At 69.5% G+C, this 107,292-nt stretch carries 114 protein-coding genes and 3 tRNA genes (2 of these 117 running past the window's edge); 48 read left to right on the top strand and 69 right to left on the bottom strand.

The window, feature by feature from the left end; all coding sequences use genetic code 11:
* Positions 1–1,368: the 5' portion of a menaquinone biosynthesis decarboxylase gene (locus ACZ48Y_RS09500; RefSeq protein ID WP_464740719.1), read on the bottom strand. It extends 429 nt beyond the left edge of the window; 1,368 of the gene's 1,797 nt are visible here — the first part of the coding sequence; it begins with the start codon at positions 1,366–1,368; its stop codon lies beyond the left edge, outside the window.
* Entirely contained in the window at positions 1,368–2,324 is a 957-nt protein-coding gene (locus ACZ48Y_RS09495; RefSeq protein WP_464740717.1) for a polyprenyl synthetase family protein, read from the bottom strand. The genes ACZ48Y_RS09500 and ACZ48Y_RS09495 overlap by 1 nt, the downstream gene beginning before the upstream one ends.
* A gap of 70 nt (positions 2,325–2,394) precedes the next feature.
* Between ACZ48Y_RS09495 and ppsA the strand changes: the two genes are divergently transcribed.
* Positions 2,395–4,782 (top strand): phosphoenolpyruvate synthase, encoded by a 2,388-nt coding sequence (gene ppsA, locus ACZ48Y_RS09490; RefSeq protein ID WP_464740715.1) that lies wholly within the window; start codon positions 2,395–2,397, stop codon positions 4,780–4,782.
* Here ppsA and ACZ48Y_RS09485 read toward each other — a convergent pair.
* Genes ACZ48Y_RS09485 through rplU form a run of 8 tightly spaced genes read right to left on the bottom strand, consistent with a single transcriptional unit; the run spans position 4,779 to position 9,565 of the window.
* The gene (locus ACZ48Y_RS09485) at positions 4,779–5,108 is read right to left on the bottom strand and encodes a YraN family protein (RefSeq protein WP_464740713.1); all 330 of its coding nucleotides are present in this window, start codon (positions 5,106–5,108) and stop codon (positions 4,779–4,781) included. The genes ppsA and ACZ48Y_RS09485 overlap by 4 nt on opposite strands.
* Complete coding sequence (gene rsfS, locus ACZ48Y_RS09480) at positions 5,105–5,458, bottom strand: ribosome silencing factor (RefSeq protein WP_464740711.1); 354 nt, start codon at positions 5,456–5,458, stop codon at positions 5,105–5,107. The genes ACZ48Y_RS09485 and rsfS overlap by 4 nt, the downstream gene beginning before the upstream one ends.
* The gene (locus tag ACZ48Y_RS09475) at positions 5,424–6,584 is read right to left on the bottom strand and encodes an LCP family protein (protein WP_464740709.1); all 1,161 of its coding nucleotides are present in this window, start codon (positions 6,582–6,584) and stop codon (positions 5,424–5,426) included. The genes rsfS and ACZ48Y_RS09475 overlap by 35 nt, the downstream gene beginning before the upstream one ends.
* A gap of 1 nt (position 6,585) precedes the next feature.
* Positions 6,586–7,125: a bis(5'-nucleosyl)-tetraphosphatase (symmetrical) YqeK gene (yqeK, locus tag ACZ48Y_RS09470; RefSeq protein ID WP_464740707.1), complete on the bottom strand. Its 540-nt coding sequence runs from the start codon at positions 7,123–7,125 to the stop codon at positions 6,586–6,588.
* Entirely contained in the window at positions 7,091–7,669 is a 579-nt protein-coding gene (gene nadD / locus ACZ48Y_RS09465) for a nicotinate-nucleotide adenylyltransferase (RefSeq protein WP_464740705.1), read from the bottom strand. The genes yqeK and nadD overlap by 35 nt, the downstream gene beginning before the upstream one ends.
* Before the next feature lie 10 nt (positions 7,670–7,679).
* A complete protein-coding gene (gene obgE, locus ACZ48Y_RS09460) occupies positions 7,680–8,945 on the bottom strand; it encodes a GTPase ObgE (protein ID WP_464740703.1) in 1,266 nt (421 codons plus the stop codon).
* Between the two features lie 53 nt (positions 8,946–8,998).
* Positions 8,999–9,256: a 50S ribosomal protein L27 gene (gene rpmA, locus ACZ48Y_RS09455; protein ID WP_464740701.1), complete on the bottom strand. Its 258-nt coding sequence runs from the start codon at positions 9,254–9,256 to the stop codon at positions 8,999–9,001.
* A gap of 3 nt (positions 9,257–9,259) precedes the next feature.
* A complete protein-coding gene (gene rplU, locus ACZ48Y_RS09450; protein ID WP_464740699.1) occupies positions 9,260–9,565 on the bottom strand; it encodes a 50S ribosomal protein L21 in 306 nt (101 codons plus the stop codon).
* 109 nt (positions 9,566–9,674) lie between these two features.
* Here rplU and ACZ48Y_RS09445 point away from each other — a divergent pair, with 109 nt between their 5' ends.
* Positions 9,675–10,085, top strand: coding sequence for a SufE family protein (locus ACZ48Y_RS09445; RefSeq protein WP_464740697.1), 411 nt, complete (start codon positions 9,675–9,677; stop codon positions 10,083–10,085).
* Here the strand turns inward: ACZ48Y_RS09445 and ACZ48Y_RS09440 are convergent.
* Positions 10,082–10,942: a sulfurtransferase gene (locus ACZ48Y_RS09440; RefSeq protein ID WP_464740695.1), complete on the bottom strand. Its 861-nt coding sequence runs from the start codon at positions 10,940–10,942 to the stop codon at positions 10,082–10,084. The two genes, ACZ48Y_RS09445 and ACZ48Y_RS09440, sit on opposite strands and share 4 nt — an antisense overlap.
* A 95-nt stretch (positions 10,943–11,037) precedes the next feature.
* Here ACZ48Y_RS09440 and ACZ48Y_RS09435 point away from each other — a divergent pair, with 95 nt between their 5' ends.
* Genes ACZ48Y_RS09435 through ACZ48Y_RS09410 form a run of 6 tightly spaced genes read left to right on the top strand, consistent with a single transcriptional unit; the run spans position 11,038 to position 17,426 of the window.
* Positions 11,038–12,060, top strand: a complete 1,023-nt coding sequence (locus ACZ48Y_RS09435) for a PQQ-dependent sugar dehydrogenase (protein ID WP_464740693.1) — start codon at positions 11,038–11,040, stop codon at positions 12,058–12,060.
* Between the two features lie 49 nt (positions 12,061–12,109).
* A complete protein-coding gene (locus ACZ48Y_RS09430; RefSeq protein ID WP_464740691.1) occupies positions 12,110–13,627 on the top strand; it encodes an ABC transporter substrate-binding protein in 1,518 nt (505 codons plus the stop codon).
* Positions 13,628–13,637: 10 nt separating this feature from the next.
* The gene (locus ACZ48Y_RS09425; RefSeq protein ID WP_464740689.1) at positions 13,638–14,555 is read left to right on the top strand and encodes an ABC transporter permease; all 918 of its coding nucleotides are present in this window, start codon (positions 13,638–13,640) and stop codon (positions 14,553–14,555) included.
* Positions 14,548–15,372, top strand: a complete 825-nt coding sequence (locus ACZ48Y_RS09420) for an ABC transporter permease (RefSeq protein WP_464740687.1) — start codon at positions 14,548–14,550, stop codon at positions 15,370–15,372. The genes ACZ48Y_RS09425 and ACZ48Y_RS09420 overlap by 8 nt, the downstream gene beginning before the upstream one ends.
* A 36-nt stretch (positions 15,373–15,408) precedes the next feature.
* Positions 15,409–16,458 (top strand): pyruvate dehydrogenase (acetyl-transferring) E1 component subunit alpha, encoded by a 1,050-nt coding sequence (gene pdhA / locus ACZ48Y_RS09415; protein WP_464740685.1) that lies wholly within the window; start codon positions 15,409–15,411, stop codon positions 16,456–16,458.
* Positions 16,443–17,426 carry an alpha-ketoacid dehydrogenase subunit beta gene (locus tag ACZ48Y_RS09410; RefSeq protein WP_464740683.1) on the top strand — a complete coding sequence of 328 codons (984 nt, stop codon included), beginning with the start codon at positions 16,443–16,445 and terminating at the stop codon, positions 17,424–17,426. The genes pdhA and ACZ48Y_RS09410 overlap by 16 nt, the downstream gene beginning before the upstream one ends.
* Before the next feature lie 13 nt (positions 17,427–17,439).
* Here ACZ48Y_RS09410 and paaZ read toward each other — a convergent pair whose 3' ends face one another.
* Genes paaZ through dapA form a run of 24 tightly spaced genes read right to left on the bottom strand, consistent with a single transcriptional unit; the run spans position 17,440 to position 40,294 of the window.
* Entirely contained in the window at positions 17,440–19,431 is a 1,992-nt protein-coding gene (gene paaZ, locus ACZ48Y_RS09405; RefSeq protein WP_464740681.1) for a phenylacetic acid degradation bifunctional protein PaaZ, read from the bottom strand.
* 10 nt (positions 19,432–19,441) lie between these two features.
* On the bottom strand, positions 19,442–20,233 hold the full coding sequence (locus ACZ48Y_RS09400; RefSeq protein WP_464740679.1) for an enoyl-CoA hydratase/isomerase family protein: 792 nt from the start codon (positions 20,231–20,233) through the stop codon (positions 19,442–19,444).
* A gap of 1 nt (position 20,234) precedes the next feature.
* Positions 20,235–20,708, bottom strand: coding sequence for a 1,2-phenylacetyl-CoA epoxidase subunit PaaD (gene paaD / locus ACZ48Y_RS09395; protein ID WP_464740677.1), 474 nt, complete (start codon positions 20,706–20,708; stop codon positions 20,235–20,237).
* A complete protein-coding gene (gene paaC / locus ACZ48Y_RS09390; protein ID WP_464740675.1) occupies positions 20,705–21,532 on the bottom strand; it encodes a 1,2-phenylacetyl-CoA epoxidase subunit PaaC in 828 nt (275 codons plus the stop codon). The genes paaD and paaC overlap by 4 nt, the downstream gene beginning before the upstream one ends.
* On the bottom strand, positions 21,522–21,833 hold the full coding sequence (locus ACZ48Y_RS09385) for a phenylacetic acid degradation protein PaaB (RefSeq protein WP_464740673.1): 312 nt from the start codon (positions 21,831–21,833) through the stop codon (positions 21,522–21,524). The genes paaC and ACZ48Y_RS09385 overlap by 11 nt, the downstream gene beginning before the upstream one ends.
* A gap of 9 nt (positions 21,834–21,842) precedes the next feature.
* A complete protein-coding gene (gene paaA / locus ACZ48Y_RS09380; protein WP_464740671.1) occupies positions 21,843–22,760 on the bottom strand; it encodes a 1,2-phenylacetyl-CoA epoxidase subunit PaaA in 918 nt (305 codons plus the stop codon).
* 15 nt (positions 22,761–22,775) lie between these two features.
* Entirely contained in the window at positions 22,776–23,093 is a 318-nt protein-coding gene (locus ACZ48Y_RS09375; protein ID WP_464740669.1) for a hypothetical protein, read from the bottom strand.
* Positions 23,090–23,656, bottom strand: a complete 567-nt coding sequence (locus ACZ48Y_RS09370; RefSeq protein ID WP_464740667.1) for a TetR/AcrR family transcriptional regulator — start codon at positions 23,654–23,656, stop codon at positions 23,090–23,092. Before ACZ48Y_RS09370 ends, ACZ48Y_RS09375 begins: the two co-directional genes overlap by 4 nt.
* Before the next feature lie 57 nt (positions 23,657–23,713).
* Positions 23,714–24,442 (bottom strand): enoyl-CoA hydratase/isomerase family protein, encoded by a 729-nt coding sequence (locus ACZ48Y_RS09365; RefSeq protein ID WP_464740665.1) that lies wholly within the window; start codon positions 24,440–24,442, stop codon positions 23,714–23,716.
* Positions 24,443–24,477: 35 nt separating this feature from the next.
* A complete protein-coding gene (locus ACZ48Y_RS09360) occupies positions 24,478–25,248 on the bottom strand; it encodes an enoyl-CoA hydratase-related protein (protein ID WP_464740663.1) in 771 nt (256 codons plus the stop codon).
* Positions 25,229–25,663, bottom strand: a complete 435-nt coding sequence (locus ACZ48Y_RS09355; RefSeq protein ID WP_464740661.1) for a thioesterase family protein — start codon at positions 25,661–25,663, stop codon at positions 25,229–25,231. The genes ACZ48Y_RS09360 and ACZ48Y_RS09355 overlap by 20 nt, the downstream gene beginning before the upstream one ends.
* On the bottom strand, positions 25,660–27,003 hold the full coding sequence (locus tag ACZ48Y_RS09350; RefSeq protein WP_464740659.1) for a phenylacetate--CoA ligase family protein: 1,344 nt from the start codon (positions 27,001–27,003) through the stop codon (positions 25,660–25,662). Before ACZ48Y_RS09350 ends, ACZ48Y_RS09355 begins: the two co-directional genes overlap by 4 nt.
* A gap of 11 nt (positions 27,004–27,014) precedes the next feature.
* Positions 27,015–28,220, bottom strand: a complete 1,206-nt coding sequence (locus ACZ48Y_RS09345) for a thiolase family protein (protein ID WP_464740657.1) — start codon at positions 28,218–28,220, stop codon at positions 27,015–27,017.
* Complete coding sequence (gene paaI / locus ACZ48Y_RS09340; protein WP_464740655.1) at positions 28,217–28,579, bottom strand: hydroxyphenylacetyl-CoA thioesterase PaaI; 363 nt, start codon at positions 28,577–28,579, stop codon at positions 28,217–28,219. Before paaI ends, ACZ48Y_RS09345 begins: the two co-directional genes overlap by 4 nt.
* Positions 28,576–29,301: an ABC transporter ATP-binding protein gene (locus tag ACZ48Y_RS09335; RefSeq protein ID WP_464742904.1), complete on the bottom strand. Its 726-nt coding sequence runs from the start codon at positions 29,299–29,301 to the stop codon at positions 28,576–28,578. Before ACZ48Y_RS09335 ends, paaI begins: the two co-directional genes overlap by 4 nt.
* Complete coding sequence (locus ACZ48Y_RS09330; protein WP_464740653.1) at positions 29,301–31,043, bottom strand: branched-chain amino acid ABC transporter ATP-binding protein/permease; 1,743 nt, start codon at positions 31,041–31,043, stop codon at positions 29,301–29,303. Before ACZ48Y_RS09330 ends, ACZ48Y_RS09335 begins: the two co-directional genes overlap by 1 nt.
* Positions 31,040–32,038 carry a branched-chain amino acid ABC transporter permease gene (locus ACZ48Y_RS09325; protein ID WP_464740651.1) on the bottom strand — a complete coding sequence of 333 codons (999 nt, stop codon included), beginning with the start codon at positions 32,036–32,038 and terminating at the stop codon, positions 31,040–31,042. The genes ACZ48Y_RS09330 and ACZ48Y_RS09325 overlap by 4 nt, the downstream gene beginning before the upstream one ends.
* Before the next feature lie 14 nt (positions 32,039–32,052).
* Positions 32,053–33,228, bottom strand: a complete 1,176-nt coding sequence (locus tag ACZ48Y_RS09320; RefSeq protein ID WP_464740649.1) for an ABC transporter substrate-binding protein — start codon at positions 33,226–33,228, stop codon at positions 32,053–32,055.
* Between the two features lie 12 nt (positions 33,229–33,240).
* Positions 33,241–34,743 (bottom strand): 3-hydroxyacyl-CoA dehydrogenase NAD-binding domain-containing protein, encoded by a 1,503-nt coding sequence (locus ACZ48Y_RS09315; RefSeq protein ID WP_464740647.1) that lies wholly within the window; start codon positions 34,741–34,743, stop codon positions 33,241–33,243.
* Positions 34,740–35,705: a 3,4-dihydroxyphenylacetate 2,3-dioxygenase gene (gene hpaD / locus ACZ48Y_RS09310; protein ID WP_464740645.1), complete on the bottom strand. Its 966-nt coding sequence runs from the start codon at positions 35,703–35,705 to the stop codon at positions 34,740–34,742. The genes ACZ48Y_RS09315 and hpaD overlap by 4 nt, the downstream gene beginning before the upstream one ends.
* Before the next feature lie 2 nt (positions 35,706–35,707).
* On the bottom strand, positions 35,708–37,150 hold the full coding sequence (gene hpaB, locus ACZ48Y_RS09305; RefSeq protein ID WP_464740643.1) for a 4-hydroxyphenylacetate 3-monooxygenase, oxygenase component: 1,443 nt from the start codon (positions 37,148–37,150) through the stop codon (positions 35,708–35,710).
* Positions 37,150–38,676 (bottom strand): 5-carboxymethyl-2-hydroxymuconate semialdehyde dehydrogenase, encoded by a 1,527-nt coding sequence (gene hpaE / locus ACZ48Y_RS09300; protein ID WP_464740641.1) that lies wholly within the window; start codon positions 38,674–38,676, stop codon positions 37,150–37,152. The genes hpaB and hpaE overlap by 1 nt, the downstream gene beginning before the upstream one ends.
* Positions 38,673–39,419: a fumarylacetoacetate hydrolase family protein gene (locus ACZ48Y_RS09295; protein WP_464740639.1), complete on the bottom strand. Its 747-nt coding sequence runs from the start codon at positions 39,417–39,419 to the stop codon at positions 38,673–38,675. The genes hpaE and ACZ48Y_RS09295 overlap by 4 nt, the downstream gene beginning before the upstream one ends.
* Positions 39,416–40,294, bottom strand: coding sequence for a 4-hydroxy-tetrahydrodipicolinate synthase (gene dapA, locus ACZ48Y_RS09290; protein ID WP_464740637.1), 879 nt, complete (start codon positions 40,292–40,294; stop codon positions 39,416–39,418). The genes ACZ48Y_RS09295 and dapA overlap by 4 nt, the downstream gene beginning before the upstream one ends.
* 181 nt (positions 40,295–40,475) lie before the next feature.
* Here dapA and ACZ48Y_RS09285 point away from each other — a divergent pair, with 181 nt between their 5' ends.
* From ACZ48Y_RS09285 to ACZ48Y_RS09245, 9 genes are all read left to right on the top strand, one after another.
* The gene (locus ACZ48Y_RS09285; protein WP_464740635.1) at positions 40,476–41,855 is read left to right on the top strand and encodes a PucR family transcriptional regulator; all 1,380 of its coding nucleotides are present in this window, start codon (positions 40,476–40,478) and stop codon (positions 41,853–41,855) included.
* A gap of 64 nt (positions 41,856–41,919) precedes the next feature.
* A tRNA-Lys gene (locus ACZ48Y_RS09280) sits at positions 41,920–41,995 on the top strand.
* Between the two features lie 99 nt (positions 41,996–42,094).
* Positions 42,095–42,169: transfer RNA gene (locus ACZ48Y_RS09275), tRNA-Glu, on the top strand.
* Between the two features lie 46 nt (positions 42,170–42,215).
* The gene (ispG, locus tag ACZ48Y_RS09270) at positions 42,216–43,445 is read left to right on the top strand and encodes a flavodoxin-dependent (E)-4-hydroxy-3-methylbut-2-enyl-diphosphate synthase (RefSeq protein ID WP_464740633.1); all 1,230 of its coding nucleotides are present in this window, start codon (positions 42,216–42,218) and stop codon (positions 43,443–43,445) included.
* A gap of 88 nt (positions 43,446–43,533) precedes the next feature.
* Positions 43,534–43,743, top strand: coding sequence for a hypothetical protein (locus ACZ48Y_RS09265; protein WP_464740631.1), 210 nt, complete (start codon positions 43,534–43,536; stop codon positions 43,741–43,743).
* Positions 43,744–43,774: 31 nt separating this feature from the next.
* Positions 43,775–44,047 (top strand): metalloregulator ArsR/SmtB family transcription factor, encoded by a 273-nt coding sequence (locus ACZ48Y_RS09260; RefSeq protein ID WP_464740629.1) that lies wholly within the window; start codon positions 43,775–43,777, stop codon positions 44,045–44,047.
* The gene (locus tag ACZ48Y_RS09255) at positions 44,044–44,697 is read left to right on the top strand and encodes an SdpI family protein (RefSeq protein ID WP_464740627.1); all 654 of its coding nucleotides are present in this window, start codon (positions 44,044–44,046) and stop codon (positions 44,695–44,697) included. Before ACZ48Y_RS09260 ends, ACZ48Y_RS09255 begins: the two co-directional genes overlap by 4 nt.
* Before the next feature lie 26 nt (positions 44,698–44,723).
* Entirely contained in the window at positions 44,724–45,539 is an 816-nt protein-coding gene (locus ACZ48Y_RS09250) for an HpcH/HpaI aldolase/citrate lyase family protein (RefSeq protein ID WP_464740625.1), read from the top strand.
* 37 nt (positions 45,540–45,576) lie between these two features.
* Positions 45,577–45,653 (top strand) — tRNA-Val (locus ACZ48Y_RS09245).
* 30 nt (positions 45,654–45,683) lie between these two features.
* On the opposite strand, the gene ACZ48Y_RS09240 is transcribed toward ACZ48Y_RS09245, so the two are convergent.
* Together ACZ48Y_RS09240 and ACZ48Y_RS09235 are read right to left on the bottom strand one after the other, a co-directional pair.
* Complete coding sequence (locus ACZ48Y_RS09240; protein ID WP_464740623.1) at positions 45,684–46,865, bottom strand: MFS transporter; 1,182 nt, start codon at positions 46,863–46,865, stop codon at positions 45,684–45,686.
* Between the two features lie 8 nt (positions 46,866–46,873).
* The gene (locus ACZ48Y_RS09235; RefSeq protein WP_464740621.1) at positions 46,874–47,101 is read right to left on the bottom strand and encodes a hypothetical protein; all 228 of its coding nucleotides are present in this window, start codon (positions 47,099–47,101) and stop codon (positions 46,874–46,876) included.
* 22 nt (positions 47,102–47,123) lie between these two features.
* Here ACZ48Y_RS09235 and ACZ48Y_RS09230 point away from each other — a divergent pair, with 22 nt between their 5' ends.
* Complete coding sequence (locus ACZ48Y_RS09230; RefSeq protein WP_464740619.1) at positions 47,124–47,438, top strand: FUN14 domain-containing protein; 315 nt, start codon at positions 47,124–47,126, stop codon at positions 47,436–47,438.
* On the opposite strand, the gene ACZ48Y_RS09225 is transcribed toward ACZ48Y_RS09230, so the two are convergent.
* Entirely contained in the window at positions 47,435–47,650 is a 216-nt protein-coding gene (locus ACZ48Y_RS09225) for a hypothetical protein (RefSeq protein WP_464740617.1), read from the bottom strand. The two genes, ACZ48Y_RS09230 and ACZ48Y_RS09225, sit on opposite strands and share 4 nt — an antisense overlap.
* A 26-nt stretch (positions 47,651–47,676) precedes the next feature.
* On the opposite strand from ACZ48Y_RS09225, the gene ACZ48Y_RS09220 reads away from it, so the two are divergent.
* Genes ACZ48Y_RS09220 through ACZ48Y_RS09200 form a run of 5 tightly spaced genes read left to right on the top strand, consistent with a single transcriptional unit; the run spans position 47,677 to position 51,917 of the window.
* On the top strand, positions 47,677–48,084 hold the full coding sequence (locus tag ACZ48Y_RS09220) for a heavy metal-responsive transcriptional regulator (protein WP_464740615.1): 408 nt from the start codon (positions 47,677–47,679) through the stop codon (positions 48,082–48,084).
* 41 nt (positions 48,085–48,125) lie between these two features.
* Entirely contained in the window at positions 48,126–49,019 is an 894-nt protein-coding gene (locus tag ACZ48Y_RS09215; protein ID WP_464740613.1) for a hypothetical protein, read from the top strand.
* 34 nt (positions 49,020–49,053) lie between these two features.
* Complete coding sequence (gene merA / locus ACZ48Y_RS09210) at positions 49,054–50,616, top strand: mercury(II) reductase (RefSeq protein ID WP_464740611.1); 1,563 nt, start codon at positions 49,054–49,056, stop codon at positions 50,614–50,616.
* Positions 50,617–50,634: 18 nt separating this feature from the next.
* Positions 50,635–51,171, top strand: coding sequence for a TlpA family protein disulfide reductase (locus ACZ48Y_RS09205; protein ID WP_464740609.1), 537 nt, complete (start codon positions 50,635–50,637; stop codon positions 51,169–51,171).
* Positions 51,168–51,917 (top strand): cytochrome c biogenesis CcdA family protein, encoded by a 750-nt coding sequence (locus ACZ48Y_RS09200; protein ID WP_464740607.1) that lies wholly within the window; start codon positions 51,168–51,170, stop codon positions 51,915–51,917. The genes ACZ48Y_RS09205 and ACZ48Y_RS09200 overlap by 4 nt, the downstream gene beginning before the upstream one ends.
* 23 nt (positions 51,918–51,940) lie before the next feature.
* Here the strand turns inward: ACZ48Y_RS09200 and ACZ48Y_RS09195 are convergent, their stop codons facing one another.
* From ACZ48Y_RS09195 to ACZ48Y_RS09175, 5 genes are all read right to left on the bottom strand, one after another.
* Positions 51,941–53,320: an FAD-binding oxidoreductase gene (locus ACZ48Y_RS09195; RefSeq protein WP_464740605.1), complete on the bottom strand. Its 1,380-nt coding sequence runs from the start codon at positions 53,318–53,320 to the stop codon at positions 51,941–51,943.
* 63 nt (positions 53,321–53,383) lie between these two features.
* Complete coding sequence (locus tag ACZ48Y_RS09190) at positions 53,384–55,759, bottom strand: cbb3-type cytochrome c oxidase subunit I (RefSeq protein WP_464740603.1); 2,376 nt, start codon at positions 55,757–55,759, stop codon at positions 53,384–53,386.
* Positions 55,760–55,768: 9 nt separating this feature from the next.
* On the bottom strand, positions 55,769–56,809 hold the full coding sequence (gene coxB, locus ACZ48Y_RS09185) for a cytochrome c oxidase subunit II (protein WP_464740601.1): 1,041 nt from the start codon (positions 56,807–56,809) through the stop codon (positions 55,769–55,771).
* Between the two features lie 100 nt (positions 56,810–56,909).
* On the bottom strand, positions 56,910–57,572 hold the full coding sequence (locus tag ACZ48Y_RS09180) for a Clp1/GlmU family protein (protein ID WP_464740599.1): 663 nt from the start codon (positions 57,570–57,572) through the stop codon (positions 56,910–56,912).
* Entirely contained in the window at positions 57,565–57,936 is a 372-nt protein-coding gene (locus ACZ48Y_RS09175) for an acyl-CoA thioesterase (RefSeq protein WP_464740597.1), read from the bottom strand. Before ACZ48Y_RS09175 ends, ACZ48Y_RS09180 begins: the two co-directional genes overlap by 8 nt.
* Before the next feature lie 84 nt (positions 57,937–58,020).
* Between ACZ48Y_RS09175 and clpB the strand changes: the two genes are divergently transcribed.
* Together clpB and ACZ48Y_RS09165 are read left to right on the top strand one after the other, a co-directional pair.
* Positions 58,021–60,609: an ATP-dependent chaperone ClpB gene (clpB, locus tag ACZ48Y_RS09170; RefSeq protein ID WP_464740595.1), complete on the top strand. Its 2,589-nt coding sequence runs from the start codon at positions 58,021–58,023 to the stop codon at positions 60,607–60,609.
* Positions 60,610–60,699: 90 nt separating this feature from the next.
* The gene (locus ACZ48Y_RS09165) at positions 60,700–61,770 is read left to right on the top strand and encodes a TIGR04053 family radical SAM/SPASM domain-containing protein (protein WP_464740593.1); all 1,071 of its coding nucleotides are present in this window, start codon (positions 60,700–60,702) and stop codon (positions 61,768–61,770) included.
* Between the two features lie 45 nt (positions 61,771–61,815).
* On the opposite strand, the gene ACZ48Y_RS09160 is transcribed toward ACZ48Y_RS09165, so the two are convergent.
* From ACZ48Y_RS09160 to ACZ48Y_RS09090, 15 genes are all read right to left on the bottom strand, one after another.
* Positions 61,816–63,147: an NADH-quinone oxidoreductase subunit N gene (locus ACZ48Y_RS09160; RefSeq protein WP_464740591.1), complete on the bottom strand. Its 1,332-nt coding sequence runs from the start codon at positions 63,145–63,147 to the stop codon at positions 61,816–61,818.
* Positions 63,144–64,559 carry a complex I subunit 4 family protein gene (locus ACZ48Y_RS09155; RefSeq protein ID WP_464740589.1) on the bottom strand — a complete coding sequence of 472 codons (1,416 nt, stop codon included), beginning with the start codon at positions 64,557–64,559 and terminating at the stop codon, positions 63,144–63,146. Before ACZ48Y_RS09155 ends, ACZ48Y_RS09160 begins: the two co-directional genes overlap by 4 nt.
* Positions 64,556–66,391, bottom strand: a complete 1,836-nt coding sequence (nuoL, locus tag ACZ48Y_RS09150; RefSeq protein WP_464740587.1) for an NADH-quinone oxidoreductase subunit L — start codon at positions 66,389–66,391, stop codon at positions 64,556–64,558. Before nuoL ends, ACZ48Y_RS09155 begins: the two co-directional genes overlap by 4 nt.
* 4 nt (positions 66,392–66,395) lie before the next feature.
* Positions 66,396–66,689, bottom strand: coding sequence for an NADH-quinone oxidoreductase subunit NuoK (gene nuoK, locus ACZ48Y_RS09145; RefSeq protein WP_464740585.1), 294 nt, complete (start codon positions 66,687–66,689; stop codon positions 66,396–66,398).
* The gene (locus ACZ48Y_RS09140; protein ID WP_464740583.1) at positions 66,686–67,198 is read right to left on the bottom strand and encodes an NADH-quinone oxidoreductase subunit J family protein; all 513 of its coding nucleotides are present in this window, start codon (positions 67,196–67,198) and stop codon (positions 66,686–66,688) included. The genes nuoK and ACZ48Y_RS09140 overlap by 4 nt, the downstream gene beginning before the upstream one ends.
* A complete protein-coding gene (gene nuoI / locus ACZ48Y_RS09135; protein ID WP_464740581.1) occupies positions 67,195–67,725 on the bottom strand; it encodes an NADH-quinone oxidoreductase subunit NuoI in 531 nt (176 codons plus the stop codon). The genes ACZ48Y_RS09140 and nuoI overlap by 4 nt, the downstream gene beginning before the upstream one ends.
* Complete coding sequence (locus ACZ48Y_RS09130; protein WP_464740579.1) at positions 67,722–68,693, bottom strand: complex I subunit 1/NuoH family protein; 972 nt, start codon at positions 68,691–68,693, stop codon at positions 67,722–67,724. Before ACZ48Y_RS09130 ends, nuoI begins: the two co-directional genes overlap by 4 nt.
* Positions 68,690–71,083 carry a molybdopterin-dependent oxidoreductase gene (locus ACZ48Y_RS09125; RefSeq protein WP_464740577.1) on the bottom strand — a complete coding sequence of 798 codons (2,394 nt, stop codon included), beginning with the start codon at positions 71,081–71,083 and terminating at the stop codon, positions 68,690–68,692. The genes ACZ48Y_RS09130 and ACZ48Y_RS09125 overlap by 4 nt, the downstream gene beginning before the upstream one ends.
* A 2-nt stretch (positions 71,084–71,085) precedes the next feature.
* The gene (nuoF, locus tag ACZ48Y_RS09120; protein ID WP_464740575.1) at positions 71,086–72,408 is read right to left on the bottom strand and encodes an NADH-quinone oxidoreductase subunit NuoF; all 1,323 of its coding nucleotides are present in this window, start codon (positions 72,406–72,408) and stop codon (positions 71,086–71,088) included.
* The gene (gene nuoE, locus ACZ48Y_RS09115; RefSeq protein WP_464740573.1) at positions 72,405–72,950 is read right to left on the bottom strand and encodes an NADH-quinone oxidoreductase subunit NuoE; all 546 of its coding nucleotides are present in this window, start codon (positions 72,948–72,950) and stop codon (positions 72,405–72,407) included. Before nuoE ends, nuoF begins: the two co-directional genes overlap by 4 nt.
* Positions 72,951–72,956: 6 nt before the next feature.
* Complete coding sequence (nuoD, locus tag ACZ48Y_RS09110; protein ID WP_464740571.1) at positions 72,957–74,186, bottom strand: NADH dehydrogenase (quinone) subunit D; 1,230 nt, start codon at positions 74,184–74,186, stop codon at positions 72,957–72,959.
* Entirely contained in the window at positions 74,150–74,734 is a 585-nt protein-coding gene (locus ACZ48Y_RS09105) for an NADH-quinone oxidoreductase subunit C (protein WP_464740569.1), read from the bottom strand. The genes nuoD and ACZ48Y_RS09105 overlap by 37 nt, the downstream gene beginning before the upstream one ends.
* Positions 74,731–75,273: an NADH-quinone oxidoreductase subunit NuoB gene (nuoB, locus tag ACZ48Y_RS09100; RefSeq protein ID WP_464740567.1), complete on the bottom strand. Its 543-nt coding sequence runs from the start codon at positions 75,271–75,273 to the stop codon at positions 74,731–74,733. Before nuoB ends, ACZ48Y_RS09105 begins: the two co-directional genes overlap by 4 nt.
* A complete protein-coding gene (locus ACZ48Y_RS09095; protein WP_464740565.1) occupies positions 75,264–75,623 on the bottom strand; it encodes an NADH-quinone oxidoreductase subunit A in 360 nt (119 codons plus the stop codon). The genes nuoB and ACZ48Y_RS09095 overlap by 10 nt, the downstream gene beginning before the upstream one ends.
* A gap of 88 nt (positions 75,624–75,711) precedes the next feature.
* Positions 75,712–75,978, bottom strand: a complete 267-nt coding sequence (locus ACZ48Y_RS09090) for a hypothetical protein (protein ID WP_464740563.1) — start codon at positions 75,976–75,978, stop codon at positions 75,712–75,714.
* Positions 75,979–76,049: 71 nt separating this feature from the next.
* On the opposite strand from ACZ48Y_RS09090, the gene ACZ48Y_RS09085 reads away from it, so the two are divergent.
* The 11 genes from ACZ48Y_RS09085 to ACZ48Y_RS09035 all read left to right on the top strand — a co-directional run bounded on the left by ACZ48Y_RS09085 (position 76,050) and on the right by ACZ48Y_RS09035 (position 86,607).
* On the top strand, positions 76,050–77,204 hold the full coding sequence (locus tag ACZ48Y_RS09085; protein WP_464740561.1) for a class I SAM-dependent rRNA methyltransferase: 1,155 nt from the start codon (positions 76,050–76,052) through the stop codon (positions 77,202–77,204).
* A 3-nt stretch (positions 77,205–77,207) separates the two neighbouring features.
* A complete protein-coding gene (locus ACZ48Y_RS09080; protein WP_464740559.1) occupies positions 77,208–79,457 on the top strand; it encodes a glycoside hydrolase family 31 protein in 2,250 nt (749 codons plus the stop codon).
* A 27-nt stretch (positions 79,458–79,484) separates the two neighbouring features.
* On the top strand, positions 79,485–79,943 hold the full coding sequence (locus ACZ48Y_RS09075; RefSeq protein ID WP_464740557.1) for a YqhA family protein: 459 nt from the start codon (positions 79,485–79,487) through the stop codon (positions 79,941–79,943).
* Positions 79,944–80,009: 66 nt separating this feature from the next.
* The gene (locus ACZ48Y_RS09070) at positions 80,010–80,738 is read left to right on the top strand and encodes a TIGR00703 family protein (RefSeq protein ID WP_464740555.1); all 729 of its coding nucleotides are present in this window, start codon (positions 80,010–80,012) and stop codon (positions 80,736–80,738) included.
* A 13-nt stretch (positions 80,739–80,751) separates the two neighbouring features.
* Positions 80,752–82,749, top strand: coding sequence for a DUF505 domain-containing protein (locus ACZ48Y_RS09065; protein ID WP_464740553.1), 1,998 nt, complete (start codon positions 80,752–80,754; stop codon positions 82,747–82,749).
* A 10-nt stretch (positions 82,750–82,759) separates the two neighbouring features.
* Positions 82,760–83,257 carry a hypothetical protein gene (locus ACZ48Y_RS09060; protein ID WP_464740551.1) on the top strand — a complete coding sequence of 166 codons (498 nt, stop codon included), beginning with the start codon at positions 82,760–82,762 and terminating at the stop codon, positions 83,255–83,257.
* 1 nt (position 83,258) lies between these two features.
* Positions 83,259–83,993: a hypothetical protein gene (locus ACZ48Y_RS09055; RefSeq protein ID WP_464740549.1), complete on the top strand. Its 735-nt coding sequence runs from the start codon at positions 83,259–83,261 to the stop codon at positions 83,991–83,993.
* A gap of 141 nt (positions 83,994–84,134) precedes the next feature.
* Positions 84,135–84,557 carry a hypothetical protein gene (locus ACZ48Y_RS09050; protein ID WP_464740547.1) on the top strand — a complete coding sequence of 141 codons (423 nt, stop codon included), beginning with the start codon at positions 84,135–84,137 and terminating at the stop codon, positions 84,555–84,557.
* Complete coding sequence (locus ACZ48Y_RS09045) at positions 84,554–85,060, top strand: hypothetical protein (RefSeq protein ID WP_464740545.1); 507 nt, start codon at positions 84,554–84,556, stop codon at positions 85,058–85,060. The genes ACZ48Y_RS09050 and ACZ48Y_RS09045 overlap by 4 nt, the downstream gene beginning before the upstream one ends.
* Before the next feature lie 9 nt (positions 85,061–85,069).
* The gene (locus ACZ48Y_RS09040) at positions 85,070–85,762 is read left to right on the top strand and encodes a rhomboid family intramembrane serine protease (RefSeq protein ID WP_464740543.1); all 693 of its coding nucleotides are present in this window, start codon (positions 85,070–85,072) and stop codon (positions 85,760–85,762) included.
* A gap of 2 nt (positions 85,763–85,764) precedes the next feature.
* The gene (locus tag ACZ48Y_RS09035) at positions 85,765–86,607 is read left to right on the top strand and encodes an SDH family Clp fold serine proteinase (protein ID WP_464740541.1); all 843 of its coding nucleotides are present in this window, start codon (positions 85,765–85,767) and stop codon (positions 86,605–86,607) included.
* 29 nt (positions 86,608–86,636) lie between these two features.
* Here ACZ48Y_RS09035 and ACZ48Y_RS09030 read toward each other — a convergent pair whose 3' ends face one another.
* On the bottom strand, positions 86,637–87,566 hold the full coding sequence (locus tag ACZ48Y_RS09030; RefSeq protein ID WP_464740539.1) for a calcium/sodium antiporter: 930 nt from the start codon (positions 87,564–87,566) through the stop codon (positions 86,637–86,639).
* Positions 87,563–88,285, bottom strand: a complete 723-nt coding sequence (locus ACZ48Y_RS09025) for a pseudouridine synthase (RefSeq protein ID WP_464740537.1) — start codon at positions 88,283–88,285, stop codon at positions 87,563–87,565. The genes ACZ48Y_RS09030 and ACZ48Y_RS09025 overlap by 4 nt, the downstream gene beginning before the upstream one ends.
* 32 nt (positions 88,286–88,317) lie before the next feature.
* On the opposite strand from ACZ48Y_RS09025, the gene truB reads away from it, so the two are divergent.
* A complete protein-coding gene (gene truB, locus ACZ48Y_RS09020) occupies positions 88,318–89,241 on the top strand; it encodes a tRNA pseudouridine(55) synthase TruB (protein WP_464740535.1) in 924 nt (307 codons plus the stop codon).
* On the opposite strand, the gene ACZ48Y_RS09015 is transcribed toward truB, so the two are convergent.
* Positions 89,215–89,688 (bottom strand): Lrp/AsnC family transcriptional regulator, encoded by a 474-nt coding sequence (locus tag ACZ48Y_RS09015; protein WP_464740533.1) that lies wholly within the window; start codon positions 89,686–89,688, stop codon positions 89,215–89,217. The two genes, truB and ACZ48Y_RS09015, sit on opposite strands and share 27 nt — an antisense overlap.
* Positions 89,689–89,794: 106 nt before the next feature.
* Here ACZ48Y_RS09015 and ald point away from each other — a divergent pair, with 106 nt between their 5' ends.
* From ald to ACZ48Y_RS08990, 5 genes are all read left to right on the top strand, one after another.
* Positions 89,795–90,907 carry an alanine dehydrogenase gene (gene ald / locus ACZ48Y_RS09010; RefSeq protein WP_464740531.1) on the top strand — a complete coding sequence of 371 codons (1,113 nt, stop codon included), beginning with the start codon at positions 89,795–89,797 and terminating at the stop codon, positions 90,905–90,907.
* 325 nt (positions 90,908–91,232) lie between these two features.
* On the top strand, positions 91,233–91,583 hold the full coding sequence (locus ACZ48Y_RS09005; RefSeq protein WP_464740529.1) for a DUF3108 domain-containing protein: 351 nt from the start codon (positions 91,233–91,235) through the stop codon (positions 91,581–91,583).
* Positions 91,580–91,927: an Asp23/Gls24 family envelope stress response protein gene (locus ACZ48Y_RS09000; RefSeq protein ID WP_464740527.1), complete on the top strand. Its 348-nt coding sequence runs from the start codon at positions 91,580–91,582 to the stop codon at positions 91,925–91,927. The genes ACZ48Y_RS09005 and ACZ48Y_RS09000 overlap by 4 nt, the downstream gene beginning before the upstream one ends.
* On the top strand, positions 91,924–93,534 hold the full coding sequence (locus ACZ48Y_RS08995; RefSeq protein WP_464740525.1) for a DAK2 domain-containing protein: 1,611 nt from the start codon (positions 91,924–91,926) through the stop codon (positions 93,532–93,534). The genes ACZ48Y_RS09000 and ACZ48Y_RS08995 overlap by 4 nt, the downstream gene beginning before the upstream one ends.
* Before the next feature lie 31 nt (positions 93,535–93,565).
* A complete protein-coding gene (locus ACZ48Y_RS08990; protein ID WP_464740523.1) occupies positions 93,566–94,363 on the top strand; it encodes a hypothetical protein in 798 nt (265 codons plus the stop codon).
* Here ACZ48Y_RS08990 and ACZ48Y_RS08985 read toward each other — a convergent pair.
* Positions 94,360–95,004, bottom strand: a complete 645-nt coding sequence (locus tag ACZ48Y_RS08985; protein ID WP_464740521.1) for a hypothetical protein — start codon at positions 95,002–95,004, stop codon at positions 94,360–94,362. The two genes, ACZ48Y_RS08990 and ACZ48Y_RS08985, sit on opposite strands and share 4 nt — an antisense overlap.
* A 79-nt stretch (positions 95,005–95,083) precedes the next feature.
* Between ACZ48Y_RS08985 and ACZ48Y_RS08980 the strand changes: the two genes are divergently transcribed.
* Genes ACZ48Y_RS08980 through ACZ48Y_RS08970 form a run of 3 tightly spaced genes read left to right on the top strand, consistent with a single transcriptional unit; the run spans position 95,084 to position 97,703 of the window.
* Positions 95,084–95,509: a 3D domain-containing protein gene (locus ACZ48Y_RS08980; protein ID WP_464740519.1), complete on the top strand. Its 426-nt coding sequence runs from the start codon at positions 95,084–95,086 to the stop codon at positions 95,507–95,509.
* A 10-nt stretch (positions 95,510–95,519) separates the two neighbouring features.
* Positions 95,520–96,647, top strand: coding sequence for an ABC transporter permease (locus tag ACZ48Y_RS08975; protein WP_464740517.1), 1,128 nt, complete (start codon positions 95,520–95,522; stop codon positions 96,645–96,647).
* Between the two features lie 9 nt (positions 96,648–96,656).
* Complete coding sequence (locus tag ACZ48Y_RS08970) at positions 96,657–97,703, top strand: glucose-1-phosphate thymidylyltransferase (protein WP_464740515.1); 1,047 nt, start codon at positions 96,657–96,659, stop codon at positions 97,701–97,703.
* Positions 97,704–97,706: 3 nt separating this feature from the next.
* On the opposite strand, the gene ACZ48Y_RS08965 is transcribed toward ACZ48Y_RS08970, so the two are convergent.
* The 6 genes from ACZ48Y_RS08965 to ccsA all read right to left on the bottom strand — a co-directional run bounded on the left by ACZ48Y_RS08965 (position 97,707) and on the right by ccsA (position 102,826).
* Entirely contained in the window at positions 97,707–98,702 is a 996-nt protein-coding gene (locus ACZ48Y_RS08965; protein ID WP_464740513.1) for a c-type cytochrome, read from the bottom strand.
* Positions 98,699–99,148, bottom strand: coding sequence for a cytochrome c-type biogenesis protein (locus ACZ48Y_RS08960; protein WP_464740511.1), 450 nt, complete (start codon positions 99,146–99,148; stop codon positions 98,699–98,701). Before ACZ48Y_RS08960 ends, ACZ48Y_RS08965 begins: the two co-directional genes overlap by 4 nt.
* Positions 99,145–99,615, bottom strand: coding sequence for a TlpA family protein disulfide reductase (locus ACZ48Y_RS08955; RefSeq protein WP_464742902.1), 471 nt, complete (start codon positions 99,613–99,615; stop codon positions 99,145–99,147). Before ACZ48Y_RS08955 ends, ACZ48Y_RS08960 begins: the two co-directional genes overlap by 4 nt.
* Positions 99,616–99,677: 62 nt before the next feature.
* A complete protein-coding gene (locus tag ACZ48Y_RS08950) occupies positions 99,678–101,618 on the bottom strand; it encodes a heme lyase CcmF/NrfE family subunit (RefSeq protein ID WP_464740509.1) in 1,941 nt (646 codons plus the stop codon).
* Entirely contained in the window at positions 101,615–102,043 is a 429-nt protein-coding gene (ccmE, locus tag ACZ48Y_RS08945; RefSeq protein WP_464740507.1) for a cytochrome c maturation protein CcmE, read from the bottom strand. The genes ACZ48Y_RS08950 and ccmE overlap by 4 nt, the downstream gene beginning before the upstream one ends.
* A 93-nt stretch (positions 102,044–102,136) precedes the next feature.
* A complete protein-coding gene (ccsA, locus tag ACZ48Y_RS08940; RefSeq protein ID WP_464740505.1) occupies positions 102,137–102,826 on the bottom strand; it encodes a cytochrome c biogenesis protein CcsA in 690 nt (229 codons plus the stop codon).
* A 146-nt stretch (positions 102,827–102,972) separates the two neighbouring features.
* Here ccsA and ACZ48Y_RS08935 point away from each other — a divergent pair, with 146 nt between their 5' ends.
* The 3 genes from ACZ48Y_RS08935 to ACZ48Y_RS08925 all read left to right on the top strand — a co-directional run bounded on the left by ACZ48Y_RS08935 (position 102,973) and on the right by ACZ48Y_RS08925 (position 106,792).
* Positions 102,973–105,342 (top strand): cytochrome C, encoded by a 2,370-nt coding sequence (locus ACZ48Y_RS08935; RefSeq protein WP_464740503.1) that lies wholly within the window; start codon positions 102,973–102,975, stop codon positions 105,340–105,342.
* Between the two features lie 63 nt (positions 105,343–105,405).
* On the top strand, positions 105,406–106,161 hold the full coding sequence (locus tag ACZ48Y_RS08930; protein WP_464740501.1) for a tetratricopeptide repeat protein: 756 nt from the start codon (positions 105,406–105,408) through the stop codon (positions 106,159–106,161).
* A complete protein-coding gene (locus ACZ48Y_RS08925) occupies positions 106,148–106,792 on the top strand; it encodes a hypothetical protein (protein WP_464740499.1) in 645 nt (214 codons plus the stop codon). Before ACZ48Y_RS08930 ends, ACZ48Y_RS08925 begins: the two co-directional genes overlap by 14 nt.
* On the opposite strand, the gene ACZ48Y_RS08920 is transcribed toward ACZ48Y_RS08925, so the two are convergent.
* Positions 106,721–107,292 carry the 3' portion of a heme exporter protein CcmB gene (locus ACZ48Y_RS08920; RefSeq protein ID WP_464740497.1) on the bottom strand. Its footprint extends 94 nt past the window's final position, so only the last 572 of its 666 coding nucleotides appear in the window; the start codon falls outside the window, past its right edge; its stop codon occupies positions 106,721–106,723. The genes ACZ48Y_RS08925 and ACZ48Y_RS08920 overlap by 72 nt on opposite strands.

Raw genomic sequence — 107,292 nt, 5'->3', positions numbered from 1 at the left:
GCCGCCCTCGGCGGGAAGCTTGCGGGTGCCGTCGAGGACCAGCTTCCCGCCGAACCCCAAGGCCCGGCTGGCGTGGTCCAGCACGTCGATCGGCCCCCGGTAGAACGCGGTGTCCCGCCCGGGCAGGAGTTCCTTGAGGGCCTCGAGCAACACGGGGAAGCCGGGTTTGACCGGAACCCCGGCGTCGACGACCACCAGGACCTTGGCGAACATCATCTGCCCGAGCCCCCAAAGCCCGGCGGCGACTTTGTAGGCCTGGCCGGGGTAGCGCTTTGCGATCGCCACGTTGACCCAGTTGTGGGCCACCCCCGCGGGGGGCATGTGGTAGTCGACGAGCTCGGGAAGGATCATCCGCGCCGCGGGCAGGAAGAGCCGCTCCGAGGCCTCGATCAGGTAGGCGTCCTCCATCGGCGGCTTGCCCACGATCGTGCTGGGGTAGATCGGGCGTTCCCGGCGGGTGATCGCGGTGACGTGAAAGCGCGGGTAGCGCTCTTCCTGGGTGTAAAAGCCGGTGTGGTCGCCAAAGGGGCCCTCGACGACCGGGGGCTCATCGGGGTCCACGTAGCCCTCGAGCACGAACTCCGCGTCGGCGGGGACCTCGAGGTCCACGGTCTTGGCCTTGACCAGGCGCACCGGGCGCTGGCGCAAGAACCCCGCCAGGTGGTACTCGTAAAGCCCCGGCAGCTCCGGCAGGGGGGCGGTGGCGGCGTAGGTCAGGACCGGGTCCCCGCCCAGGGCCACCGCGACCTCGAGCCGACGGCCCAGGGCCTTGGCCTTCTCGAAGTGACGGCGGCCGGTCTTGTGCAGCTGCCAGTGCATCGCGGTGCTCCGCGGATCGAGGACCTGCATCCGGTACATGCCGACATTGGGCTCCCCGGTCTCCGGGTCCTTGGTGATCACCTGGGGCAGGGTGATGAAGGGGCCGCCGTCCTTGGGCCAGCAGGTCTGCACCGGTAAGCGGGTGAGGTCCACCGCCTCCCCGACCTCGACGACCGCCTGCACCGGCGCCCGGCGCACCCGCCGGGGAAAGAGGCCCTTGAGCTCGCCGAGCTTGGGCAACAGCCCGACCAGGCCCATCAGCCCGCCCTGGGGGGCGAGGCGCAAGAGCGTCTCGACCCGCTCGGCGAGCGCGTCCAGCGTGGGCACCCCGAGCGCCAGCGCGGTGCGCTCAGCGGTGCCGAAGAGGCCGATGACCAGGGGGTAGGCCTTGCCCTTGACGTTCTCGAACAGGAGCGCCGGCCCCCCGGCCTTGACCGCGCGGTCGGCGATCTCGGTGATCTCCAGCGCGGCGTCGACCGGGGTCTTCACCCGGAGCAGCTCGCCGCGGGCCTCGAGCGCCGCCAAGTAGGCACGCAGGTCGGGAAACATCAGGCCACCCTCGCCACCAACGCGCGCAACAGCTCCAGCACCTCGCTGCCCTCGCCGAAGATCGGGGTCAGCGCGGCCAGCCCTTCCGCGGCGAGGGCTTCGGCGCGGGCGCGGGCACGCCCAAGCGCCCCGCTCGTTCGCAGCGCGCCGAGCAGCCAGGCCACCTCGGCGGGGTCCTTTTGCGCGCGGGGGGTCTTCAAGAGCGCGACCGCCCGCGCGCGCGTGGCCGCGTCCGCGCGGCCCAGGAAGTCGATCAAGATCAGGGTGCGCTTGCCCTCGTAGAGGTCCCCGCCGATCTCCTTGCCGTAGGCCTCGGGGTCGGCCTCGAGGTTGAGCACGTCGTCGATGATCTGAAAGGCCACCCCGAGCTTCTCCCCCGCGCTCAAAAACGCCGGCTCGGGGGCGACGCCGGCGACCAGCGCCCCCAGCCGGAGCGGGGCCACCGCGGTGTAGTAGGCGGTCTTCGCGCGCACCATCTCCAGGTAGTCCTCGGGGGTCAGGTCAAAGCGCGCCTCGGCGATCCAGGTCAGGTCGAGGTGCTGGCCGTAGGCGGTGCGCTCCACCAGCACAGCGAACTCCCGCAGCACCTCGGGGCCGTAGCCAGCCTCGACGAGCACCCGCCACATCAGGGCGTGCAGCGCGTCCCCGGCGTTTAGGGCCAGCGGCGTCCCGTAGAGCCGGTGCAGGGCCGGCTGGCCCCGGCGCGCCTCGGAGCCGTCCTCGATGTCGTCGTGGATCAGCACCCAGTTCTGAAAGAGCTCGAGCGCCGCCGCCGCGTCCAGCGCCCGCGCTTCGGCGCCGTAGTGGCGGGCCACCGCGAGCAAGAGCCGACCCCGCAGCCCCTTCCCCCCGCGCTCCGGGTAGGCCCGCAGCAGCGTGTAGTAGAGCCGCTCCTCGGGCCGGGTCGCGCGCGCCGGCGAGGGCAAAAGGGCGAGCAGGCGCGCCTGGGGGTCCACCTGGGGCATTCTACCCGGGACAAATGCGGAAGACAAACCGCGGTATCCTGGGACGAAAAAGGAGGTAACGATGCGCTGGATTCGCTGGTTCGAAGAGGTCGGCATGGGCGACGTCGCCCTCGTCGGAGGAAAGAACGCCTCCTTGGGCGAGATGCTGCGCGAGCTCTCCCCGCTCGGGGTCAAGGTCCCCCCGGGCTTTGCGGTCACCGCCGAGGCCTACCGCCACTTCCTCGCGCACAACGGCCTCGAGGACAAGATCCGCGATCTGATCGAGGCCTGGAAGAAGACCCGCGACGTCGGCGAGCTCCTCGAGGTCAGCCGCAAGATCCGCAGCCTGATCGTCGCCGGCCGCTACCCCGAGGACCTGGAGGCCGAGATCCGCGAGGCCTACCGCGAGCTCTCCCGCCGTGCGGGGGTCGACGAGGTGGACGTCGCGGTGCGCTCGTCGGCGACCGCCGAGGACCTGCCCACCGCCAGCTTCGCCGGCCAGCAGGAGACCTACCTGATGGTCCACGGCGAGGCCGAGGTCCTGGAATCGGTCAAGAAGGCCTTCGCCAGCCTCTTCACCGCTCGCGCGATCAGCTACCGCGAGGACATGGGCTTCGACCACTTCAAGGTGGCCCTCAGCGTCGGCGTGCAGCAGATGGTGCGCTCGGACCTCGCCGCCTCCGGGGTGATGTTCACCCTGGACACCGAGACCGGCCATCGGGGCTTCGTCTTCATCAACGCGATCTACGGCCTCGGCGAGAACATCGTCCAGGGCCGGGTGGTCCCCGACGAGTTCTACGTGCACAAGGCGCTCTTCAAGCAGGGCTACAAGCCTTTGGTCTACAAGAAGCTCGGGGCCAAGGAGCTGACCCTGATCTTCGACCCCGAGACCCACCGCCTGAGGAACGTGCGCACCCCCAAGGAGAAGCGCGAGGCCTTCGCGATCCCCGACGAGGACGTCTTCACCCTCGCCGACTGGGCGATCAAGATCGAGGAACACTACTCGAAGAAACGGGGCCAGGAAACCCCGATGGACATCGAGTGGGCCAAGGACGGGATCACCGGCGAGCTCTTCATCGTCCAGGCCCGTCCGGAGACCGTGCACTCGCAAAAGAAGCCGGTGCTCAAGCGCTACCGGCTCCTGGAAAAGGGCGAGGTGCTGGTCGAGGGGCTGGCGGTGGGGGACAAGATCGCCTCCGGCCGCGCCCGGGTGATCCTCAAAAAGGACGAGATGGAGGCCTTCCAGCCCGGGGAGGTCCTGGTCACCGAGATCACCGACCCCGACTGGGAGCCGATCATGAAGGTCGCCGCGGGGATCGTCACCGACCGCGGCGGGCGCACCTCGCACGCGGCGATCGTCGCCCGGGAGCTGGGCATCCCCGCGGTGGTGGGGACCGAACGGGCGACCAAGGTCATCCCCACCGGGGAGGCGGTGACCGTCTCCGCCGCCGAGGGGGAGATCGGCCGGGTCTACAAGGGCGCGCTTAAGTTCGAGGTGGAGACGATCGACCCCGAAAAGCTCCCCCGGCCGAGGACCAAGATCTACTTCAACGTCGGCCAGCCCGAGGCGGCGCTCGCCGACGCCCTGCTGCCGGTCGACGGGGTGGGGCTCTTGCGCATGGAGTTCGTCTTTGCCTCCTGGGTCGGGGTGCACCCCCTGGCGCTCCTCCACTACGACCGCCTGCCGATCCGGGTCAAGCGCCAGGTGGCGGAGAAGACCAAGGGCTACGCGGACAAGACCTTCTACTTCGTGGACAAGCTCTCCCAGGGCATCGGCCTGATCGCCGCCGCGTTCTGGCCGCGGCCGGTGATCCTGCGCTTTTCCGACTTCAAGACCAACGAGTACGCGGGGCTTTTGGGCGGCGATCTCTTCGAGCCGGAGGAGGAAAACCCCATGCTCGGCTGGCGCGGGGCGAGCCGCTACTACCACCCCGACTACAAGCCGGGCTTTTTGCTTGAGGTCGCCGCGGTGCGCCGGGTGCGCGAGGTCTTCGGGCTCAAGAACCTCAAGGTCATGGTGCCCTTCTGCCGCACCCCCGAGGAGGGGAAACGGGTGCTCGAGGTCATGCGGGAAGGGGGCCTTGCGCAGGGCAAGGACGGCCTCGAGGTCTACGTGATGGCCGAGATCCCTTCCAACGTTTGGCTGGTCGAGGAGTACGCCGAGGTCTTCGACGGGTTCTCGATCGGCTCCAACGACCTCACCCAGCTCACCCTGGGGGTGGACCGCGACTCCGAGCGGGTGGCCCCCATCTTCGACGAGCGGAACGAGGCGGTGAAGCGGGCGGTGGCGCGGATCATCGAGGGCGCCCACCAAAAGGGCCGCCACGTGGGGATCTGCGGCCAGGCGCCGAGTGACTACCCGGAGTTCGCGGCCTTCTTGGTCCGCCAGGGGATCGACTCGATCAGCCTCAACCCCGACGCCCTCCTGCGGACGCTGGAGGCGGTGGTCGAGGCCGAAGAGGAGGCCTAGAGCTCGAGCTCCTGATGCCAGATGCGGTGCTGGCGGGGGTCCCCCTCGACCAGCACCGCCAAGAACCGCGCCGGGCGGTCGTCCCGTCCGAGCAAAAAGAGCGCGCTCTTCTTGATCCGCGAAAGCTTTTGGGGAGTCAGGGCCTCGAGAGGGGTGCCAAAGCGTCCGTCCCGGCGCTGCTTGACCTCGACGAAGACCGGCAGGCCGTCCTTTTCCATCCAGAGGTCGATCTCGCCGTAGGGGGTGCGCCGGTTTCGGGCCACCAGGCGAAAGCCCCGGCGCTCGAGGTAGGCGAGCGCCCGGTCCTCCGCCCAGGCCCCCTTCACGCCCCGGGGACGAGGGGCCGGGCGTCGGCCCAAAAGCCTTCGAGGTCGTAGTAGCTGCGAGCCTCGGGGCTCATCAGGTGCACGACCAAAGGCCCATAGTCGAGGAGGACCCAACGCGAGGAGGGCCCCTCGATCGCGAGCGGTCGAATCCCCACCGCCTTCAGCCCCTCGACCAGGGCGCGCTCCAGCGCCTCCAGGTGCGGGGTGCTGGTCCCGGTGGCGATCAGGAAGTAGTCGAGGGTGTCGGAGACGTCCCTCAAATCCAGCGCCAGCAGGTCTTCGGCCTTTTTGTCCTCGAGAATCCGGAAGGCTTCCTCAATCAACGCGCGCGCGTCCATCGTTTGCGTCATCCAGCTCCATTGTAAGGTCTTTGCCGAGCAGGATCACCACGTCCGCGGGGAGGTGCAACCGGAAGCGGGTCACCAGCGGCAGGTGGGTGGCCTCGGCGTAGTAGCGCCCGGCGAGGAGGGCCCGGTCCACCTCGACCTGGCTCAACGGCTTGGGGCGAATCACCCGGACCTCGGGCCGGGGCAGCCCGAGCCGGGCCAGCCCCTCGGCAAAGCGCGCGCCGAGGCCGGCCCCCGAACCGTCGAGGATCAGCACCCGGGCCTGGGGCACGGGAACCGCTTTGGCGGTGCCCAGGCCGAAAAAGGCGTGCAGGAACGCGGCCCGCATCCCTTCGTCGAGGACCAGGTAGGGGCCCTCCTCGCGCGTCGGCAGGGTGGCGGTCGAGAGCGAGAGCTCCCTGGCGTAGGGCAGGAAGAGCAGCGCCTGGTCCAGGGGGAGGTCGGTCTCGAGGTCGTTCCAGACCGCGCGCAGCACCTTGGGCAGCCGCGGCCAGTAGGTCGGGGAGGTGGCCTTCTTGGCGAGCGCGACCAGCACCCCCTTGATGCGGTCCAGCCGCCCCAGGTCGCTCCCCTCCCAGCCGCGAAAACGCATGTAGCCGACGGCCTGACGCCCGTCGAGGTGCTGGCGGCCGGCGGGAAGGTGGATGTGCAGGTTGGCGGCGTTGTCGTCGTAGTCCATCGGGGCCGGGAGGTAGACCTCGACCCCTCCGAGGAGGTCCACGATCCGCGCCACCAGATCCAGGGTGAGGATCGCGTGGTAGCTGACCTTAAGCCCCAGCGTCGCCTCCACCGCCCGCTCCAGCCCCTCGGCGCCGAGGAACCCGTAGACCGCGTTGATCTTTCCAGTGTAGTCGGGGAGCGTCACCTTGAGGTCGCGGGGGACCGCCACCACCTTGGCCTCGGGGCCCCGCACCCGGACGTAGAGGATGGTGTCGGTGCGACGACCGGGGCCGCAAGGGGTCGCCGGACCGCAGTACTCGATGTCCCGAGCGGCCACCACCAGGCTGAGCTCGGGCACCGTCCGGCCTCGAGCGTCGGTCGCGGTGCGCGCGGGCGCCGGCCACCAGGCGACGGCGAGCGCCAGCAGGGCGAAGGCCGCCCCGATCACGAACCGCAACCAGACCGGCACCCTAAGCCTCAAGGCGGGCCAGGACCTCCCGGGTGAAGGGATGCACGGGGATGCCCTTTTGCTCCAGGTAGGCGACCTTGCGCCGCACGCCCTCGGCGTAGGCGGCGGGGAGCGCGCCCTCGAGGGCCAGCGCGAGCAGGTCCTGGTTGTAGCCCCGACCGGGCTCCGCGAGGTCCGCGAGGTAGACCGCCATCCCCAGCGGGAAGTCCGGCATCACCCCCACGACGTGCCCCTCGATCGCCCTGAGCACCGCCTCGTCGCGAACCCCGGCGCGCTCGGCGAGCACCCGTCCGGCGCGGCCGTGGAGCACCAGGGGGTGGGCGGCCTCCACCGGGTTCTTGGGCGGGGCCAGGCGCACCAGCTCGGCCTCGGGGAGCTCCTTGGCGATGTCGTGCAAGAGCCCGGCCAGGTAGGCCTTCTCGGGGTCCAGGGCGTTGGCCTCGGCGATCCGCCGGGCCAGCGCCGCGACCCTCAAGGAGTGCTCCCGGCGCGGCAGAGAAAGGCCTTCAAGAAGCTTGGTATAGTCCGTGCTTGCGGGCATAGTTCTCCACCTCGAGGGGAATCAGGTAGCGCACCGAGCGGCCGGCGCGGAACCGGCGGCGCACCTCGGTGGAAGAGACCTCGTAGCCGGGAATCTCCAGCACCACCACCCGCTCGCGAAAGAAGGGGTCGAGCCGGGCCAGGTCGTACCCCGGCCGGGTCACCGCGACCATCGTCGCCAGCTCGAAGAGGGCCTGGGGCTCCTTCCAGCGCGCCACGTCGCGGTAGGCGTCGGCCCCGGTGATGAAGAAGAGCTCGGCCTTGGGCCAGAGCCGCCGTGCCCGGCGCAGGGTGTCCACGGTGAAGCTGGGGCCGGGGTGGTCCAGCTCCAGGCGGCTCGGGAAAAAGCGCGGGTCGGCGTGGGTGGCCAGCACCACCATCTCGTGCCGGGCCTCGGCCGGCGCGACCGGGCGTTTGTGCGGGGGGCGGGCCGCGGTGACGAACTCCACGCGGTCCAAGGCCAGGCGGTCCGCCGACTCGCTGGCCGCGAGGAGATGGCCAAAGTGGATGGGATCGAAGCTGCCGCCAAAAAGCCCCAGTCGCACGACCTAGAGCCTACCACCGGTCGCCGGGCTCGGGCACGTACTCGAACTCCAGCCCGCCCACGCGCACCGTGTCCCCGGCGCGCACCCCGGCGGCCTTGAGCGCGTCCTCGAGCCCCAGCCGCTTGAACTTCGCGTGCAGGTAGGGAACGGCCTCGAAGAGGTCCCCCCGAATCCGCGCGACCAGGGCCTCGGCCTCGGGCGAGCGCACCTCGAAGACCCCGGGTTCGACCTCGCGCACCTCGATCCCAAAGGCCGGGGCCTCGATCGGCTTCGGGGCCGCCTTCTTCGGCTTCGGGGCCTTGGCCAGGAGATCGAAGAGCACCCCCTTGAGCTCGGAGAGCCCGGCCCTGGTCTTGGCCGAGACCGGGATCACCGGCAGCCCCTCCCGGGCCAGCGCGTCGGCCCAGAGCGCGGCGAGCTCCGGCCCCACCAGGTCCAGCTTGTTCAAGGCCACCGCCGCGGGACGGCGCAAGAGCTGGGGGTCGTAGGCCGAAAGCTCGGCCTTCAAGGCCCGTAGCGCGGCGTCCGGATCCTCGCTGGCATCGAGCACGAAGAGCAACGCCCGGGTGCGGGCGATGTGGCGCAAGAAGTCCAGCCCCAGCCCCTTGCCCTGGCTCGCCCCCGCGATGATCCCGGGGATGTCGGCGAGGGTGAAGCGCGCCTCCGGCGTATCGCCCTCGACGACCCCCAGGTGCGGGGTGAGGGTGGTGAAGGGGTAGCTCGCGACCTTGGGCTGGGCCCGGGTCAGGGCCCTCAAGAGCGAGGACTTGCCGGCGTTGGGAAAGCCCACCAGGCCGACGTCGGCGAGGGAGAGGAGCTCGAGCCTAAGCCGCCGCTTCTCCCCGGGCAGCCCGGCCTCGGCAAAGCGCGGAGCCTGCCGCACCGGGGTCACGAAGGCCAGGTTGCCGCGGCCGCCCTCGCCCCCCTTGGCGACCCGGACCGTCTCCCCGTGCTCGGTCAGGTCGGCGATCAAGGCCCCGGTCTCGACGTCGAAGACCCGGGTCCCGAGGGGCACCTCGACGACCAGGTCCTCCCCGCTGCGGCCGTGCCGCCCCCCGCCCTGGCCGTGGGCGCCGGAAGGGGCCTTGTAGCGGCGGCGGGAGACCTTGGCCAGGGAGTCCACGTCCTTGGAGGCACGGAGGTAGACGTCGCCCCCCCGGCCGCCGTCGCCTCCATCGGGCCCGCCCTTGGGCAGGTACTTCTCCCGGCGGAAGCTGACGGCGCCGTCGCCGCCCTTGCCGGCCTCGACCTCGATCTCGATCCGATCCCTGAACATTTGATAAAGCGGGCGGCCCGCAGGCCGCCCCGAGCCCGCGCTAGATGGGCGGGCTAGGAGAGCGGCTTGACGTTGACGAAGCGGCCCAGCCGGCCCTTGTCCTGAAACTCCACCACCCCGTCGACCAGGGCGAAGAGGGTGTAGTCGCGGCCCATGCCGACGTTCTTGCCGGGCTTGAACTTGGTGCCCCGCTGGCGCACCAGGATGTTCCCCGCGCGCACCACCTGGCCGCCGAAGCGCTTCACGCCCAGCCGCTTGGAGATGGAGTCGCGACCGTTCTTGGTCGAACCCAGACCCTTTTTATGTGCCATCGCTTACCCCCTGATCTCCTTGATGACCAGCTCGGTGAAGGGCTGGCGGTGGCCCTTTTTGCGGTGGTAGTTGACCTTGGCCTTGAACTTCTCGACCAGGACCTTCTTGCCCTTGCCCTCGCGGACCACCTCGGCCACGACCTTGGCGCCCTCGACCTTGGGCGTGCCCACCTTCACCGTGTCCTTGCCGAGCAGGAGGACCTCGAACTCGACGGTCTCCCCCGGCGCCTTATGCAGCTTCTCCACGCGGAGGCGCTGGCCCTCCTCGACGCGGTACTGCTTCCCGCCCGTTTCGATGATCGCAAACATGGATGACCTCCCGGGGCCGATGCCCCCAGCAAAGAACCAGTTTAGCGGGCGGGGAAGGATTCATCAAGGGGCCACACTCTTGGGGACGCTGTCCGCCTAAGATGAGGCGATGAGCCACGCCATCCCGGAATCGCTCGCGGCCGTCCTCAAGCCCTTCAAGACCCTGCCCCCGGAGCTGCGCAACCAGCTGCTCTTGGACCTGGCGGCGAAGATGCCCGAGGCCGGGGAAGCGCTGGAGCCCGTGCCCGAGTGCCAGACGCCGTTCGCGGTCAAGGTCTGGCTGGACGAGGCGGGGCGGGTCCAGCTCGCCTTCTCCGCCCCGCCCGGATCCCCCACGGTGCGCGCCTTCGGCGGGCTCTTGGCGGAGGGGCTCAGCGGCCTGCGCCCGGAGGAGGTCCTGGCGATCCCGCCCTCGATCTTCCAGCAAAGCGGCCTCGCCGAGACCCTCACCCCCCGCCGGCTGCACGGGCTGGAGGCCGCGCTGCGGCGCATCCAGGCCCGGCTGCGGGAGCTCGCCTAAGGGGTCGGGCCCTTTTTGATCGGGGCCCCGACCAGGTTGCCCCACTCGGTCCAGGATCCGTCGTAGTTCTTGACCTCGGGGTAGCCGAGGAGCTCCTTGAGCACGAACCAGGTGTGGCTCGAGCGCTCGGCGATGCGGCAGTAGACGATGACCTCTTTGTCCGGGGTGACCCCCTTCTCTTCGTAGAGGGCGCGCAAGGCCTCCGGGGCCTTGAAGGTCCCGTCCTCGTTCACCGCCTGGCTCCAGGGGATGTTCACCGCCCCCGGGATGTGGCCGCCCCTCAAGACCCCCTCCTGGGGGTACTCGGGCATGTGGGTGAGCTCCCCGGTGTACTCCGCCGGGCTGCGCACGTCGACCAGCGCCCCCTCACCCTCCTTGACCTTGAGGATGTGCTTGAGGACCTCGTCGCGGTAGGCCCGAAGCAGCTCGTTGCGGTAGTTGGGGCGGTAGGTGGTGGGCCGGACCTCGGGCCGCTCGGTCACCAGGGGACGGCCCTCGGCCTCCCACTTGGCGCGGCCACCGTTCATCAGGCGCACCTTCTCGTGCCCCGAGTACTTGAAGAACCAGTAGGCGTAGGCCGCCCACCAGTTGGCCTTGTCGCCGTAGAGGACGACGGTGGTGTCGTTTCCGATCCCCAGCCGCCCCATCAGCTCGGCGAAGGCCTGCTCGTCGATGAAGTCGCGCAGGACCGGGTCCCAAAAGTCCTTCATCCAGTCGATCTTGAGCGCGCCGGGGATGTGCCCGGTGTCGTAGAGCAAGACGTCCTCGTTGACCTCGAGCAGCCGCACCCCGGGGTCCTCGAGGTGGGCCGCCACCCAGTCGGTGCTGACCAGGGCCTCTCGGTTCGCGTAGTCCATAATCCCGACCTCCCAGGTCAGGATAATACCCCCTCGCGCGAGGCGCTAAGGGGTAGCCGGGTACAATCCGGCGGATGCTATGCTCGGGGCAACGCATGACGCGGTTTTGGGTGCTCGCGGTCTTCGCCCTCTCCCTGAGCCTGGCGCAGGTGGCGCTCCAACCCATCGCCAAGGGCCTGCCCCGCCCGGTGGGCCTGGTCGACGCCCCGGGGCTCGGCCTGTTGGTGATCCTGCAAGCGGGGCGGGTGGTGCGGCTTTCAGGAGGCAAGACCTGGCTCGACCTGCGGGAAAAGGTCAGCTGTTGCGGCGAACGCGGCCTGCTGGGCCTGGCCTTTCACCCCAACTACCCCGACGACCCGCGGTTTTTCGTCAACTACACGAACACCCAGGGGGACACCGAGGTCTGGGCCTACCGCGAGGGGCGCCCGCAACGAAGGCTTCTCTACCTCAAGCAGCCCTTCGCCAACCACAACGGCGGCCACCTGGCCTTCGGTCCCGACGGGCGGCTCTACGTGGGCACCGGGGACGGCGGCGGGATCGGCGATCCCCTGGGCAACGCCCAAAACCCCAAGCGCCTGCTCGGCAAGATGCTCCGCATCGACGTCGACGCGGCGAGGCCGGAACCCGAGGTCTGGGCGCTGGGGCTGCGGAACCCCTGGCGCTACAGCTTCGACCGCGCGACCGGCGACCTCTTCATCGCCGACGTGGGGCAGAACGCCTGGGAAGAGGTGAACTGGGTACCCCGGGGACAGGGGCCGGGGTTGAACTTCGGCTGGAACGTCCTCGAGGGCCGCCACTGCTACAAGCCCAAGACCGGCTGCGACCCCACCGGGTTCGTTTTGCCGGTCATCGAGTACGGCCACGCCGAGGGCTGCAGCGTCACCGGGGGTTACGTCTATCGGGGGCGGGCGATCCCCGAGCTCTTTGGCCACTACCTCTTCGGTGACTTCTGTTCCGGCCGGCTCTGGGAGGCGGTGCGCACGCCCGCGGGGTTTCGGCGTCGGCTCCTGCTCAAGACCAATGCCCGCATCGCCAGCTTCGGCGAGGACCGAACGGGCGAGCTCTACCTCGTCGACCACCAGGGGCGGGTCCTGAAGCTCGTGCCCACCACGCCTTGAAGCGCCGGCGTAGAAGTGGTAGCCTGGTGGCCCCAAAGGGGGTATATTTATGCACAAGCGCCTGGCAGCCCTGCTGGTCTTTTTCCTCCTCGCCCTGAGCTTGGCCCGGGGCGACACCCTGGTCATCGCCCAGGGAGTGGACGCGACCACCCTGGATCCGGTCAACCACCAGGAGACCCCGACCGGCAACGTCACCGCGAACATCTTCGACAACTTCTACCGCCGCCTACCCGACGGCTCGTACGCGCCCTGGCTGGGCGAGGCCAAGGCCCTCGACGACCTCACCTGGACCCTCACCGTCAAGCCGGGCATCAAGTTCCACGACGGCGAGGCGCTCACCGCGGAGGTCATCAAGTTCAACTTCGACCGCCTTTTGGACCCCAAGAAACCGCTCAAGTACTCGACCTACTTCAAGCCCATCGACCGGGTCGAGGTCACCGGCAGGTACACCCTCAAGGTCCACACCAAAACCCCCTTCCCGCTCTTTCTGACCCGGCTGACCTACTTCTGGGTGGTGCCCAAGGCGTACATCAAAGAGCACGGCGCCGAGTACTTCGCCAACCATCCGGTGGGCACCGGGCCCTACAAGTTCGTCCGCTGGGTCAAGGACCAGGAGATCGTGCTCGAGGCCAACCCCGACTACTGGGCCGGCACCCCCAAGGTCAAGCGGGTCGTTTTCCGGCCCATCCCCGAAGCCTCCTCGCGGGTCGCAGAGCTCCTCACCGGGGGCGTCGACCTGATCACCAACCTCGCCCCCGAGGCGGTGCCCACGGTCAACGCCTCGGGCGTCGCCGAGGCCCGCAGCGTGCCCTCGATCCGCAACATCTTCATCGTCCTCGACGTCAAGGGCAAGGGCCCCTTGCACGACCCCCGGGTGCGGCGCGCCCTGAACTACGCGGTGGACAAGGAGGCCATCGTCAAGCACGTCCTGGGGGGCTTCGGGGTGCCGATCGGCTGCCCCTTGAACCCCTACATCTTCGGCTACGACGAGGCGCTTTGCAAACCCTTCCCCTACGACCCGGAAAAGGCCAAACGGCTCCTCGCCGAGGCCGGCTACCCCAACGGCTTTACCTTCACCATGTCCGCCCCCTCGGGCCGCTACCTCAACGACCGCCAGGTGGCCGAGGCGATCGTCGGCCAGCTGAAGAAGGTGGGGGTCAAGGTGGACCTGCGGATCAAGGAGTGGAGCACCTACGTCAAGCAGATCCTCAACCGCAAGCTGGACACCGACGCCTGGCTGATCGGCTGGGGCAACGCCCAGTTCGACGCCGACAACACCCTCTTCACCCTGCTCTACGGGGGCACGGTCGAGGGCGGGCCGCCGCAGTCCAGGTTCAGCTACTGGCAGGACCCCGAGTTCGACCGCTACGTGCTCGAGGCCCAGCAGATCGTGGACCAGGCAAAGCGCAAGGCGCTCTACAAGAAGGCCCTGGAGCGGGTGCGTGAGGGCGCGCCCTGGATCTTCCTGCACCAGCAAAAGGACATCTACGGGGTGGCCAAGCGGGTGAGGTGGCAGCCGCGGCCCGACGAGCTGCTCTGGGCCTTCGACATGGACCTCGCCAAGTAGCCTTCCGAAGTTGGTCGTTTTTCTCTTCCGCAGACTCCTGCTGGTCGGGGTGGTCGCCTGGGGGGCGGCCACCCTGGCCTTCTTTTTGCTCTACCTCTCCGGGGACCCGGTGGACCTGCTCTTGCCCCTCGACGCCTCCCCCGAGGCCCGCGCCGAACTCCGCCACGCCTATGGCTTCGACCAGCCGCTCTACGTGCAGTACGGCCGCTACCTGTGGAAGCTCCTGCACGGCGACTTCGGGGTGAGCCTGCGCAGCCAGGAGCCGGCGCTGCCCCTGGTGCTGTCGCGCATGCCGGCCACCGTAGAGCTCGCCGGGGCCGGGCTCCTCTTCGCCCTGGCTTTGGGCCTCCCCGCCGGGGTGCTGGCCGCGCTGAAGAAGGGGAGCGGGCTCGAACTCGGGATCATGACCCTGGCCCTGCTCGGCCAGTCGATCCCGGTCTACTTCCTCGGCCTGGTCCTGATCATGGTCTTCGGGCTGCGCCTGCACTGGCTGCCGATCTCCGGCTACGGCGACTGGCGCCACCTGGTGATGCCCACGATCACCGTGGGCACCTTCGTCACCGCCTCGATCGCCCGCCTCACCCGCAACGGCGTCCTCCAGGAGCTGCGCAGCGACTACGTGCGCACCGCCCGCGCCAAGGGGCTTTCGGAACGGGTGGTGGTCTACAAGCACGCGCTGCGGAACGCCGCCATCCCGGTGGTGACGATCGTCGGCTTGCAGCTGGGCACGCTGCTCTCCGGGGCGGTGATCACCGAGACCATCTTCGCCTGGCCGGGGATGGGGCGCTTCGTGCTGCTCGCGGTCGAGCAGGGGGACTTCCCCGTGGTCCAGGCCTCGGTGATCGTCTTCGCCTTGATGCTGGCCCTGGTCAACCTGGTGGTGGACCTCGCCTACCTCTGGCTCGACCCCCGGGTGCGCTATGCGTAGGCTGATCCGACATCCCGCCGCCCTCGCCGGCCTGATCCTGCTCCTGGCCTTCCTTTTGGTCGCGCTCTTGGCCCCGGTTCTGGCCCCGAGCGACCCCACCGCCCAGGACCTCGCCGCCCGGCTCTCCCCTCCGGGCACCCCCGGCCACCCGCTGGGCACCGACCGGCTGGGGCGGGACATCCTTGCCCGGTTGATCTACGGGGCCCGGCTCTCGCTGCTCGTCGCGGTGACCAGCGTGCTCCTGGGGATGCTCCTGGGGCTGCCCCTGGGCCTGATCGCCGGGTACCTGGGAGGCTGGCTGGACGACGCGTTGATGCGGCTCGGCGACATCCAGCTCTCCCTGCCCTTCATCGTCCTGGTGATCGCGGTGATGGCCGCGTTGGGTCCGAGCCTGACGAACACCATCCTGGTGCTTGGGGTGACCAGCTGGGTGGTCTACGCCCGGGTGGTGCGGGGAAGCGTCCTCTCCCTCAGGGAGCAGGAGTTCGCCCTCGCCGCCCGGGCGCTTGGAGCCAGCCCCACGCGGGTGCTCTTGCGCCACCTCCTGCCCAACGCCCTGCCCCCCCTGATCGTGATCGCCACCCTCGAGCTCGCCCGGATCATCGTCGCCGAGGCCGCGCTCAGCTTCCTCGGCCTCTCCGGCATTCCCCCGGAGATCCCCAGCTGGGGGCAGATGCTCGCCGATGGACGCGAGGTCCTCTACTTCGGGGGCTGGTGGGTGGCCACCTTCCCGGGGATCGCGATCAGCCTGGTCGTGCTGGGGATCAACCTCTTCGGGGACGCCCTGGCCGAGGTCCTGGACCCGCGGAGCCGCTAAGCTAAGCCTTTAGCGCTCAAGGGTATAATCGCTACGATGACCCTAAACATCATCTCGTATTTGGAGAACGCGGACCTTCCCGTCTCCCCGGAAGAGGCCCAGGCGCTCTACCGGGCAATGGTCCGCGCCCGGTTCTTCGACGAGCAGGCGATCAAGCTCAGGCGCCTGGGGCGGCTCGGGGTCTATCCCCCGCACCTCGGGCAGGAGGCCGCCCAGGTGGGGCTCGGCCTGGCCCTGGCCCCCACCGACTGGGTGGTGCCGAGCTACCGGGAGAACGCCCTCATGCTCACCGTGGGGGTACCGATGCGCCAGCTGATCCTGCTCTGGCGCACCCACCCCGAGGGCTGGCGCTTTCCCCCCGAGCTCCGGGTGCTGAACCCCTTCATCCCCATCGCCACCCAGATCCCCCAGGCGGTGGGGCTGGCCATGGCCAGTCGCTACCAGGAGAACCCCTGGGTGGTGGCCACCGCGATCGGCGACGGGGGGACGAGCGAGGGGGACTTCGCCGAAGGCCTCAACTTCGCCGCCGTCTTTCAGGCCCCGGTGGTCTTCCTGGTGCAGAACAACGGCTACGCGATCAGCGTCCCCCGGGAGCGGCAGATGAAGAACCGCTACGTCGCCGAGCGGGCGGCGGGGTTCGGGGTGCCCGCGGTGGTCGTCGACGGCAACGACGCGGTGGCGGTCTACCACGAGGCCAAGCGGGCGGTGGAACGGGCCAGAAACGGCGAGGGGCCCACGCTGATCGAGGCCCTGACCTACCGCCTCGGCCCCCACACCACCTCCGACGACCCCCGCCGCTACCGCGACCCCGAGGAGGAGGCCACGGCCAAGGCCAAGGACCCGATCCCCCGCATGCGACGGGCGCTTTTGGCCGCGGGCTGGTGGGACGAAGCGCGGGAGGCGGCCCTCACCGAGGCCCTCCAGGCCGAGTTCGAGGCTGCCCTGGCCGAGGCCGACGCGGCCCCGCCGCCGCGCCCAGAGGAGATCGTCGAGCACGTCTACGCCGAGCTTGGCCCGGACCAACGGCGGGTCTGGGAGGCCCTGAAGTCGGGCCGCTCGCTGGAGGAGACATGGCGCGCGCGCTAACCCAGGTCGAGGCAATCCGCGAGGCGCTGGACCAGGCCCTCGCCGCCGACGAGCGGGTGCTGGTCTTCGGCGAGGACGTGGGCCGGATGGGCGGGGTCTTCCGGGCCACCGAGGGGCTTCAGGCCAAGTACGGCGAGGCCCGGGTCTTCGACACCCCCCTGGCGGAGAGCGCGATCCTCGGCAGCGCGATCGGGCTCGCCATCGGGGGGATGCGCCCGGTGGCGGAGATCCAGTTCGCGGGGTTCCTCTACCCCGCCCTGGATCAGATCCTCTCCCACCTCGGCCGTTGGCGGCACCGCTCCCGGGGCCGCTTCGGGCTCCCGGTGGTGGTCCGCGCCCCCTTTGGCGGCGGGGTGAAGAGCCCCGAACAGCACTCCGACAGCCCGGAGGCGATCCTCACCCACACCCCTGGGGTGAAGGTGGTGGTGCCCGCCTCCCCGGAGCGGGCCAAGGGCCTCTTGCTGGCGGCGATCGAGGATCCGGACCCGGTCTTCTTCTTCGAGCCGATCAAGCTCTACCGCAGCACCCGGGTCCCGGTCCCCGAAGAACCCTACACCCTCCCCCTGGGCAAGGCTCGGGTGGTGCGCCCCGGCGAGGACGCCACCGTGATCACCTACGGGGCCATGGTCGAGGTCGCCGTCGCCGCGGCCGAACGCCTCGCCGAGGAGGGGACCGCGGTGGGGGTGATCGACCTCGAGACGCTGGTGCCGCTCGACACCGAAACCCTTTTCGACGCGGTCCAAAGGACCGGCCGGGTGGTGGTGCTCCACGAGGCGATGCGCACCGGGGGGTTCGGGGCCGAGGTGGCAGCCCGGATCAGCGAGGGGGCGATCGATCTGCTCGAGGCCCCGGTGGTCCGGGTGGCCGGCTACGACGCCCCCTACCCGCCGTTCACCATGCTCGAGGACCACTACCGGCCGACCCCCGAGCGGGTGACCGCCGCCCTGCGCTACGTCCTGGCGTACTGACCCGACGCGGCCCTCAGCCGGCCTTGCGCGCCACCAGGGTGAGGATCGTGTAGCGGGCGACGGGCGTTTCCTCCTGGTTGGTGACCAGGACGTCCCAGGCCACGACCCCGGTCTTCTCGTCGCGCGGGGTCTTCCGCTTCACCGTCAGCCGCGCCTGGAGGGTATCGCCGACGCGCACCGGCTCCAAAAAGCGCAGCTCCTCGAGCCCGTAGTTGGCGAGCACCGGCCCGGGGGCGGGGTCGACGAAGAGCCCGGCCGCCGCCGAGAGCACGAAGTAACCGTGGGCCACCCGCTCGCCAAAGAGGCTCTCCTTGGCCGCCAGCGCGTCGGTGTGGGCGTAGAAATGGTCCCAGGAGAGGTTGGCGAAGGCGACGATGTCGGCCTCGGTGATCGTGCGGCGGTGGGTGGTGAGGGTTTCCCCGATCGCGAGCTCCTCGAAGGCCTTGCGAAAGGGATGCGTCGAAGCCGGCTTCTCCGCCCCGGGGGCATGCTCTTGCAGGACTTCGGCGAGGGTCTCGGGGTCGCCCTGCAGGGCCACGCGGTTCAGGTGATGGCGCACGGCGAGCAGCCCGCCGAGCTCCTCGCCCCCGCCAGCCCGGCCGGGGCCCCCGTGCTTCAGCACCGGCAGCGGGGAGCCGTGCCCGGTCGAGGCTTCGGCGTCGCGGCGGTTGAGGACGTGCACGCGGCCGTGATGCGGCCCAAGCCCCATCAGGTACGCGGCGACCTCCCCGGGGTCCGGGCTGGCCACGGTGGCGACCAGGCTGCCCCGCCCCCGGGCGGCGAGGGCGATGGCCTCGTCCCGGTCCCGGTACGGGATGAGGGTGGCCACCGGGCCGAAGGGCTCGACCTCGTGGACCGCCGCCACCCCGCCCTCGGCGACGAGCAGCAGGGGCGGGAAGAAGGCGCCGTCGTCACGGCCAGGGTGGCGCCAGGCCACGCGCGCCCCGTCCTTCAAGAGGGCATCCACCGCGGCCTGGACCTCGCGCTTTTGCTCGACCGAGACCAGCGGGCCGAGGGTCGTCCCCTGATCCCGGGGATCGCCGAGCACCTGCGCGGCGAGGCGTCCGGCGATGGCGTCGCGAACGGCCCCGAGCGCCTCGGCGGGGACCAGGACGCGGCGCACCGCGGTGCAGCGCTGCCCGGCCTTGATCGTGAGCTCCTCGGCAACCATCTCCGCGAAGGCCGCCTTCTCCGGCTCACCGGCGGCCTCTCCCAGGATGGCCGCGTTCAAGGAGTCGGTCTCGGCGTTGAAGCGCGCGCCCCCTTGGTGAAAGGCGGGGTGGGCGGCGAGCTTTAATGCGGTGGCCCGGGACCCGGTAAAGTAGACGCTGTCGCGGTGGTCCAACGCGTCGAACGCGTCCTCCAGCCCGCCGACGACGAGCTGCAGGCTCCCCTCGGGCAAGAGTCCGCTGGCCAGCATCGCCCGGACCAGGGCCACCGCGACGTGCGCCGTCGGGGTGGCCGGCTTGGCCAGGGTCGGCACCCCGGCGAGGAAGGCCGGGGCGAACTTCTCCAAGAGGCCCCAGACGGGGAAGTTGAAGGCGTTGATCTGCAGGGTGATCCCTTGTTTGGGGACCAGGACGTGACGCCCCAGGAAACGGCCGTCCCGGGAAAGGGGCAGGAAGGCCTCCTCCGGCCAGAGGTTGCCCTCGGGGAGCCTGCGGGCCTGGCGGGCATAGGAAAAGAGCACGCCGATGCCCCCGTCGACGTCGTACCAGGCGTCCTTGGCGGTGGCTCCGGTGGTGGCCGAAAGCGCGTAGAGCGCGTCCTTCTTCTCCGAAAGGTAGCGCGCGAGGTCTTTGAGACGACGGCCGCGCTCGGCGAACCCCAGCTCGCCGAGCGCCGCCCCGCCGACCTCCCGCCCCCAGGCCACGGCCTCCTTCACCGGCAGGCCCCGGCTCGAGGCCCGGGCCAGGACCTCGCCGCTCAGCGGATCGCGGATCTTTCGCCCTTCCCCTTGGCCGCGCATCCAGCGGCCCATCACATAGCTTTCCAAAACCTCCATGCGCACCTCGCTAAAACGGCGGCTCGTCCTCGAAGTTCGGGATACGCCGCGCGCGAAACGATGCCAGGCCTTCCTCGAGGTCAGGACCGGAGAACCCCAAAAACTCGAGCGCCAACGAGACGTCGAAGACCGGAAGCCCCATGCGCAACCAGCCGTGCAGGGCGTGCTTGGTCCAGGCCAGGGCGGTGGGGCTGCCCCGGGCCAGACGGACGGCGATCCGGCGGGCCTCGTCGAGGACCGCATCGTCGGGCACGGCCCGGGCCACCAGCCCCAGGCGCGCGGCCTCCCGGCCGGTCAGGGGCTCGTTGAGGAGGAGGTGGTACTTGGCCCGGGCCAGGCCCACCAGCCAGGGCCAAAGCAACGCGGCGTGATCGCCGGCGGCCACCCCGAGCCGCACGTGGGCGTCGATCAACACCGCCTCCTCGCCGACGACCGCGATGTCCGCGAGCAGCGCCGCGGCCAGCCCGGCCCCGGCGGCCGCCCCCCGGACCGCGGCCACCACCGGCTTCGAAAAGTCCAGCATCCCGACCACGAGGTCCCGGGCCTCCTTCCAGACCCGGGCGCGCACCCGCCAGTCGGCGGCCATCGCCTCCACCAGGGCGTGGTCGCCGCCGGCGGAGAAATCCTCGCCCGCCCCGCGCAAGAGCACGGCGCGCACGTCCGACCGGTCCTCGAGGTCGCGCCAGATCCGGGCCAGGGCGCGGTGCCCCTCGGCGCCGAGGGCGTTCTTCTTGCCCCCGACGAGCACCACCTCCAGGACCCCCTCCCGGGGGCCCTCCAAGCGCAACGGCGGCTCGTCCACCTCAGACCACCTTGAAGATCTCAAAGGGCTGGCGGCAGTCGTTGCAGTAGCCGAGCGCCCGGCAGGCGGTGGGGCCGAAGCGGTTGATCAAGGTGGTGGCCTGGGAGCCGCAGTACGGGCAGGCCGCGGGGGCCTCCTTTTGGACCTCCTCGCCGAGGTCCTCGGGCAGGGCGAACCCCGCCAGGGAGAGCATGCGCTTTCCGGTCTCGGTCAAGCGCGAGGGATCCCAGGGCCGGGTGTGATCGAGCTTCACCTCCACCGGACCGAACTCCGAGAGCCGTTCCTCGATGTCCCGCTTCATGCGATCCACCGCCGGGCAGCCGAGGAAGGTGGGGGTGAAGTGGACGACGATCCGGTCGCCGACCTCGACCTCCCGGATCACCCCCAGGTCGACCAGGGAGAGGAGGGGGATCTCGGGATCGGTCAGCTCCCCCAGCGCCTCCCAGATCTTGGCCTCGTCCACCCCGGTCCTCACCACGCCCCCTCCGGCTCGATGCGCCGCACCATCGTCATCTCCTCGTAGAGCTCGTCCCAGCCCGGGCCGTGCTGGCCTTGCCGACCCCCGTAACGGGGGGCCACGTCCAGCCGCCAGGCCCCGCCGGTCCGCTCCCCGGGAAAGGGCAGCGCGTGGGCCTCGAAGTAGGGGTAGACCCGCGCCAGCCAGGCGTCGCGCAGCGCGGGGGTGGGCCTGGCCAGGAGCCCCGCCTCGACCAGGGCCGCCTCGCCGGGAACCGGCTCGAACAGGCCCAGCAGATCGGGCCAGATCGCTTGGAGCGCGGCCTCCAGGCGCGTCCGGGCGTCGACCGAGCCCTCGGCCAGCGTCCGCCACCAGGCCTCGCCGTGGCGGACGTGATAGCGCTCCTCGCGGCGAATCTTCTCGGCGGCCCCGGCGAGCTCGGGATCGGCCGAGGCCAGGAGCCCCTCGATGCGAAGCTCGTCGAACAGGTCGTAGAGAAACCTGCGGGCCACCGCCTTGGCCCAGTCCCCGCCCCCCTGATGCTGGCCCTTGGGGTCGTACTTGGGGGTGGTGCGGTCCTCGAGCAACCGGGCGTGGTAGTAGGCGTCCTTGGGTCGCAAGAGCGCCAGGTGGTCGGGGTCCTGGTCCAAAAGCGCCCCCGCCAGGGTGTAGAAGACCCGGGCGTGGCCGATCTCGTCCTGGGCCATCGAGGAAAAGGCCACGTCCTCCTCGATCACCGGCGCGACCCCGGTCCACTCGGAATCGCGGTAACCGATGACGATCTCGTCGTCGGCCAGGGTCAGCAGGTAACGGGCCAGGGCGGACTTCAGCTCAGGACTCATCGAAGACCTCCTGGGCGAGCGTTTCGAACATGGACTTGATCTGGCGGCGCTTTTCGACGGTCACCCGATAGGCGATGCCCATGCGATAGGTCCGGTCGATCGGGGGCTGGAGGTAGTCGAGGTCGGTCACCTCGACGACCTCCTCGCGGGGCACCACCCAAAGGCGGTAGGCCTCGTAGCGCCGGGAGTAGATGTCACGGGCGTACTCCACCGCCCGGTCGCGGTCGGGGGCCACGACCGAGCCCACGTGCACCATCGGCTCGCCTTCTTGCTCCTGGCGGAAGACTTCCCAGACGTGCACGGCCACCCCCTAGGCGGCCTGGGCCTTCTCGCCCAGGATGGCCCGGCGCACCCAGGCGGTCTCCTCGTAGGACAGGCGCCTAAACCCCAGGCGCTCCTTGGAGGCCGGTCCGTTGCCGGTCACCACCTGATAGAGCTTGTCCCAGTCGGGTTCGGTGTACTGCCAGCGGCCGGTCTTCTCGTCGAAGCGCAGCTTGGGGTCGGGGATCTTCAACCCGATCTCGCGGATCTTGCGCACGTAGGTGGAGAGGAACTCCTGCCGCAGCTGCTCGTTGGGCTTGGTCTTGATCCCCCAGGCGAGGTCCTTGTCCTTCTCCGGCGGGGTGGGCGGGCCGTGGAACATCATCAGCGGCTCCCACCAGCGCTCCAGCGCCTCCTGCATCAGCCGCTTTTGCTTTTCCGTGCCCATCATCGCGGTGAGCACGATGTCCTCGCCGTGCTTGAGGTGGAAGGCCTCCTCCCAGCAAATCCGGCGCATGGTGCGCCCGTAGGGGGCGTACGACGAGCGCTGCAGCGCCCCCTGGCTGATCACCGCGGCGCCGTCCACCAGCCAGGCGATGATGCCGACGTCCCCCCAGGAGTAGGTGGGGTAGTGGAAGACGTTGTGGAACTTGGTGCGGCCGTTGATCAGGTCATCGAAGATCTGCTCCCGGGGCTTGCCCAGGTCCTCGACCAAGCGGTAGAGCAGCTGGGCGTGCCCCACCTCGTCCTGGATCTTGGCGGTGACCGCGAGCTTGCGGTGCAGGCTGGGGGCACGCAGGATCCAGTCGCGCTCGGGGAGCGCCCCCATCAGCTCGGAGTTGGCGTGCATCTCGATGAACTTGATCAGCCGCTTGCGGTACGCGTCGGGCATCCAGTCGGTGGCCTCGACCCGGTGCCCCTCCGCCAGCCGTTTTTTGAAGGCCTCTACCCGTTCCTCGTAGGTCATGACTCCCTCCCTTTCCTAAAGCTCTTCCCAGTACTCGAGCTCCACCCCTTCCGGGTCCACGTACTGCTCGAAGACCCGCCGGATCGCCTCGTGCACCGTGGCGTCCTTGTAAAACTGCCAGAGCATCTCCATGTCCTCGGCCCGGTAGATCAGCTTGACCCGCCTGGGATCGGTCAGCGAGCGCAGGACCCGGTTCTCCGAGGTCGGCGAAACCCCGTACTCCTGGGCGATGCCGTCCAGGGTCGAAAGCGACTTGTAGGCCTTGGCGAAGCGCGAGGCGCTCGCCCCCGGCTTGAGCGGCAGGGTCTCCACGACCGTGTAGCGGTAGCTCATTCGATCTCACCTCCCAACGCCCCCATCGCCATGCGGCAAAAGCCCCTGGCCAGGTCCCGGGGGCCAAGCCGTCCCTCGGGGCGGTACCACTGGTAGGTCCAGTTCAACGCCCCCAGCAGGAACCGCGCCGCGAGGGCCGGGTCCTCGACGCGAAACGCCCCGCTCCGCACCCCCTCCTCGATCAGGGCGCGGAGCTCGGCCTCGTAGCGGTCCCGGAGCGCCCGCACCCGCTCCCGGTAGGGCTCGGAGAGGAACTTCCACTCGTGGAAGAACACCGTCGCGAAGGGCAGCTCCTCGACGATGACCGCGAGGTGACCGCGGACGAAGGCGCAAAGCCGGGTCTTGGCGTCCCCTTCGGGGAGGCCCTCGATGACCGCCTTGAACCGCTGGGCGGCCCGTTCGACGATCGCGAAGAGGACCTCCTCCTTGGAGTCGATGTGGGCGTAGAGGCTGCCCCCCTGGAGCGCGAGCTGGCGCGCGATTTCGCGCACGCTGGTGGCGTGGTAGCCGCGCTCGGAGAAGAGGCGCCCGGCGGTGTCCAAGATCTCTTCCTTGCGACCCATGTACCCGGATACTAACGAACGTTTGTTAGTCCACGCCACGACGCCGATCACAGTTCCCTACACCCCCTTAAACCGCGCGGCCCGGCGCTCCCTGAACGCGGTGAGGCCCTCGAGGTGGTCCTCGGTCTGCCCGGCGGCGGCCTGGCTCGCGGCCTCGAAGGCCAGGGCCTCGCTGAGGCTGGCCTCGAGGTTCTGCCAGAGCGCGCGCTTGGTCAGCGCCAAGGCCCGGGTGGGCCCCTCCGCCAGCTCGGCGGCGAAGGCCCGGGCCCGTTCCGCGAAGGCCTCGTCAGGAAAGACCTCGCTGACGAGCCCCGAGGCCCGCGCCTCGTCGGCCCCGATCCGGGGCGAGCGCAGACACCAGTCCAGGGCCCGTGCCATGCCCACCAGCCGGGGCAGGAAAAAGCTCATCCCGGCGTCCGGGACCAGCCCGATCCGGGCAAAGGCGGGGGTGAAAAAGGCGGACGCGGCCATCACCCGGAGGTCGCAGGCCAGCGCCAGGCTCATGCCGGCCCCCGCGGCCACCCCGTTCACCGCGGCCACGGTGGGCTTGTCCAGACGGGCCAGCGCCTCGATGACCGGGATGTAGTCGGCGAGCACCCGGCGGTAGTCGCGGTCCTCGGGGACCGCCTCGAGGTCCTGCCCGGCGCTGAACGCCCGCCCCTCCCCGGTCAGCATCACCGCCCGGACGTCGCGATCGCGCCGCGCGCGGCGCAAGGCCTCAGCGAGCGCGCCCAGCAGCTCGGGGTTTAGGGCATTGAGCCGATCGGACCGCCGAAGGGTCAGCACCAGCAACCCGTCTTGACGTGTCGTTTCTAGCACCGCTACCTCCCCTCAAAGCGCGGGGGGCGCTTTTCCAAGAACGCGCGCACCCCCTCCCGGGCGTCCTGGCTCTCGAAGAGCACCAGGAAGCCGCGCTGCTCGTAGGCGATGCCCGCCTCGAGGAAGGTCTCCTCCGCCTTCCGCACCGCGTCCTTGATCAGCCGTACCGCTAGCGGCGGACGCGCGGCGATCGCTTTCGCCATCCGCAAGGCCTCGTCCAGGCAGGCCTCGGGTGGCACCACCCGGTTGACCAGCCCGAAGCGCCTGGCCTCCACCGCGGAAAGCCGCTCGAGGTCCAGCAGCACCGCCATCGCCCGTGCCCGCCCGAGCTGGCGCGCCAGCCGCTGGGTGCCCCCGGCCCCCGGCATCAGGCCCAGGTTGACCTCCGGCTGACCGAAGACCGCGTCGGTGCCGGCGACGACCAGGTCGGCGCACTGCACCAGCTCGAAGCCACCCCCCAGGGCATACCCCCTGACCGCGGCCAGGAGCACCTTGGGGAACGCGCGGATCCGCGCCCAGGCCCGGGCCCGGGGCCCGTTCAAGAGGTCCACCGCGGACCGGCCTTGGAAGGCCTCGAGGTCCGCTCCCGCGGCGAAGGCCCGCTCGTTCCCGGTGATGACCGCGACCCGCAGCGACGCGTCCGCCGCGATCCGGTCGAGGGCCTCGGCGAGGGCCTCGAGGAGCGCGTCGGAGAGGGCGTTGAGCCGCTCCGGCCGGTTGAGCTCGAGGAGCGCCACCCCGGGGTGCGGGGTGCTAAGGCGTATCGGCGCCACCGCGCACCTCCAAAACGCGGCGCCGCTCCGCCTCGAAGCGGGCGGCGATCTTCTCTTTGGGCAGGACGACCTGGGTGGTCTTCCCTTCGCCGATGCGGTCACCGAGGGCGTTCTCCACGACGCAGTCGGCGTAGACGCGGTTGCCCTCGGTGCGGACGTGCCGGGCCACGACGCGAAGGGGCATGCCCACCGGGGCCGGGGCCAGGTGACGGGCCGAGACCTCGTAGCCGATCCCGTCCTCCCCGGGCTCGAGAAAGGGAAGGATGAGCTTCCGCGAGGCGAGCTCCATGTGCTTGACCATCCAATAGGTGGCGTAGACCGGGTGAACCCGGCCCAGCTCCTCGAAGTCCACGGTCATCGCCTCGGTGACGACGGTCTCGAAGGTGGCCCGATGACCCACGGGAATCGGCCTCATGCGCTGAGGTTCCTCTCGTCGACGACGCGCCGCAGCTTGCCTCCGGCGCTGCGCGGGACCTCCCCGGGGGCCAGGAGCTCGACGCGCATCGTGACGCCGATCGTGTCCTTGATCTTCTGCCGGATCTTGTCCCTTAGGCCGCGCAGGAAATGATCCGCCTCGACGATCTCGTCGTGCAGCACCTCGTGGCTGATCTCGCGGAAGACCGGCTCGGTCAGCTCGACCCGGAGAACGGCCTCGTCAAGGGTCCCCTCCCGGCGCACGACCAGCTGGTAGTGCGGGGCGACCTCGGGGATCAACTCCAGCACCGCCTCGATCTGGGTGGGATAGACGTTGACCCCGCGAATGATCAGCATGTCGTCGGTGCGCCCCTTGATCGGCCCCATGCGCGCGTGGGTGCGCCCGCAGACACAGGGCTCGTAGGTCAGGTAGGTGATGTCCCCGGTCCAGTAACGCAACAGCGGCAGGGCTTCCTTGGTCAGGGTGGTCAGCACCAAGACCCCTTCCTCCCCTTCGGGCAGGGGTTCCCCGGTCTCCGGATGCACCACCTCGGGCAGGAAGTGGTCCTCCCAGATGTGGCTGCCGGCCTGCCCCTCGTAGCACTCCTGGCTCACTCCGGGGCCGATGATCTCGGAGAGGCCGTAGATGTTCATGGCCTTGACCCCGAGCCCGGCCTCGATGTCCTTGCGAATCGCCTCGGTCCAGGGCTCCGCGCCGGGAATCGCGAGCTTCAAGGAGATCGCTTCCGGAGCGATGCCCCGCTTGCGAAACTCCTCGGCCAGGGTCTGCAGGTAGGAGGGGGTGGCGGTGATCACGTCCGGCTTGAAGTCCAAAATGAGCGTGATCTGGCGCTCGGTCATCCCCCCGGAGACCGGCACCACGGTCATGCCGAGCCGCTCCCCACCGTAATGGACCCCCAGGCCGCCGGTGAACAGCCCGTAGCCGTAGGCGTTGTGCAGCATCATTCCCGGACGGGCCCCGGCCGCGGCCAGGGAACGGGCGTTGACCTCGGCGAAGACCCCGATGTCCTTGCGGGTGTAGCCGACGACGGTGGGCTTGCCGGTGGTCCCCGAAGAAGCGTGGACGCGCACGACCTGCTCCCGGGGCACCGCGAAGAGCCCGAAGGGGTAGTGGTCGCGCAGGTCCTGCTTGCGGGTGAAGGGGAGCTCGGAGAGCGCCTCAAGCCCCCCGAAGGCCTCGGGCCGGATCCCGGCCTGGTCCAGGCGCTCGCGGTAGAACGGCACCCGTTCGTAGACATAGGCCACCACGTGCTTGAGTCGCTGATCCTGCAAGGCCTGGAGCTGGTTTCTGGGCATGGTTTCGATTTCCGGCTGGTACATCGTTCACCTCCTCACGCCACGCGCTCGACCACCATCGCGATGCCCTGCCCGACCCCGATGCACATCGTGGCCAGGCCGAAAGTGGCCTCCCGCCGGCGCATCTCGTGGAGCAGGGTGGTGAGGATCCGCGCCCCCGAACAGCCGAGCGGGTGGCCGAGCGCGATCGCGCCGCCGTTGGGGTTCAAGCGGGGGTCCTCGGGGTCGAGCCCCCATGCCTTAAGCACCGAAAGGGCCTGGGCCGCGAAGGCCTCGTTGAGCTCGATCAGGTCGAGGTCGTCGAGGGTGAGCCCGGCCCGCTTGAGGGCCTTCTCCGTGGCCGGGACCGGGCCGATGCCCATGATCCGCGGCGGCACCCCGGCCACCGCCATGCTCCGGACCCGGGCCAGGGGGCGAAGGCCGTGGAGCCGGGCGTACTCGGCGCTGGTCACCAGCAGCGCCGCCGCGCCGTCGTTGAGGGAGGAGCTGTTGCCAGCGGTCACCGTGCCCCCCTCGCGAAAGGCCGGGCGCAAGCGAGCCAGCTTCTCCAGGCTGGTGTCGCGGCGCGGCCCCTCGTCGACCTCTACCCGGTACTGCCGTTTTCGGGTGGTGACCTCGATGGGCACGATCTCGTCGGCAAAGCGCCCGGCGTCGATCGCGGCCACCGCCTTCTGATGGGAGCGCAGGGCGAAGCGGTCCTGGGCCTCGCGGGGGATCCGGTACATCTCGGCCAGGTTTTCCGCCGTCTCCCCCATCGACTCGGTGCCGTAGCGCTCGGCCATCTTGGGGTTCACGAAGCGCCAGCCGAGCGCGGTGTCGTACATCACCGCGTTGCCCCGGGCGTAGCCGGTCTCGGGCTTGGGCACCGCCCAGGGGGCGCGGCTCATCGACTCCACCCCGCCCCCGATGTAGACCTCGGCCTCGCCGAGCATCACCGCCCGCGCGGCCTGGGCCACGGCGTCGAGCCCGGAACCACAGAGGCGGTTCACCGTGACCCCGGCGACCTCCACCGGGAAGTCCGCGAGGAGCAGGCTCATCCGGGCCACGTTGCGGTTGTCCTCCCCCGCTTGGTTGGCGCAGCCCAGGTAGACGTCCTCGACCTCGCCCTTGGGCACGCCGCTCTCCGCCATCAGGGCCTCGAGCACCCGCGCCGCCAGGTCGTCCGGGCGCACCGGGGCCAGCGCCCCCGCGTAGCGCCCGATGGGGCTTCGCTTCGCCGCGACGATCCACGCTTCCCTCATGCTTCCTCCAGGTGAAAGACGGTTCCCGTAAAGTGCGCCACCGAGCGGTCCTCCACGCTCAACGCGACGCTGTAGGTGGCGGTGCGCCGGCCCCGGTGAAGGGGCCGGGCCAGGGCCACGACGACCTCGCCGGCCCGCACCGGACGGAAGTAGTCCATGCGGGTGGAGAGGGCCACCGCCTTGACCTCGAGGTTGGAGATCAGGGCGAAGGCGGCGTCGGCCAGGGCGTAGAGGACCCCGCCGTGGGCGGTGCCGTGCAGATTGAGATGGGGCCGGTCCACCTTCAGGCGCAACCGGGTCGCGGCCGCGTCCAGGGCCTCGACCTCGATCCCCAGGGTCTGCATCAAAGGATCCCTCAAGGCGTCCCCTCCTTGGCCCCCCCGAGGTAGTGCTCGAGCACCCGGGGGTCATCGGCCAGGGCGTCCGCGGGGCCCTCGAGCACCACGCGCCCCGCCTCCAGGACGTAGCCGCGATCGGCGAGGGCCAGCGCCGCCCGGGCGTTTTGCTCGACCACGAGAAGGGTCGTCCCGGCCTCCTTGAGCCGGGCCAGGGTGCGGAAGATCTCCTGCACGATCAGCGGCGCCAGGCCCAAGGAAGGCTCGTCGAGCAAGAGGAGCCGGGGCTTGGCCATCAGCGCCCGCCCGATCGCCAGCATCTGCTGCTCGCCCCCGGACATCGTGGCGGCGAGCTGGTGACGGCGCTCGGCGAGCCGGGGAAAGAGTGCGTAGACGCGCTCGAGGTCCGCCTCGAGGTCGCGCTCCCCGCGCTTGTAGCGAAGAAAGGCCCCCAACCGGAGGTTGTCCTCGACGGTCATCGAGCCGAAGAGGTGCCGTTGTTCGTGCACCAGGACGAGCCCCCGGGCGACCCGCGCCTCCGGCTCCAACCGGTCCAGCGACGCCCCCGCGTAGCGCACCGTGCCCCGGCCGTTCACCAAGCCCATCAACGCCAACAGGGTGCTGGTCTTGCCCGCGCCGTTGGGGCCGATCAGGGTCACCGCCTCCCCCTCGCGCACCTCGAGGCTGAGGCCGTCGACCGCCACCGCCGCACCGTAGCGGACCTCCAGGTCCCGGACCTCGAGGATCACGCCGCCCCTCCCAGGTAGGCCTCGATCACCGCGGGATGGCGCCGGACCTCGTCGGGCGTCCCCTCGGCGATCTTCTCCCCGTAGTGCATGACCACCACGCGGTCCACCAGGTGCATCACCAGGTCCATGTCGTGGTCCACGATCAGGATGGTGATGCCGGCCTCGCGCAGGGAACGGATCAGGGCCGCCAGGGCCCGCTTCTCCCCGGCCCTGAGCCCCGCCGCGGGCTCGTCGAGCAACAGCATCACCGGGGCCGCGGCCAGCGCCCGGGCGACCTCGAGCTGGCGCTGCTGGCCCAGGCTGAGGGCCGAGGCCTTCTCGAAGGCCAACCCGCCCAGCCCCACGCGCTCCAGGGCCAGGAACGCCTCGCGCTGGGCGCGCGCCTCCTCCGCCCGGTCCAGCCCCAGGATCGAGGCCGGTAGGCTGGCCCTCGTCCGCGGATAGGTGCCGAGGAGCGCGTTCTCCAGCACCGTCATCTCGGGAAACAGATGGGGGTGCTGGAAGGTGCGCACGAGCCCCAGGCGCACCGTCTCGAAGGGATAGCGGCCGGTAATCTCCTGGCCCAGGAAGCGCACCGTTCCGGCATCGGGACGCAGCACCCCGGCGATCAGGTTGAAGAGCGTGGACTTCCCGGCGCCGTTGGGACCGATCAGCCCGACGATCTCCCCGGAGCGCACCTCGAAGCTGATGCGGTTGACGGCGAGCAGCCCGCCGAAGGCCTTGGTCAGCCCCTCGACGCGCAGCATCTCGGGCGCGAGGGGGGGTTGGCGAGGCGCCAGGCCCGGGCCTTCGGGGGGGCGGGGCCGGACGCGGGGGAGGCGGGCCTCGATCCAGGGCCAGAGGCCCTTGGGGGCGAGGTGCAGGATCGCGACCAGCAGGAGCCCGTAGACGATGATCTCGTAGTTGCCGCTCTTGCCCAGGAGCAGCGGCACCAGGTCCTTGAGCCACTGCTCCAGCCCGGTGAGCAGCGCGGCCCCGAGGAAGGCCCCGGGGAGGGACTGCACGCCGCCGACGACGGCCATGATCAGGTAGAAGATCGAGGCCTCGAGGGAGAACGGGCTGGGGTTCACGAAGCGGATGAAGTGCACGTAGAGCCACCCCGCGAGGCCGGCCCCGAGCGCGGCCAGGACGAAGACCCAGAGCTTCAACACCGGCGGTCTGGCCCCGAAGCTAGCGGCGGCCACCGCGTCCCCGCGCAGCGCGCGCACCATGCGTCCGTGCCGGCTGCGCACCAGCTTCCAAAGGCCAAGGGCGTAGAGCCCCACCAGCCCCCAGGCCAGGTAGGCGTAGTGGCGGGGGTCGCGGAGCTCGAGCCCACCCAGGCTAACCGCGGGCAGGTCGGACAGCCCGGTGCGCCCCCCGGTCAGCGCCACCCAGGAACCCATGACGATGTAGATCGCGACCTGCCAGGCGATCGTCGCCAGGGGGAGGTAGTGGCCCTTCAGCCGAACCGTGAGCGCCCCCAGCCCCAGGGCGAAGACCAGGGTGACCGCGAGCCCGGCGACCAGGCCCAGCCAGGGGGAGGCCCCAAAGCGCACCGCGAGGATCGCGCTGGTGTACCCGGCGACCCCCATGAACGCCGCCTGACCGAAGCTGGTCAGCCCCGCGAGCCCGGTGAGCAGGTAGAGCCCGACCACCACCAGGCTCGAGATCGCGGTGAAGACCAAAAGGGTCTGATAGAAGGGGGGCAGCACCCAGGGCAGCACCAACAGGAGGAGGAACCAGATCGCGCGCCTCATTCCTCTTCCTCCACTTCCCGGGCGACCAGGCTGCGCCAGGCCAGCACCGGCAAGAGCAAGACGAAGACGATGGCCTCCTTGTAGGCGCTGGCGTAGAAGGAGCTAAAGGACTCCATCAAGCCCACGAACACCCCGCCGAGCACCGCCAGGGGGTAGTTCACCAGCCCGCCGACGATGGCCGCGACGAAGCCCTTGAGCCCCAGCAAGAACCCCATGTCGTAGCCGGCGTTAGAGAGCGGCGCGGTCAGGAGGCCGGCGAGCGCGCCGATCGCGGTGGCGAGCAAGAAGGCCACGCGCCCGGCCTCGCGCACGCTGATGCCGCTCAGCCTGGCCCCGACGCGGTCGACCGCCGCGGCGCGCAACGCCTTTCCGAAGAGCGAGCGGGAAAAGAACAGGAAGAGGGCGCTGGCGACGACCGCACAGGCCGCGACCACGACCAGCCCCTGCCCGGGCACGGGGACGCCAAAGAGCGCCACCTCGCCGGACCAGAGCGCGGGGGTGGCGAACTGTTCGGGACCGAAGAAGGCCAGCCCCAGGCCCTTGTAGGCGAAGTGCAGGCCGACCGCCAGAATCAGGTAAAGGAGCACCGACCCCTGGGGCAGGGGCTCGAAAAAGAGGCGGAAGGTGGCCGGCCCCAGGGGCAGCACCACGAGCAGGGCCACCGGCCAGGCCAGCGCCGGCACCCGAGCCCCCAAAACGCCCAGCAACCCCACGGCCAGGGCGGCCAGCAACAGCCGGAGCGCCCCCCGGCCGCGGCGGCGGTCGAGCCAGGCCCAAACCGCCAAGAGCAGGCTGGAGAGGGCCACGGTGCCGGGCACGTGGCCCTCCAGCAGGAGCGCCTGGGTCAGGGGGGCATAGACCACCCATTCGCCCATGGGGATGAGGATGACCCGGGTCACCGCGAAGACCAGGACCAGGCTCAGGGCCACCAGGGCGTACAAGGCCCCGCCGATCAAGCCGTCGCTGAGAAGAAAACCGAAGATGAGGGGATCCATGCCCCACCCGCGCGTCAGCGGAAGGTGCGCTCCAGCACCCAGTTGCCGTCCTTCACCCGGACGATGACCGCGGCGTCCTCGAACGACAGCCCGAGATGGTCCTCGGGGCTCATGTTGAACACGCCGTGGGTGCCCACGACCCCGCGGGTGGCCTCGATCTCGTCGCGAAGGGCCTTGCGGAAGGCGGCGAGGTCGTCCGGACTGGCCTTCTTAAGCGCCCGCGCGATCGCGCCCTTGGCGATCTTCCAGGCATCGTAGGCATGCCCCCCGAAGGTCGAGTAGCTGCCCAGGCCGTAGGCCGCCTCGTAGGCCACGATGTAGGAGAGCGCGACCGGCTTGGAGGGGAAGGCGTCCGGGAGCTGCGACGCGACCAGGATGGGGCCCGCGGGCAGGAGGGTGTTCTCCACGTAGCGCCCGCCGACCTTGAGGAAGGCCGGGTTGGCCACCCCGTGGGTCTGGTAGATCTGACCCTTGTACCCTTTCTCCACCAGGGTGCGCTGCGGCAGCACCGCCGGGGTCCCGGCCGCGCCGATCAGCACCGCGTCCGGGCGGCGGGAGATGAGCTTCAAAACCTGCCCGGTCACCGAGGTGTCCTTGGGGGAGTAGCGCTCGCTGGCCACGATCCGGATCCCCGCGGCCTTGGCCGCCTTCTCGAACTCACGCGCCCAGCCCTCGCCGTAAGCGGTGTTGAAGCCGAGGTACGCGGCGGTCTTGATGCCCCGGGCGACCATGTCCGAGACCACCGCCTTGGCCATCAGCTCGTCGGTTTGCGGGGTCTTGAAGACCCAGTACCGCTTGTCGTCAACCGGGTAGATGATCGCCTTGGCCGCGGCCAGCGAGATGAACGGCACCTTGGCCTCGGCCACCGCGTCGATCATCGCTAGCGAGTTGGGGCTCGTGGTGCCGCCGATGATCAGGTGCACGCGGTCTTCCTCGATCAGCTTCTTGGTGTTCTTGACCGCCGCGGTGGGGTCGGTGCCGTCGTCGAGGATGAAGAACTTGACCGTCGTGCCCTCGGGGAACCCCAGGAGCTTGCCTTGTTCGATCAAGAGCAGGGTGTTCTTCTCGGGGATGCCCAGCGAGGCCGCGGGACCCGTCGTCGAGAGGGTCACCCCGACGCGCACCTCGACCTGGGCCAGCCCCAGGGCCAAGACCAACCATCCCAAGATCACCCACCAACCTTTTCGCATCTCCCTCACCTCCTAAACACCGACCGCTGCCCGTCGTCGCAGCAGCGGATCCGGCCGATACCGTTCCTCGCCGAGTTCCTGGAAGAGGCCCTCGAGCCCGGCGAGCAAAGAAGGAAGCCCCAGGTGCCCTGCCCACGCCAGGGGCCCCCGGGGGTAGCGGGTGCCGAGGACGAGCGCCCGATCCAGCGTCTTGGCCTCGGCCAACCCCTCGCGCAGCGCGCTGTGCGCCTCGTTGACCAGCATGGCCAGGATGCGAAACCCCACGCCCCCCGGCTGGTCCGGGATCACCCGCGGGGTCAGCCCCAGGGAGGCCGCGAAAGCCTCGACCCAGTCCGGCACCTCCCCGCCCTCGGGGGCCATGAGCTCGATCGGAGCGCCGGACGCAAGCGGCGGGACCAAGCTGACGCCATAGACCTCACCGGCCTCGGGATAACACGGAACCGCCCGCGAGGCCGAGTGCCCCCAGACCAGGGTCAGGACCGGAAGGCCCGGGGGCGCCTCGCGGGGGTAGGCCTTCTCCTTTAGGGGTATTCGGAGGTCGAGGATCACCCGCGCCGCCTCGGGCCCGACCCGCTCCAGCTTCGGCGCCAGCGCCGCGGCGACCGGCCCCGCTCCCAGGACCAGGGCCGGCAGAGGGCGTGGCGCGACCTCGGCTTTCGCTTCTTCCGCCCTGGGGTAGACGTAAAACCCCCGACCCGTCTTCTGTCCCAGCCAGCCCGCGTTGACCCGCTCCGCCTGGAGCCAGTGCGGCCGGTAGCGGGGGAGGTGGAAGGTCTGCTCCCAGACGCTCTTGGTGGCGGCGAAGTTGACGTCGATCCCGATGAAGTCCATCAGCTCGAAGGGGCCCATGGGGAACCCCAGCCCGCGCATGATGCGGTCGATCTGTTCGAGGGGGACGCCGTCTCCAGCGAGGACCAGGGCCTCGCCATAGTAGGGGCGGGCCAGGCGGTTGACCAAGAACCCCGGCCGGTCCTTGGCCACCAGCGGCTCCTTGCCCAGCCGCCGGGCGAAGGCCAGGGTGCGCTCGAGCACCCCGGGCTCGGTCATCACCGTCGGGATGACCTCCACCAGGGGCATGCGGTGGGCGGGATTGAAAAAGTGAAGGCCGATGACCCGGCCCGGCCGCGGCACCGCCCGGGCGATCGCGGTCACCGAAAGGGTCGAGGTGTTCGTGGCCAACACCGCCTCCGCGTTGGCCTCGCCCAGCTCGGCGAAGACCCGCTGCTTGAGGGCCAACTCCTCGGGGACCGCCTCGATCACCCAGGTCGCGTCGGCCAGGTCGAAAAGCCCCTCGACCAGGTGAATCCGCGCGAGCACCGCCTCCGGGGCCTCGTGCAGGCGACCCCGGTCCCGGGCCCGCTCAAGCGAGGCGGCGATGGCGCGTTTGGCCTTGTCCAGGGCCTCGCGATGGGGGTCGTGGAGCTTGACCTCAAACCCCGCGAGCGCTGCCGCCTGGGCGATGCCCCGGCCCATGGTGCCCGCCCCGACCACGGCGACCGTTTCCCTCGCGCTCATATCACGTGCTCCGGAATCCCCTCCAGCTCGGGTTTCGTCGTGGGCATGACGCCGCCCTCGAACGCGGCCACCGGACTGCCTTCCAAGAACCAGCTCTTCGGCGTTTTGTGCCCCCAGAGCGTCTGCCTGCGGGGATCGTTGAGCTGCCAGCGGATGGGCTCCAGGTCGGGGTCGACGGTCAGGTAGTCGGAGGTGTAGAGCTCGATGCGGTGCCCGTCGGGATCCCGGAGGTAGAGGAACATCGCGTTGGAGATCCCGTGCCGCCCCGGGCCACGCTCGATGCGGTCCGTTTGCCGGGCGCCGGCCAGGATGTCCGCGGCGCGAATGATCGCCATGGGATCGGGCAGCCAGTAGGCGAAGTGATGCAGCCGGGGCCCCTCCCCGTTGGTGAACGCCAGGTCGTGGACGTTGCCCTTGCGGTGCACCCAGGCCGCCCAGATCCGCCCCTCGTCGTCCTCGGTGTACTCGGTGAGGCGAAAGCCCAGCCCTTCCCGGTAGAACGCAAGCGTCGCCCCCACCCTCGGGGAGAAGACGTTGGCGTGATCGATGCGCAAAATCCCCGGTCCGCGGTAGCGGTGGTAGGCCTGCAAGAGCCGCTCGTGCTTGACGTCCCGGTGGTAGAAGAGCAGGGGGTAGCCAAAAGGGTCCTGGAGCCGCACCGCGCGGGGCCGCTCGAAGAGCTCGAGCTCCTTGGCGGGGAGGTCGCGGGCCTGCGCGAACGCCAGGACGCGGTCCAGGTCCGCCTCGGAGGCGACCTTGAAGCCGATCCACATCACCCCCGGCGTTGGCCCCTCCTTGAGGAGGAGGCTCCAGGCCCGCTCCTCGTAGCCCCTCAGGTAGAGCTCCCCCGGCCGCTCGGCCACCGGGACGAACCCCAAAAGGTCGACGTAGAAGGCCCGGGCGGCGGCGAGGTCCCGCACCCAAAGCCCCACCTGTCCGATCCGCACCACGTCCGGACGCATCGCTACCCCTCCCATCCCAAGAACCGCTGGATCTTTTCCTTGTAGGGTGCCTTGTCGTAGACCTCGTAGAGCGCCTGGTACATGCGCACCGGATCGCCGAAGAAAAAGCGCTCGTAAAGCTCCTGGCGGGCACCGAAGCTGGAAAGGGTCATGTCCCAGGCCAGGCGGAAGAGCTGCGCTTTCTGGCGCGCCTCCAGGTTGCGCCCCTGCATGTACTTGGCCATGGCCTCGGCCAGCGGGCCCTCGAAGTCGCGCTCGGAGGGAATCAGGATCATGCCCCCCGCCCCGATCTGCTGGATGATCTCGCGAAGCCTGGGGTAGAGCTTGGGGTAGAGGTTGCGCGCGCCGTCGAGCTTGGCCCGGCTGGGCACGAAGACCCCGTAGGCGTTGGCCGACCCCTCGACCTCGGCGGCCTGCCAGAACGCGCGCATGGCTTCGAGGTAGACGATGATCTCGGCGATCTTCTCGCGCACGTGGCCGAAGCGGTCCGCCCCGATGCCCTCGGCGATGAGGCTCGCCAGCCCCAAAAAGGCCTCGGTCTTCGCCACCTTGTGCACCACCACCTGATGGGCCATGTGGTGCAGCGCGCCGGTCTCGGCGTAGGCCCGGTTGGTGAGCTCCACCGAGCCCAGGATGAAGATCCGCTCCCAGGGAACCAAGACGTCGTCGAAGACGACCATCGCGTCCATCTCCTCGAAGCGCGAGGAGACCGGATGATCGAAGGTCGACCGGCCGGCCAGGGGCTCGCGGCAGACGAAGTGCAGGCCCGGGGTGTTGGTGGGCAGGGCGAAGGCCAAGGCGTAGCGCTCCGCCCCAGGCTCGCTCTTGAGCACCGTGGAGGGGAAGACCAGGATCTCGTCGGCGAGGGGGAAGGTGGCCAGCATCCGGGCCCCGCGGACGATGACCCCGTCCTTGGTCTCCCGCACCACCCCCACCGCGATGTAGGGGTCGGGCTGCTCGACGGTGCTCTTGGCGCGGTTGACCTGCGGGTTGGTCAGGGCGTGGGTCGTGCAAAGGTCGTTCTCCCGCACGAAGCGGTAGTACTCGCGCACGTTCTCGGCGAACCGGGGGTCCCCCTGGGCGAAGAAGTCGGCGGCCTGCGCATAGGCGGTGAGCGCCGCGTTGAGGTAGTCCGGGGTCCGCCCCATCAGCCCCAGCGTCTGATCCGCCCAGGCCTTGTAGGCCGCGGCGCGCTTCTTGAGGTCCTCGACCCCGTGGGCCTCCCGAAAGCTCATCCCCACCGGCTGACCGCTGTCCGGGGAAGGGTAGGTGAGCACCGACTGCCAGCGCGGATCGTGCTGCATGTCGTAAAGGGCAGCCATGGTGCGCACCACGCCAGCGAAGGCGGGGTGGGTGGTGGGGTCCTCGACCCGCTCCCCCTTGAGCCAGAGGTTGGGGGGCGCGGTCCTGAGCGCCTCGATGTAGGCTGCGCCGGTTCTCGCCATCAGTCTTCCTCCTTGCCGAACTTGGGAATCGGGTGCGGGCCCAGGGGCACCATGACGCTTTTCTCCTCGGTGTAGAAGGCAAAGCTGTGCTTCCCGCCCTCGCGACCGATCCCAGAGGCCTTCATCCCCCCGAACGGGGTGGGCAGGTGGCGGACGTTGTGGCTGTTCAGCCAGACCATCCCCGCCTCGATGGCCCGGGCCAGGCGGTGCGCGCGCTCGAGCGCCCGGGTCCAGACGTACGCGGCCAGGCCGTAGCGCACGCCGTTGGCGATCGCCACCGCCTCCGCCTCATCGCCAAAGGGCATCGTCACCAGGACCGGGCCAAAGACCTCTTCCTGCTCGATGCGCATGCCGGGCTCGGCCTCGATCACCGTGGGCGCGAAGTAGTTGCCCACCTCCCCCACCCGATGTCCGCCGGCGAGGACCCGTGCCCCCTCGGCCCTGGCCTCCTCGACGAAGGCCTGCACCCGCGCCAGGTGCTCGGGGTGGATCAGCGGCCCCACCTCGGCGTCCGGGTCCAGGGGATGGCCCACGCGCACCCGTTCCGCCCGCCGCACCACCCGCGCCACGAAGTCGTCGTACACCGAACGCTCGACCAGCAGCCGCGAGTTCGCGGTGCAGCGTTCGCCGTTGAGGCTGAAGATCTGGAAGATCACCCCGTCGAGCGCCCGGTCCAGGTCGGCATCCGCGAAGACCAGGGCCGGGCTCTTCCCCCCGAGCTCGAAGGAGTAGCGCTTCAAGGTGTCGGCGCCGGTCTTCATGATGATCTTTCCGGTGGTGGTCTCCCCGGTGAAGCTGATCAACTGCACCCCGGGATGGGCGACGAGGGCCGCGCCCGCCTCCTCGCCGAACCCCTGGACGATGTTCACCACGCCGGGGGGGAGATCGGCCTCGGCGAAGATCTTGGCCAAAAACCAGGCGGAAAGCGGCGACCACTCGGCGGGCTTCAAGACGCAGGTGTTGCCGCTGGCCAGGCAGGGGGCGAGCTTCCAGGTTTCGAGCATCAAGGGGGTGTTCCAGGGGGTGATCAGCCCAGCCACCCCCACCGGCTGACGGAAGGTGTAGTAGACGAAGCGGTCGTCGACCGGGTAGGTTTCGCCGTCGAAGGCCTCGGTGGCCTTTTCCGCGTAGTAGGCGAAGTTGGCCGCGGCCCGGGGGATCTGCCCTCCGCGAATGATCTTCAGCACCTGCCCGGTATCCAGGCACTCGATCACGCTGAGCTCGTCCGCGTACTTCTCGATCAGCTCGGCGACGCGCAGCAAATAGCGGCGGCGGTCCTTGGCCGAGAGCCGCGGCCAGGGCCCCTCGTCGAAGGCCCGCCGGGCCGCCCGGACCGCGGCCTCCACGTCCTCGGCCCGACCCCGGGCCACGCGGGCCAGCACCTTGTTCTCGGCAGGGTCCAGGGTCTCGAAGGTCTCGCCGGAGACGCTTTCGCGGAACTCGCCGTCGATGTAGTGGGGGATGGAGCCCTGGCGCAGGGTCTCCCGAACGGCTTCGATGAACGCCGGATCAAACGCTCGCTTCATACCGCCTCCTCGATCACCGGATTCTCCAAGGCCCCGACGCCCTCGACCTCGACGCGCATCGTGTCGCCGGGGCGCACTGGCGAAAGCCCCCTTGGAGTGCCGGTGAGGATCACGTCGTAGGGCTGGAGGGTAAGGAAACGACTGATGTAGGCGATGACTTCGGGAATCGTAAAGACCATCTGCGCCGTCGAGCCCTCCTGCTTGAGCGCGCCGTTCACGTAGGCGCGAAGGGTCAGCGCGTGGGGGTCGGGCAGGTCCTCGGCGTCCACCAGGAACGGGCCCAGGGGGGTAAAGGTGTCCCAGCCCTTGGCCTTGACCGGTGGCCGGAAGAGGTTGCCGACGTAGTCGCGCACCGTGACGTCGTTGGCCACGGTGTAGCCGAGGACGTGGTCCATCGCCCGCTCGGGCTTGATCCTGCGCCCGGGCCGGCCGATGACCACCGCGAGCTCGGCCTCGTAGTGCATGTATTCGGCGCCGTTGGGATACTCGACCGGTGCCCGGTGCGGCACCAGGCTGGACGGGGGTTTTAGGAAGAGCACCGGTTCCTTGGGCTCCTCAAGCCCGAGCTCCCCCGCGTGTCCGCGGTAGTTCAGGGCCAGCCCGAAGATCGTCCTGGGCGCGAAGGGAAGCCAGTAATGCGCGGTCTCGGGGTCGTGGCGCCCCCCGGCCTCGTCGACCAGGGCCCCCGCCTCCCAGCGCACCGCGCGCAGGCGTCCCCGATAAAGGATGCGGCCCCGCTTCATGCCCACCCCCACTTGGCGGCCAGCGCGTCGAGCCGCGCGGCCACCTCCGGCGAAGGCGGCCCCAGCGGAAGCCGCCACTCGGGCGCCAAGAGCCCCGCCTTGGCCATCAGGTACTTCAGCGGCACCGGGTTGGTCTCCCAGAAGATCGCGTCGTTGAGCTCGTAAAGCTCGTAGTGCAGCTGCCTCGCCCGGGCGTGGTCGCCGCGCTTGACGGCCGCATAGAGCCCGGCGACCTTCTCGGGCACCAGGTTGGCGGTGGCCGCGATCATCCCCCGGGCCCCCAGGGCGAGCATCGGGTAGGTCAGGGACTCCAGGCCGCAGAAGACCCCAAACGCCTCCCCCAACCGCAAGAGGGTCTCGGTCACCACGTCCAGGTCCTTGAGGGCGTGCTTGACCCCGATCACCCAGGGGTAACGCGCGCGCAGACGGACCAGGGTCTCGACGGCAACCGGCACGCAGGCCCGGCCGGGGATGTTGTAGATCACCACGGGAAACTCGGGCACGGCCTCGAGCACCGCGGAAAAATAGCGGTAGAGCCCCTCCTGGCTGGGCTTGAGGTAGTAGGGGGTGATCACCAGGGCCCCATCGGCACCCGCGTCCCTGGCGTAGCGGGTGAGGGCGACCGTTTCCTCCAGGTTGGCGCTGCCGGTTCCGGCCAGAACCGGTACCCGCCCCCCGGAGACCTCGACCGTCAACGCGATCAGCCTTTTGCGCTCCTCAAAGGTCAGCGAGGCCGGCTCGCCGGTGGTCCCGCCCACCGACAGTCCGTGGCTTCCTGCCTCGATCTGCCGCTCCGCCAGCCGAACAAACGCTTGTTCGTCTATCGCCCCATTGCGAAAGGGGGTCACCAGGGGGACCACCGAGCCCTCAAACACTCCGCACCTCCCGTGTCGCCCAAATTCTCTTCCCGGAAGCCACCGGACGCTATTGGCGAATGATCCAAAACAATCGCGAGGTTTTGGCGATTAAGGACAAATGTCCTAAGAGATGCTTGCCCGGCCTCAATCCCTTTGGTATAAGGGACAAAACCAGCAACGTTTTTAGGAGGGTTTAAGCATGTTGCGTTTCGGTGAGCTCGCCCAGGCGATGGGGCTGAAGTTGCTGGCCCCCTCGACGCGTCCGGTGACCTGGGTTGGCACTGAAAAGGAGCTCGCAAACCCCGTGCTCCACGCCCTGGTCGTGGCCCCGAAAGGGCACGAGCGGCTGGGCCAGAGGCTCCTCAAACAGCGCGGCGCGGGCATCTTTTGCCAGGACCCGGAGCCCGCGCTCACCGCGCTGGCCAAACACCACGAACTGGGGCTGGCGGTGCTGCCTCCGTGGGTGGAGCTCGGCGCAGCCATCGCCGAAGCCCAACAGCGGATCCTGGAGGCCTGCATGCCCCAGCTGATGACCCTGGGACCGCTGATCGAGTCCCTGGAACGGCTCGCCGCGCACGAAGCACGGTTCTTGGAAACCCTGCATCGTTGGACCCGCCTCCCTCTGGCCCTGGTCAGCCCGTGGGGGGAACGGCGCGCGGGCGTTGGCCCCCTTCCCCAGACCCTGCCCGAGGCCCCCGGCGAAGGGCCGGACTACCTCGCCTTTTCCGCCGGGGAAGGGCTGCTTGTGGCCTTTGGCAACCCCGAGGCGCTGGACACCGCGCGCGGCCTGCTAAGCTTGGCGTCCCAGGTCCTGGCCGCCAGGGGGCTCTTGGACCAGGCCCAGCGCATCGAGGAGGAGGGGCTGCGGGCGGCCCTGCTCGATGACCTCCTCGAACGGGCCGCCGACGAGCGTCGGGCGATCGCCTTCGGATTCCACCCAGGGCTTCCCTATGCCCTGGCCCTCGCCGAACCCGCCCCGATCCCCGGACAGCACCGTCTGGCCGAGGAACGAAGGCGGAAGGTGCTGCAATCGCTGCGCCAGCGCGCGAGCAGCTACCTCGCCCACCTGGGGGTCGGGTACCTGGTCTCGACCCGGGCGGGAAGGGCCGTGGCGCTGTGGCAGACCCACGCGCTGACACGCGAGGCCGAGGGCCTTTCGCGGGCGCTCGGAGAGGGGGTGAAGCTGGGCTACTCCGCCCCCCACCGCCAGCTCGAGGAGGTGCCCGCGGCCTACCGCGAGGCGTTGATCGCCCTAAAGGCGGCCAGCGGCCAAACGCCCGCCGGCTTCGCCGAGCTGGACCCGGTGGCCTGGGTGCTCTTGCAGCAGTCTCCGGAGGACTTGAAGGCCTTGGTCGAGCGGTTTCTCCCCCTCGAGGAAAAGCTCGTGCGCACCCTCGAGGTCTACCTCGCCCACGACGGGCAGCTGGCCCCCGCCGCACGCGCGCTTCACGTCCACCCCAACACCCTGCGTTACCGGCTCCAGCGCATCGAGGCCAAACTCGGCGGCAGGCTCAGGCACCCCGAGCTCCTGGCCCAGGTCCACCTGGCGCTCCGGGCCCGGGCGCTTTTAACCGGATAACTCCCAAAACGGCGGTTTGACGCTGGGATACGGCGCTCCTATAATCGCCTAGGGCGAAGCGGCCGGGCCGTTAGCTCAGCTGGTAGAGCAGCCGACTTTTAATCGGCTGGTCGGGGGTTCGAATCCCTCACGGCCCACCAGCCTCGGGGCCCCGCGTCCGGGGCCCCGTTTGCTTGCAACATCCCGCGCCCTGGGCTAGACTATGCTTCTGGTGCGCGGCCGAGCCCGCCCCCTTACAGGGCCCCATCGTCTAGAGGTCAGGACACCGCCCTCTCAAGGCGGAGGCGGGGGTTCAATTCCCCCTGGGGTCACCAAGCGGCCGGGCTTGGCCCGGCCCTTTTCCTTTGGTTGAATAAAGCGATGCGACGCACCACCCCTACCGTTCACATCGGCCCGGTCCCCGTCGGCGGCGATCACCCGATCGCGGTCCAGGCGATGACCAACACCGACACCGCCGACGCCGCCGCCACCGCCGCCCAGGTCGCGGCCCTCGCCGAGGCCGGGGCCGAGATCGTGCGCATCACCGTCAACACCGAAGCCGCGGCGCGGGCGGTGCCGGAGATCAAGGCCCGGCTCGAGGACCTCGGGGTGACCGTGCCCCTGGTCGGGGATTTCCACTTTTCCGGCCACATCCTGCTGCGCAACCACCCGGACGCGGCCCGGGCCCTCGACAAGTACCGGATCAACCCCGGCACCCTGGGGAAAAAGCGCAAGGACGCCGCCTTTTCGGAGATGATCGCGGTGGCCAAGGACCTCGATAAGCCGGTGCGCATCGGCGGCAACTGGGGCTCCTTGGACATGGAGGTCCTGGCCGAGCTGATGGACGAAAACGCCCGCCGCCCGGAGCCCCTCCCCGCGGAGGCGGTGGTCCTCAAGGCCCTGGTGGAGAGCGTGGTGCGCTCCGCGGAGTACGCCCTGGCCCTGGGCCTCCCCGAGGACAAGCTCGTGCTCTCGGCCAAGGTCTCCCGGGTTCCCGAGCTGATCGAGGTCTACCGCGAACTCGCCCGGCGCACCCCCTTCCCCCTCCACCTGGGGCTGACCGAGGCCGGGATGGGGGATAAGGGGGTGGTGGCCTCGGTCGCCGCCCTCGCCCCCCTCCTGCTCGAAGGCCTGGGGGACACGATCCGGGTCTCCCTCACCCCCCGTCCCGGCGAACCCCGCACCCGCGAGGTGGAGATCGCCTGGGAAATCCTCCAGGCGCTGGGACTCCGGCGCCGCGCCCCCGAGGTCTCGGCCTGCCCGGGCTGCGGGCGCACCACCTCTGACCGCTTCCAGCGCCTCGCCGAGCGGGTCGAGGCCTACCTAAAGGCCCGCCTCCCGGAATGGAAGGCCAAGTACCCCGGGGTCGAAACCCTCAAGGTGGCGGTGATGGGCTGCGTGGTCAACGGGCCCGGGGAGAGCAAGCACGCGGACATCGGGATCAGCCTCCCCGGCACCGGCGAGGACCCCAAGGTACCGGTCTACGTCGACGGCGCCCACCACGTCACCCTCTCCGGAGAGGACCTCGAGGCGCGGTTTCTCGAGCTCCTCGAGGCCTACGTCGCCCGGCGGTTTGGGGGGGAGCCGTCCTGGCCCACCTCGTCACCCTAACCCTGGCCGTCCTGGCGGCCCTCGCCCCGCCCGAGGGGGTTGGCCTGGACCCCCGCGCCTGGCGCATGGCCCCTTCGTCTACCCGCTCTTGCGGCTTAGCCTCCCCTTCGCCCGGGCCGGCCTCGCCGGAATGCCGGCGGCCCGGCGGGCGCTCGCGCCCCCGCTCACCCTGGCCGCCCTCCGGCGTTCCTCCTTAGCCAACCTGGTGCTCTTCCTGGGGGCCTTGGGGCTGATCACCCTCCTCCCGTCGCTCCTCGACCGGCGAAGGGACGGAGCCCGGCAAGGGATATTTCGTTGACAAGCGAAATGAGAAGTTCTACAGTAAAGATGTGGTCGGGAACGCCGTCTTCCGCGCCCTCGCCGATCCCACCCGGCGGGCAATCCTCCGTGCCCTCAGGGAGGGGCCCTTAAGCGCGGGGGCGCTCGCCGAGCGGTTCCCCTTGGCCCGCTCGACCCTCTCCCAGCACCTCGGGGTGCTGCGCGAGGCCGGCCTGGTGGAGGTCGAGCGTGAGGGCCGGCGGCGGATCTACCGGCTTTCCACCTCGGTGCTCGAGGACGCCCTGGCCTTCTTGATCGAGCTGAAGGGGGGGGAGCGAGGATGAAGCAAAACCTTTCTCCGGTGCTGGCACTGGCGCTTAACTGGGTGGCGGCCCTTTGGGCGGTGGCCGTCTTTCCCGAGCGGATCCCCGCCCACTGGGATTTCGGCGGAACGGTCGACCGCTGGGGCTCGAAGTACGCGCTGTTGATCGTGCCCGCGGTCCAGTTGCTCCTGGTTGGCCTCCTTTGGGGCTGGCCCCGGTTCGACCCGTCCCGGCGGGGCGAGTGGAAGCACTGGCCCCTGCTGGTGGGGGTGACGGCCTGGGGGTTCACCCTTTTGGAGCTCGGCATCCTCTACCTCACCCGGGCCACCCTCGCTGGCCAGCCCGGCGAAGCCGGCCTTCGGGGCCTCTGGCTGGGGCTTGGGCTGTTCTTCCTCGTGATCGGCAACGACCTGCCCAAAGCCCCCCAGAACTGGGTCTTCGGGGTGCGCACCCCCTGGACGCTCACCAGCCGGCGGAGCTGGCAGGTGACCAACCGGTTGGCGGGCTGGGTCTTCGTCGCCCTGGGGGCCGCGATGGTGCTGGTGGCCCTCTTCTGGCCGCGGCCCAGCGTCGCCTACGCGGTGCTCGCGCTGATCGGCCTTTTGCTAATCGCCGCGATCTATCTGGTTTGGCTTTCCTACCGGATCTGGCGGGAAGAGGTTCAGGCATGAGGCCACGGGCGCGGTAGGCTATCCCCATGCGCACCTGGCTCTTCGTCCCCGGAGACGACGAAAGGAAGCTGAAAAAGGCGCTACAAAGCGAGGCCGACGCGGTGATCGTGGACTGGGAGGACGCGGTCGCGGAGTCCGCCAAGCCCCTCGCCCGCGAGCGCACCCTGGCGGTCCTCGAATCCCCGGACGTTTCCCCCAAGCCGCGGGTCTTCATCCGCATCAACCACCCCTTCGAGGACGCCTTCGAGGAGGACCTCGAGGCCGCGATCGCCGCCGCCCCCTTCGGGCTGGTCCTGCCCAAGATCGAGGCCCCGGGGGAGGTCGCGGCGGTGAGCGAACGCTTCGAGGGCTGGTTGGCGCCGATGATCGAGAGCGCCGCGGGCCTCACCCAGGCCCTGGCCATTGCCAAGGCGGGCGGGGTCTACGCGCTGATCTTCGGCGCCCTCGACTACCTCAAGGACATCCGCGGTCGCTACCGCAAGGAGACCTTCCTCTACGCCAAGGCTCACCTGGTCGCGGTCAGCCGCGCGGCGGAGATCCGGCCCCCGGTGGGCGGGGTCTGGCCCTTCCTCGAGGACGCCGAAGGGCTCGCTGAGGAGGCCGGGCTCGAGCGCGACCTCGGCTTCATGGGCAAGACCCTTTTGCACCCCAAGCACATCCCGGTGGTCCGGCGCGCCTTCGCCCCCACCCCGGAGGAGATCGCGGCGGCGCGGGAGGTGCTCGCCGCCTGGGAGGCCGCAAAGCGCGCCGGGCGCGCCGTCGCCCGGCTCAAGGACGGGCGCTTCATCGACCTCCCGGTGGTCGAGTGGGCCCAAGGGGTCCTCGACGAGGCCGCGTCTTGACCTAAAATCCCCATAGGTGCTAAGCTCAGGGGCGCTTGGGCGGTTAGCTCAGCTGGCCAGAGCGCCCGCCTCACACGCGGGAGGTCACTGGTTCAAGTCCAGTACCGCCCACCAGGCGAAGGGCCCGGAATCCGGGCCCTTTTTTCATCCCCCGGACGGCCGGAAACGCCAGAGGCCGAAGGCCGCGATCAGGGACAACATCCCGCTAAAGAAAAAGGGCGCGGCGGGCCCGTAGGCGTCCCAGAGCAGCCCGGCGAGGAAGGACGCGGGGAAGGCCATCAGCCCCACCGCAGTCGCGTAGGCCCCGTAGGCGGTGCCCCAAAGCGCCTCGGGGACGAGATCGGCGACGTAGGCGCGGGTGGTGCCGTAGGCCACCCCGTAGTAGGCCCCGTAGAGGGCGTAGACCCCCCACATCGCCGCCTCCCCTTTCGCGAGGGCGGCGGCGAAGTAGACCAGGGCATAGATCAGCCAGCCCGTGAGGATCACCGCCTTGCGCGGCACCCGGTCGGAAAGGGCCCCGGCGGGCGTGGAGACGAGCGCGTAGACCAGGTTGAAAAGCGCGATCATCGCCAGGATTTCGACCACGCTGGCCCCCAGCGTCTGCGCCCGGAGGGCCAGGAAGGCGTCCGCGGAGTTGCCGAGCTCGAAGAGCAGGACCAGCCCCAAAAAGACCAAGAACGGCCGGCCGAGGTCGGAAACCCGCGCGCGGGCGGCCCGCTCGCGAGCTTTTTGCGCGCGTTTTGGCTCCTCCGCCAAAAGCGCCAGGGCGAGGACCGCTAAGAACGCGGGGATCAGGCTGTAAAGGGCGATTTGGTGGAAGGTCCCGGCCGAAAGCCGCGGCGCCTCGCCCTGCACCCGGTGCACCACCGCGAGGGCGATGAGCACGCCGACAAGGGCCCCGGCGGTGTCGGCGGCGCGGTGCAGGCCAAAGGCCAGCCCGCGGTGGGCCTCGCTAATCGAGTCGGCGATCAACGCGTCCCGGGGCGCGGTGCGCACCCCCTTGCCCAGCCGGTCGCCCCAGCGAGCGAGGGCCACCTGGGGCCAGGCCCGGGCCAGGTAAAAGCCGACCTTGGAGACCGCGGAAAGGAAGTAGCCGAAGACCGCCAGGGCCTTGCGCCGCCCCAGGCGGTCGGAGAGGTGGCCGGAGACCACCTTCAAAAGCGAGGCCAGCGCCTCCGCCACCCCCTCGATCAGACCGATCACCGCGCTGCTCGCCCCCAGGGCGTTGGCCAGGAAGAGGGGGACGAGGTTTTGCACCATCTCCGAGGAGACGTCGGTGAGGAAGCTGGTGAGGCTCGCCGCCCAGACGTTCCTTGGAATCCGCATCCCGCCTCCTAATCCAGCCGCCCAACCATCCCGAAGCTCGCGGTCCTCCCCCCGCCCACCGTGAGGATCGCGCCGGTGATCAAGGACGCCCGGGCCCGCGCCGTCTCGTCGGCAAGCTCGGCCCGGATGAAGACCCCGCCGAGCGCCTCGGCGATGGTCCGCCCCGCTTCCAAGCGGTCGAGGATCGCGACCCTCGCTCCTTCCCGGTCGTCCCCGGTGATCAGCACCCTTTCCATGCCTCGCCTATGATAAGGGGGCATGGAGGTCTACGGACCGATCATCAGCCAGCTGGGCTTCGGCGGGCTGACCGGACTGGTCAGCGGCTATGCCCTGAAGAAGGTGGGCAAGCTCTTCGCCCTGGTCCTGGGCCTCTTCTTCATCGGCGTGCAGCTCTTGGCCTACGCCGGCTACCTCGAGGTCCACTGGACCCGCATCCAAAAGGACGTCGAACCCTTCCTGCAGCCGGACACGCTCAAGGGCCTCTGGGACCGCCTGCTCGCGATCCTGACCTACAACGGCCCCTTCGCCGGGGGCTTCATCACCGGCTTCGTCCTGGGCCTCAGGCGCGGCTAGTAGGGCGGGGGCAGGCGGCGGTGCCGTAGCTTGAAGCGCTGCCACCAAAGCCAGAGGTAGACCGCCGGTACCAGGATCAACGCCAGCACCAGGGTCGTAGCCAGAAACCAGACCGCGAGGAAGAGGCCGAGCACCGCGGCCGCGAGGAGCAACAGCCAAGCCGCCCAGCCTGGCAGGCGGTACACGCGCAAGCGTCCGTAGTCGAAGTTCACGCCTCCATTCTAGACGGCGCTTGGATGTGAGGGATAATAAGGACATGCGCATCGGCGAGCTGGCCCGGCGCTCGGGCTTGAGCCGGGACACCCTGCGCTATTACGAGCGCGAAGGGCTCTTGAAGCCGGTTCGCAGCGAAAGCGGCTACCGCATCTACCGCGAGACCGACCTCGATCGGATCGAGCTCATCCGCCGCGCCAAGGCCGCGGGTCTGACCCTGAAGGAGATCCGGGCGCTGGTCGCGGTGCTGGAGGCTGGGGAGAAGCCCTGCGTCCACGTCCAGGCCACGCTCGCGGCCAAGCTGGCCCAGGTCGAGGCGCAACTCGCCGCGCTCTCCGCCCTCCGGGACCGCTTGCGCGCCAGCCTGGCTTGGGCAAAGGCCCACCCCGACGCCCCCTGCGAGGGGGAGCCCTGCGTCTACCTCCCCTCCTAGCGGGCGTGTTATAACAGGGTGCCCGTTCTTGGAGGGGACCTATGAAACGCCTTTGGTATCCGCTCTTTAGCCTCGTCCTCCTGCTTGCGGCCTGCAGCCAGGCTCCGAGCCCCGCCGCCGTCACCCCCCGCCCGCCGGTCGCGCTTTCCGAACTGGCCCCCGCCGCCACCCCGGATGTGGTGATCTTCGCCGTCAGCGGCCGCTGCGGGGTGCCCTGCGACAGCGCTCCGGACGGCAACTACGATTACCTCGGCCCCCGGGGCACGGTCCGGGCCGTGGCCCAGGCCTTTTTGGACCTCGGAGCCTCGGTGGCCTACGCGAGCTACGCCGCCCACCTCTTCAACCACACCTCGCCGATCAGCGGGCAAACGGAGTACGGCTTCTTGCAGATCGAGGCCGACGTCGCCTGGGTGCGGCAGACCTGGCCCTCGGCCCGGCTGGTGCTCCTTGGGCACTCTCACGGCACCAACTGGACGCACAACCTCCTCCGCGCCCATCCCGACTGGCGCTTTGCCTACCTCATCGACCTCGACGGGATCTGCGCCCTCTGGGAGGACGACAACGCCCCCTACTTCAGCTGGTACTACCAAAACTGGGGCAACCCCTGGCCGGTGGACCTCTCCAAGGCCTGCGACGTGGAACGCATCAAGACCTCCTGGTGGTGGACCTCGAGCTACAGCGCCAAGGACGTGGCCTACGACAACGCCCTGGTCAACCTCGAGGTCCAGTCCGCCCGGCTCCTGGCCAGCGAGGTGGCGCCCGAGGGCAACGCCAGCCTGGTCTTCGACTACACCGATAACAAGCGCCTCGACGGCAGCGAGCGCGGCATCTACACCCACGTGGCCGACGAGGATCACTCGGGCATCACCTACCCCGGCTCGGAGGCCCTGGCCTGGGTCACCGAAAAGATCCGCGCGCTCGGCCTCCCCTATTGACCCTGGAGCTAGCTCCAGGGTTTAGGGTGCGGGCATGAAGCTTCGCGTCGAAGGGATGACCTGCGCCCACTGCGCCGAGACCGTCGCCCGAGCGATCGAGAAGCTGCCCGGCGTTCGCTGGGTGCGCGTCGACGCGACGCGTGGCCTGGCCGAGATCGAGGGCGAGGCCCCCGTTTCGGCGATCGCCGCGGCGGTCAACGAGGTCGGCTACGGCGTCGCCCCCCTGGAAGAAACCGGGCCCTTCGATCTGGTCATCGTCGGCTCCGGCGCCGCGGGGGTGGCGGCGGCCCTCGAGGCCCGTGACCGCGGGGCCCGGGTTGCGGTGGTCGAGGCTGGAACCCTGGGAGGGACCTGCGTCAACGTGGGCTGCGTCCCCTCCAAGACCCTGTTGCGTGCCGGGGAGGCCGCCCACCGCGCCGCCCAGCCGCGCTTTCCGGGCATCGAGAGCCAGGGGACCGCGGTGGACTTCGCCGAGGTCGCCGCGGCCCGCGACGCGCTCGTCGCCCAGCTGCGCCGGGAGAAGTACGCGGCGGTGCTCGAGGCCGCCGGGGTGACCCTGATCCGGGGGCAGGCCCGGTTCGAAGGCCCCGAGACCCTGACCGTCGACGGCCGCCCCCTCCCCGCCCGGGCCTACCTGCTGGCCACCGGCGCGAAGCCTTCGCTCCCCCCCATTCCCGGTCTCGCCGAGGCCGCGCCCTGGACCTACGTCGAGGCCACCACCGCCCGAACCCGGCCGGAGCGCCTGATCGTGATCGGCGCCGGTCCGGTGGGGCTGGAGCTGGCCCAGGCCTATTCCCGGTTGGGGAGCCGGGTCACCGTGCTCGAGGCCCAGCCCCGGATCCTCCCCGCCGAGGAGGCCGAGCTCAGCGAAGCGCTCCAAGGCTACCTCGAGGCCGAGGGGCTCGAGATCCACACCGGGGTGCGGATCGAGCGGGTCGAGGGCGAGGCGGTCCACACCGACCAGGGCGTCTTCCACGCCGAGCGGCTGCTGGTGGCCACCGGCCGCCGCGCCCGCACCGAGGGGCTGGGGCTTAAGGCGGCGGGGATCGCCACCGATCCCCGCGGATTCATCCAAACCGACGACCGGCTTCGCACCAGCCACCCCCGGGTCTTCGCCGCCGGAGACGTGGCCGGGCTGCCCCAGCTGGTCTACGTCGCTGCCCAGTCCGGCCGCGTCGCCGCCCGGAACGCCCTCGGGGCCAGCGAGACCCTCGCGCTCTCGGCGGTCCCCCGGGTCACCTTCACCGATCCCGCCCTGGCCGCGGTGGGCCTGACCGAGGCCGAGGCCCGAGCGCGCTTTGAGGGGGTGCGCACCGCCCGGCTGGACCTTTCCGAGCTGCCACGGGCCCTTGCGGCCTTCGACACCCGGGGCGCCTTCAAGCTGGTGGTCGACGCCGAAGGCCGGGTGCTCGGCCTGCACGTTCTAGCGCCGGAGGCCGGGGAGGTCATCGAGGAGGCCGCGATCGCCATCCTGGGCGGGCTTCACTACCGCGAGCTGGGTCGGCTCCTGCACCCCTACCTGACCCTCGCCGAAGGGGTGCGGCTGGTGGCCCAGGCGATGGACACCGACGTCAAGCGGCTCTCCTGCTGCGCCTAACCGGGGAGGTGGTGCTGCGTGAAACGTCCGACGCCTTGGTGGGTCCTGGCCGTCCTCTTGGTGATCGCGGTCGCGATCATCGGGTACCGGGTGCGAAGCCGTGGAAACGGAGGGGTGGGGTTGGACATCGGCGACCGCCCGCCCTCCTTTGCGCTCACCGACGTCTGGGGCCGCCCCGTCGACCTTTCCACCCTCACCGCGGATCGGCCGGGACTGCTCTTTTTTACCGCCACCTGGTGCATTCCCTGCGTCGAGGGGCTGAAGGCCCTGACCCGCTTCGAACAGACGGCCCGGGTCCGTCCGGGCGTGCTGGTGGTCTTCGTCGACCCCAACGAGGGGCTGGACGCAATCCGGGCCTTCCGCGATCGCTACGGCTTCCCGAGCCGCTGGTACTACGCCAAGGACCCGGGGACGATGGTTCTGCGCTACCAGGTCCAGGCGCTGGACACCAAGTACCTGATCGGCCCTGACGGCACCCTGCGCTGGAAGAGCCTGGCCCCGGCCAACGAGGCGACCTGGCGCCGGGCTTTCGCCCTCGTGGAGGTGGGACGGTGAGCTTTTTCATCTACGCGCTCACCGCGGGCGCCTTCGCCACCCTGAACCCCTGCGGGTTTGCGCTCTTGCCGGCCACCCTGGGGCGCTTCCTGATCCGGGAGCGGGGTGGGGCCGGGGCCGGGCTCTTGCTGGGATTTTGGCTGGGTTTGGGGGCGCTGTCCACCTTCGCCCTGGTGGGGCTCGCGCTCTCGCTGGCCGGCACCGCCCTGGGCGGCTACCTTCCCTACCTCGACCTGCTCCTTGGTGCGGGCCTCGTCGCCTACGGGGTCGCGAGCCTGACGGGCCACGCCCCCAGCCTCGGTACTGGGGTCCGGGCCCCCACCCGGGCCGGTTTTGGAGAGTTCTACCTCTTCGGTCTCGCCTACGGTCTCGCCAGCCTGGGCTGCACCCTACCGATCTTCCTGGCGGTGACCGGGTTGGCCTTCACCAAAGGCCCGCTCGCGGGCCTGGCCGCCCTGCTCGCCTACGGGGCCGGTATGGCCGCGGTGCTGATGGCGGTGGGGGTGCTGGTCGGCGTCGGCCAGCAGGAGGCCCTCCGGCTCTTGCGACGCGCTGGCCAGACGCTGCCCGCCCTGGGGAGCACGCTCTTGCTCCTCGCGGGGGGCTACCTGAGCGGCTACGCCCTGGAGTTTTTGCTCGCGGTCAAACCGCTCGCCTGGCCGCTCGCCGGCGCCAGCCTGGTTCTGGGGCTCGCGCTCGCCCGCGTGCTCCGCAGCCTGCGCCAGACACCCCCAACGCCGCCGTAGCGCGCGGCCACGGGGAGCGCGACCTACCCGCGGTCGGCGGGGGGCAGCGCCGAGTCCGGCAGGATCTTGCCGGGGTTCATGATCCCCTGGGGGTCGAAGGCCGCCTTGAGCCGGCGCATCCAGGCGAGGGCCGGGCCGTGCTCGCGGGGCATGAACTTCCGCTTCCTGAGCCCCACCCCGTGTTCGGCGGTGGCGGTGCCGTCGAGCGCGAGCGCCTCCTCGACCAGGCGCTCGGCATAGGCCTCGGCCTCGGGATAGCGGGCCTCGGGCACGGCGACGATGGTGTGGAAGTTGCCGTCGCCGACGTGGCCCAGGATCGCGCCCTCAAGCTTCATCTCGTCCATCAGCCGCGCGGCGAAGGCCACCAGCTCGGGCAGGCGGGAAAGGGGCACCGCGGTGTCGGTGATGACGAACGCGTGCTCGGGAAAGAGCCGCACCAGTGCCCAGTAGGCCTGGTGCCGGGCCTCCCACTGCTCACGGCGCTCGGCCTCGCTGCTGGCGGTGCTGACCTCCAGGGGGGCGTGCTCGGCGATCAGCTCCAAGGCCGTCTCCCGCTCGCTCTCCAGCGCGCCCGGGGTCGAGGAGTGGAACTCGATGAAGAGCGCCGGGGCCTCGGGGTAGGCGGTGCCCACGTAGGCGTTGACCGCGCGGATCGAGCGCGCGTCCAAGAGCTCCAGCCGGGCCACCGGAAGCCCCGCCCCCATCAGGGCGTAGCTGGCCTGGGCGGCGTCCTCGACGTTCTGGAAGAAGACCCGCAAGGCGTGCACCGCCGCAGGGAGGGGGTGCAGCTTGAGGTAGAGCTTGGTGATCACCCCGAGCGTGCCCTCGGAGCCGATCATCAGGTCCTTGAGGTCGTAGCCCGAGCTGGTCTTGCGCACCGGGCGGCCAAAGCGCACCCGCTCCCCGGTGGGCATCACCGCCTCCAGGGCGAGGACGTTCGCCCGCATCCCCCCGTAGCGCACGGTGGTGGTGCCGGAGGCGTTGGTCGCGGCCATCCCCCCCAGGCTGGCGTTGGCCCCGGGGTCGACGGGGAAGAAGAGGCCGTGGGGCCTGAGGCGCTTATTCAAGGCCTCGCGGGTCACCCCGGGCTCCACGACGGCGAGGAAGTCCTGGGGGCGGACCTCGAGGATCCGGTCCATCCGCGAGAGGTCAAGGCTGACCGCGGGCCGGACCTCGGGCAGGAGGTGACCCTCCAGGCTGGTGCCGGCACCGAAGGGGATGATTACGAAACCAAGCTCCGGCGCCAGGCGCACCAGCCGCTCGACGTCGGCCACCGACTCGGCGAAGACCACCGCGTCCACCGGACGCACCTCAGGGTAGCCCTCGTCGCGGCCATGGGCCTTGAGCACCGAGGGGTTGAAGCTCACCTTCTCGCCGAACGCCGCAAGGAGCTCCTTTTGCATGGTTCAAGCCTAGCGCAAAACGCGGCCGGAAAAACCGGCCGCGTCCTTGTGTCCCGGCGCCGTTTACCAGAAGTAGAAGAGCGCCAGAATGACCAGCCAGACCCCGTCCACCAGGTGCCAGTAGAGGCTTGCGGACTCCAGGGTACCGGGGTTCTTGGGCTCAAGGCGGCCCAAGAGCCCCTGGAGGTAGGCCAGGGTGAGGCCGGTGGCCCCGATCAGGACGTGGAGGCCGTGCAAACCCACGATCAAGAAGAAGGCGCTCATCCAGAGGTTCTCGGTCCAGGGCAGGTGGTGGTAGGCGGTGATGAACTCGTAGGTCTGGATGCCGAGGAAGATCAGCCCGAAGACGATCGTGGTCAGCAGGCCGACCATGAAGCTGTTGAAGCGGCCCTTCTTCAGGTCGTGGGCGGCGCTGTGCACGATGAAGGAGGAGCTGACCAGGAAGAAGCTATTGACCAACGCCAGCCAGAGCGCGGGGCGCTCGGGCGGGGGCACCGCGTTCCCGGAGAGGCGCAAGTAGAGGTAGCCGGCGAGCAGGATGGCAAAGAGCCCGATCTCCGAGGAGAGGAACCAGACCGTGCCCATGAAGGCGTTGGACTTCCCGGTTAGGGTTTCGTGGTGGGCGTGCTCGGGGTCTTCGTACTCGTGCTCGAGCGCCCAGCCGATCAGCCCCACCACGGTCAAGAGCGCCCCGACGAGCATCACCGGATTCGGCCAGCTCCAGCCGGCGAGCCCCAGGAAGAGCACGAAGAGCGCCATCGAGGTCAAGAGCGGCCAGATCGAGGGCCGCGGCAGGTGGATGTGGCTGGGGTCCTCCTTTTCCAGCGTCACCCCCTCGCGGGCCCAGTCGTAGAGCGGCCGCGCCGACTTGAAGAGGCTCGGCAGCTTGACGTCGAAGTTGTAGGGCTTGGGCGGGGAGGCGGTGAGCCACTCCAGGGTCCAGCCGCCCCAGGGGTTCTCCGGCGCCCGCGGTCCCGAGGTCCAGGAACGCAGCATGTTGTAGGCCCAGATCAGCCCCCCGATCAGGAGCAGCGTCGCGCCGAAGGTGGAGACCTGGTTCAGGCTCAGCAGGCCGGGGACCTCGGTGGGGTAGGTGTAGTAGCGCCGGGGCATGCCCAAAAAGCCCATCGCGTACTGGGGCAGGAAGGTGAAGAGGTAGCCGAAGAGGAAGAACCAAAAGTGCAGCTTGCCCAGCCGCTCGTCGAACATGCGCCCGGTGAACTTCGGGAACCAGTAGTAAAGCCCGGCGAAGGCGCCGAACGCCGAGCCTGCCATGAGCACGTTGTGGAAGTGAGCGACGACAAAGTAGGAGTCGTGCAATTGGTAGTCGAGGGGCACCATGGAGAGCATCACCCCGGTGATGCCCCCGATGAGGAAGTTGAAGATGAAGCCCAGCACCCAAAAAAGCGGGGTCTGCATCACCAGCTTGCCGCCGTAGAGCGTGCCCAGGATGTTGAAGAGCTTGACCCCGGTGGGCACCGCGATGAGCGCGGTGAAGAAGGCGAAGGCCAGCTGGAAGATCGTGGACTCGCCGACGGTGAACATGTGGTGCGCCCAGACCAAGAGCCCCAAGAGGACGATCCCAAGCTGGGCGAAGACCATCGCCCGGTAGCCGAAGATCGGCTTGCGCGCGAAGGTCGAGGCCACCTCGACGAGGATGCCCAGGTACGGCAGGAGCATCACGTAGACCGTGGGGTGGGAGTAGAACCAGAAGAACTGCTGGAAGAGGACCGGGTCGCCCCCGAGCGCGGGGTCGAAGAGGGTGATGCCGAGCTTTTGGTCCAAGAGGGTGACCAGCGTCGCCGCGGTCAGCCCCGCGAGCGAGAAGAGGTTCAGGATGCTCGCGGCGAAGACCGACCAGACGTACATTGGCATCTGCCACAGGCTCATCCCCTTGGCCCGAAGGTTGTAGATCGTGGCGACGAAGTTGGCGTTGCCGAGCAGCGACGAGATGCCGAGCAAGAGGATCGAGGTGAAGTAGAACGCCGAGCCCAGGGACTGGTTGAGCGGGTAGTAGAAGGTCCAGCCTGCTTCGGGGAGCTGGCCGAAGAAGACCCCCGCGAGGACCAGCAGGATCGCAAAGAGGAAGGTCCAGTAGGAGAAGGCGTTCACCCGGGGCAAAGCGACGTCGCGGGCACCGAGCATCAACGGCACCAGGAAGTTGCCGAAGCCGGTGAGGCCGGCCTGGATGATGAAGAAAAAGAGCATCATCGCCCCGTGGATGGTGATCAGCTCATTGAAGGTGTCGCCGGTGATGAAGTTCGAGCTGGGCGCCGCGAGCTGCAGCCGGAAGAGCCAGGCCAGGATGCCCGAGACGCCAAAGGCCACGAAGGCGGTGACGGTGTAGAGGATGCCGATCTTCTTATGGTCGACGGTGGTCAGCCACTCCCAGACCGTGGGCCAAAAGCCGCGGGATTCGGTCGCAATCGTGCTCGCCATCGTCTCCTCCTAGTACTTAGGCAGGGCCTTGAAGTCGAAGCCCTCGAGCTTGAGCGACTCCAGATACGCCGCGAGCGCGTCCAGGTCGGCGTCCGAGAGGTCCTTAAAGGAAGGCATCTGGACCCCCGGCTTGAACGCGGCGGGGTCCTTGATCCAGGCCTTGAGGTTCTCCTTGGTGTTCTCCATGATCCCGCTGGCCAGGGTGACCCGGTTGCCGAGGAGCGAGAGGTCGGGGCCGATCACCCCCGCCGCCGGGGTGCCCTTGACCGTGTGGCAGGCGGCGCAGCGGGTCATGAAGAGCTTCTGCCCCCGAACCGCGGCCGCGGTCTGGGGCTCCGGAGCCCGGTAGGCCTGATAGGCCTTCATGAAGCGCTCGTAGTCCTGGGGGTCGAGCGCGATCACGCGAAAGCGCATGTTGGCGTGGGAAGGCCCGCAAAGCTCCGCGCAGTAGCCGTAGTAGTTGCCTTCTTTGGTGGCCAGAAAGCGGTTGTAGGTGGTCTCCCCCGGGATCGCGTCGGTCTTGCCCGCGAGGCTCGGTATCCAGAAGGAATGGATGACGTCGGCCGCGGTCAGCTTGGCCTCGACCGGCCGCCCCACGGGAATGACCAGCTCGCTGGAGAGACGGACGCCCTCCTCGGGGTACTTGAAGTCCCACCAGAACTGGCGCGCGATCACCTCGACCGGCATGGTCCCGGCGATCGGGCGGTTGATCTTGACCAGCGCCTGCGCGGTCAGGACGAAGAGCACGAGCACGATGAGCAAGGGGATCAGGGTGAGCATGAACTCCAGCCTGGGGTTTTCGTGGAACTGGGTGGGCAGCGCCTCGTCCTCGGCGCCGGCGACGTGCGCCCGCGACGCGCGGAACTTGACGATGGTGTAGAGCAAAAAGCCCGCGACCCCGGCGAAGATCACCACCGAGAAGGCCAGCACCCACTTCAAGAGCGCGGCCACCTCCCGGTTGACCGGGGTGTCGCCGAGGATCGTGACGTTATGCGCCAGCGCGATCCCCAATGCCAGCAAGAGCAGGCCAACCACAGCGCGTTTGTTCATAGAACCTCCCAAAACGTCCTCATCTTTGCTCCTAGGACAACTGTCCCTGAGCATAGAGCATACCCCCACCGGGGCGATCCCGCCAGGGGCGAATGAGGCCTTAATCCCGCACCCAGGTGGGCACCACCCTGGCCACCGGCGCGGTCACCGGCGTGCGGTAGAGCCCCTCGCGGCCGAACTCGGCGACGAGCTTGGCGTAGCCCAGAAAGAGGCCCGCGCCATCCAAAAGCGCGAATAAATACTCGGCCCGGCCCGGCGGCCGGGGGAGCAGGCGAAACACCGCCCCGGCGAAGTGCGCGGCAAGCCGCGCCCGGCGATGGGCCCGGCGCTCGGCCAGGGTGCGCCGCCGCGCTCCGGCCAGCGGATGGAGGCACGAAAGGGCCAGGTCCTCACGCCAAGCAAAGGCCGCAAAGAACCCGGGGTCGAAGCTCAAAACGTGCTGTGCACCAAGCGCCTCGGCCTGCTGGTAGCGGAACCTGGGCTCCGGCCAACCGTCGCTATCGGCGACGAAGCCTTCTTGCGCGAGGCGGGCCAGCCGGGCGCTCGCCGCCAGCAGCCAGCCCTCGGCCCCGCGGGGGCTGACGCGGCCCACCAGGAGCCGGACCTGGGGATGGCCGCCGGAAAAGAGCGTGACCACCCCGGGAAGGTCCCCCTGGCCCACGTCGAGGTCCAGGAGGGCCAGGCCGCGCGCCTCAGCCAGCCGCCGGGCCAGGGTGGACTTGCCGACGTCCGGTGGACCGACGAGGAGGATCCGCTCAGCCATCCACCGGCACCGGCTCGCCGGCCTCGTTGACCGCGACGTAGGTGAGGCGGCCCTGGGTCGCCAGCTGCCGGGTCTTGGCGCCCTCGACGAAGCGCTCCTTGTAGACCTCGACGAGGACGGTGATCGAGGTCCGGCCCACCCGGTCCACCCGGGCCACGACCTCGATCAGGTCGCCGACCTTGATCGGAACGTGAAACTCGACCTCGCCGATGGCCACCGTGACCACTGGCTTTTTGGCCCGGCGCACGGCGGCGTAGGAACCGACCTTGTCCATCAGGCCCACGACGAACCCGCCGAAGGCGTTGCCCATGGGGTTGGCGTGGGAGGGAAAGACGAGCTCGAGGGTGCGCGCTTCGGCCTCCATGGGCCCCAGGTTACCCTCTGCCGGTCCCCTGCAGTTGACACGGATATTATCAACCTTTATGATATTTGCGAGCGAGGTGGGAGCATGAACCTGGACAAATGGACCGAAGCAGCCCGGCAGGCCCTGGCCCAGGCGCAAGTCCTAGCCCGGGAGATGAAGCACCAGGAGATCGACATCCCGCACATGCTCCTGGTGATGCTCAAGGACCCGGCGAGCCTGCCCTACAAGCTGATCGTCGCCGCCGACGGCGACCCCGAGACGCTGAAGCGTCAGATCCAGAGCGAGCTCGCGCAAAAACCCCGGGTCGAGGGCGTCGAGGGCGGCACCCACATCAGCCACCGCCTGCACCAGGCGATCGCCCGCGCCGAGCAGATCGCCGCCGAATGGGGCGATAAGTTCGTCGCGGTCGACGTGTTGCTCTTGGCGCTGGCGGAGAGCGGCTACCCCGGGCTGCCCAGTCCGGAGAAGCTCAAAGCGATCATTCAGGAAGTACGAGGAGGCAGGAAAGTGGAAAGCGAACACAGCGAGAGCACCTTTGAAGCCCTAGAGCAGTACGGCATCGACCTGACCCGGATGGCCGAGGAGGGCAAGCTGGACCCGGTGATCGGCCGGGATGAGGAGATCCGGCGCACGATCCAGATCCTCCTGCGGCGCACCAAGAACAACCCGGTCCTCATCGGCGAGCCCGGCGTGGGGAAGACCGCGATCGTCGAGGGGCTGGCCCAGCGCATCGTCAAGGGCGACGTGCCCGAGGGCCTCAAGGACAAGCGCATCATCGCCTTGCAGATGGGCTCCTTGCTCGCCGGGGCGAAGTACCGCGGCGAATTCGAGGAGCGCCTCAAGGCGGTGATCCAGGAGACCGTGGCCAGCGAGGGCAAGGTCATCCTCTTCATCGACGAGCTGCACACGATCGTCGGCGCCGGTAAGGCCGAGGGCGCGGTGGACGCGGGGAACATGCTCAAGCCCGCGCTGGCCCGCGGTGAGCTGCGGCTGATCGGCGCCACCACCCTCGACGAGTACCGGGAGATCGAGAAGGACCCGGCGCTCGAGCGCCGCTTCCAGCCGGTCCTGGTCGACGAGCCCTCGGTCGAGGACACGATCACCATCCTCCGCGGCATCAAGGAGAAGTACGAGGTCCACCACGGCGTGCGCATCTCCGACCCGGCGATCATCGCCGCGGCCACCCTCAGCCACCGCTACATCTCCGACCGGCGCCTCCCGGACAAGGCGATCGACCTGATCGACGAGGCCGCCGCCCGGCTCCGGATGCAGCTCGAGAGCCAGCCCGAAGAGATCGACCAGCTCGAGCGCAAAAAGCTCCAGCTGGAGATCGAGCGCGAGGCCCTGAAGAAGGAGACCGATCCCGACTCCAAGGCCCGGCTCGAGGCGATCGAGAAGGAGATCGCGGAGCTCACCAAGAAGATCGAGGAGATGAAGGCCGAGTGGCTGGCCGAGCTGGAGATCCTTAAAGAGCTCCGCCAGGCGCAGCAGGAGCTCGACGAGGTCCGCCGCGAGATCGAGCTCGCCGAGCGCAACTACGACCTCAACAAGGCCGCGGAGCTGCGCTACGGCAAGCTCCCCGAGCTGGAACGGAAGGTCGAGGAGCTCTCGGAGAAGCTGAGGAACGCCAAGTACGTGCGCCTCGAGGTCACCGCCGAGGACATCGCGGAGATCGTCTCCCGCTGGACCGGCATCCCGGTGGCCAAGCTGCTCGAGGGCGAGCGCGAGAAGCTCTTGCGCCTGGAGGAGGCCCTGCACCGGCGCGTGGTCGGCCAGGACGAGGCCATCCAGGCCGTCTCCGACGCGATCCGCCGCGCCCGCGCGGGGCTCAAGGACCCCAACCGGCCGATCGGCTCCTTCATGTTCCTCGGCCCCACCGGCGTGGGCAAGACCGAGCTGGCCAAGGCCCTGGCGGAGACCCTCTTCGACACCGAGGATGCGATGATCCGCATCGACATGTCCGAGTACATGGAAAAGCACTCAGTGGCCCGGTTGATCGGCGCGCCTCCGGGGTACGTCGGCTTTGAAGAGGGCGGCCAGCTCACCGAGGCGGTGCGGCGGAAGCCCTACTCGGTGATCCTCTTCGACGAGATCGAAAAGGCCCACCCCGACGTCTTCAACATCCTGCTGCAGATCCTCGACGACGGGCGGCTCACCGACGCTCACGGCCGCACCGTGGACTTCAGGAACACGATCATCATCATGACCTCCAACCTGGGCAGCCACCTGATCCTCGAGGGGATCAAGGAGCACCTCCCCTACGAGGCGATCCAGGAACGGGTCTTCGCGGTGCTGCAGCAGAACTTCCGCCCCGAGTTCCTGAACCGGCTGGATGAGATCGTGATCTTCAAGCCGCTGACCAAGGAGCAGATCATCCAGATCGTGGACCTCCTGGTCGATCGGGTCAGGGCCCGGCTCGCGGAGCGGAAGATCGAGCTCGAGCTCACCCCCGAGGCCAAGGAATGGCTCGGCGAGCGCGGCTACGACCCGGTCTTCGGCGCCCGGCCGCTCCGGCGGGTGATCCAGCGGGAGCTCGAGACCCCGCTCTCCAAGAAGATCCTCGCCGGCGAGGTCCGGGAGGGCGACAAGGTCGTCGTCAAGCGCGGCGAGCAGGGCCTCGCGTTCGAGGTCGAGCACCGCGCCCCCGCCGAGGAGACCAAGGCCGAGGCCTAATCCCCCCCCTCCGCCGCAGCGCCCCCGGCCAGGCCGGGGGCGCTTTGCCGTTAGGACAAATGTCCCGTGCAGAGCGGACGAAACTAAGGCATGCGCCCGGACTTCGACCGCTACCCCTTCCTCGTCGCCTGGGAGATGACCCACGCCTGCGACCTGGCCTGCAAGCACTGCCGGGCCAGCGCCGAGCCCGACCCCCTGCCCGGGGAGCTCACCACCGAGGACGCCTTCCGCCTCCTCGAGGAGCTCGCCACCTACCGGCCCAAGCCGATCCTCCTCCCCACCGGCGGCGACCCCCTGAAGCGGCCGGACCTCTGGGACGTGCTGGAAAAGGCCCGCGAGCTGGGGATCAAGGTCGGGATCACCCCGGCGGTGACCCCCCTGCTCACCCACGAGGTCATCGACCGCTTCAAGGAGCTCGAGATCCACGCGATGGCGATCAGCCTGGACGGCGCCTCCCCGGAGACCCACGACACCTTCCGCGGGGTGCCGGGGACCTTCGAGCTGGCGGTGGATGCCCTTCGCTACGCCCGCTCGATCGGGCTGGCCACCCAGATCAACACCACCGTCACCAAGACCACCCGCCCCGAGCTCCCGAAGCTCGCCGACCTCGGCCGGGACCTGGGGATCAGCGCCTGGGAGGTCTTCTTCCTGGTGCCGGTGGGCCGCGGGGCGCTGCTTGAGCAGCTCAGCCCAGAGGAGTACGAGGAGGTCCTCACCTGGCTCTACCAGGTCTCCAAGACCCACAAGCTGCACATCCGCACCACCGAGGCCCCTCACTTCCGCCGGGTGGTGATCCAGCAGCGGGCAAAGAGCCAGGAGGGCGACCACGCCCTGGTGCAGAACAAGCGCGGGGTGCACATGCACGACGGCTACGGCTTCGTCTTCGTCTCCGCCACCGGCGAGGTCTACCCCTCCGGCTTCCTGGCCCTCTCCGCGGGGAACATCAAGGAGAAGCCGCTTTTGGAGATCTACCGGCACTCGGAACTCTTCAAGAGGCTCCGCGACCGCAGCCAGCTCAAGGGGAAGTGCCGGGTCTGCGAGTTCGGCGACGTCTGCTGGGGCAGCCGCGCCCGGGCCTGGGCCGAGCTCGGCGATCCCTTCGCCTCCGAGCCGCGCTGCGCCTACGTTCCGGCGGCCTGGCGCGAGGCCAGCCCCGCCTGAGGCGACCCCAACGCGGGGCCCGGGGACGACCCCGGGCCCCCTTGATTAGCGAAGCCAGGCCATCACCAGGCCGGGGAAGACGCCGAACGCCAGGACCAGCGCCCCCACCAGCCCCAGGATGAAGGCCGCGAGCGGCTCGACCGCGATCGCCTCCGCCTGCCGCGGGGGCTTGAAGAAGGCCAGCGCCGCCAGCCGCAGGTAGTAATACGCGGCGACCACCGCAGTGACGAGGGCGAAGACCAAGAGCCCCCAGGCCCCGCCGCGGGCGGCCTCCAAAAAGACCAGGTACTTGCCCCAGAACCCGGCGAGCGGGGGCAGCCCGGCCAGCGAGAGCAGCGAGAGCAACCAGAGACCGGCCAGAAGGGGGCTCTTTTGGATCAGGCCCTCGAGCGCCGTATAGGGCACCCCGCCGCCGCGGTCGACCTGGGCCAGGACGGCGAGCGCGAGCCCGGTGGAGAGGGCGTAGACCAGGAGGTAATAGCCGAGCGCGGGCACCGGCGCGACGCCAAAGAGGCCGAGGGCCAGGTACCCCGCGTGGGCGATCGCGGAGTAGGCCAGCAGCCGCTTGGCCTCGGTCTGAGCGAGCGCCGAGAGGTTGCCGTAGAAGACGGTCAAAAGCACCACCAGCGCGAGCACCCCGGCGACCGGGCCCAGCATCCCCACCCCCGCCGCCACCCGGAGCAGCGCGGCGAAGGCCGCGGCCTTCACCCCGGTCGCCATGTAGAGCACCAGCGGGGTCGGCGAGCCCTGGTAGACGTCCGGGGTCCACCAGGCGAAGGGCACCAGGCTGCCCTTGAAAAAGAGGCCGGCCAGCAACAAGATCGCCCCGGCGACAAACAGCGGCCCCTGGCCCACCGCGTCCACCGCGAAGCTCCCGGTGGCGCCGAAATGCAGCACCGCGCCGTAGAAGAAGAGCGCCGCGGCGACCGCGCCGAGGAGGTAGTACTTGAGGCCCGCCTCCTCGCTGGCGGGATCGTAGCGGCTCGCGGCGAGGGCGTAGAGGGGCAAAGAGAGCAGCTCGATGCCGATCAGGATGACCATCAGGTTGCCGCTGGTGGCCATGGCCATCGCCCCGAAGGCGGAGAAGGCGAGCAGGGCGTGATACTCGAAACGGTCCAGCCCCTGGGCCTCGAGGTAGCGATCCCCCACCAGCGAGGCGAAGAGCGCGGCCATCACCGCGACGAAGCTGAGCGCACGCCCCAGCGGGTCCAGGATGAAGAGGCCGTGGAAGGCCTCCTCGGTGCCTGCGAAGAAGAGCAGCAAGAGGGCGAGCAAAAGGCCCACCCGGGCGACGGCCTTGGCCAGGCGGTTCGAGCCCCAAAGCCCGGAAAAAAGCGTCAGGGTCGCGGTCAGAAAGAGCACGACGAAGGCGATCACTGCCCACCTCCAACGAGCGCCGCGAGAGCCTTGGCCCCCTCGGCCAGCGGCCCGCTCACCAGCGCGGGGTAGAGGCCGATCAGCGCGATCAGCAGCGCGGAGAGCACGGCAAAGGGCCATTCCGCGGTCTCGAGGTCACCGGCCTCCCGCCCCGGAGGCCCGTGGAAGAGGCGCTGGTAGGCGGTCAGCCCCCAGGCCGCGGAGGCGATCACCGAAAGGAAGGCGAACGCCGCCAGTCCCGGCGCGGCGGTCCAGGCCCCGAGCAAGCTCATGAACTCCCCGGGAAAGCCGGCGAGGCCGGGAAGCCCGATCATCGCCAGCACCATGAAGAGCATCAACGCGGCCAGCGCGGGCGCGCTTTTGGCCAGGCCGTGGGTCGGGGCCAGGGCCAGGGTGCCGAAACGGCGCTCGAGCCAGCCGGCGAGCAAGAAGAGCCCCCCGGTGTAGAGCGCCCCTGCCGAAAGCAGGAAGAGCCCCCCGGCCGCCCCTAGGGTGCTGCCGGAGAAGATCCCAAGCGCGGCGATGCCCATGTGCGCGAGCGCCCCGTAGGCGATCAGCCGCTTCCAGTCGGTCTGCGCGTAGGCGATCCAGGCCGCCCAGAGCGCGGTGAAGGCGGCGAGCGCCAGGAGATACGGCTGGTAGGCGGCAAAGGCCTCCGGGAAGAGGGGAATCGCCCAGCGGAAGAAGCCGAACGCCCCGACCTTATAGAGCGTGCCCATCACGTCGGCGAAGCCCGAGGGGTGGTTCTCCGCGTGGAAGTCGGGCAGCCAGACGTGGAGGGGAAAGAGCGGGGTCTTCACCCAAAAGGCCAGGGTGAAGGCCAAGAAGGCCCAGGCCGCGGCCGCGCCCCCGACCCGGTGGGACAAGAGGTCGCGGAGCAGGAAGGTCTCCGCGCCCCCCAGGGCCCGGGCGGCGAAGATCCCGGCGAGCATCAGGAGGCTTCCGAAGAGGGTGAAGAGGGCGAACTTCAGCAGCGCCCGGACGCGGTGCTTGCCCCCGTAGACCCCGAGCATGAGCAGACTGGGGATCAGGGTGGCCTCGTAGAAGAGGTAAAAGAGCACCAGGTCCAGGCTCAAGAAGATCCCCAGCAACCCGGTGGTCATCAACAACCCCAGCGCCAGCATGCGCCCGGGGACCTCGCGCACCGCGAGCAGGGCCAAGAAGACGGTGGCCGGGACCAAAAAGGCGAACACCGCCCCCACCCCGTCGACACCGACCGCGTAGTAGACGCCGGCCTCGCGCAGGAGGGGCAGCTCCACCAGCGCCCGCGTCCCCGGTCCAGCGAGGAGGTAGCCCCCGCCGATCACCGCGGCGATCAAGGTGGCCAAAAGCCCCAGCCCCCGCGCGGCCCGGGGATAGGCCAGGCCGATCAAGCCGGCCAGGGCGGGAAGGAAGATCAGCACGTGGATCATCGCACCACCCCCCAGAGCACGAAGAGCCCGGCGAAGAGCAGGATCAAGAAGGCGTAGACGCGCGCGTAGCCGGTCTGCAACCGGGCCAGAAACCGGCCCAGGGTCCCGACCTCGCCGGCGGCGAGCACGTAGCCCTGGTCCAGGCTGCGGTCGGTGAAGCCGAGCAGCTTCGCGGTCTCCTTCGCCGGGTTGACGATGAAGGTGTTGTAGACGCGGTCGACGTAGAAGGCCTCAAGCGCCGCCCGCTCGAAGCTCAGGTACCACGCCGGCAGCTTCTTCTTGAAGTAGTCGCGGTAGAGGACCCATCCCGCCCAGAGGCCGGCGAGGGCCACGATCGCGGAGAGCAGGATCAGCCCCCACTCGGTCAGCAGGTCGAAGGGATGGGCCTCGACCTCGGCCAGCGCCGGCCGCAGGAAGGGCTCGATGAGGTTCCAAAAGGGCTCGGGCAGGGCGAGGAAGCCCGCGAAGGCCGCGCCCAGGGCGAGGAGGTCGTTGGGCACGGTCATCACCGGCGGCGCCTCGTGGGGATGGCCCTTGCCGCGGAACTCGCCGTGGAAGACCAGGACGTACCAGCGCATCGCGTAGATCGCGGTGAGCAGGGCGACGAAGAGCGCGACCAGGTAGAACCCCAGCCCGCCGAAGGGGTAGGTGAGGGTGGCGGCGATGATCGCGTCCTTGGACCAGAACCCGGCGAGGAGGGGGAAGCCCGCGAGCGAGAGGGCCCCGATCAGGCCGTGCAGGTGGGTGCGGGGCAAATAGCGCTTGAGCCCGCCCATTTTGCGCACGTCCTGCTCGCCCTCGAGGGCGTGGATCACCGACCCCGAGGCGAGGAAGAGGAGCGCCTTGTAGAAGGCGTGGGTCATCACGTGGAAGAGGGCGATCCAGTAGGCCCCCACCCCGACCGCCAGGAACATGTAGCCGAGCTGGCTGATCGTGGAATAAGCGACGATCTTCTTGATATCCCACTGCCCGAGCGCCGAGAGCGCCCCGTAGAGCGCGGTGAGGACGCCGATCACCGCGATCCAGTAGGAGACGTCGGGAAGGTTGGCGTAGAGGAACGAGGAGCGGGCCAGGAGGTAGACGCCCGCGGTCACCATCGTCGCCGCGTGGATCAGGGCGCTGACCGGGGTGGGACCGGCCATCGCGTCCGGCAACCAGACCATCAGCGGAACCTGGGCGCTCTTGCCGATCGCGGCGATGAAGAAAAAGAGGCCGATCAGCCCCAGCCCCGTGGGCAGCACCAGGCTCTCCTCCACCGCCGCGCGCAGCTCGCTGATCGAGAGGGTGCCAAAGAGCGCGTAGAGCGCGGCCATCCCCAACAAAAAGCCGAGGTCCCCGATGCGGTTGGTGATGAAGGCCTTCCTGGCGCTGTCGGCGTTCTTCCAGTCCTGATACCAGAACCCGATCAGCAGGAAGGAGGCCAGGCCCACCCCCTCCCAGCCGATGAACATCACCGGGTAGCTGTCGGCAAAGACCAGGGTGAGCATCGCCGCGATGAAGAAGTTGAAGTAGGCGAAAAAGCGGCTGTAGCCCGGGTCCTTGGCCATGTAGCCGATCGCGTAGACGTGGATCAAAAACCCGATCCCGGTGACGATCAGCGCCATGTAGCCGGAGAGCGGATCCAGGCGCAGCGCGAAAGGGATCCCCGGAAGCCAGTCGGCGAGGACGAAGCGGTCGCCGCCGGAAACAAGCATGCCCACGCTGATCAAAAACGCGCCGCCGACCATCGCCGAGGCGAGGACGCCGGGGGCGGGCTCGTTAAAGCGCCGGCCGAAGAGCCCGAGGACCAAGAACCCAAGGAGCGGCAACGCGATCGCGAACAACATCCACATGGCCCTACCCCCTCAACTCCGAGAGATCGTCGACGGTCGTGGTCTCGCGCACGCGGAAGACCGCCACCACCAACGCCAGCCCCACCGCCACCTCGGCGGCGGCAAGGGCGATCAGCAAGAGCGCCGCCCCTTGGGCGGCGAGGCTGCCATACGCGCGGGCGAAGGTGACCAGGCTTAGGTTGGCGGCGTTCAGCATCAGCTCGACCGACATCAGGATCAAGAGCACGCTGCGCCGCACCATCGCCCCGTAGGCCCCAAGCGCGAAGAGCACCGCCGAGATCAAGAGGTAAAAGGTCATCGCCCGGCCTCCCTTTCCGGCTTGACCAGCGCCACCGCGGCCACCGTGGCCACGAAGAGCAGCGCCGCGATGAGCAGGACCGCGTAGAGCCAGTCGCGCCAGAGCACCGGGCCGAGGGCCTTGGCGGTGCCCCCGAAGAGGGCGGCCCTGGCGGTGGCCTCGGCGACCGGCGGGTGGAAGCCGACGAACGCGACCCCCGCGCCCACGAGCAACAGGAGCGCGACGACCGGCGCCGCCAGCCGCAGCCAGGGCAGGGGGTCCACGCCGAGGTCCGCCTTGGCGTCGTAGAGGAGCATGATCACGAAGATGAAGAGCACCATGATGGCCCCGGCGTAGACGATGATCTCGATCCAGCCCAAAAACCGCGCCTCCAGGCGCATGAAGACCGCCCCCATGACGATGAAGTTCGCGGCCAAGGAGAGCGCGGCGTGCACCGCGTTCTTGCTGCGCACCGCCAGGAACCCGGTGAGCAAGAGCAAGACCCCGGCGACGAGGTCGAAGAGGTTCATTCGTAGCTCACCCCCTCGAGCTCGGTGCGCACGTAGGGCACCTTGAAGCCCAGCTTCACCGGCTTCTTGAGGATCTTGGCCTCGCGCCGCTGGGGCTTCGACCCCACGGTGTCCACCAGGAGGTCCTCCTTGCCGTAGACGAAGTCCGAGTAGCGGTAGTCCGCGAGCTCGAACTCGTAGCCCATGACGATCGCCCCGGTCGGGCAGGCCTCCTCGCAGTTGCCGCAGAAGATGCAGCGCAGCATGTTGATCTCGTAGACCTTGGCGTAGCGCTCGCCCGGGGAGACCGGGTTCTCGGGGTCGTTCTCCGCGGGCTCCACGTAGATCGCGTACGCCGGGCAGGCCGCGGCGCAGAGGCTGCACCCGATGCACTTCTCCAGCCCGTCCGGGTGCCGGGTCAGCACGTGCCGCCCGTGGAAACGCGGCTTTAAGGGCACCGGCGCGTCCGGATAGGGGATGGTGACGGGCTTGGAAAAGAAGTGGCGCAGGGTGATCCCGAGCGCCTTCGCCAGCGCCATCACGCTCATAGCGTCCCTCCCTTCGCGACGTAGTAAGCGGTGATCAAGAACCAGACGACCGCGACCGGGAAGAGCACCCCCCAGGCGAAGCGGATCATCTGGTCGTAGCGGGTCCTAAACCAGCTGGCCCAGATCCAGAGCACCAGGAAGATGAAGAGCGCCCACTTCAAGAAGAGCCAGAGCACCGGGATGTCCGGCAGGCCAAAGGGCGCCGCCCAGCCGCCCAGGAAGAGCGTCGCCATCAGCGCCGAGCCCACCACCCAGTGGCCCAGCTCACCGAGGTAGAAGGCGACGAACTTGGTCCCCGAGTACTCGGTGTGAAAGCCGGCGACCAGCTCCTGCTCGGCCTCGGCGAAGTCGAAGGGGGTGCGGCTCATCTCCGCCAGGGCGGCGGTGAAGTACACCAAGAAGGCGGGAAGCTGGTAGACGATCAGCCAGCCGTGTTCCTTTTGCCAGCGCACGATCTCCTGCAGGTTGAGGCTGCCGACCATCAGCACCGGCCCCAGGATGGCCAGACCCAGCGCGAGCTCGTAGCCGATCAACGCGGCGATCGAGCGCATCCCCCCGAGCAGGGGGTACTTGGAGCCGGAGGCCCAGCCGGCGAGGAAGACCCCGTAGACTGCCATCTCGCTGACCGCGAAGACGTAGAGCACCCCGAGGTCCAAATCGGCGACGACCCAGCCGTCGGGCCCCACGGGGATCACCGCGAACGCCGCCAGGGCGAAGGCAAAGGTGAGGATCGGGGCCAGCCAGTAGGCGAGCTTGTCCGCCCGCTCGACGGTGATGGATTCCTTGAAAAAGGCCTTGAGCCCGTCGGCCAGGGGCTGCAACAGGCCGAAGGGGCCCACCCGGTTCGGCCCCAGCCGGACCTGGAAGCGCGCCAGGCCGCGGCGCATGATCCAGGTGATGTAGGCGATGGTCAGGAGCAGGACCACCAGCAGCACGAGAGCCTTGACCGCGGTGACCAGGTAGATCATGCCGCACCCCCTTCAGGCACCAGGAGGCGGAACCCGACCCGGCGGCCGGGGGCCCGCCCCAGCGCGGAGAGGAAGAGCGCGCCCTCAGGCAGTCCGGCGTCGATGCGCACCGTTGCGGTAACCGGACCGAAGGGGGTGGCCACCTCGATCTCCGCCCCCTCGACCAGGTCCAGCCGCCGCGCCTCGTCGGGGGCAGCGAAGAGCCGTGGCTCGCCGGTCGCCCGGCGCACCCGCTCGTCGGCGAGCTGGCGGGCCTTCCACATCGTGGGCCGCAGGTAGAGCCCCCCGGCCTCCGGAGCCCAGGTGGTGGCAAGCCGCGGCCGCGGCCGCCAAAGCCAGCCTTCCTCGGGCGCGACCAGGGGGAGCTTGTAGCGGGCGTGGAGCGCCTGGCGGGCCTCCTGGAGGTTCGAAAAGGGAGCGGCCTTGCCCAGCGCAGTGAAGAGGAGCTTGATCGCCTCCAGGCCATCCAGGCTGCCCAGCGGGGCCACCGGCGCGGCCTTCAGCTCGAGCAGCCGGCCCTCGGCGTTGACGAAGCCGCCGGCCTTTTCGTAGAAGGTCTTGGCCGGGAAGACCAGGTCCGCGTGGGCCGCGACGCGGGGGTCGAGGTGGGTGGCGAAGACCACCTTGAAGCCGCTGGCAAGCGTTCCGTCCTCAGGCAGCGCCCCGTAGTACACCCCGGCCTCGGGCCGCTCCTGTCGGGTCCCGGGCCAGACCCCGACGGCCTCCAGGCCCCGGGCGTTGGCCGCCGGGGGCATCGCCAGCACCTGGGCTCCCTTGGCCCGCGCCAGACGCTCGGCGATCGCCGCCGCCTCGGGGTCTTGAAGCACCTCGGCACCGAGGATCAGCACCCGGCGCTTGGCCGCCAAGAACCGCTCCGCCGCGTGTTCCAGGGCCTCCGGGGGCACCCCCGGTACCTCGGGGGCGGGCTTCTTGTCGAGCCGGGCCTCGATCGCCATCAGCAGCCGCGCCACCGCGCCCGGGGCGTAGACCCCCTTGGTGCCGGAAAAGGCCATCAACCCCGTGGGATAGGGGGCGAAGGTCGAAAGCCGCCGCCCGTCCCGGGGCATCCGCTCCTTGATCTGCAGGTCGGCGATCGGGGTGCCGTGGTAAAAGCGCGGCGGGGGCTTGAGCCCCTTCAAGAACGCCTGTAAGCGCAGATAGAGCCCCGGCATCTCGGCCTCGGGGTCCCCGACCACCAAGGCGAAGTCGGCCTCGAGGAGGTCCGCGTAGCGGATCGGTTCGAAGTTCGAGACCGGGTAGGGGGTGCGGTTCTCGAAGTCGAGGTGAGGGCTCCCGAAGCGCCGCGCGGCCTCGGCGAAGGCCAGCCCCTCCTCGATCGTGGCGTCGCCGGCCAGGAAGAAGGCTACCTTGGACCCCTCGACCCGGCCCAGCCCCTCGGCCAGGGCGGCCATCGCCTCGGGCATGCCGACCTCGACCAGGCGGCCGTCCTTGCGCACCAGCGGCGCCCGAAGCCGGTCCTCGTTCACCCAGGCGTGGCCGAAGCGGGCCGCGTCCGAGATCCAGATCTCGTTGGTCTCCGGGTTCTCCCGGGCACGGATGCGCTCCAGACGGCCGGAGCGCGCGTCCACCCAGATCGCCGCCCCGAAGGCGTCGTTGAGGTCATAGGTGGGGGTCTTCTCGAACTCCCAGTTGCGGGCGCGGAAGCGGGCGGTGAGGTCGAGCAGGGCCCCGACCGGGCAGATGTCGGTGATGTTGCCGGTGTAGCCCGGGGGGAGGCCCTCCTCGCTGCCGATGAAGGTGTGGTTGCCGCGCTCGATGAAGTCCAGCACCTCCTGCCCGGGGATCTCCTCGAAGTAGCGGACGCAGCGCTTGCAGTGGATGCAGCGCTCGCGGTCGAGGACGATGAACTCGCTGAGCTTGTGGTGCTTGTCGGCGTGGCGCTTGGTGAAGTCGAAGCGGGAGTAGAGGACGGTCTTCAACCCGTTCCTGGTCTCGGTGTAGTACTTCTCGAAGAGGCCGTACTCGTAGGAGCGGTCCTGCAGCTCGCAGGCCCCGCCCTTGTCGCAGGTGGGGCAGTCCAGGGGGTGGTTGATGAGGTGGAACTCGACCATCCCCGCCTGGGCCTTCTTGACCTCGTCGGAGAGGGTGTCGACGACCATGCCCTCGGTGGCCTCGAGGGTGCAGGAGGCCATCAGCTTGGGGAACCAGAAGATCCTGGGCTCGCCGGTCTCGTCCTTGATCCACGCCCCGTCCGGCCCCTTGCGCGGCGCGCCGGCCTTGACCAGGCACATGCGGCAGGCCCCGATCGGGGAGAGGTGCCGCTCACTGCAGAAGTAGGGCACGTCGTAGCCGGCGTGGAAGATCGCGTCCAGGACCGAGGTGCCCTTGGGCACCTCGACCCAGCGGTCGTTGATCTTGACCCTTGGCATGGCTACCTCCAGCGTCCCTTCTTGTCCACCGCGCAGGCCTTGTGCGTCAGGTGGTGCTCGAACTCGTGGCGGAAGTGGCGGAGCGCCCCCCGCACCGGCCAGACCGCGGCGTCGGCCAGGGGGCAGAAGGCCTTGCCCTCGATGTTGTCCAGGAGGTCCTCGAGGAGCTCGATGTCCCCGGGCTTGCCCCGGCCGGTCTCGATCTGCCCCAGGAGCTTGGTCATCCAGCCCGCCACCCCTTCACGGCAGGGGGTGCACTTGCCGCAGGACTCGTGGCCGTAAAAGCGCACCAGGTTCCACATCGCGTCCACGATGCAGGTGGACTCGGGGATGAGGATCACCCCGCCGGTGCCGAGCATCGTGCCCTTTTGCTGCAGGTGCTCGTAGTCCATCGGGGTGTCCAGGGTCTCGTCGTCGAAGGGCAGGAGCGGGGTCGACGAGCCCCCCGGGATCAGGGCCTTGATCGGCTCCTTCACCCCTCCCGCCCAGTCGAAGATCAGCTCCCGGAAGGTGGTGCCCATGGGCAGCTCGTAGACCCCCGGGCGCACCGCCGGGCCGGAGACCTGGTAGAGCTTCATCCCCTTGGACTTGTCGTAGCCCATCTGGGCGAACCACTCCGCGCCGCGGGCGATGATGTGCACCACGCTGGCGATCGTCTCGACGTTGTTGATCGTGGTGGGCTTGCCAAAGAGGCCCTTTTGGGCCGGAAAGGGGGGCTTTAAGCGGGGGTTCGCGCGCAGGCCCTCGAGGGAGTTCATCAGCGCGGTCTCCTCGCCGCAGATGTAGGCCCCGGCGCCGCGGTGGACGTAGAGGTCGAAGTCGAACCCGGAGCCGAAGAGGTTCTTTCCCAGGTAGCCCTGGGCGTAGGCCTCCTCGATCGCCGCCACCAGCCGGTCGTAGGCCCTGCGGTACTCCCCGCGAATGTAGACGTAGCCCTTGGTGGCGCGGATCGCGTAGCCCGCGAGGATCATCCCCTCGATCGCCTGGTGGGGGTCGTCCTCGAGGATGTAGCGGTCCTTGAACGAACCGGGCTCGGACTCGTCGGCGTTCATGATGATGTAGTGCTGCTGGCCGTCGTCCTTGGGCATGAAGGACCACTTCAGCCCGGTGGGGAAGCCAGCCCCGCCGCGGCCGCGCAGCCCGGACGTCTTGACCTCCTCGATGACCTCGTCCGGGGTCATCTTCAAAAGCGCCTTCTTCGCCGCCTCGTAGCCCCCGTGCTCGAGGTAGTAGGCCAGGGTGTGCGACCCCGGCCGGCCCACGTGGGCGTAAAGGGTGCGCTCGAACCGGGGGTCGTGACCGGAGACGATGGGCGTTTCGCTCATGCCCCCTCCTCCCGCACGTGGTGCCCGCAGTCCCCGGGCAGCTCGATCTCCTCCAGCGTCTTGCCCTCGCGCAGGCCGGAAAGCAGCGCCTTGAGCCGCTCCCGGGTCACGCACTCGACGTAGGGCGCGTCGTTGATCTGCACCACCGGGGCGGTGTGGCAGGAGCCCAGGCACTCGACCTTCTGGATGGAGAAGAGGCCGTCCGGGGTCACCTCCCCGGGCCCCACGCCGAGCTCGCTGCGCAGGGTGTCCCAGAGCTCCTCGGCCCCCGCCAGGGCGCAGGAGAGGGTGGCGCAGACCTGGATGTGGTACTTCCCGGTGGGCAGGGCCTGGTAGTAGGAGTAAAAGCTCATCACCCCGCGCACCTCGGTGGGGGTGGTGCCGACGAGCGCCGCGATCTCGGCGATGCGTTCGGCGGAGACGTGGCCCTCCTCCTCCTGCACCTTGCGCAAGAGCGGCATCACCGCCGCCCGGCGGTTCTCCGGCGGGTAGTTGGCGAAGACCCGCTGCAACCAGTCCTGCTTGTCGTCAAAGAATCCCATGCCTGATCACCTATCCACGTCGCCCAAGACCGGGTCGAAGCTCGCCAGGATCGCCACCAGGTCCTGGAAGAAGTGCCCCTTGGCGGCGAAGGGCAAGGACTGCAGGTTGAAGAAGCTGGGGGTGCGCACCTTCACCCGGTAGGGCAGGCTCCCCCCGTCGGAGACGATGTAGTAGCCGAGCTCCCCGCGGGCGCTCTCGGTGGGCACGTAGGCCTCACCGGGCGGCACCTCGAACCCCTCGGTGGCCAGCTTGAAGTGGTAGATCACCGCCTCCATCGAGCTGTCGAGGAGCTTCTTGTCGGGGAAGGAGAAGTGGGGGTTGGGGTCGCGGATCGGCCCCGGCGCCAGGCGCTCGAGCGCCTGGCGGACGATGCGCGCCGACTGGCGCATCTCCTCCAGCCGGATCACCATCCGGTCCCAGGTGTCCCCCCGCTCGCCCAGCGGCACCTCGAAGTCGTAGGTCTCGTAGCCCGAATAGGGGTAGGCCTTGCGCACGTCGTAGTTGACCCCGCTGGCGCGCAGCGAGCCCCCGGTCAGGCCGTAGGCGATCGCCACCTCCGGGGGCACCACCCCGACGCCGCGGGCCCGCCCCTCGAAGATTGGGCTGCCCACGAAGAGCCCCTGGTAGTCGTCGACGCGGTGATCGAAGGTGTCCAGGAACTTCTTGAGCTCGGCGGGGAACTCCTCGGGCAGGTCCTCCCTAAGGCCGCCGATGCGGATGTAGTTGTGGTGGAAGCGCTGCCCGGTGACCCACTCGAAGAGGTCCAGGATCGTCTCCCGCTCGCGGAAGGCGTAGAAGTACGGGGTCATCGCCCCCAGGTCCAAGAGCCCGGTGGCCACGAAGATCAGGTGGCTGGCGATGCGGGAGAGCTCGTTCAGCATTACCCGGATCACCTGGGCCCGCTCGGGCACCTCGGCGCCGAGGAGCTTTTCCACGCTCAAGGCGTAGGCCAGGTCGTGGGCGAAGGAGTGGAGGTAGTCCATCCGCGGGGTGAAGGTGATGTTCTGGTGGTAGGTGCGGTTCTCCATCACCTTCTCGAACCCCGTGTGCAGGTAGCCGATGTGGGGGACGACGTCGGCGACCTCCTCGCCGTAGAGCGTGACCACCAAGCGCAGCACCCCGTGGGTCGAGGGGTGCTGGGGGCCCATGTTGAGGACCATCTCCTCGACGCGGAGCTCCTTGGGCGGGTTGGACTGGCTCATCGCCGCTCTCCCTTCCGGCGCCCCCCGCGCCATCCGGTCAGGCCCTTCTCCTTACCCTTGAGGCCGGCGCGGAACTGCTCGGGGTTGATGTAGCGCCCGTCCTTGAAGAGGGTCGGGGTCTCGCCGAGGGGGTGGTCCTTGCGCAAGGGGTGCCCCTCGTAGTCGTCGGGGGTGAGGATCTTGCGCAGGTCGGGGTGCCCCTCGAAGACCAGGCCGAAGAGGTCGTAGATCTCGCGCTCGGGAAAGTTGGCGCTGGGCCAGAGGCCGACCACGCTGGGGAGCCTGGGGCTGGCCTCCGGCACCCAGACCCGGGGGTAGATGCGGCTTCCGTCGCCGTCGGCGAACCCCGGCAGGCTGACCAGCTCGTAGACCACCGCGAAGCGCTCGGGGGTCGGCGACGGGTACTCGAGGTAGTCGATTCCAATCACGTCGGCCAGGTAGTTGAAGCCCATGGCCTTGAACGCGGTCATGGCCTCGATCAGGTCCTCGCGCGGGAGCTCGAGGTGCAGGAGGTCATGGGCCTCGTGGACCGGATAGCCCTTCTCCTCGGCGTAGGCCCGGGCCTGCTCGCGACGGGTCATCGCCCCTCCCTTGCCCAGGCCTCGACCGGGGGAAGCTTGCGCCCCGCCTCGTCGAAGGCCTGGCCGCGAATCTTCTTTTGCAGCTGCATCACCGCGTAGATCAGCGCCTCCGGGCGCGGCGGGCAGCCGGGCACGAAGACGTCGACCGGCACCACCGAGTCCACCGACTGCACGATCGCGTAGTTGTTGAACATCCCCCCGGAAGAGGCGCAGGCCCCCATGCTGATCACCCATTTGGGGTCGGCCATCTGGTCGTAGACCCGGCGCATCACCGGGGCCATCTTCTTGGAGAGGCGCCCGGCGACGATCATCACGTCGGCCTGGCGGGGGCTTGCGCGGAAGACCTCACTGCCGAACCGCGAGAGGTCGTTGCGCGCGTCGGTGCTGGCCATCATCTCGATGGCGCAGCAGGCCAGGCCGAAGGTCACCGGCCAGAGCGAGTTGGAGCGGCCCCAGGCAATCAGCTTGTCCAGGGTGGTAAAGAGGATGCCCTGGCGCTCGAGCTCCCTAAAGTCGCGTTCGTAGGCGTCTAGTCCCACCGCATCACCCCCTTGAGCCACTCGTAGAGGAAGCCGAGCATCACCACCGCGGTGAAGCCCAGCACCGCCCAGAACCCAACCAATCCCAGGGTGCCGGCGTTCACCGCGTAGGGCCAGAGGAAGGCGACCTCCACGTCGAAGATCAAAAACAGCATGCCCACCGCGTAAAAGTGCGCCGGCAAACGGCGCACGAACCCGGCGGGCTCGAGCCCCGACTCGTAGGCCGAGAGCTTGGCCTTCCTCGGCCGCCGCGGTCCCAGGAGCGACCCCGCGGCGACCACCGCGGCGGAGATGGTGAGCGCGAGGATGAGGTAGATCAGGGCGTTGAGGTATTCCACCGTTGGGTCCATGTCCCCTCCTTGAGATTCCTTTCACTAACTTCGGCTAGCCCGCTCATGCTCCGGTCATCTTACGCCGAGTTCAAAACTACAAACGTCCCTAGCGATCCACGCGCATGCCGCTTTGCTTTTTCACCCGACCGGTCTGGACCTCCTCGCGTCCGCCGATCAGGCCCATCCAAACCAACGCGGTCTGATCCGACTCGAACTGGAGCGGTCGCACGTGCTGCGCGACGACCCCCTCGCCGCCGCGCTTCTTGGCGCGCTCGAGGGCCTCCTCCGGGCTCTCCGCGGCCACCACGTAGATCGCCTCGAGGCGCTCGGGGAGGTCGCCTTGGAGTTCGTTGGTCACCAAAAAGAGCTTCATACCCCAGAGTTTAAGCGGGGCAACGCCGGCGGTGCAGGCGCGCGGCGCACAATGTCGCCTAGGCTTGAACCATGCTGCGCGCCACCCTGAAGCCGGGCAAGGAAAAGAAGGTCAAGAACTTCTACCCCACGATCTACGCCGACGAGCTCGCCGAGGCCCCGAAGGCGGCCGGCCTGGTGAACGTCTTTTCGGCCCACGGGGAGATCCTCGGCGTCGGCTACCACGCCCCCGGCCTCAAGGCCGCGATCCGGCTCTACCGCTTCACCCCCGGCCCCCTCGACGCGGCCTTCTTCGCCGCGCGCATCGCGGCCGCGATGCGCCGGCGCGAAGGGCTTGGGCCCCATCACCGCCTGCTCCACGCCGAGGCCGATGGCCTCCCGGGGCTCGTCGTCGATCGCTTCGACACCGTCTTGCTGGTGCAGGTGCGCACCCAAAGCGCCGAGGCCCTCAAACCCCGCTGGGCGGGGCCCCTCAGGGCCCTGACCGGGGCAAGCGTCGCGGTCTGCGTCGACACCGAGGCCCGGCGCAGGGAGGGCCTGCCCCCGGCCCAGGGCACCCTTTGGGGCGAACGGCCGGAGCGCCTAAGGGTCGAGGAGGATGGCCTGGTCTTCGAGATCCCCCTGGCCCTGGCCCAGACCAAGGGGTTCTACCTCGACCAGCGCGAGAACCGGCGCCGCTTCGAGGCCGGCGTCCACCCCGGCATGCGCGTCCTCGACGTCTACAGCCACGTCGGCGGCTTCGCCTTGCGCGCCGCCCGCAAGGGCGCCCGGGTCCTCGCCGTGGACAAGGACCTGAACGCCCTCAGGGTCCTCGACGAGACCGCCCGGCGCCACGGGCTCTCCGTCGACCTCCGCCAGGGGGAGGCCCTCGAGGTCCTGGGCCAGCTCGCGCGCGAAGCGCGCCGCTTCGAGCGCATCGTCCTCGACCCCCCCGCCCTGGCCAAGACGCCGCGGGAGGTGCCCCGGGCCAAGCGGATCTTCGTGGCCCTGATCGGCCACGCCCTGAGGCTTCTGGCCCCCGGCGGCCAGGTCTGGGTCTCGAGCTGCAGCTACCCCATCAAGGAAGCGGACCTCCTCGAAGCCGCCCGCCGCGCCGGAGCCGACACGCGCACCCGGCTGGTGGTCGAGGCGATCACCCACCAGCCCCCGGATCACCCCTGGGTGCTCCAGGTCCCGGAGACCCTCTACCTGAAGACGCTGATCCTCACCCCGTATCCCGTAGAGTGAGGCATGGTTCCAGTCGGGTTCAACGAAGCCAGGGTCGAGGGCGGGGAACTTTGGCTCAAAGGCCCCGTCTTCCAGGCCCGGATCCAGGCCCGGGGGCCGGCCTGGCGGATCCTGGTCTTCCTCCGCCCCCAGGACCGGGACAAGGAGAGCTACGCGGTTGTCGCCGAAGCGACCGCGCCGATCGCCTTCGACGGCGAGACCGCCAGGGCCGAGGGCCTCCCGCCGCTCACCCTCACCCTCAACCCCTTCACCTTCCGCTTCGAGACCTTGCGCGCCAGCGGGCTCTTCGCCAAGCCGCTCGAGACCTGGCGCGGCGTCGAACGGGTGACCCTCGACCCCCTGGGCGTGACCCACCCCACCCCGCCCGCCGAGGGCCACCCCCTCGGCGGGGGCTTCGTCCTCTGGCTGGAGGAACCCGAGGCCCGCCGCTACTTCGGCCTCGGCGAACGCACCGGCTTCCTGGACAAGAAAGGCCGGCGCTACACCCACTGGAACATCGACGACACCGACCACGAGGAGGGCACCGACAACCTCTACCAAAGCCAGCCCTTCCTGCTCGCGGTGGACGGTGGCCAGGCCGCGGGGATCGTCCTCGACGAGACCTGGCGGACGGTCTTCGACCTAGCCCGAAGCGATCCAACGAAGACCAGCCTCTCGACCCCCGGCCCGACCTTCGACCTCTACCTCCTCCCCGGCCCCCGGCCCGACCAGGTCGTTTCCCGACTGGCCGAGCTCACCGGCCGTCCCCCGCTGCCCCCGCTCTGGGCGCTCGGCTACCACCAGTGCCGCTACAGCTACCCCGACGAGGCCAGCGTGCGCGAGGTCGTCGAGGCCTTCAAGGCCCACCGCATCCCCCTCTCCGCGATCTGGCTGGACATCGACCACATGGACGGCTACCGGGTCTTTACCTTCCACCCGGAGCGCTTTCCCGACCCCAAGGGGCTGGCCGAGGCGCTGGCCGAGGAGGGGGTCAGGATGGTGGCGATCGTCGACCCCTCGGTCAAGAAGGAGACCGGCTACCGGGTCTACGAAAAGGGCCGGCGGCTCGACGCCTTCGTCAAGGACCCCCGGGGCAACGAGGTCGTCGGCGAGGTCTGGCCCAAGCCCGCGGTCTGGCCGGACTTCACCCAGGAGCGGGTGCGCCGCTGGTGGGCCTCGCTGCACCGCTTCTACCTGGAAAAGGGGATCAGCGGGATCTGGAACGACATGAACGAACCCTCGGTCTTTTCCCTCGAGGGCCAGAGCGGCGAGGCGCCGGCCGTGGGCAAGACCCTGCCCCCGGGGGTGCTCCACGGCAAGAAGACCCACGCCGAGGTGCACAACGTCTACGGCCAGTGCATGAGCCGGGCGACCTTCGAGGGCCTGAAGGCCCTGGCCCCCCACCGCAGGCCCTTCGTCCTCACCCGCTCCGGCTTCCTCGGGATCCAGCGCTACGCCTGGGTCTGGACCGGGGACAACAAGAGCTACTGGTCGCACTTGGAGATGAGCATCCCCATGCTCCTCAACCTGGGCCTCTCCGGCGTGGCCTTCGCCGGGGCGGACATCGGGGGCTTCACCGAGGACGCGGACCCCGAACTCTTGCTGCGCTGGACCCAGCTCGGGGTCTTCTACCCCTTCATGCGCAACCACGCGGCGAAGACCAGCCGGCACCAGGAGCCCTACGCCTTCGGTGAGCCCTGGACCGGGCGGATCGCCGCGGCGATCCGCCTGCGCTACCGGCTCTTGCCCTACGTCTACGCCCTGGCCAAGACCGCGAGCGAGACCGGGGCCCCCCTAATGCGGCCGCTCTTTTGGCACTTCCCCGACGAGGCCGCGGCCTACGAGGTCTACGACCAGTTCCTCTTCGGCCCCGCCCTCCTGGTGGCGCCGATGACCCGGCCCGGGCAGACCACCCGTACCCTCTACCTGCCCCGGGGCGACTGGCAGGACTGGCACACCGGCGCGCGCTACCGGGGGCCGGGCTGGGTCAGCGTCCCCGCCCCCCTCGAGGTCATTCCCCTCTTCCTGCGCGAGGGGCACGCCGTCCCCCTGGCCCCCCCGGAGCCGCCGAAGGACGCCTTCTTTCCCGCGCTCGAGGTGCGCGTCTTCCCCGAGGGCAAGAGCCGGGGGGCGCTCTATCTGGACGCCGGGGACGGGACGGCGCCCGGGACCTGGGTCGCGATCGAGGCCGATCCCCAAGCGGGGGCGTTCTTGGGCCCCAAAGGGGCCCGGGCCTTCTTCCTCGACGAACGGGGCGAGATGCGCTGGCTCTAGCGGCGCCAAGCCCTACAATGGCCAAGCATGAACGCCTTCGAACGCCTGCTCTGGGCCGCGCGCTGGATGATGGTCCTCCCGGTCGTCGCCCTCCTCTTCGGGACCGTGTTCTTCGCCGGGGAGGCGGTCTACTACATCTACTTAGCCTTCTTCGGCCACGCGGAAAACCCCGTGGTGAAGACGATTCAGGCCCTGGACGCGAGCCTGCTGGCCGCGGTCTTCGTGATCTTCTCCCTGGGGCTTTACGAGCTCTTCATCGCCGAGCTCAAGGTGGGCGGCGGGGTCTTCGACAAGGTCCTCGAGGTCGCCGACCTCGACGACCTCAAGAGCAAGCTGGGCAAGGTGGTGGTGATGCTCTTGATCGTCAAGTTCTTCGAGCTGGCCCAGCTGATGGAGGCCACCACCCCCTTCGAGATGGTCCAGTTCGCCGGGGCGATCGCCCTCCTGGCGCTGGCGCTCTGGCTGATCCGGACCAAGGAGGAGTGAGCTTTATAAAACCTCGCTCATTAAAGTTGACTTACACCCTCGCGGCGGGCTAGACTTTAGAGGGTTATGAAGAAGCGAAAGAGCAAGCTCACCGCAGAGGAACTCGAGAAGAAACACCAGATCGCCCTCAACACCTTCGTCCGCGAGCAGTGGGGCGAGCTCCCCGGGGAGCTCGAGGTCAAGCTCAAGAGCCTCAAGGCCTGGGGGTTCGATCTGATCTTCGGCCTGCGCCAGGGCGAGGAGGCGGTCTTCGTCGCCGAGACCTCCGAGGGCCGGGAGCCCGGCGACGTCTACGAGGAACGGGGCGAGGTCTTCGAGGTCAAGGAGATCCTTAGCGAGCTTCCCAAGGGCGCGAAGCTCCTCATCCGGGTGGCCCTGGAGGAGCGCCGGGGGGTGATCCGCGCCTACTACCGCGCCCCCCGCGGGGAGGAGACCGAGCTCTTCGCCCTGCCCGCCGCCGAGCTCTTGCTCGCCTACTTCAAGAAACGGGGGTTCGGCAAGCTGCTCGAGGCCTTCCACTCCTCGGGCCTGACCACCGAGTTCATCCAGAAGAACGGGGAGGCCGGCAAGGCCTACGCCTTCGAGGCCCTGCCGCCGAAGATGCGCCGCGCCCTGCGCGAGGCCCGCGACGTGCTGAAAAAGCACGCCGGGATGGGGCGCTTCACCCTGGTCTACTTCGGCAAGAACAAGGACGGCGAGGACCGCTACGTCGTCACCTGGCTGCTGCCCACGATCAAGCTGTTCGACGTCGAGGTCGCCGAGCACGTGGACAAGCTGCTCGCAGCGCTGGACTAAAGGAGGAACGACGATGGTCATCACCAAGAAACACGCGATCGCCCTGGAACGCCTGCTCGCCGACGAGGAGGCCGGAAAGCCCTACACCCCGATCGAGGCGGTGGACGACGCGACCTTCACCGAGCTGGAGATGACCGGCCTGGCCCGCTTCCAGACCCCGGTCAAGCTCGTCCCCACCTACCTGGGGCGCGAGCTGGCCTGGATCCTGCGCGACCTCTACGCCCTCGGACCCAAGCCCTACGCGGAGGACGAGGCGGAGGTCGCCGGGGACCTGGTGATCCTCGAGGCCTACGGCCTGGACAAGCCCGAAGCCTGGGAGGAGGGCTGGCGCTGGCTGGGCAGCGAGGTCATCGCCATGCTCGACGCCGCGGAGCGCGCCGGCCGGGTCGGCCCCCTGGCGGAGGCGGCCCTGATGCAGCGGGGCCTCGCCGCGCGGGTGCGGGACCGCGAGCGGAAGGTCGAGCGCTTGACGCTGACCGACCAGGGGCGGCGGGTGCTCGAGGTCTACCGCGCCGCGGAGCCCGGGCTGGAGATCTCCGCCGAGCTCGCCGAGGTCATCCGCAAGACCCCGCTGGGCCCCGCGCCCTCCTCGGAGCTGCCCACCGGGAGCCACCAGGAACACCTCCTGGAGAACATGCGCCTCATCGCCTACTCGGTGCCCGATTCCGACGTCTTCGCCTACACCGCCCTCGGCCAGGCGGTGAAGAAGGCCCTGGAGACCGGGGGCTTCGGCGAGGGGGACGTGCTCACCTCGGACCTGCTCTGGACCCTCGCCGACTACACGGACACCGGCGAGGCCACCGAGGCGGCGCTGGCCACGTTGCAGGCGCTGGGCTACGTGGGCCCGTCAGGGGAGCTCCTGCCCGCCGGGGAGTGGGCGCTCGAGGCCCTCAGGCTCTACACCCAGGGCGCCCGGGCCGACGTCTGGTCCTTCTCCATCGAAGCCGAGGAGGCCGAGGTGCTGAAGACGATCGCCGCCCTCTGGGCGAAGGCCGAGCAAAACCCCGAGGAGGTCCCGACCTTCGAGCGCCTCAAGCGGGAGATGATCGACCGCAAGGTGCGCGAGTACAAGGCCCTGGTCGAGAAGTACGGCCGGCGCCTGGACGAGATGCCCTACAAGAAGCGGCTGATCGCCGAGCGCTTCCAGGCCGCCAAGGACCTCGCCCGCTGGTACGAGGAGAACTTCGACCTGCGCGAGGCGCTGCACTCGCTGGAGTCCTTCAACCTCATCGAGAGCAGCGTCGACGAGAAGGGCCGGGAGGTCTTCTTGGTCAGCGACTGGGGGGAGAGGGTCAAGGAGGACCAGACGCAAAACGAGCGGGACATCCCCTCGACCGGGGTCAAGGCCATCACCATGACCCGGAAGACCTTCAACGCGCCGGGCCTGGCGTGGTACCAAGAGGGCCGCGAGGCCGGGCTGCTGGGCAGCGCCGCGCCCACCCAGTCGGGCTTCCTCTACGCCCATCTGGCGGAGCACATCCAGCGCCTGCCGCACCTCACCAAGTACGAGCTGATGGTCTTCCACAAGATCCCGGCCAAGGGGATGAGCCTCGAGGAGCTCTACCAGGCGCTCGAGGGCCAGCTCGATCGCGAGCGCATCCGCTGGGCGCTGGAGAAGCTCGAGGCCCGGCACTTCGTCGAGGTCCTCCCCGACCACAACATCGTCGAGACCGAGGCCGGGGAGCTCTTGGACCGCGCCCTGGCGGGGGTGCCGGAGGGGTTCGGCAACCCGGTGAACCCGCTGGTGGTGCGCCTCTTGCGTGCGCTGCGCGAGGCCGGCACCCTCTACGTCAAGGAGCGCCGGGTGCGCATCCTGCCCCGGAACATCGAGAAGGCCGTCCGCCTCTCGGGGCTTTCCAAGGCGGCCTGGGACAACGCCATGGAGGCCGCCCGCGTCGCCGGGTTCGTGGGCAAGAACGCGGTCAACGAGGCCGGGCTCTTGCTCCTCGAGGTCGCGGAGAAGATGAACCCCGGCGAAGCGGTCCACGGTCTGGCGGAGATCGTCGCTTAGGGAGGCCGGTATGGACCACGAACTGCTGAAAAGGCTCGCGGAGGCCGGGGACTGGGCGGGACTCGCCCAGGCCCTCCTCCAGGCCTTCCCCAAAGGCCTGGTCGGTGAGCGGGACGCGCTGGTCACCTTCCTGGTCAGCCAGGTCGGGCTGGCGCACAAGGACGCGGTCAAGGTGGCCAAGGCCCTGGAGCAGGGGGGGTTCGCCCACCACCTGCCCGGGGACCGGCCGCGCTGGATCTTCACCTCCCGCTCGATCGACCTGCGCCAGCTGATGCGCCTTTTGGACCAGGAGTACAAGGCCTTCGTCGGCGAGGGAGACGAGGACCCCCGGGAGGCCGCGCTGCGCTTCATCGGCGGCGCCTTGGGGGTGGACCGCGAGGTCGCCGAGGAGGTCCTCGAGGGCCTGACCGCGGCCGGCTACGCCGAGCCCGGCCACAGCCCCGAGGCGGCCCGCGACCAGATCCTGATCCACTTCCCCGAGGCCTTCGCGATGACCTACCGGGTGTAAGGTGTTCCTGGTCACCTTCACCCCCACCGCCCACGGCCGCGGCGGCTTCCCCCGCGACGAGGCCGGCCGCCCCTACCTCCCCGGCAAGGACCTCGAGGAGGCCCTGCGGGCCGCGGCCTTCGTCTACGCCACCCGCAAGGACCCGGCCTTCAAGGCCCGGGTGCACAAGGCGGTGATCGCCGAGAAGGCCGACCTGATGCGCCTCGCCCGAACGCTAGAGGCGGAGCTCTTGGCCTTCGAGCCGGCGCTGGCCGACCTGGAGCTGCCGCCGCGCCTCTACCACGAGGCCGGCGAGGTCCGAACGCGGCGGGCCCTGCTCGTCAGCCTGACCAAGCACGAGGTGCTCCGGGATGCGACGATCGAGGTCGTCGAAGGGGTCTTCCCCCTCCCCTGGGATCCCCCGGAACGGCTGCGCCAGTGGCTCGCCGCCGCCGGCCGCAGCCTCAGCGAGGCGCTGGCGACGATGGAGCTGGAGGCGGTGCGCGAGGCGCTCCCCGAGCTCGTCCCCCTCTACGAGGCCCTGAAGGCGGCCAAGCTCAAAAAGGCCCCCTGGCCGCTGCGCCTCGGCTACTGGGGCGAGGACCCGTTGCGCGCCCGGTTGATCGCCTTTCGCCGGATCCCCGAGGTGCGGCGGGCGCTCGAGCGCCTGGGCTACCGGATCGAGCCCCGGCGCCTCCTCTACCTGCCCAAGGAGAAGCAGACCCTGGGCTGGGTGCACCTCGAAGCAGCCCTCTAACCTCGCGCGACACCGTGGCCTGCGGCACATGCCGCAGGTCTTTTGTTTTGAAAAGGCTTATTGACCTTAAGCAGAAAATGCGCAATAATGCTGCACGAGGTGATATGAATGAAGAACGTTGCCGGTAGTTTGGTGCTAAGCGTGATCGTCGCCCTCCTGGTGGGGCTCGGCGCGGGCATCTACCTGGAGTCCGGCCGCGCCCGCGCGACGCTCGAGACCATCCCCCCCTCCCCCATCGTCGTCTCCGCGAACTACGACAAGGCCAAGAACGAGCTGGTCCTCGAGCTCGCGAACCCCGGCGTTCTGCCCCTGACCCTGGTCGACCAGACCGTGGTCTTCACCCCGGGGAGCCAGTCCAAGCAGAAGGCCTACGCCCTGGCCGCGGTGCCGCTCAACCTCGCGCTCCCCGGCGGGGCCTCGGTCAAGGTGCACCTGGCCCTGAAGCCGAACAGCGAGACCCTCAAGCCCGGGGACGTGGTGGCCGGCACCGTGACCTACACCCACCCGCTCTCCAACGACGTCTACAGCGTCACCCGCCTCTTCAAGCTGGAGGAAGGGCGATGAAAAAGGCGCTGGCCTGGCTCTGGTTCTTGCTCTTCGCCTTGATCGTCTTCTTCGGGGCGAGCCTCCTCGCCTGGGGGGCCACCCCGGAGACGCTGGCCTTTTTGCTGGGGCTCTTCGGCTTTTTGGTCCTCGCCAACCCTTTGCTCTTCGGCTACGCCGGGCTGCTCGGCTTCCTCGGTGAGCTGGCCCGCGGCCACCGCCCGGAAGCGCTGGCGCGGGAGGCGCTCGCCCTGCCCGAGGCGCTCCTCAAGGAGCTCAGCGCGCTGGCCCTGGGCACCCTCTGGTTCGGCCAGCTCGCCCCCTACCGCTACACCTACTACGGCCTCTTCCTGGTGGTCGTGCTGGTCGGCCTGGCCCCCCAGCTGGCCACCCCGGCCCTGGGCTGGGCGGGGGCGCTGACCGGGCTGATCTGGGGCGCCGCGGTGCCCACCGTCCTGGTCTTCGCGCTCGAGCTCACCGCCTCCTGGCAACTTGCCCACTTGGCCCGGGAGCTGGAAGGCTAGACTGAACCCATGTTCCCCATCCGCGACTCGCTCTTGCACGGGCCCGCGCCGATGACGCGCGGGCTCATCCTGGCCAACGTGCTGGTCTTCTTGTGGCAGGTCTCCGGCGGCCCCGAGCACTTCGCCTGGACGATCCAGGCCCTGGGGTTCGTGCCCGCCCTCTTTTGGGCCGATCCCCTGGGCGAGGCCTGGCGCATCTTCAGCGCCATGTTCCTGCACGGCGGCGTCGCCCACATCGTCGGGAACATGTGGTTCTTGTGGGTCTTCGGCCCCGGCGTCGAGGATCGGCTGGGTTCCGGGCGCTACCTCGTTCTGTACCTCGTCGCCGGAGTCGGCGCGGCGCTCACCCAGGCCGCGGTGCTGCCCGCCAGCCCGGTGCCCATGGTCGGGGCCTCGGGGGCGATCTCCGGGGTGCTCGGGGCCTACTTCGTCTTGCTGCCCCAGGCCTACATCCTGACCATGGTCTGGTTCATCCTGCCCTTTTTCTTCTGGCTGCCGGCCGCGACCTACGCCGCCTACTGGCTCTTGTTGCAGTTCCTCTACGGCCTGGCCGGCGTGCCCGGAGTGGCCTGGTGGGCGCACATCGGCGGCTTCCTGGTGGGCGCGGCGTTGGCCCCGCTCCTCAAGGCCCCGCGCCCCTACCGGGCCGATCCCTTTTGGTACAGCTTCGCGGAAGCTGCTAGCGTAAGAGGAGGGAGGTAAGCATGGACCCAATCAGCATGCTCTTTTGGCTCTTCATCATCTTCTCGATGCTCTCGCCGTACATGCAGCAGCAGGCGCTCTTCGCGGCGAGGGCACGGAAGATCGCCGAGCTCGAGCGCAAGCGCAAGTCCCGGGTGATCACCCTGATCCACCGCCAGGAGGCGATCAACTTTCTGGGGATCCCCCTGAGCCGCTTCATCACCATCGACGACTCCGAGCACGTCCTGCGCGCCATCCGCATGACCGACGACAACGTGCCGATCGACTTCATCCTGCACACCCCGGGGGGGCTGGTGCTGGCCGCGGAGCAGATCGCCCGCGCCCTCAAGAACCACCCCGCGAAGGTCACCGTCTTCGTCCCCCACTACGCGATGTCCGGCGGCACGCTGATTTCCTTGGCGGCGGACGAGATCGTGATGGACGAGAACGCCGTCCTGGGCCCGGTGGACCCCCAGCTCGGCCAGTACCCGGCGGCCTCGATCGTCAAGGTGCTCGAGCAGAAGGAGCCCAAGGACATCGACGACCAGACCCTGATCTACGCCGACGTCTCGAAGAAGGCCCTCAAGCAGGTCAAGGCCTTCGTCAAGGAGCTCCTGCAAAGCAAGATGGACGAGGCCAAGGCCGAGGAGGTCGCGGAGATCCTCTCCCAGGGCACCTGGACCCACGACTACCCGATCTTCGTCGACGAGGGAAGGAAGCTCGGCCTGCCCATCCAGACCGAGATGCCAAAGGAGGTCTACGAGCTGATGGAGCTCTACCCCCAGCCCCAGATGGGCCGCCCCAGCGTGCAGTACGTCCCCACGCCGCATCAGCGGGAGGTGGGGCCGCCGCCCAACAAGGGCTAGGCCAACGCCCGGGTCGCGGCCCGGGCGTTTTAGTAAACCCAGCCCAGCCAGGCCAGATAGCCTGCGAGCAAGAGCGCCGCCTCCCGCCGCCCGAGCCGCATCCCGGTCCAGAGGAAGCCCCAGGCCAAGAGCGAAAGCGCGAGCATGCCGAGCAGGTCCGGCCCCACCCCGGGCCGCACCGAAAGCGGCCGCACCAGCGCCACCGTGCCCAGGATCCCGAGCACGTTGAAGACGTTCGAGCCGATCACGTTGCCGAGCACGATGTCCCCCTCACGGCGAAGCGCGGCGACGACCGCGGCGGCGAGCTCAGGGAGGCTGGTGCCCACCGCGACCACGCTGAGGCCGATCACCCGTTCGGGCACGCCAAAGCCCTGGGCCAGGGCCACCGCCCCCTCGACCAGGGCCCGCGCCCCGAGGCTCAAGAGGCCCACCCCGAGCGCCACGAACAAAAGCCGCAGCCCCAGGCGCCGCGCGGCCGGGCCGTAGGCGGCCTCGAACGCGGCGAGGACCTCGGGAGGCTCCCGGTCCCGCAAGAGGACCCAGAGGTAGCCGAAAAGCAAGAGCAGGAAGACCGCGCCCTCGAGCCGCCCCACCCGCCCGTCGGCCGCGGCGAGGACCAAGAGCAGGCTCACCCCCAGCATGAAGGGCAGCTCCCGGCGCAGGAAGCGGGCCTGGGCGCGGATCGGCTGGATCAGCGCGGCCAGGGCCAGGATCAGCCCCAGGTTCGCGGCGTTGGAGCCGACGACGTTGCCGAAGGCGATCTCCGGGGTGCCGGCGAGGGCGGCGGCGAGGCTCGCCGCGAGCTCCGGAGCGGAGGTGCCGAACGCGACCACGGTCAGCCCCACGACGAGCGGCGACCAGCCCAGGGCCCGGGCAAGGAGGGCCGCGTTCCGGACCAAGAGCTCCCCACCGACATAGAGCAGCCCCACCCCCAGCAGGATCCAAACGAGCGGCGTCACTCGGCCTCCTCGGGGAGCGAAAGCCCCACCGCCCGGGCCAGCTGCGCCAGCTCCTCAGAAGAGAGCCGCCGCCAGGCGCCGGGCTTGAGCCCCCCCAGGCGGAGGGGCCCGAACTTGACCCGGACCAGGCGCGCCACCGGGTAGCCGATCGCGCGCATCATCCGGCGCACCTCGCGCTTTTTCCCCTCGGTCAGGGTGAGGACCGCCCCGTGCGGAGCCGGGCGGGCCTTTTTGGCAAAAAGGCGCTCCCCCCGGTCCTCGATGCCGCGCTCGAGCCGCCGCAAGGCCCGCGCCGGAGGGGTTCCCCTTCGGCTGTAGACCCGGTAGACCTTCTCCACGCCGTAGCGGGGGTGCATCAAGCGGTGGGCGAGCTCCCCCCAGTTGGTAAGGAGCAAGAGGCCCTCGCTCTCCACGTCCAGCCGGCCCGCGGAGACGAGCCCGGGAATTTCCGGAACGAGCTGGTAGACGGTGCGCCGGGCGTGGGGGTCGCGGTGGGTGGTCGCGTACCCCCGGGGCTTGTGCAGGACCAGCGCCACCGGGGCCTCTGGCGGGGGGACCGGCCGGCCGTCCACGCTCACCTCGCTCCCCGGGGCCACCGTGTCGCCGAGCCGGGCCACGCGGCCGTCCACCCGCACCCGGCCTTGGCGGATCAGGGCTTCGGCCTTGCGGCGCGAGGCCACCCCGGCCCGGGCCAGGTACTTTTGCAGCCGCTCGGCCATCGGCCCAAAGTCTACGGTAAAATCCGGAGTGCATGCCGCTTTTCGCCGTCGACAAACCCCTGGGCCTGACCTCCCACGACGTGGTGGACCTCGCGCGGGAAACGCTCCGCGTCCGGCGCATCGGCCACACCGGCACCCTGGACCCCCTGGCGAGCGGGGTCCTGGTCCTGGCCAGCGCCCCGCACACCAAGCTCATCCCCTTCCTCTCCGAGGCGGATAAGGAGTACATCGCCTGGATCTCCTTCGGGGCCACCACCCCCACCCTGGACGCCGAGGGACCGGTGGTGGAGACCGCCCCGGTCGAGCTCAGCGAGCGGCGGCTGAAGCGCGCCCTCAAGGCCTTTTTGGAGATGACCGCGCAGCGCCCCCCGGCCTACTCGGCGGTCAAGGTCGGGGGCGTGCGGGCCTACGAGGCGGCCCGGCGGGGAGAGGCGCTCGAGCTCGCCCCCCGCCCGGTGCGCTACGACGCGGTGGAACTCCTGGCCCTCGAAGACGCCCCCCGCCCCAAGCGCATCAAGAAGACCGGCGAGGGCTGGACCCTCGCCGAGCGCGGGCGCGAGGTCGGGATCCCCGAGCCTTTGGGCCCCTTCCCCACGGCGATCGTGCGCCTGGTGGTGGGGCCCGGGACCTACGTGCGCGCCTTTGCCCGGGACCTCGGGGAGATGCTCGGCACCAAGGCCTTCCTCTCCGGGCTGGTGCGCACCCGGGTGGGGCGGATCGACCTCAGCCAGGCCCAGCCCCCGGAGCGGCTGGAGCAGGCGCGGATCCCCGAAAGGGAGGCCCTGCCCTTCCCCACCGTGGAGCTCGGGCCCGCGGAGGTCCGCCGGGTGATGGAGGGCATCCCGCTGCCCATCCCCGCGCGGGGCCTGGTCGGGCTCGCCGACCCCCGCGGGCGGCTGATCGCGGTCGCCGAAGGCGACGGCTTCAAGCTAAAGATCCGCCGCGTCTTCAAGTAAGAAGGTCTCCTTGATCAAGGGCCGTTTGAGCACCACCGAGGTGCGCGTCTCGCCGAGCGCCGAGAGGTCCTCGATGACCCGCCTCAGGCCGTCGATCGAGCGGGCGACGACGCGCAGGATGAAGGACGAGGCCCCGGTGACGAAGTAGCACTCCCGCACCAGGGGCTGCCCCTCGGCGTAGCTCCAGACCGCGTCGTAGCGCACCGGGTCGGTGGCCAGCTCGATCATGGCGTTGACCGCAAAGCCGAGCGCCTCGAGGTCCACCCGGGCCCCGTAGCCGCGGATCACCCCCAGGTCCTCGAGCCGCCTTACCCGCTCGGCGACCGCCGGCGGGGAGAGCCCCACCCGCCGGCCCAGCTCGGCGAAGCTGAGCCGGCCCTCGCGCTGCAGCCAGTCCAGGATCTGGCGGTCCCGGGCGTCGAGCCGGACCTTGGAACCTTCGGCCATACCAAGAATCCTACCGCAGAACCGATGGCCTTTTGAGCGTTCGGGTTTCGATTCTGGGTTTTTCTCCGCCCACGGGCCGGGCTAGGCTAACCCTCGAGGAGGCAAGATGAAGATCGGCGTTCCCAAAGAGATCAAGCCCATGGAGTTTCGGGTGGCGATGACCCCGGGCGGGGTGGAGAGCCTGACCCGCCGCGGGCACGAGGTCCTGGTCGAGGCCGGCGCCGGGGTGGGCTCCGGCATGCCCGACGCGGAGTACCGCGCCGCCGGGGCCAGGATCGTCTCCCGCGAGGAGGCCTGGGGGGCGGAGATGGTGGTCAAGGTCAAGGAGCCCCTGCCCGAGGAGTACCGCTTTCTGCGCCCGGACCTGATCCTCTTCACCTACCTGCACCTGGCGGCGAGCCGCGAGCTCACCGAGGCGGTGCTGCGCTCGGGGGTGGTGGCGATCGCCTACGAGACGGTCCAGCTCGAGGACGGGAGCCTGCCCCTCTTGGTCCCGATGAGCGAGGTCGCGGGCAGGATGGCCACCCAGGTCGGGGCCTACTACCTGGAAAAGCCGATGGGCGGGCGGGGCATCCTCCTCGGCGGGGTGCCCGGCGTGGCCCCGGCGTCGGTGGTGATCCTCGGCGGGGGCACGGTGGGCAGCAACGCGGCCAAGATCGCCCTCGGCATGGGCGCCCAGGTCTACGTCCTGGACGTCAACCACCAGCGCCTGCAGTACCTCGACGACGTCTTCGGGGGCCGGCTGGTCACCCTCACCTCGACCGAGGCCAACATCAAGAAGGCCGTCCAGTTCGCCGACCTCCTGATTGGCGCGGTCCTCATCCCGGGGGCCAAGGCCCCGAAGCTGGTGACCCGGGAGATGGTGGCGACGATGAAGGAGGGCGCGGTGATCGTCGACGTCGCGGTCGACCAGGGGGGCTGCGTCGAGACCATCCGCCCCACCACCCACGACGCCCCCACCTACCTGGTCGACGGGGTGGTCCACTACGGGGTGGCCAACATGCCCGGCGCGGTGCCCCGGACCTCGACCTACGCGCTCACCAACCAGACCCTGCCCTACGTCCTCAAGCTCGCCGAAAAGGGGCTGGACGCGCTCAAGGTGGACCCGGCGCTGCGGCACGGCCTGAACGCCTACCAGGGCAAGCTGACCTACCCCGCGGTGGCCGAGGCCTTCGGCCTCCCCTACACCCCGCCCGAGGCGGTCTTGGGGCTAAACTAACGGTATTCGAAGGCTCGTCCCAACGCTCTTCTGGCTCGGCCTCGTCCTCGCCCAGGCCGTTCCCTGGGCGAGCGGCGAACATCTTCTCTACGCGCTCTACTACCGCGGGGTCTGGATCGGTGGGTTTGCCCTCACCGCCGAGGCCACCCCTGAAGGCTGGCGTTTTCGCGGCGAGGCCCCGCCCTATTCCCCGGCCAAGCTCGCGGGGTTCGACCTCACCCTCTTCGGCGAGAGCACGCCCGGCCTTGCGTTCCTGCGCTTTGAAAAGCGCCTCCAGGCCCCCACGACGGGGGAGATCCGCCTCCTCGCCCGCCGCCAGGGCAGCTTGATCCTGGCCGAACGCTGGAAAAACGGCCGGCGGGAGGCGGTCTTTCGCTACCGGGATCCAAGGGTCAAAAACGACCTCTCGCTGTTGTATCATCTTCGGGTGCGGCCGGAGGGCGGGCCCCTCACCCTGCTCGGCCTCTACGGCCCGGTCACCGGACGCCTCGAGGGCCTGGGAAGGCAGGCGGTCCGGGTGCCCGCGGGCACCTACCGGGCCCGGCGCTTTCGCTTCGATCATCCCGGGGCCTACTTTGAGGCCTACCTGGCCGGGCCCCGGCGCCTGCCCGTCCGGCTGATCCTGGGATTCGGCCGCGAGCGCGTGGAAGCCGCGCTCTTGGAGGAGCCACGATGAAGGGAACGATCCGCGTCAGCGAACCCGCCCTGGCCTCGATCCTGGGCCTCGCCGCCCACGAGGTGCCGGGCGTGGTGGGGATGAGCCCGGTGGGAATCCGGGAGGGCCTCTCCCGCATCCTCGGCAAGCGCGAGGCCAGCGAGGGGGTGGTGGTCAAGCCCAACCCCGAGCACCCGGAGGCGCTCGAGGCCGACCTCTACGTGGTCGTGGCCTTCGGCGTCAACATCCCCGCGGTCGCCGAGTCGATCGCCGAGCGGGTACAGTGGGCGGCCAAGGAGCTCGCCGGCAAGACCCTCACCAAGGTGCGGGTGCACGTCACCGGGGTGAGCCGGGGGGAGGCATGACCCGCCTAAGCCCGGAGGCGCTCGCCGAGGCGCTGCGCTTTGCCACCGACTGGTTCGCGGTCTTCGTCGAGGAGACCAACGCCCTCAACGTCTACCCGGTCCCCGACGGGGACACCGGCACCAACATGCACCTCACCCTGCAGGCGGTGCGCCGCGAGCTCGACGTCAACGACACCCGGCGCATGGACACCCTGGCCCGGGCCCTCTCCTACGGCAGCCTGCTGGGGGCCCGGGGGAACTCGGGGGTGATCCTCTCCCAGATCCTGAAGGGCTTCGCCCAGGTCCTGCGCCACCAAAGCGAGGTCACCCCGGAGGTCCTCGCCGAGGCCCTGGAGGCCGGTGCCGAGGCCGCCTACAAGGCGGTGATGAAGCCGGTCGAGGGGACGATCCTCACCGTGGCCCGCGCCGCCGCCGAAGGGGCCCGCCGGGCGGTCGAGGCCGGGGTGGACACCCTGGAAGGGGTGCTCGAGGCCGCCCTCAAGGCCGCTCGCGAGGCCCTCGAGCGCACTCCGGAGATGCTCCCCGTGCTCAAGACCGCGGGGGTCGTCGACGCGGGGGGAATGGGCTACGTGCGCTTTCTCGAGGGGCTCCTCGGCTACCTCAAGGGCCTCCCCCTCCCCGAGGCCCCGAAGGTCGAGCGCTACGCCCAGGAGGCCTTCGAGGAAGAGGACTACGGCTACTGCACTGAGTTCTTGATGGAAGCGGTCGAGGCCCCGATCGAAGCCATCCGCGAGGCGGTGGCGCCCTTTGGAGACTCGCTCTTGGTCGTCGGAGCCGAGGGGTTCGTCAAGGGCCACATCCACACCAACGACCCCGACGGGCTGCTGGCCACCGTGGCCCGGTTCGGGCGGATGCGCCGCACCAAGGTCGAGGACATGGCCGAGCAGCACTCGGAGATCCTCGCCGCGGTGGGCGCCGCCGAGGAGCCCCCGCCGCCCACCGGGCTGGTCGCGGTGGCCCCGGGCTGGGGGCTGGCCAAGGCCTTCCGCCAGTTCGGGGCCCGGGTGGTCGCCGGGGGCCAGACCCAAAACCCCAGCGTCGAGGACCTCCTGGACGCGATCCGCGCCGTGCCCTCGGAGCACGTCATCCTCCTGCCCAACAACAAGAACGTTCTCCTGGCCGCGGAGAAGGCCGCCGGGCTGGCCCAGGAGACGCTGGGCAAGCGGGTCGTCGTCCTGCCCACCACGACCCTCGGCGCGGGGCTCGCCGCCGCCGTGCACTTCGACGAGAACCAGCCCCCCGAGGCGCTCCTCGAGACGATGGCCGAGGCCGCCGAGGCCACGCGCACCCTCGAGGTCACCCGCGCCGCCCGCGACGCCAACACCGAGGAGGTGGGGGCGATCCAGGCGGGCACGGTGATGGGCCTTCTGGACGGCAAGCTCAAGCTCGTCGCGGAGACCCCGGAAGAGGCCCTGGTCGAGCTGCTGCGGCTGCTTTTGACCGACGAAGCAGCTTTCGAGGTGCTGACCCTCTTTTGGGGGCCGGAGGTCCAGCCCGAGGCCGCCGAGCGCGTCCGGGAACAGCTCGAGGCCTTCTTTCCCGAGCTGGAGCTCGAGCTCCACCCCGGCGGTCCCGAGCTCTACGCCTTCGTCGGGGTGCTCGAATAAGCTCCCCGCCATGAGGTAGAATAAGGGCCCTATGAAACGGGCCCTGATTCCCGCCCTTGGCGCGCTCTTGCTCCTGCTCGCGGCCTGCAGCGAACCCGTCCCGGTCGAGGCCGACCTCACCCCGGACGCCACGGTGACGCTGGACGTCGACCCCTCCAGCGCCGCCTACCTCCGACTGGTCGGGGCCAGCGGTCCGGTCCGCCTCTTCGCCCAGAGCCAGGTTCCCGCCGGGGCCCAGCTGCGCCTGGTGGTGCTCAACGAGGACCTCACCCCGATGCTGGCCAGCGCCGACCACAGCTGGTTCGGCCTGCCCCAGGTGGCGGTGGCCGGGAACGGGGCCGCGCCCCTCATCGTCCCCGAGCCGAGCGACGGGGTGCGCCTCAACCTCGACGCCCACCTGGGCCACCCCTACCTCGTGCGGGTGGAGAACCTGAGCAACGCGCCCGTCGAAGTCCTCGTGGGGGCCTTCAACTTCAGCCCCAACCCCAGCGGCACGTGGGAAACCAACGACACCCTGGGCCTCGGCGCATCCAAGACCGGGGCGATCGAGTTCGTCGGGGAGCTCGACGCCTACACCCTGAACGCCAGCGGCTACCTGCGCCTTTCGGGGAGCGGGGCGGCGCATGCCTTTCTGGTCGCCGACGTCTACGAGGACGCCGGCCCCGGCGCCAGCAAGCTGGCCTCCCTGGAGCCCGACGGCCTGGCCTGCCTCCCGGTCAACGCGGGGAACTTCGTGATCGTGCGCGGCCGCGGCAACCAGGTGGCGGGCTTCGACGAGCCGGGCAGCCTGCAGTACACCCTGAGCCTGACCAACACTGCCTGCCCCTAGGGCCTATCGGCCTCGAGCAGCAAGAGCGCGAGCTCCTCGGCGTAGCCCAGGTGCTCGGGCAAGAGGGCGCGCTCGATCGTCGCCCGATCCTCGGCCTTTGCCAGCCGGGCCAGCTCCTCGTCGCTCAAGATCTCGTCCACCCGCTTTCGCTCGGCCTGGGCCTTCTCCAGCCGCCAGGCCAAAAGCCGCCGATAGCGGCGCTCGAAGGCCGCGTCTTCCGCCGGCCGGTCCTCGGGCGCGCGCATGAGCAGCCAGATCCCAAACACCACCAGGGCCAGCCCCACCCAGGGCGCGGCCCCGACCTCGAAGAGGCCCACCGCCAGCCCCACCAGCAAGAGCGCCGCGCCGAGGTAGGTCAGGCCGGGCTCGCCTTCCCGCCAGGCGAGGGCCAAGAGCCCCGCCCCCAGCCCCACTAGCTTCAGCGAAAAGAGCCCGAAGAGGTCGGAAAAGAGCGCGCCGACGGCCCAGCCCAAAAAGAGCGCCCCCAGCCAGCGGTATTCCTTCCTGCCCTCGCGCTCCGCGGCCCAAGAAAAGCCCAGACCAAACACCAGGCCCCAGACCCAGCCGGGAAGGAAGGGATGGGTCAGGACCAGGTAGAGCGCCCCCGCGAGCACGAGGGCGAGGCCAAGGTAGAATCGCATGCACCCATTCTTGCACCCCACCCGGGTCGCACGGGGCTGCTTTGATTTTTTGAGCCCAGAAGTGATAAACTACGGGATGATGCAGCGCGCGCTGGCCCTGTTGCTGACCCTCTTTGCCCTCACCGGCCTGGCCGCCGGGCCCAGGGTGCTGATCCTCGAGGCCACCGCCTACACCTCGAGCCCGGCCGAGACCGACAGCACCCCGTTCATCACCGCGACCGGTGCCCGCACCCGGCTGGGGATCCTCGCGGTCAGCCGCGACCTCCTCGCCGAACTGCCCTACGGCTCGCTGGTCCGCCTCGAAGACCTCGGCCGCTGGCAGGACGGCCAGGACGCCGGGCGCTTCAACTTCCTCTTCAAGGACGTGCTCTTCGTCGTCGAGGACACGATGAACCGCCGCTTCAAGCAGCGCATCGACGTCTGGCTTCCGGACCGCAGCCTGGCGCTGAAGTTCGGCCGGCGCCGTCTCAAGGTCACCGTGGTGCGGGTCGGCCGCGGGCAGTAAGCTTTTGGCGGTGCGCTTTGCCCTGCTTTTGGCCCTAAGGCAGATCGCGAAACGCCGCTGGCAGAGCCTGGCGACGATCCTCGGGGTGGCCGGCGGGGTGGCGGTGATCATCACCGCCCTGGCCCTGACCAACGGCTTCACCAAGGAGCTGATCCGGGCCACGCTGAAGGCCACCCCGCACGTCATGCTCTTCGCCTACGACCCACAAAACGCCCCCCCGCCCCAGGACCCGGCGATCGTGGCCAAGACCCCGGTCCTCCCGGTCAAGGCGCTCCTCACCCGCCGCGCGCAGGCCGGGCGCGGCGCGGCCAGCGACTTCGGCACCCTGATCGGGGTGGGCGCGGGGGCCGAGGGCGTCTACCCCGACCTCGGGCTCGCCGCCCTGGGGCCGGGGAAGGCGGTCCTCGGGGCGGCGCTCGCGGGCAGCCTCGGGGCCTACCCCGGGGATGCCCTCTTCGCGCTCGCGATCACCCAAAAGCGGGTGCGCCTGACGCTGGCCGGCACCTTCAGCACCGGCAACTACCCGATCGACGCGGGCTACGGCTTCATCGCCCTCGAGGACGCCCAGCGCCTGCTCGAGGCTCCGGGCCAAATCGCCGGCTGGCACCTGCGGCTACGCGACCCCGAAAACGCGCCCCAGGTCGCCCGGCGGCTGACCGCCGACGGCCGCTACTGGGCCCGCACCTGGCAGGACCTCAACCGCACCCTGCTCGAGCAGCTGGCGCTGCAAAAGCGGGTGATCGGCTGGGTGCTGACCCTAATCGTCGCGGTGGCGGCGCTGGGGATCGCCAACGTCCTGGTGCTGGCGGTGGTGGAGAAAACCCCGGAGATCGCCCTTCTTCGGGTCATGGGGGCGAGCGGCCCCCAGCTCTTTTCAGCCTTCGCCTTGGAGGCGCTCTTTTTGGGCGCCTTCGGGGTGCTGCTCGGGAACCTCCTCGGCGTCGCGCTCAGCCTCTACCTCGCCGCCCACCCCCTCGCGATCCCCGGCGACCTCTACTTCATCGAGCGACTCCCGGTGGTCCTCGAGGCCAGGGACGCGGCGTTCGCCAGCGGCGTCGCGCTGGTCACCGCGATGCTCGCAGCGCTGGCCCCGCTGGGGCGGCTGATGCGCACCCGTCCGGGGGCGATCCTGCGCTAGCATGACCCCATGAAGGGTCTGATCCTCGCCGCCGGCCACGGCACCCGGCTGCGCCCCCTGACGTTCGCCCGCCCCAAACCGGTGATCCGCCTCGCCGGGAAGCCGATCATCGCCTACGCGGTGGAGAACCTGCGCGCCGCGGGCGTCGAGGAGATCGCGGTCGTTGTCTCCCCCAAGACCAAGGACCACGTCGCCCAGGCGCTCAACGGCGAGCGGGTGGACTACGTCCTCCAGGACAACCCCGAGGGCCTGGCCCACGCGGTGGCGGTGGCCCGGGACTGGCTTGGGGACGCCCCGTTCGTCCTCTACCTCGGGGACAACCTCTTCGAGCACGGGATCGAGACGCTGGTCGCGCGCTTTTCGACCGAGCGCCCGGCGGCCGCGATCAGCCTGGTCGAGGTCGAGGACCCCCGCCAGTTCGGGGTGGCGGTGATCGAGGACGGGCGCATCGTGCGGCTTTTGGAAAAGCCCCAAAGCCCGCCCTCGAACTGGGCGGTGGCCGGGGTCTACGCCTTCGCCCCAGTGGTGCACGAGGTCATCGCCGGGCTCCGTCCCAGCGCCCGCGGCGAGTACGAGATCACCGACGCGATCCAAGGCCTGATCGATCGCGGTGAGCGGGTGCTCGGGGTACCGGTCGAGGGCTGGTGGAAGGACACCGGCCGCCCCGACGACCTGCTCGAGGCCAACCGGCTCCTGCTCGAGCGCCTAACGCCAAGGCTGGACGGCCAGGTCGAGGCGAGCGATCTGCGCGGGCCGGTGGTCGTCGAGCCCGGGGCGCAGATCGAACACGCCCGCATCCTGGGCCCGGCCTACGTCGGCGCAGGCGCGGTGGTGCGGGACGCCTACGTCGGCCCCTACACCTCCCTCGGGCCCGGGGCTCGGGTCCTGGACGCCGAGGTCGAGCACTCGGTCCTCGAGGACAACGCGGTCCTCGAAGGGGTGCGCATCTTCGGCTCGCTGCTCGGGGTCGGGGCCACCGTGCGCCGGCAGGCGGCGCGACCCAAGACCCCCCGGCTCATCCTCGGCGACCTCTCCCGGGTCGAGGTGCCCGACTAGCTCCTAGAGCCCCTTCAGGTAGTCGAGAAGGGCCGTCGCCTCCTCCGGGCTCAAGGGGACCGGCGGCATCCGGCCGCGGCCGTTCTGGACGATCTCGAGCACCGCCTCCGGGGCCTTGAGGATCGGGGATCCCGCAAGCCGCGGGCCGATCCCGCCCTCGCCCTTGGCCCCGTGGCAGGCCGCGCACTTCGCCGCGTAGACCGCCTCCCCCGGGGAGGTCGCATCAAGCCGGCCCCGGGCCGCGGCGATCAGGCCCTCGACCCGCTCCCGGGCCGGGCCGCCCCGCTTGAGGTAGGCCTTCCAGGCAGTGATCGCCTTTTGGTACTCCCCGAGCTGAAAGTAGGCGTTCCCCAAGAAGAGCAGCCCCTCGGGGTCGGGATCGGCGCGGGTGACCACCGCGAGGATCTCGGCCGCTTCCTTGGGACGCCCGGCGAAGAAGAGGATCTCCCCGTAGCGCCGGTAGGCCTTGAGGTTTTGATGGTCAAGCTCGATGACCTTGGCGTAGGCCTCGGCGGCGCGCTCGAAGTCGCGGAGCTCAAAGGCCTTGTCCGCGTAGGCCATCCAGGCCTCGACGCTGTTCTCCTTTTCCGCGCGGGCCTTGAGCGCCTTGAGCGCCCGGGCGTCCTCGAGGGCCAGGGCCTCGGTGACCGTGCCCCCGGGGAGGCGGGGGTAGGTGTGGTAGAAAAGCCCCCCGGCAACGCCCACCACCACCAACACCATCAGGCCCAGGACGAGCCAGGACGGACGGGATGCGGTCCGGGGCGGGGCCTCGGCCTGGGCCCCGAGCTCGCGCTTGATCCAGGCCACGCGCTTTAAGAGGCGGACCCGCTCCGGCCCGGTCTTCTCCTTGAGCTCCTCCTTGAGCGCGGCGAGCTCGGCCCTAAGCTCCTCCGGCCGAGGGTTTTCGGGAAAGGGGCGCGCGGGGCCCACGACCGGGCGCAGCACCAGGTAGAGGCCCAAGACGAAGGCGAACAGGGCCAGCAGGTAGATGAACGTCATTCGTCCTCCAGCTCGGCTTCCAGCGCCCTGAGCTCCTCGGGAGGGACCGCCAGGGCCTCTTCCCGCCGCCGGGCCTCGGCCAAATAGCGCCAAAGGCCAAAGCCGATCAGCCCCAGGCCGATCAGCGGCGCGGCCCAGAGGAGCCAGTTCACCCCCCGCCGCGGCGGCGCATACAGGATCCACTCCCCATAGCGCTCGACGAAGTAGCGCTTGATCTCCTCCTCGCTCTTGCCGGCCTTGAGCATCTCCGCGATCTGCCGCCGAATCTCCTGGCTGACCCCGGCGTTCGACTCCCCGGCGCTCTCCCCCTGGCAGACTGGGCAGCGCAGCTGGTTGGCGATCCTGAAGACCTCCGGGGAGAGGTCCGGGGGCGGCGCCCCGGTGGGGGTCTGAGCCAAGCCCAGGCCGAAGAGCGCGAAAACGGCCAGAAGGAGGGCCCGCCTCACCGCAGGACCTCCTGGATCCGGGCCCGCAGCGTGCGGGCGTCGATCGCGCCCGCGAAGCGGTAGCGCACCCGCCCGGCGGTGTCGATGAAGAAGGTCTCCGGCACCCCGTACATGCCGTAGTCGATGCCCACCTTCCCGCGGGGGTCGTAGCCCATGGGGAAGGTCATGTTAAAGCGTTTGATGAAGGCCAGGGCCTTCTCCTCTTGATCCTGGGTGTTGACCCCGAAAAAGAGCACCCGGTCGCGGTAGGTCTGCCAGGCGGCCTCGAGCACCGGCGCCTCCTCATAGCAGGCGGGGTAGCACCAGCTGGCCCAGAAGTTGATGACGATCGGCTGCTTGCCCAGATGCTCGGAGAGCTTGAAGGTCTCCCCCCAGGTCGCGCGGTACGGCGCGAGCAAGGGGAGCTCGAAGTCCGGGGCGGGCCTTCCCACCAGGACCGACTTCAACTCACCGGGGTCGCGCTGCATCCCCCAGTAAAAGAGCCCCCCAAGGAGCAGAATCGAAAGGAGGCCTAAAAGCCGCCAGAGGTTCACGTCGTCACCTCCCGCCGACGCGTCGCCGTCCGGCCGAGGGGGAGCATCATGTAGACGATCCCCAGCGCGATCACCCCACCAGCGACCCAGAGCCAGTAGACCATCGGGGTCAGCACCAGCCGCAACGTGGCCCACTTGCCCGCGTCCTGATCGAAGGCCTGGAGGATGAAGTAGTAATCCTGCAACGGCCCGTAGCGCACGCTGGGCGCGGCCAGGGGGGCGTTCATCGTCTTGTAGTAGTTGAGCCGGGGGCGGAAAGTACCCACCCCTTCGGCCTCGACCACCGCCTCGACGACGAAGCGGTAGCCCTCGTCAAAGGCGTGCAGCCGCTCAAGGCGCACCGGGAGGCCCGCCAGGCGGGCGGTCTCGCCGATCTCCAGGGTCTTTTGCACGTCCACCCGGTAGGCCTGGGAGAAGACGATGGCCAGCGCCGCCAGGGCCACCCCAAGGTGCACCAGCTGGGCGCCAGCGTGGCGCCGCCCCTGGACCAGGTAGCCGGCGAACGCCTCGCCCCAGCCCCGCCGGCGGCGGGCGGCAACCGCCCGCCCCACCTGCGCCAGGGCGGAGGCCAGGTTGTAGGCGAACAGCCCCACCCCGAGCGCGACGCCAGGCGTGGCCCCGAGGACGAGCGCCACGATGGCCCCGAGGAAAAGGGCGAGGCCCATCCCGGCCAGGGTCCGCTTGGCCCAAGCGTCGGCCCGGCCCCAGGGCAGGACCGGCCCGGCCCCCATCAAGAGCAAGAGCGCCGCCCCCAAGGGCGCGAAGACGCTGTTGAAGAAGGGTGCCCCCACCGAGACCTTGTCTCCGGTCAGGGCCTCGACCAAAAGCGGGTAGAGCGTGCCCAAGACCACGACGAAGGCCATCGTGGAAAAGACCAGCGCCCCGCCGAGCAAGAGCCCCTCGCGGGAGAGAAGGCGCACTCCGCCGACGTCGCGGACCTCGCTGGAGACCCTGCCGAGGAGGCCGAAGCCGAGCAGCAACACGAGCAAGAAGAAGCCCAGGAAGACCGGCCCCACCGCCCCCTCGGCGAAGGCGTGGACCGACTGCACGACCCCCGAGCGGGTGAGGAAAGTGCCGAAGACGGTGGCCGCGAAGGCCAGGGTGACGAAGGCGAAGTTCCAGGATTTGAAGAGCCCCTTACGCTCTTGGACCAGGGCGGTGTGCAAGAAGGCCGCGAGCAAAAGCCAGGGGATGAAGGAAGCGTTCTCCACCGGGTCCCAGCCCCAGTAGCCGCCCCAACCCAGCACCTCGTAGCTCCACCAGCCCCCGGCGAAGATCGCCAGGGTGAGGAAGCCAAAGGCGACGAGCGTCCACCAGCGGGTGGTCTGGATCCAGGACTGGTAGCGCCGGGCCAGCATCGCCGCCACCGCGTGGGCAAAGGGGACGCTGATGCCCACGAAGCCCAGGTACATCAGCACCGGGTGCACCGCCATCATCCAGTGGTTTTGCAAGAGCGGGTTCGGCCCCGGTCCCTCGCTCGGCGGGTTGGGCACCGGGAGGAAGGGGTTGGTGACGAAGAGCATCACCCCAAAGAAGAAGATCTGGATGCCGAAGAGGACCGCGAGCACCCCCGGGGCCATCCAGTAGTCCTTGAGGCGGCGCGCGGCGAGCCAGGTGTAGAGCGCCTGGAGGGTGGCCCAGAGCAAGATCGAGCCCTCGAGCGCCGCCCAGAGGGTGGCGAACTTTACCCAGGTGGGGCTCAGGGTCGAGTGGTTCTTGGCGGTGTAGACGATCGAGAAATCGTCGGTCAAAAGCGCCCACTCCAGCGCCGCGAAGGCAGCGAACGCTCCCAGGAGGGAGAGCAGCGCGGCGCGCCGTGCGGCCTCCACGAAGCGGCCGTCCTTCGCCCACCAGGCGTAGCCCGCCAGGCCCAGCCCCAAAAGGGCGAAGGCCAGCGCGAAGACCAGCCCCACCTGACCCAGGACGCCCGGGGTCATTGCGCCTCCTTGATGAGCTTGCGCACCTCTTCGGGGGTGTAGCCCTTCTTGGGCGGCTGGTAGGTCTCGGAGTGCTTGACGAGGAGGGTGTCCCCGAGGAAGGTCTTCCCGTCAAAGCGCCCCTCGACGACCACCCCCTGCCGCTCCCTGAAGAGCGCCGGCGGGGTGCCGTGGTGCTTGACCGGGACCTCGGCGACGCCGTCGGTGAGGACGAAGGCCAGGTCCAGGGTCTTGGGGTCGTAGCGGACGCTTCCAGGCTTGACCAGCCCCCCCAGGCGCACCCGCTTGTTCGCATACTTGGCCGGGTTCTGGTAGTACTCGCTGGGGGTGATGAAGTAGGTCAGGCTCTGGCTGAGGCCGCCGAAGATCAGGTAGCCGATCGCCCCCAGGATGATCAGCGCCCCGATGAGGTACTTCCACTTCATTGCGCGGCCCTCCGGTAGCGCCAGATCAGGTAGCCGAGGTAGCCGACCAAAAAGCCGTAGGTGGCGAGGTAGACCACGGTGACGAAGATCCCATTAGAAACCATCGGCGTCCTCCTTGGCCGCCTCCAGGGCGGCAATCTTTGCCTTCAGGCGCAAAAACCCCAGGTAGATGAGGGTGAAGGCGAAGAGGTTGACCAGCAACGCGGTGAGCATCTCCGGGGCCATGTGAACCCGGCGGTTGATCACGTCCACCGAGGCCGTCTGGTGGATCGAGCGCCACCAGTAAACCGACATGTAGGTGATCGGGATGTTGATCACCCCCAGGATGGCCACCGCCGCGGCGGCCTTGGCGCGCAGCTCGGGATCCTCGATGGCCTGGCGCAAGAGGAAGTAGCCGGCGTAGACCGCGATCATCACCGCGACCGAGGTCAGCCGGGGCTCCCAGACCCAGTAGACCCCCCAGGTGGGCCGGGCCCACATCATCCCCCCGAGGACCATCAAAAGCGAAAGCCAAAGCCCGAGCTCGGCGCTCGCCGCGGAGAGCCGGTCCCAACGCAGGTCGTTGCGCACCAAAAAGAAGAGCGCGAAGACCCCGGCCAGGATGAAGGCCAGGTAGCCGGTCCAGGCGGAGGCCACGTGCACGTAGAGGATGCGCACCAGGTAGCCCTGATCCCGATCGGGCGGCGCCGTCAGCGCGAACCAAAGCCCCACCAGGAGGAGCGCGAAACCAAGCCCCAAGAAAGCCAGCGTCCATGCGTCGAGGCGTCGTTCCGGGCGGGTCATGTCAAGCCCAAGCCTAGCACTTCCCCTTTGGGAGGTATGAGAGCCGCTTCAGGGTTCCCGGGGACATTTATCCCTCCCCGGTCGTGGTCTAATTGCTGAGAACTCCATGAGGGGCTCGCGCCCCCAAGGACAAGGTGGTGATAGGTATGCGAAGCATGGTATGGGCCCTGGCGCCCCTTCTGATACTCTGGGGCGCGGCGTTCGCCCAGGCCAACGAGGCGCCAAACACCGCAGCCCAGACGGGGTGCTTGAGCTGCCACCGGGGCATCGAGGCGATCCGCGACCCAGCATCGGGCATGATGCGCCAGATCCAGGCCCTGGGCACCGCGGCCGGCGACCCCACCGGCTGTACCGTCTGCCACGGGGGCAACCCTCGAGGGGCCACCAAAGAGGAGGCCCACCAAGGGGCGCCGGCGTTGTTCAAGCAAGGGCGCGGCCCCAAGACCTTCTACCCGGACCCCGGCTCGATCTGGATCGCCGAGCATACCTGCGGGCAGTGCCACGCGGGCTACGCCTACCGCCTCAACCTCTCGCTGATGCAGACCGAGGCGGGAAAGATTCAGGGCAACCTGCACACCTGGGGTTTTCCGGAAACCTGGGATGGCCAAACCCCCTATGGCAACTACGCGGTCAAGGACACCGACGGACCGGTCCCCGCGGTGGGCACCGAGGCCTACAAGGCTTACATGCAAGCCCTCAAGGCGCGCTATCCCCAGGTCCTGCCCGACGCCCTCGACGAGATCCCCAGCCCCTCGGTTGAAGAGATTGAAAAGGATCCCAAGCTCGCCGCGATCACCTACCAGCGCCAGCAGTGCCAGCGCTGCCACGTGGGGGTGAAGGGGCGGGAAAAACGCGGCGACTACCGTGGCATGGGTTGCTCCGCCTGCCACATCCCCTATTCCAACGACGGTTTCTACGAGGGCGAGGACCCGACGATCCCCAAGGACGAGCCGGGGCACATGCTGGTGCACACCCTCCAGGCCACCCGCAAGTCCAAGGTCAAGGTGCACGACACCGTCTACTCCGGGATCCCGGTCGAAACCTGCAACTCCTGCCACAACCGGGGCAAGCGCATCGGCGTCACCTTCCAGGGCTTGATGGAGTTCCCCTACGGCACCCCCTACGACGAGAAGGGGAACAAGCAGCCCAAGCTGCACACCAAGACCTACCTCTACATCGCCGACGACGTGCACCACCAGGGCGAGCCGGGCAAGGGCGGGATGCTCTGTCAGGATTGCCATACCACGATCGACATGCACGGTGACGGCAACATCTTCGCCACCACCTTGGCCCAGGTCGAAGTCGAGTGCCAAGACTGCCACGGCACCGCCGAGCAACTGCCCTGGGAGCTGCCGCTTGGCTACTCCGAGGAGTTTGGGCGCGACCTTCCGAAGACCCCGCGGGGGCTCGCCAAGGCCCCCTTGCCGGAGACCCAGGCGTTTGCCACCGTGTACCCCGCCGAAGACGGCTACCTCCTCACCGCGCGCGGCAACCCCTTCGGCAACGTGGTCAAGAAGGGCGACAAGGTGATCCTGCACTCGGCCACCGGGGCGGACTTCGAGGTGCCGGTGTTGAAGTGGATCAACGACCGCGATGCGTGGAAGACGCCCGACGCCAAGGTGGCGATGAGCAGCGTCCAAAAGCACGTCGATTCGCTCGAGTGCTACGCCTGCCACGCCTCCTGGGTGCCGCAGTGCTACGGCTGCCACGTCAAGGTCGACTACTCGGGGGGTAAGTCGGACACCGACTGGGTGGCCAACGGCAACGCCCACGACGAGACCGGGCAGACCCCGGAAAGCCCGCTCGGCACCCACGGCCTGAAGCGCCCCGGCAAGGCCAGCGAGTCCCGCAGCTATCTGCGCTGGGAGGATCCGATCTTGGGCATCAACGGCGAAGGGCGGGTCACCCCCCTGATGCCGGGCTGCCAGGTGGTCTACACGGTGATCGACCGCGACGGGGAAACCATCGCCCACAACGTCATCGCCCGTAGCCCCGACGAAGCCAAGCAGCTCGACCAGCCGTTCATCCCCCTGGCGATCGACATGGCGCCGGCCCAGCCCCACTCGGCGCTCAAGCAAGCGCGCTCCTGCGAGTCCTGCCACAACAACCCCAAGACGCTGGGGTACGGCATCAACGGGGGTATCTTCCAAACCCGCTACGCGGAGGACGTCGTCGAGGACCTGATCGACGCCCGTACCGGCAAAGTCATCCCCAAGATCCACCGTGTCCAAATCCCGGCGATCCCCGACCTCAAGTGGGATTGGTCGGTGATCGTCGACCAGAAGACCGGATACCAGGTCCAGACGGTGGGCAACCACTGGCCCCTCTCCCGCGCGCTTCCTAAGGCGATGCGCGACGGCATGGACCGGACCGGCCTCTGCATGGGCTGCCACAAGGAGATGACCAACCCCGAGCTCTGGGCCAAGGTCAGCACCCCCGGCACCCTCGACGACATCGCCCACATCGACGTGATGCACAAGATGCTTTTGGAATATGCGAAACGATCCGGCCGCTAAGGTGACCCTCACGGGGGGAAAGGCAGGCGTTCCCGCCTTTCCCCCGCCCATGGAGGCCCCGTGATGCGAGGCGGGTTCGTCATCCTCCTCACCTTGCTGCTCGCGGCGGGCGGTTGCAAGCCAAAGTCAGGCTCAAGGGCGCCCACCGAAACCGCACCACGGGTCCCGGTCGTGGCCCCCGGCGAAACGGCCGGTCCGCTGGATCCCAAGGCGGTCAAGCCCCACGGCAGCCAGTACGCCCATAGCGGCCTCTCCCCCGACGCGATCGCCAAGGTGGCGCTGATGCACCAGGCCCGGGGAGAGATCGACCAGGCGCTTTCCGTGCTTGCCCAGGGCCTTCGAGCCCATCCAAAGAGCCCGGTGCTGTACGCGGTGCGCGGCGCCCTCTACCTGGCCTTGGGCGAGCACCAAAAGGCCATCGCCGATCTGACGCAAAGCCTCGCGTACCGCGAGGACCCCGGGGTCTACACCAACCGGGCCCTGGCGAAGCGCACGTTTGGAGACCGTGCGGGCGCGCTCGGCGATCTCAACCGTGCTCTGGCCCTCGACCCCCATTTCCTGGCCGCCCGCTTCAACCGCGGAACGCTCTACCTCGAGGCCGGCGACTACGCGGCCGCGGTGCGTGACCTCAGCGAGGCCATCGCGATCGACCCAAAGGCCCCCGGGCCTTACTTCAACCGCGCCGTCGCCTATCACGCGCTCGGCAAGGTGGAGGCCGCGCTCGCCGACCTCCAACGTTTCCTCAGTCTGGCGCCGAAGGAAAGCTGGAAAGCCCAGGCGAAACAGCTCATGGAGACTTGGCAAGGTGAGGCGCGCTAGCGCGATCTGGACGATGCTGCTCGGGCTGGCCCTGGCCGCGGCCCCAACCCCTTGGGCCTTCTTTCGCGACCTGCTTGAGGAAGCCGGGATGCGCTATCAACGGCCCGCGGGGTACATCGAGCTGGCACCCGCGCCCAACCCCCTCCTGGCCTATCCCTACCGCGTGCGACACCCCAGGTCGGGCGTCGAGATCCGCTACCTGGTGATCCCCATCCGACGCATTAAGGTGGATTACGAGGATCCCCACGCCTCGGCACCCGAACCCAACCACGTCTTTTCCCTGGTCTTTCCCAGCCTCCTTTCCCGGCTTTCGGCGAACGGACGCTATCGGGAGAAGGACTACCCTCCGCTCGAGGCATGGCGGCTCTTTCGGGCGGACTGGGCGGGGGCTGGGGTCTTTACCCCGAACCCCGCGTTCGCGGCTTATGCCCATGCCCTGGTCGTGGGCATGCATCGAAACGACCGCGCCGACGCCTACCAGATCTTCCTCGCCGACGATCCGGACGCGCTCAAGACAGCGGTCCTGGCATCGCAGACCGCGCTCGCTTACCGGGCCGGCTCAGCCCTCGATGACGAAGGGAAAGAGCAAGCTGGAGGCGGTCAGGTAGATCACGTCGAAGGCGATCAGTAGCTGCCACCAGGGCCAGACCTCGGCTGGGGCCGCTCCCCCGGCCAGCGCCGAGGTGGCCTTGACCGAAGCCAGGATCACCGGAACCACGACGGAGAAGACCAGGATCGGCAGGATCAGCTGGGCGGTGGCCAGCCGCGCCACCAGCCCGGCGTAGAAGGTCGAGACCGCGGCGTAGCCGGTGATCCCGAGGAGCAGGGTGACCAAGAGCGCGGCAAAGGCCCGAAGCGGCAGGTAGAACATCCCCGCCACCAGGATCAACACGACGAGCGAGAGCCCGGCGAGCAGGACCCAGAGGAAGAGAAACTTCCCCCAGTAAAGCCACTCCCGGCTTCCCGGCAAAAGCAAGAGCTCATCCAGGGTGCCGTTCTCGACCTCCAGCCCCCACGCCCGTCCCGCGAGCAGGCTGCCGGCGAAGGCCAGCGCCACCCAGAGGACGCCCGGCGCCGCCCGGGAAAGCGCGTCCCGGTCAGGTCCCAGGGCGAACCCCAGGATCAAGAGCA

The organism is Rhabdothermus arcticus (assembly GCF_055382915.1).
This window is presented reverse-complemented; position numbering and strand designations above follow the sequence as displayed.

What these genes read in the sequence shown, in the direction of transcription:
- ppsA (WP_464740715.1), top strand. Translation starts at nt 2,395, where the DNA reads ATGCGCTGGATTCGCTGGTTCGAAGAGGTCGGCATGGGCGACGTCGCC.
- rsfS (WP_464740711.1), bottom strand. Translation starts at nt 5,458, where the DNA reads ATGACGCAAACGATGGACGCGCGCGCGTTGATTGAGGAAGCCTTCCGG.
- yqeK (WP_464740707.1), bottom strand. Translation starts at nt 7,125, where the DNA reads ATGCCCGCAAGCACGGACTATACCAAGCTTCTTGAAGGCCTTTCTCTG.
- obgE (WP_464740703.1), bottom strand. Translation starts at nt 8,945, where the DNA reads ATGTTCAGGGATCGGATCGAGATCGAGGTCGAGGCCGGCAAGGGCGGC.
- rpmA (WP_464740701.1), bottom strand. Translation starts at nt 9,256, where the DNA reads ATGGCACATAAAAAGGGTCTGGGTTCGACCAAGAACGGTCGCGACTCC.
- rplU (WP_464740699.1), bottom strand. Translation starts at nt 9,565, where the DNA reads ATGTTTGCGATCATCGAAACGGGCGGGAAGCAGTACCGCGTCGAGGAG.
- ACZ48Y_RS09445 (WP_464740697.1), top strand. Translation starts at nt 9,675, where the DNA reads ATGAGCCACGCCATCCCGGAATCGCTCGCGGCCGTCCTCAAGCCCTTC.
- ACZ48Y_RS09440 (WP_464740695.1), bottom strand. Translation starts at nt 10,942, where the DNA reads ATGGACTACGCGAACCGAGAGGCCCTGGTCAGCACCGACTGGGTGGCG.
- ACZ48Y_RS09435 (WP_464740693.1), top strand. Translation starts at nt 11,038, where the DNA reads ATGACGCGGTTTTGGGTGCTCGCGGTCTTCGCCCTCTCCCTGAGCCTG.
- ACZ48Y_RS09430 (WP_464740691.1), top strand. Translation starts at nt 12,110, where the DNA reads ATGCACAAGCGCCTGGCAGCCCTGCTGGTCTTTTTCCTCCTCGCCCTG.
- ACZ48Y_RS09420 (WP_464740687.1), top strand. Translation starts at nt 14,548, where the DNA reads ATGCGTAGGCTGATCCGACATCCCGCCGCCCTCGCCGGCCTGATCCTG.
- pdhA (WP_464740685.1), top strand. Translation starts at nt 15,409, where the DNA reads ATGACCCTAAACATCATCTCGTATTTGGAGAACGCGGACCTTCCCGTC.
- ACZ48Y_RS09410 (WP_464740683.1), top strand. Translation starts at nt 16,443, where the DNA reads ATGGCGCGCGCGCTAACCCAGGTCGAGGCAATCCGCGAGGCGCTGGAC.
- paaZ (WP_464740681.1), bottom strand. Translation starts at nt 19,431, where the DNA reads ATGGAGGTTTTGGAAAGCTATGTGATGGGCCGCTGGATGCGCGGCCAA.
- paaC (WP_464740675.1), bottom strand. Translation starts at nt 21,532, where the DNA reads ATGAGTCCTGAGCTGAAGTCCGCCCTGGCCCGTTACCTGCTGACCCTG.
- paaA (WP_464740671.1), bottom strand. Translation starts at nt 22,760, where the DNA reads ATGACCTACGAGGAACGGGTAGAGGCCTTCAAAAAACGGCTGGCGGAG.
- ACZ48Y_RS09375 (WP_464740669.1), bottom strand. Translation starts at nt 23,093, where the DNA reads ATGAGCTACCGCTACACGGTCGTGGAGACCCTGCCGCTCAAGCCGGGG.
- ACZ48Y_RS09370 (WP_464740667.1), bottom strand. Translation starts at nt 23,656, where the DNA reads ATGGGTCGCAAGGAAGAGATCTTGGACACCGCCGGGCGCCTCTTCTCC.
- ACZ48Y_RS09355 (WP_464740661.1), bottom strand. Translation starts at nt 25,663, where the DNA reads ATGAGGCCGATTCCCGTGGGTCATCGGGCCACCTTCGAGACCGTCGTC.
- ACZ48Y_RS09350 (WP_464740659.1), bottom strand. Translation starts at nt 27,003, where the DNA reads ATGTACCAGCCGGAAATCGAAACCATGCCCAGAAACCAGCTCCAGGCC.
- ACZ48Y_RS09345 (WP_464740657.1), bottom strand. Translation starts at nt 28,220, where the DNA reads ATGAGGGAAGCGTGGATCGTCGCGGCGAAGCGAAGCCCCATCGGGCGC.
- ACZ48Y_RS09330 (WP_464740653.1), bottom strand. Translation starts at nt 31,043, where the DNA reads ATGAGGCGCGCGATCTGGTTCCTCCTCCTGTTGGTGCTGCCCTGGGTG.
- ACZ48Y_RS09325 (WP_464740651.1), bottom strand. Translation starts at nt 32,038, where the DNA reads ATGGATCCCCTCATCTTCGGTTTTCTTCTCAGCGACGGCTTGATCGGC.
- ACZ48Y_RS09320 (WP_464740649.1), bottom strand. Translation starts at nt 33,228, where the DNA reads ATGCGAAAAGGTTGGTGGGTGATCTTGGGATGGTTGGTCTTGGCCCTG.
- ACZ48Y_RS09315 (WP_464740647.1), bottom strand. Translation starts at nt 34,743, where the DNA reads ATGAGCGCGAGGGAAACGGTCGCCGTGGTCGGGGCGGGCACCATGGGC.
- hpaD (WP_464740645.1), bottom strand. Translation starts at nt 35,705, where the DNA reads ATGCGTCCGGACGTGGTGCGGATCGGACAGGTGGGGCTTTGGGTGCGG.
- hpaB (WP_464740643.1), bottom strand. Translation starts at nt 37,150, where the DNA reads ATGGCGAGAACCGGCGCAGCCTACATCGAGGCGCTCAGGACCGCGCCC.
- hpaE (WP_464740641.1), bottom strand. Translation starts at nt 38,676, where the DNA reads ATGAAGCGAGCGTTTGATCCGGCGTTCATCGAAGCCGTTCGGGAGACC.
- ACZ48Y_RS09295 (WP_464740639.1), bottom strand. Translation starts at nt 39,419, where the DNA reads ATGAAGCGGGGCCGCATCCTTTATCGGGGACGCCTGCGCGCGGTGCGC.
- ACZ48Y_RS09285 (WP_464740635.1), top strand. Translation starts at nt 40,476, where the DNA reads ATGTTGCGTTTCGGTGAGCTCGCCCAGGCGATGGGGCTGAAGTTGCTG.
- ispG (WP_464740633.1), top strand. Translation starts at nt 42,216, where the DNA reads ATGCGACGCACCACCCCTACCGTTCACATCGGCCCGGTCCCCGTCGGC.
- ACZ48Y_RS09255 (WP_464740627.1), top strand. Translation starts at nt 44,044, where the DNA reads ATGAAGCAAAACCTTTCTCCGGTGCTGGCACTGGCGCTTAACTGGGTG.
- ACZ48Y_RS09250 (WP_464740625.1), top strand. Translation starts at nt 44,724, where the DNA reads ATGCGCACCTGGCTCTTCGTCCCCGGAGACGACGAAAGGAAGCTGAAA.
- ACZ48Y_RS09240 (WP_464740623.1), bottom strand. Translation starts at nt 46,865, where the DNA reads ATGCGGATTCCAAGGAACGTCTGGGCGGCGAGCCTCACCAGCTTCCTC.
- ACZ48Y_RS09235 (WP_464740621.1), bottom strand. Translation starts at nt 47,101, where the DNA reads ATGGAAAGGGTGCTGATCACCGGGGACGACCGGGAAGGAGCGAGGGTC.
- ACZ48Y_RS09230 (WP_464740619.1), top strand. Translation starts at nt 47,124, where the DNA reads ATGGAGGTCTACGGACCGATCATCAGCCAGCTGGGCTTCGGCGGGCTG.
- ACZ48Y_RS09215 (WP_464740613.1), top strand. Translation starts at nt 48,126, where the DNA reads ATGAAACGCCTTTGGTATCCGCTCTTTAGCCTCGTCCTCCTGCTTGCG.
- merA (WP_464740611.1), top strand. Translation starts at nt 49,054, where the DNA reads ATGAAGCTTCGCGTCGAAGGGATGACCTGCGCCCACTGCGCCGAGACC.
- ACZ48Y_RS09195 (WP_464740605.1), bottom strand. Translation starts at nt 53,320, where the DNA reads ATGCAAAAGGAGCTCCTTGCGGCGTTCGGCGAGAAGGTGAGCTTCAAC.
- ACZ48Y_RS09190 (WP_464740603.1), bottom strand. Translation starts at nt 55,759, where the DNA reads ATGGCGAGCACGATTGCGACCGAATCCCGCGGCTTTTGGCCCACGGTC.
- coxB (WP_464740601.1), bottom strand. Translation starts at nt 56,809, where the DNA reads ATGAACAAACGCGCTGTGGTTGGCCTGCTCTTGCTGGCATTGGGGATC.
- ACZ48Y_RS09180 (WP_464740599.1), bottom strand. Translation starts at nt 57,572, where the DNA reads ATGGCTGAGCGGATCCTCCTCGTCGGTCCACCGGACGTCGGCAAGTCC.
- ACZ48Y_RS09175 (WP_464740597.1), bottom strand. Translation starts at nt 57,936, where the DNA reads ATGGAGGCCGAAGCGCGCACCCTCGAGCTCGTCTTTCCCTCCCACGCC.
- clpB (WP_464740595.1), top strand. Translation starts at nt 58,021, where the DNA reads ATGAACCTGGACAAATGGACCGAAGCAGCCCGGCAGGCCCTGGCCCAG.
- ACZ48Y_RS09165 (WP_464740593.1), top strand. Translation starts at nt 60,700, where the DNA reads ATGCGCCCGGACTTCGACCGCTACCCCTTCCTCGTCGCCTGGGAGATG.
- ACZ48Y_RS09155 (WP_464740589.1), bottom strand. Translation starts at nt 64,559, where the DNA reads ATGATCCACGTGCTGATCTTCCTTCCCGCCCTGGCCGGCTTGATCGGC.
- nuoL (WP_464740587.1), bottom strand. Translation starts at nt 66,391, where the DNA reads ATGTGGATGTTGTTCGCGATCGCGTTGCCGCTCCTTGGGTTCTTGGTC.
- nuoK (WP_464740585.1), bottom strand. Translation starts at nt 66,689, where the DNA reads ATGACCTTTTACCTCTTGATCTCGGCGGTGCTCTTCGCGCTTGGGGCC.
- ACZ48Y_RS09140 (WP_464740583.1), bottom strand. Translation starts at nt 67,198, where the DNA reads ATGAACCTCTTCGACCTCGTCGCCGGGGTCTTGCTCTTGCTCACCGGG.
- nuoI (WP_464740581.1), bottom strand. Translation starts at nt 67,725, where the DNA reads ATGAGCGTGATGGCGCTGGCGAAGGCGCTCGGGATCACCCTGCGCCAC.
- ACZ48Y_RS09130 (WP_464740579.1), bottom strand. Translation starts at nt 68,693, where the DNA reads ATGATCTACCTGGTCACCGCGGTCAAGGCTCTCGTGCTGCTGGTGGTC.
- ACZ48Y_RS09125 (WP_464740577.1), bottom strand. Translation starts at nt 71,083, where the DNA reads ATGCCAAGGGTCAAGATCAACGACCGCTGGGTCGAGGTGCCCAAGGGC.
- nuoF (WP_464740575.1), bottom strand. Translation starts at nt 72,408, where the DNA reads ATGAGCGAAACGCCCATCGTCTCCGGTCACGACCCCCGGTTCGAGCGC.
- nuoE (WP_464740573.1), bottom strand. Translation starts at nt 72,950, where the DNA reads ATGGGATTCTTTGACGACAAGCAGGACTGGTTGCAGCGGGTCTTCGCC.
- nuoD (WP_464740571.1), bottom strand. Translation starts at nt 74,186, where the DNA reads ATGGCGCGGGGGGCGCCGGAAGGGAGAGCGGCGATGAGCCAGTCCAAC.
- ACZ48Y_RS09105 (WP_464740569.1), bottom strand. Translation starts at nt 74,734, where the DNA reads ATGACCCGTCGCGAGCAGGCCCGGGCCTACGCCGAGGAGAAGGGCTAT.
- ACZ48Y_RS09095 (WP_464740565.1), bottom strand. Translation starts at nt 75,623, where the DNA reads ATGGACCCAACGGTGGAATACCTCAACGCCCTGATCTACCTCATCCTC.
- ACZ48Y_RS09090 (WP_464740563.1), bottom strand. Translation starts at nt 75,978, where the DNA reads ATGAAGCTCTTTTTGGTGACCAACGAACTCCAAGGCGACCTCCCCGAG.
- ACZ48Y_RS09085 (WP_464740561.1), top strand. Translation starts at nt 76,050, where the DNA reads ATGCTGCGCGCCACCCTGAAGCCGGGCAAGGAAAAGAAGGTCAAGAAC.
- ACZ48Y_RS09080 (WP_464740559.1), top strand. Translation starts at nt 77,208, where the DNA reads ATGGTTCCAGTCGGGTTCAACGAAGCCAGGGTCGAGGGCGGGGAACTT.
- ACZ48Y_RS09075 (WP_464740557.1), top strand. Translation starts at nt 79,485, where the DNA reads ATGAACGCCTTCGAACGCCTGCTCTGGGCCGCGCGCTGGATGATGGTC.
- ACZ48Y_RS09070 (WP_464740555.1), top strand. Translation starts at nt 80,010, where the DNA reads ATGAAGAAGCGAAAGAGCAAGCTCACCGCAGAGGAACTCGAGAAGAAA.
- ACZ48Y_RS09065 (WP_464740553.1), top strand. Translation starts at nt 80,752, where the DNA reads ATGGTCATCACCAAGAAACACGCGATCGCCCTGGAACGCCTGCTCGCC.
- ACZ48Y_RS09060 (WP_464740551.1), top strand. Translation starts at nt 82,760, where the DNA reads ATGGACCACGAACTGCTGAAAAGGCTCGCGGAGGCCGGGGACTGGGCG.
- ACZ48Y_RS09045 (WP_464740545.1), top strand. Translation starts at nt 84,554, where the DNA reads ATGAAAAAGGCGCTGGCCTGGCTCTGGTTCTTGCTCTTCGCCTTGATC.
- ACZ48Y_RS09040 (WP_464740543.1), top strand. Translation starts at nt 85,070, where the DNA reads ATGTTCCCCATCCGCGACTCGCTCTTGCACGGGCCCGCGCCGATGACG.
- ACZ48Y_RS09035 (WP_464740541.1), top strand. Translation starts at nt 85,765, where the DNA reads ATGGACCCAATCAGCATGCTCTTTTGGCTCTTCATCATCTTCTCGATG.
- ACZ48Y_RS09025 (WP_464740537.1), bottom strand. Translation starts at nt 88,285, where the DNA reads ATGGCCGAGCGGCTGCAAAAGTACCTGGCCCGGGCCGGGGTGGCCTCG.
- truB (WP_464740535.1), top strand. Translation starts at nt 88,318, where the DNA reads ATGCCGCTTTTCGCCGTCGACAAACCCCTGGGCCTGACCTCCCACGAC.
- ACZ48Y_RS09015 (WP_464740533.1), bottom strand. Translation starts at nt 89,688, where the DNA reads ATGGCCGAAGGTTCCAAGGTCCGGCTCGACGCCCGGGACCGCCAGATC.
- ald (WP_464740531.1), top strand. Translation starts at nt 89,795, where the DNA reads ATGAAGATCGGCGTTCCCAAAGAGATCAAGCCCATGGAGTTTCGGGTG.
- ACZ48Y_RS09000 (WP_464740527.1), top strand. Translation starts at nt 91,580, where the DNA reads ATGAAGGGAACGATCCGCGTCAGCGAACCCGCCCTGGCCTCGATCCTG.
- ACZ48Y_RS08995 (WP_464740525.1), top strand. Translation starts at nt 91,924, where the DNA reads ATGACCCGCCTAAGCCCGGAGGCGCTCGCCGAGGCGCTGCGCTTTGCC.
- ACZ48Y_RS08990 (WP_464740523.1), top strand. Translation starts at nt 93,566, where the DNA reads ATGAAACGGGCCCTGATTCCCGCCCTTGGCGCGCTCTTGCTCCTGCTC.
- ACZ48Y_RS08985 (WP_464740521.1), bottom strand. Translation starts at nt 95,004, where the DNA reads ATGCGATTCTACCTTGGCCTCGCCCTCGTGCTCGCGGGGGCGCTCTAC.
- ACZ48Y_RS08980 (WP_464740519.1), top strand. Translation starts at nt 95,084, where the DNA reads ATGCAGCGCGCGCTGGCCCTGTTGCTGACCCTCTTTGCCCTCACCGGC.
- ACZ48Y_RS08970 (WP_464740515.1), top strand. Translation starts at nt 96,657, where the DNA reads ATGAAGGGTCTGATCCTCGCCGCCGGCCACGGCACCCGGCTGCGCCCC.
- ACZ48Y_RS08965 (WP_464740513.1), bottom strand. Translation starts at nt 98,702, where the DNA reads ATGACGTTCATCTACCTGCTGGCCCTGTTCGCCTTCGTCTTGGGCCTC.
- ACZ48Y_RS08955 (WP_464742902.1), bottom strand. Translation starts at nt 99,615, where the DNA reads ATGCAGCGCGACCCCGGTGAGTTGAAGTCGGTCCTGGTGGGAAGGCCC.
- ACZ48Y_RS08950 (WP_464740509.1), bottom strand. Translation starts at nt 101,618, where the DNA reads ATGACCCCGGGCGTCCTGGGTCAGGTGGGGCTGGTCTTCGCGCTGGCC.
- ccmE (WP_464740507.1), bottom strand. Translation starts at nt 102,043, where the DNA reads ATGAAGTGGAAGTACCTCATCGGGGCGCTGATCATCCTGGGGGCGATC.
- ccsA (WP_464740505.1), bottom strand. Translation starts at nt 102,826, where the DNA reads ATGACCCGCCCGGAACGACGCCTCGACGCATGGACGCTGGCTTTCTTG.
- ACZ48Y_RS08935 (WP_464740503.1), top strand. Translation starts at nt 102,973, where the DNA reads ATGCGAAGCATGGTATGGGCCCTGGCGCCCCTTCTGATACTCTGGGGC.
- ACZ48Y_RS08930 (WP_464740501.1), top strand. Translation starts at nt 105,406, where the DNA reads ATGCGAGGCGGGTTCGTCATCCTCCTCACCTTGCTGCTCGCGGCGGGC.